Source organism: Selenomonas sp. CM52, from assembly GCF_000292955.1.
Taxonomy (GTDB): Bacteria; Bacillota; Negativicutes; order Selenomonadales; family Selenomonadaceae; genus Selenomonas.
Genome location: NZ_ALNM01000033.1, coordinates 1 through 110,041, shown reverse-complemented (window position 1 = coordinate 110,041; position 110,041 = coordinate 1). Strand labels below are relative to the sequence as shown.

Sequence of the window (110,041 nt, the reverse complement as noted above, 5' to 3'; positions counted from 1 at the left end):
CGGGCTTGACTTCTTGGACTTTCATAGTAAAAAAGAAGCCATGGCGGCTCACATCTGAGCCGCCATGGCTTCTTTTGGAAATCGCGCAATCGTTCTCAAATACGACACCGCCGTAGCATCGAGCTGCCTGCGTCCCTGCTCCCAATTCTGCAAGGTTGCCAAAGGAATCCCGAAGGCTCGCGAGAACTCTTGTTGTGACATCGCCAGACGCTTTCTCACCACCTGAGGTTCTATGCGATATACGACGCTTTTTTTCAAGCCTTCCACGATACTGCCTTGCGCATCCAGCAGCGCCTCCTGCAAGCCTTCAAGAATTTCACTTGCCGCATCTGACATCATCGGCTCCATGCTGCTCCTCCTTCCTGTGAAAAACCGCTTTCATCTCTTCTACAATATCCCGCAATACTCTTTTCTCGTCTTCGGTTAAATCAACCTGGACATTTTTCGGATAGGCATACAACAGATAAATCGGCTGACTCTCATTATAGACATAGTAGATCACACGGACACCACCGCGTTTTCCTCTTCCAGAGCCCTGCCAGTGAATCTTCCGTATGCCGCCCGTTCCGGGAATCAGATTACCACTGTATGGATTCAGTCCGATATATATCTTGAACTCCATCTGAGTTTCTATATCCCATATTTTTTCAACTGCTCGTTGATATGGCATCGTTTCAACGAGCACTTGAGGAATCACTTCATTCTTCATATCTTTATTATACGTCAATGACGCATCTCATGCAATATTGCAATTCAAAAAATATCCCCTTTGTTTCTAGACTGCACCTTGTAGGCAAACAAAGGGGATACGATTTTCAGTTTCTGTTGTTCCTCAGCGTCTTCCACATGGTATCATAGACCGCCATGTAGTGTGCATATCTCTCTGGAACGCCGTCAAAATCTCCGCCGAGTCGGAAAAAGGCGCCGCCGTCGATCGACAGAAACACACCGCCTTCGCTCGCTTTGTACAAGTATTGCGCCGTGTTCAGCAGCTCATCGCCGTGCACGAACTTCACCATCCCGCGATAGCTGGTGGCATTGCCTGTCGGAATCCGCTCTTTCTCCAGGGTTTCCGTCACGACGTAGATGTCCTTGCCATCATAGGAGGTTGCCCAAATATCTTGGGCAAAGGTCTGCGGCATCCATAAAACTTGAGCGAACAAGGCAAAAACGACGGCCAGAAAAATCCGTTTCATGCAAACGCCTCCTTTACTGTACATCTCTCATATTATCGACACTTTCAGGCGACGGCATAAACCCACGGCCTTTCCCTATATTCCCTCACTCGTGCGTAATGCCCGGATGCGTCATCTGCTCGGGCGACATGATGTGGTCGAGCTGCTCTTTCGTCAAGAGCTGCTTCTCCAAGATGACCTCGCGAATCGGCCTGCCTGTCGTATAGGCTTCCTTCGCAAGAATCGCCGACTGCTCGTAGCCGATATGCGGCAGGAGCGCCGTGACGACGCCCACGCTTCGATCGACCCACTGCTGACACTGCTCGCGATTCGGTTCAAGGCCGATGAGCAGCTTGTCGACGAAGGTGCGCACGGCATTTGTCAGGTAGTTCATCGAGTTGAAAAGGTTGTACGCCATGATCGGCTCCATGACATTCAGCTCGAACTGCCCGTTCTCGACGCCGAACGATACGGCGAGATCGTTGCCGATGACCTGGTAGCATGCCTGGTCGAGTACCTCGGCGATGACGGGATTTACCTTGCCTGGCATGATGGAGGAGCCGGGCTGGCGCTTCGGCAAGTTCAGCTCGTTGAGCCCGCAGCGCGGTCCCGACGCCATGAGACGGAAGTCGTTCGCCATCTTGATGAGCACGAGCGCGGTGTTCTTGAGCGCGGACGACACGTCGACGAAGCCGTCCGTATTGTTCGTCGCGTCGATGATGTTCGTCGACGTCTCGAAATTCTCACCCGTAATCTCGCGCAGCTTGCGCGCGACCGCCTTGATGTAGGCAGGCTCGGCATTGAGTCCCGTGCCGACTGCCGTGCCGCCCATATTGATGAGGCGGACGCTGTCCATCGACCAGCCGACGCGCTTGATGCTGCGGCGCACGGCGGACGCATAGGAGCCCATTTCCTGCCCCAGAGTGATCGGCACGGCATCCTGCAGGTGCGTGCGCGCCATCTTCAGGATGTCCTTGTACTCCTCCGCCTTCTTTTCCAGCTCCGTCGCCAGATAGTCGAGCGCCACCGTCAGCTTGTGTCCCTTGTGCGTCAGACAGACCTTGATCGCCGTCGGAAAAGCGTCGTTCGTCGACTGCGCCATATTGGCATGATTGTTCGGCGAGATGATGTCATAGCTGCCCTTCGGCTCGCCGATGATTTCAAGCGCGCGATTCGACAAGACCTCGTTCATGTTCATGTTGACCGACGTACCCGCGCCGCCCTGAATCGGGTCGACGGGGAACTGGTCGATAAATTTGCCGTCGATGATCTCCTCCGCCGCCTCGACGAGCGCGTTGCCGATGCGCTTGTCGAGCCTTCCCGTCTCCATGTTCGCCTGTGCTGCCGCCTTCTTCACCTTGGCGAGCGCCTGAATGAAGTCAACGTCGAGCCGACTGCCCGTGATGCTGAAATTCTCTATGGCACGCAGCGTCTGCACACCGTAATACGCCTCATCCGGCACCTCAAGTTCGCCGAGAAAATCATGTTCCTTGCGCATTGCAATCCCGCCCTTTCCTTTTGTCCGAACCGTCTATCTCTTGTATACATTATACAACTTTTCTGTCACTTTGTCTTACGGAAACAGGAATATCGTGGAAATTATTTTCGATGCGTCCATAGGCGGGCGAACGCCGTCAGCTTTATCCTTCCGTCGCCTCGGCAAGCGCTGTGACACGACACCTAGAGCCGGAGCAGCGATTCCTATAATCTATACCCTCATTATATCCTTCTCAAAGTATACAATCAAACACATGCAAAAAGCGCAACATCAAGATGCACTGCGCTTTCTTGTTTTCGGACAGATTTGCTCATTTCTAAAAAACAGCACCATCCATACTAGTAAGGAAAGTTTTGCGCTAATTTATGCCGCAGCCGTTCCACGCCACGCCCCAAAAATCTTCTCCTCGAAAAATTCCTTCCCATGAAGGGCTTTTCCCTTGTCATATCGAATACATCTTTTAATGAACACCGCACTTCGAGGAGGTCTTACCCATGGCAATTCTAGCTGCTTATGCTGTGCCGCATCCGCCGATCATTCTGCCGGAAATCGGCAAGGGAGAGGAACGCAAGATTCAGCTGACGATAAACGCTTATGAACGGGCGATGAAGGAGGCGGCTTCCTTCGAGCCGGATACGGTCGTCGTCGCGAGTCCGCACGCCGTCATGTACGCCGACTATTTCCATATCTCGCCGGGCGACGAAGGCGCAGGAAGCTTCGCGCAGTTCGGCGCACCCGAGGTCGAAGTTCGCGCTGAGTACGACACGGCGTTCGCCAAGACGCTCGCGACCGTCGCAAGCGAAGCCGGACTCGATGCGGGGCCTTTGGGCGGACGCAATGCGGCGCTCGATCACGGCACGATGATCCCGCTGCGTTTCCTGCAGCCGCACACGGAAAACTTCCGTCTCGTGCGCGTCGGCCTTTCGGGGCTGACGCCGCTCGATCACTACCGCTTCGGCATGTGCATCGCACGCACCGCCGGGGAGCTTGACCGAAAGACCGTCTTCATCGCGAGCGGCGACCTCTCGCACAAGCTCACGCCCGACGGGCCTTACGGCTTCGCCGCCGAGGGACCACGTTTCGACAAGGCGTGCATGAAGTACCTCGAAGAAGGCACATTCCTGAAGCTTCTGCAGATGGATCCCGCACTCGCCAAGAAGGCGGCGGAGTGCGGCCTGCGCTCCTTCTGGATCATGGCGGGAGCGCTCGACTGCCAGGCGCTGAAGATCAAGAAGCTTTCTTACCAAGGGCCTTTTGGCGTCGGCTACGGGCTTCTTTCCTTCGTCGTCAAGCGCGAGGACTTGAAACGCAACTTCGGCATGCGCTATGAGATTGCCCAAAGACGCGCCCTCGACGACATCAAGGCGGCGGAAGACGCCTATGTGAAACTCGCGCGAGAGAGCGTGGAGAAATTCGTCGTGACGGGACAGTACGCGGCAATTCCCGACGATCTGCCCGAGGAAATGCAGGCGCGTGCGGGCGTCTTCGTATCGCTCAAGAAGGACGGCGAGCTCAGGGGCTGCATCGGCACCTTCCAGCCCACGCAGAAGGACATCGCCGAAGAAATCCTCTACAACGCCGTCTCCGCCGCCCTTCACGATCCGCGCTTCTCGCCGCTCAAAGAAGACGAACTGCCCGACATCGTCTACAGCGTCGACGTGCTAACAGAGCCTGAGCTGATCCACGATGCCGCGAAGGACCTTGACCCGAAGCGCTACGGCGTCATCGTCGAGGCGCGAGGCCGCAAGGGGCTTCTCCTGCCCGACCTCGAAGGCGTCGACACGGTCGAGGACCAGATCAAGATCGCGCGCAAGAAGGGCGGCATCGCCATCGACGACGATGTGCGCATCTGGCGCTTCGAAGTGGAGCGCCACCATTGAGCGCGGATAGCCGCACCGCAAAGACAGAGGGAGCAGACGAACGCATCGTCTGCTCCCTCTGTCCGCACCACTGCCGCCTCGCCGAGGGCGAAACGGGCTTCTGCCGCGCCCGCATGAATGAAGGCGGCACGATCCGCTGCCGGAACTACGGCAGGCTGACCTCCGTCGCCCTCGATCCCATCGAGAAGAAGCCGCTCTATCACTTCCACCCGGGAAGCTTCATCCTCTCCGTCGGCAGCTTCGGCTGCAACCTCCGCTGTCCCTTCTGCCAGAATTACACAATCTCCATGGCGGACGGGCAAAGCGAGACGCAGGACGTCACGCCCGCAGAGCTTGCCGCACTCGCCCATGACCTCAGCCGCCGCCCGCACGGCAATATCGGCGTCGCTTTCACCTACAACGAGCCGCTTCTAAGCTATGAGTTCATCATGGATGCCGCGCCACTACTGCACGAGGCCGGCCTCTTCGTCGTCCTCGTGACAAACGGCACGATCGCGCCTGCGCCCTTGGAAAAGCTCCTGCCCCACGTCGACGCCATGAACATCGACCTCAAGGGCTGGCAGCCGGACTTCTACCGCCGTCTCGGCGGCGACCTCGCTGCGGTCAAACATACGATCGCCCGCGCGGTAAAGAGCTGCCACGTCGAAGTCACGACGCTCATCATCCCCGGTCAGAACGACAGCGCAGGCGATATGGAAGAAGAGGCGCGCTGGCTCGCCTCGCTGCATCCCGACCTGCCGCTTCACATCAGCCGCTACTTCCCGCGCTGGCATGAGAATACTCCCGCGACGCCCATCGAGACGATCGAGCGGCTCGCTGCAATCGCGGGGAAGCATCTGCGATTCGTGCACAAGGGAAACTGCTGACAGAAACCACGGCGTATGCTCCCCGTCGTAATAACGGCTGCGCGGTGCTTCCAAGATACGGTGCAAAGCGATAACAGAATGAACCTCGCACAGCCGCTCGCCGACACGATCTTGGACACCAACTTTGTATATTATGTCCCGAGCATAGAGAATCCCTCCTGTTATAGTTTTTCTACAGCAGGAGGGATTTTTGTCCGTATTTTGGGGTGCAGTCCGGTTTCCCTCGCTGCCTTCCGGCAATACAAATCTATTCAACAGCCTTCAGCACATAAATGCGCGACTCAAAATCCACCGACAACCCGTTCTCCGCAATCGGTTCGCCCGCCGTGCCGTCCGTCGTAATAAGCCCGTAGTTCATCAGCTCATCGCCGTAGCAGCGCTCACCGCTGCGACGATTCTCATAGAGGACATCCGACAGGAGTCCCGCAAGCTTCACGCGCTCGAAGCGATAATTCACGCGGTTCAGCGTGCGATACCAGCCGACAATCGCCGTCTTCCGATCCGCACTCACGCTCATCCACGCCATAACATTATTTTCAAAGGGGCTTTGCAGGCGATAGAACGTCCCGTACTGGAAGATTTCCCGATACTCCTTCATAAAGGAAACCTGTTCTTTGACCTCTGCAATCTCCTCTTCCGTCAGTTTGTTCAAATCGAGCTCATAGCCGAACGTCCCGAAGTATGCGGTATTCGCACGCGTGTGCAGCGGCGTCATGCGATTCATCTGATGGTTCGGCACGACGGAGACATGGCTTCCCATGCTGCTCACAGGATAGCACATGGATGTGCCGTACTGGATCTTCTGGCGCTCGACGGCATCCGAATTGTCGCTCGTCCACGCCTGCGGCGCATAGTAAAGCATACCGGGGTCAAAGCGGCCGCCGCCCGAAGCGCAGGACTCGAAGAGCACATGCGGGAACTTCGCGGTCAGGCGTTCGTAGAGCTCGTAAAGGCCGAGGATATAGCGATGGAACACCTCGCCCTGCTGATCTGCGGGCAGCGTGTGCGACCAGCATTCCGTGATGCTGCGGTTCATGTCCCACTTCACATAGGAGACCTTGCCGCTCGCAAGAATCGCCTCCATCTGCTCATAGATATTGTCGACCACCTCTTTGCGCGAGAAGTCGAGCACGCACTGCGAGCGTCCGAGCGACTTGCGCCGCCCGGGCACGGAAAGCACCCAATCGGGATGCGCACGATAGAGGTCGGAGTCCTCGTTGACCATCTCAAGCTCAACCCAGATACCGAACTTCATGCCGCGCGCCTCAATCTTCTCCGCAAGTCCGTCGATGCCGTTCGGCAAACGATCGCGGTTGACCGTCCAATCGCCCAGTCCCGCATAGTCGGATGTGCGCGCACCGAACCAGCCGTCGTCGAGAACGAAGAGCTCGATGCCGCACTCCGCCGCCTTGTCCGCTATCTTGAGCAGCTTCTCCTCCGTAAAGTCAAAATACGTCGCTTCCCAGTTGTTGATGAGAATCGGGCGCACCTTGTCGCGCCACGGCCCGCGCGCCAACCGCTTCTGATAGAGACGGTGATACGTCTGACTCATGCCGTTGAGTCCCGCATCCGTCCAGACGAGAACCGCCTCGGGCGTCTGGAACTCTGCGCCCGGCACAAGTTTCCAGTCAAAATCCGTGCTGTGGATGCCCGCCTGCAGACGTGTTACGCCGTGGTTATCGACCTCGGCAAGCATCTCGAAATTCCCGCTATAGACGAGGCTCATCGCCAGCGCCTCGCCGCATGTTTCCGTCGTCCCACGGCGCAGGAGAGCTGCAAATGGATTGTACTGTCCCGAGGAATGCCCGCGGCGGCTGCCAATCGCCGTGATGCCCGTTGTGAGCGGACGAATCTCTATATGACGTTCGCGCGACCATGCCCCCGTCAGCTCCATCCAATCGTACTGCGTATCGGGCAAGTCAATCGACATGCTCATGACCTTCTGCAGATGCAGCACTTCCTTGCCCTCGTTGATGTAACGCACACTGCGTGCGATGGCACCACCCTCGGCAAATATGGTATAGAGAAGCTCGGCACGCAGTCCCGTCAATTCATCCTTCACCTCGACGATGAGCGTCTTTGCCTCCGTCTCCGCCTCCGCATACGTCGCGGGCAGCCCGGCAAGTTTCGGCTTGCCGTCCATGACACGATAGCCTGCATACTGCAGATCGAGGATACGGCTGCCGTTCTCCTGCAGAACGTTCAGCGCAGGGCGGCGGAAATCCGACGAGCCGTACGTCGGCAATTCCTGACGGATCGCGTCCAGCGAGTAGCTGCGCGTATCCGCAAAGACACATGCCGTCATGCCGCGGTGCACGCGCTCGAAGATGTGCTCGAAACCCTCACGGTCGCGGAGCGCCTTGCCGTAGTAGAGCGAACCCAGCCCGCCATGGGGCAGCACCATGAAGATGTAACTCACGGAATCGTTGAAGAGATGAAAAACCCTGCCCTGCTCATGATAAACGATGTTCATGCAATTTCCCCCTTCACTTGCAGCCTTTTTCATGCAAGTCCCCCGCATTTCAACTTTCTTCCACGCGAAACCCTGTCGTCCCGCGCTCAACCACAGTATTGGCAAGCACGACGTTCTCCGTCACGCCATCCTCGATCTTTGCCAGCATGAGGCGCGCCGCCTCCCGCCCGAGATCGCCCATGTGCTGGTCGACGGTCGTAAGGTTGGGCGCAGTATATCGGCTGAGTGCCGTATTGTCATAGCCGATCAACGAGATATCCTGCGGCACGCGCCGCCCCATGCGCTGACAGGCATTCAGCGCCCCCATCGCCATGAGATCGTTGCAGCAGAAGATTGCCGTCGGCGCAAACCCCAGCATCATGTCCATCAGGATGAACATCGTGTTCTCGACAGTCTCGATGCGATTTCCCTCGCCGATATTGACAATATCCGCTTCATGGAATGTCCCGCGCTCTTGCATGACGGAACGGTAGACCTTCTCCTTGATGCGGTAAGAATCGCTGTTTTCCCCCTGCACGAAGAGGATGCGCTCGTGCCCGTAGTGAAAGAGATGCTCAAGCGCCGCCCGCGCCCCGCTGCTCTGATCGCTCGTCACGTATGATATACCCGCAACCTCCCGCGCACTGTTGACAAAGACCAGAGGCAGGCGCGCCGCCGTATTCTCGTAGAAGTCCGACACAACCATCTCCGTATTCGGACTGACAACGATGACGCCCGAAACATTGCGTGTGATGAAATCCCGCACGCACTCTTCCTCACGCGCCGCATCGTTCTGTGCACACGCGAGGAGCAGGGAGTACGAGCTCTGCCGCAGATGCTCCTCGATTCCGTCGAGCACCTCGACAAAGAACATATTGTCAAAGCTCGGTACGACGACGCCGATGCTCGATGAGCGCTGCATGTTCAGCTCACGTGCCTGCAAATTCGGCACATACTCCAGTTTCTTGATGGCATCCTCCACCTTGAGCCGTGTCTTTTCACGCACGGGATAATTTCCGTTCACCACGCGCGAGACCGTCGCCACCGAAACGCCGGATTCCTTTGCCACATCGATGATCGTCGCCTTCATCTCATTCTCCTCTGCTCCCTCATACTCCCGATTTCAAACGTCCTTTATCCTGTCGATCCAGCGATCGAACGCCGCCATCCCCGCCGCATCGCGCTTGAAAACGCCCGCGTGCGTGAGCACCCGTAAAAACACGGCGCCGATCTCATCGCGCAGGATTTCATCTGCATCCGCCTCCGTCACTGCGGGATGCGACGCGCGTACCGAGCGATACCAGTCCGCGTGCTTTTCAATGTCCGCGATGCCGGAGATGTCCTCCGTTCCCTTCAAGAGTTCCGTGCGCACCTGTTCCATCTCTGATTTAAGCCGCGCGGGCAAGATTGCCAGCCCCAGCACCTCGATCAGGCCGATGTTCTCCTTCTTGATGTGGTGCACATCGGCATGCGGATGGAACAACCCGAGCGGATGCTCCTCCGTCGTGCGATTGTTGCGGAAGACGAGATCGAACTCAAAATCCTTGCCGCGCCGCCGCGCAATCGGCGTGATCGTGTTGTGCGGCGCATCCGTCTCCGCCAGAATCTCCACCGAAGCGTCGCTGTATGTGCGCCACGCGGCGAGAATCTTCGTTGCAAGGTCGATGAGCGCTCCCTTGTCGGATGACGTGAGGCGCAGGGTCGACATCGGCCATTTCACGCGCCCCGCGCGGATATTCGGATAGTTCGCAAAGCGGTATTCCTGCTCCACCGCCGCGCGTTCCATGGCAAACGTATAGCGCCCGCCCTGATAGTGGTCGTGCGAGAGGATCGAGCCGCCGACGATCGGCAGATCAGCATTCGAGCCCGCGAAATAATGCGGAAAAATCTCAAGAAACGCTGCAAGATTTTCAAACGTTTCGCGCGAGATCGCCATCGGCACATGCTCGTTGTTCAGCACAATGCAGTGTTCGTTGTAGTAGGTGTAGGGCGAATACTGCAAAAACCACGAACGCCCCGCAAGATCGAGCGGAATGAGGCGATGCGTCTCGCGCGCAGGGTGATTCACGCGCCCCGCGTAGCCCTCGTTCTCGCGGCAGAGCAGACATTTCGGATAGGCGGAAGACCGCGCGAGTTTTGCCTTTGCGATGTCGCGCGGATCCTTCTCCGGCTTCGAGAGATTGATCGTCACATCGAGAGCGCCGTACTCCGTCGCCGCCTGCCATGCAATGTTCTTGTCGATGCGCGCCTTGCGGATGTAGTTCGAGGCGATGCTCAGGTCATAATAGTAATCCGTCGCCTCACGCGGCGATGTTGCATAAAGGGCGCGAAACTGACGCACGACCTCGGACGGACGCGGCATCACGCAGTCCATGATGCGCGTATCAAAGAGATCGCGCTCATCCGTCGTGCCCTCGATCAGCCCCTTCCCCGCCGCATAGTCGAGCATGCGCTCCAAGATGGGCGTCGCCGTCTCCAGTGTTTCATCCACCTGCTCCGGAACATATTCTTCCACACCGAGCACGTCGAGCAAACGATTCGCGGCATAGACTTCATCCTCCGGCGCAATCAGCCCCTTCTGACGGGCAAAGTGCAGGAGGCGGCATATTTCATGCTGCATATCACACATGATAACCCCTCCTGCACCTAGTCCTCATAGCCATGCGGATGATGTTCATGCCAGCGCCACGCCGTGCCGATGACCTGCTCCACATCCGTGAACTGCGGTTTCCAGCCGAGCACGGAGCGCGCCTTCTCGCTGGACGCGATGAGCTGCGCCGGGTCGCCTGCGCGCCGTGCGCCGATTTCCACCTTGATGGAGCGTCCCGTCGCCTTTTCCGCTGCCGCAATCATCTCCTTGACCGAGAAGCCCTGTCCGTTGCCGAGGTTGAAGATGTCGCTCGCACCGCCCTTTCGCAGGTATTCGAGCGCAAGCACATGGGCGTCCGCGAGATCGACAACGTGGATGTAGTCGCGCAGGCACGTTCCATCCGGCGTCGGATAGTCGTCTCCGAACACCGTGATATGGTCGCGCCGCCCCGTCGGTACTTGCAGGATGAGCGGAATGAGATGCGTCTCCGTCGCGTGATCCTCGCCGATCGAGCCGTCCGGCAAAGCCCCCGCCGCATTGAAGTAGCGCAGAGACACATAGCGCACGCCGTTGGCGCGGCTCACCCACTTCATCATCTTCTCCATCGTGAGCTTCGTCTCGCCATATGTGTTCGTCGGGCATGTTTCATCGTCCTCGTGGATCGGCACGCGCTTCGGCTCGCCGTAGACCGCTGCCGTCGAGGAGAATACGATCTTGTCGACGCCATGGCGCACCATCGCCTCAAGGAGCACCTGCATCCCGTAGACATTGTTGTTGAAGTAGAGCAGTGGCTTTTCCATGCTCTCGCCGACGAGAGAATTCGCCGCAAAGTGGATGACCGCCTCGACCTTGTTTTCAGTAAAAATCTTGTCGAGAACCGAAGCGTCGCGAATGTCGCCCTCGTAAAACTTCGCCTTCGGGTTCAGTGCGCCGCGATGCCCCGTCTGCAAATTGTCGACAATGACAACCTGCTCGCCCTTTTCGATGAGCGCGTGCACGGCATGAGAGCCAATGTAGCCCGCGCCTCCGCATACCAATATCGCCATGAGAGTTCTCCTTTCGCTCCGCTCTTACAGACGGTGTGCGCCGTCCGCAATATTCGCCACATAGAAGCTCGGCGCATAGCCAATCTTCGCCGTATATGCCTCTGCAACATTCTTCTCAAATGCAGGAATTGCCTCGTCGCGCACGATGCTGACCGTGCAGCCCGCAAAGCCGCCTCCCGTCATGCGCGAGCCGAGCACTCCCTCCTGCTGCCACGCGAGTTCCGCGAGCGCATCCAGCTCGGGCCCCGTCACCTCGTAATCGTCGCGCAGGGAAACGTGGGAATCGTTCATCAGTGCGCCAAACCGCTTCACATCATTCTGCTCAAGCGCCTCCACTGCCTCCAGTGTGCGGCGGTTCTCGTAAACCGCGTGGCGTGCGCGTCTGCGCTCGACCTCATCCTCGATGACGGCGGCATTCTCATCGAACTCTGCATTCGTCAGCTCGCCGAGCGTTTTGATCGCCTTGACCTTCTGCAGAGCTTTCAGCGCCGCCTCGCTCTGCATGCGCCGCTCGTTGTACGCAGAAGAAACGAGGCTGTGCGCCTTGTTCGTGTTTGTGATGACGATGCTGCAGCCCTTGAGGTCGAGCTTGCTGTAGCGGTACTCAAGTGTATTGCAGTCGAGCAGGATCGCGCAGTCCTTCTTGCCCATGCCGACGGCAAACTGATCCATGATGCCGCAGTTCATGCCAACGAATTCATTCTCCGCCTTTTGCGCGAGCTTTACAATCTCCACCATGTCGATGCCGAGTCCAAGCTCATCGTTCAGAATGACCCCCATCAAGACCTCGATGGAAGCGGAAGAAGAAAGCCCCGCGCCGTTGGGCAGCGTCCCATAGACGAGGATGTCGAAACCGTGCGCTGCAGGATGTCCCGCATCCTCCATCATGCGCACGACGCCGATGGGATAGTTGGCCCAGCCATAGGCCGCGCTCTTTACCGCGCCGCGCATGGGGAACTCCACCACGCCCTGCTCCTCTGCATTCATCGAGTAGAGGCGCGACACATCGTCCGCACGCGGCGCAGCGAGCGCATACGTGCCGAGCGAGATCGCACACGGAAAGACGTGCCCGCCGTTGTAGTCCGTATGCTCGCCGATGAGATTCACACGTCCCGGTGAGAAATACGCATGCGTTTCAGCCGCACCGAATTTCTCACGAAATACTTTTTTCATCTCATCCAAGATTGCCATTGGCTCCTCCTCCATGTATCTTCATTTGTCCGTCTATATTTTGGCTCGTATGAAAGTAAACGTTTTCTTTTCCCGCTTCCTATTTTATCCTCTTTCGCAAAGAAACGCAAGCGTTTTTGTGAGATTTTCATAGGGAAACGCTGATAAAATGAAGTCGCCCAGATTTGCGCAGATGCGCTGGTTCTATGGCGGTCAACGTCAACCAATCATGCGGCGCACTTCGCGCTTGCATTCTTGGGACGTTTTCGCATACGAGCCGTTGCCCAATCGCCTGCGTCCTTCGGACTTGGCTTTTGGACGGCTCAGCAAGGAGACAAACCGCAGGCGTAGCGGTGCTACGTTGAGGATTTGTCGACGACGAGAGGACAGTGCAGATGCGTGAAGATGGGTGGCTGAATTTATCAGTGATTCCATAGGTTCAGCAAAAGACGGATGCCCCCGCCATCAAATCCCCTTTATCGTGAACGAGAGCCTTCTCTTCCCATCCGGATAGGTATACTCCGTAAGCACGGGGGCGCCCCAGCTGTCGTCGCCGCCCACGCCGCACATGCCCGCCGACGCACGCAGATATGTATGCTGCGGACGCGGCAAATCGTACGCATGGCGCGCATTCTCCAGTTCGTGCGGACTGTACGGGAGCGCCGATGCCTCAAACGGCACATCTGCCGCAAGACGGATTCCGTGACCGCCATGATCCGTGACCTCGATCCAGCGCACGCCGCAGTGATTGCCCGTCTCCTGCGGACGCAGATACGGCTCGACCTCGTCCGCCGTCGTGCTCTCGTAGACGCCGAGACGTGCGCCGCAGCAGCGGTCAATGTAGTTTTCCTTCGGCCCATAGCCATAGAAGCGAATGCGGTCATAGTCCGCATCTAGCGTAAAGATCATGGCAAAGTCGGGCATCTCGGGCATCCCCGCCGTCTCATACTCCATCGTGACGCCAACTTCCCCGCTCGCCTCCACTGTATAGACGACCATACACGCGGCAGCGGGCTCCGTGGCAAACGCATAAGTAAAGCGCACGGTGACGCGCTTGGCGCGCCGTTCATCGCGTCTGCCGAAGAAACCGCTCACCGTCTCGAAATCTTCGCCGTCCACACTGTACTCGATGCGCGTGCAGCGGCGGTAGAGGCTCGCGAGCTTCCACTGCGCCGTGTCCGCCATGCGTCCGCTGCCGTAGTCATTGTCGATCGGCGCACGCCAGAAGCTCGGCTGCGGCAGCTCCTCGATCAGCTCACGTCCGCCATGGCGATAAGAGACGAGATTGCCCTGCGCGCTTGAGAACATGAGGGAAAATCCTTTCCCCTGCACGCCGAGGTTGATATCTCCCTGCACCACGCGCAGGCTGCCCGACGCTTCCAGCGGCATATAAGCAGGAGCGGCGACGCCAAAGCCAAGGACATCCAAAAGGCGCGTTCCTGCATCCTCAGGCGGCACGACGACCGCTTGCCCGAAGGCGATCTCATGGCCTGCAGGCGCCCATATTTCCTCCTCTTTGACAAGGAGCGATGCCGTCAGCACATACTCGCCTTCGCCTGCGTAAGGCAGCCTATTCTTGATGAAGCGTGTTTCTCCTGGCGGCACATCATGCTCCCCTGCATACGCCTGCCAGATCTCGCGCCCCTCAAGGAGGAGCGAGAGCCACAAATCATAGTCGCCCGCATCCGAAAAGAGGCTCTTATTCTCGATCTCCACACCTTCCCATGAAGGACGGAGCGTGAAATTCTGATAGTTGTACTTCACCTCCTGCAGCTTTGCCGTCGGACGACGATCGGCAAAGAAGATGCCGTTGCCGCTGAAGTTGTAGTCCGACGGACGATCGCCGAAGTCGCCGCCGTAGAGGAATACATCCTCGCCATAACGCCCGCGCCTACGGATCGCCTGATCGCCGAAATCCCAGATGAATCCGCCCTGATACAGAGGCTCGCGTTCCGTCAGCTCCGTATACTTGTGCATGCCGCCGCAGCTGTTGCCCATCGCATGTGTATACTCGCAGCAAATGAACGGCTTGTCTCGGTGCTCCTTGAGAAACGCCTCGATGTCCGCCGCCTTCGTATACATCTGGCTCTCCATATCGCTCGTCGCCGGATAGCTGCGATCCCAGAAAATCCCCTCGTAGTGCACGAGGCGCGTGGGATCGACGCGGCGGAAGTACTCGCTCATCTCATAGATGATGCGGCCGCCGCAGGACTCGTTGCCGCACGACCAGATGAGGATGCACGGATGATTCTTGTCGCGCTCGTACATCGACTGCGCGCGGTCGAGCACGGCGGGCAGCCACTCCTCGCGGTCGCCGGGAACGGTATGCGCGTCCTTCGCACACGCCCCGTTCTTCATCCATGAGCCGTGCGTCTCAAGGTTCGTCTCATCGATCACATAAAAGCCATAAATATCTGCCAGCTCGTAGAGACGACTGCTGTTCGGATAGTGCGACGTACGAATCGCATTGACGTTCGCACGCTTCAGCGCGATGAGATCCTGCTCGAAGAGCTCAGGATCCATCGCCCTCCCATGGTCAGAGTCAAACTCGTGACGATTGACTCCCTTGAACACGATGCGCTCGCCGTTGATCTGCATGACTCCGTCCCGGATGCAGAACTCACGGAAACCGACGCGCACGCGCACGATCTCCTGCAAAGCACCCGCCGCATCATGCACGCGGATCATAAGATGGTAGAGCCATGGGTGTTCCGCGCTCCAAAGAAGCACGCAGGCAGCCTCCATCGAGCACGCATGGGTCGTTGCCGTGACGACCGCCTCTTCCCCCTCTACACAATCTCCTTCCGAATCGCAGAGCAGGATCTCGACATGCTTTTCTGACGCATCGTTGAACGCAAGACGCACATCAAGCTTTCCGTGCGTATAGCCATCCCGCTCAAGCGGCACGGCACGAACGGCAACATCCTCAATGTGATGCTGCGGTTTCGTGTAGAGCAGGACGTCGCGATAAATTCCCGAGAATCGCCAGAAGTCCTGATCCTCGAGCCAGCTCGCACTCGTATAGCGGAATACCATCGCCGCCAGCTTGTTCTCCCCCGTCACGAGATACGGCGTCAGGTCGAAGTCTGCAGGCGTGCAGCTGTCTTCACTGTAACCGACGAAATGACCGTTGAGGAAGAGTGCGAGCGCCGCATCCACGCCGCCAAAGGAGATATAGACGCGCTCCCAATCCTCGGGCACGGCAAAATACTTCACATAGCAGCCGACGGGATTATCGCGCACGGGAATCTCGCCCGGCACGATGCTCTCATGCCCGTCCCACGGGTACGTCGTATTCGTGTAATGCGGCGCTCCGTGCCCCTCCATCTGGATATGCGCCGGCACACGGATCGTCTCCCAATCGCGGCAGTCATAATCCGCCGCCTCGAATCCCTGCGGGATGTGCTCGGTGTTCCGCGCATAGGCGAAATGCCAAATGCCGTCGAGCGTGCGGTAAAATGAGGACACGCCGCGCGCAAGCTCCGCTTCGTCGCGATAGAATACGTGGTCGCTGTGCGCAGGCAGACGGTTCTCTGCGAAGTAGCACGGATCTCTCAATTTCTCAAAGTCGAATGCAGCCATGTGAAACCTCCGATCTTGTAAAGGAAGCACGGATAAATGCAACCACCCGTCTTATCAGCGCTTCCGAAAGAAAGCGGCCGCCGCCGACCGCTTTCCCATCTCCTAAAATAGAATCACTTGTTCATTTCATCCCATTTCTCTTCGAGTTCTTCCACGATGCGCGCGTGCTCCGCCTCCGTGAGCGTCACCTTCGCGCGATAGAGAATCGTGCCGAGCAGAATGAGGGCAAACGGCGCAGCGAACATCACGAGCTTGAAGTGAAAGAGATTCTCCGGAGCAATCGTCTCCGCTGTCGCACCGCTCGTCATGCCGACCCAGATTGCGGTAAGGCCGATCATGCCGCTCGCAATAGCACCTGCGAGCTTGTCCACCAGCGGACGCACGCAGAGGACAAGCGCCTCGTCGCGATGTCCGAGCTTCAGCTGCCCGTACTCGACCGCGTCCGTAATCGTCATGAGCACGACGAGGAAGATCAGCGGCTGCGGCAGGGAGAACAGACCTGCGGCAAAGAGCGTCATAATGACGTTCGTGCCCGCCATCGCGTAGAGCACGATGCCGAGGAGCATGACGGCAACCGAAGCGAAGAAGAGCTTGCGGCGGCTGAACTTCTCCGTCAGCGTCGGGAAGAGTGCCACGGCGAGCAGACCGATGATAACGTTGATGACACCGAGGAAGGAGAACTGCTTCGCATCCCCGAGCACGTAGATGAAGTAATACAGGTTGAAATTGTTGATGACATTCTGACCGAGAACGAAGACAAGGTACGCAATCGCAATCCAGAGGAGCTGATCATTCTTGATGAGCACGGAGAACACATCTTTGAATGAAGTCTCCGTCTTGTTCTCGCGCAATGCGGAATCCTCTTCCTTCGTGCCAAGGCCGAGGATGATCGCCCCGAGAGTCGCGATGCCGCCGCCGATGACGGCAAACGCAAACCAACCGCTCGAGTCACCGGCGCCGCCATTCTCGTTCAGCGAGAAATAGAGGACGACGGGCATGACGATCGCCGTCACCAACTGACCGCCGAACACCGAGCCGATACGCGCATAAGTCGCTGTCACCTCACGCTCATGCGAGTCAAACGAGAGAGCGGGAATCATCGACCAGATCGCAACATCTTTTGCCGAGTAGAACACATCCATGATGAGATAGAGCAGCGCGAAGAGGACGAGGTAGAGCATTGGATTCGACACCGTCAGCCCGCCCATATCCGTAAAGAGGATCGCAAGGGAAATTGCAGCAACAAACGCGCCCACAATCACCCACGGCTTGAACTTGCCCCAGCGCGTCTTCGTCTTGTCAATCGTATTGCCGATGAACGGATCGAGGAAGAGCTCGCCCACGCGCAAGACGAGGATGATTGTCGTCACAATGCCGATCATATAAGCATCGTGTTCGTGGTTTTCGGAGTGAAACAGATTGCTCGTGACAAAGATCATGAAGTACGTCGCGAGCATGGCATAGAACACATCATGTCCGAAAGTGCCGCAGGAATACGCAATACGCGGCCAGAATTTGCTCTTTTTGTCCGACATGGGAAGCCCTCCTCAGCCTTTGACCGTGCGGATGTAGGCGATGATGCCGTCCGCAATCTTTCCGAGCGGTTCTTTACTCGTATTCACAACGAGATCATAGTGCGTTCCGTCGCCCCACTTGCGCCCCGTATAGTAGTCATAGTAGCGCGCGCGTTTCTCGTTCTCGCGATTCAGCTCCTTGAGCGTCTTGCCCTCGTAGACCGTGCGCCCGCGCTCCTCGCGGTAGTCGTCGTCCGCACAAACGAAGACGGAAAATACATCGTCGCGCTTTCGGAGCGCATAGTCCGCGCAGCGTCCGAGGAAGATGCAGGGACCGTCGGCGGCGAGCTTGCGCACAACGTTCGACTCCGCCATAAACATCCCCTGGCTCGACTCCCCCATCGCCATGCCGAATGAGTGAAACGGGATGAAGCGCGAGGACAGCGGCTTCACTGTATTCTCAAACTCAAGCAGCTCCTTCTCATTCAGATCGTTGATGCCGAGCTTCGCCGCGGCAAGATGCACGATCTGACGATCGTAGAGATGGACGCCCAACTTCTCCGCGAGCAGCCCGGCAAGCTCCCGTCCGCCGCAGCCATATTGGCGGCTGATGGTGAGAATGAATTTCTTCTCCTCCATGTGACTTCCTCCTTCATCATGGGGAAACGACTATGCGTCTCCCGTAAACAAACCTTGAAAATAATAGGAGTGGGAAATATAGTAAACGTTTTCTTTCTTACGTTTTCTATTATACTCTATGGATTTTAAAAAAGCAAACGTTTTCTTTTTGAAACACAAAACTTTTTCCTCTATAAGAATACGGCCGTTCCTGATGATATACGATGGAGGCGAACGACTCAACAACGCGACAGAACGACGGATCGCCGCAATACCCGTACAGCAGATGCTTTGCCTGCAGCCCGAAGGACGCGGACGGATTCCCCATGCTTCCGTAAGACGTGAGGCCATAAATTGACACAGGCAACACCGAAGATCGTCCTGACTTCCTCTAAAAAGCAATCATAATGAAAAAAGACGCGCCGCCGACAAAAGGGCTGCGCGTCTTTTGTACCTCAATGAAGCACAGAGAAAATAGAGGGTACTCTGAATCAATCAGCGTTTCCTTAAACTGGACTGATCGTCTTCTCCTTCGCCAGCGGAATCTGCTTCATCCTCTGGTCGTAGTCTGCCGTCAGGTAATCTCCGAGGAGGGCGACCTTGAACTTTCCCGGGTGATCGTCGGGCAGGAGGTCGTTCGCCGTCAGCAGCATGTCGAGCGCGGGCGCCGTGCGCATGGAGGTCGCGCTCATATGCATGACGAGGATCGCGCCGCGCTTCACCGAGCCGTCGTCTTCGTGCGTCAGGCGATGCAGGATGCCAACGAGCGATTCCATCGAGACAGCGTTGTAGTCCTCCGTGCTGCCGCTGCCGTTGACGATGTAATCGAAGCCGTTATGCAAGATGCTCGCGACGCCCGTGCGGCTCACGGCGAGCGTCGGCGGGCGCAGGATGCGCGTCAAGGCGTATCTTCCTGACGGCAGGCGCATATCTCCCATAGTCAGCGCAAGCTTTTCGTAGGAGGAGCGCACGTCGAGTTCGTACGTCTCCTCGTCCATGATGGCCTTGTTCCTGCCACCCTTGTCCTGCACGCACATGGGAGTGTGCGTGTCCGTATGACTGCCTACCTCGTTGCCATTCGCCACGATGGCACGCACGAGGTTCGGATTGTTGTGGATGTTCTTCGTGATGATGAAGAACGTGCCATGCACGCGATGCTTGTTCAAGACGGCGAGCAGATGGTTGATGGAATCGTCGCTGCCCCAGTCGTCAAAGGTGAAGAACACGGTTCGCGCGGGCGCCGTCTTGACGATGCCCGTCCTGTCGGCTCGACGCATCTCTATGCGCGAAAAGCCGAGCATGCGATCCGTCTCGCCGACTTCGGGCGCACCGACGTAGCGCTTGTAGAACTCCTGCGAAAACGCGCTGCCCTTGAGCTTCTCCTTGCGGATGTACGGGCGGATTTCCTCGGGCAATGTCGCCAAATCGACGAGATATGTATAAAGAGCCGATGTATCGCCGAGAACATCGAGGACAGATGTGCAGGCATAGCCCGAGGCCGCCCGCTCCCGCTCTCGCTCCTCGGGCAGGGCGTGCGTCACATAGGCGATGTTGTCGACCTTCTCCCGCTTCAAGGTGCGCAGAAGCTCGACAGCAAGCGACGATCGCGTATAGTAGTCCGTGCGCATGTAGATGATCTCGCCGCGATTGAACGACGTCGTCCAGCGTCCGAAGAGATCGGGCATGACTTCTGCGGGCGACTGCGCGTCCTTGTGCTTCGACTGCACGGCGTTGAAGCCCTGTCCGACGAGGATGCAGCCCATCGCCGAAACGGCCTCGCCGATCGCCGGCTCGTCCGCGCCCGACATCTGGCGCACGACATTCGTTTCCTGACCGTAGACTCGAAGCCCTTCGCGGATGCGCTCGATCTGCGCACAATAGTCGTCGAAGCCCGCGCCCTCCTCGGGACGCAGGCCGATGCCTAGTTCCTGTCCGTATGCGCGAATCAGCTCGATATTCCTCCGATTCCTCGAAAGCTCGCGCTCCGTGACAAAGAAGGTGCCGCGCATCCCCTCTGCCTTCATTTCCTCCAATATTTCAAGAAGCGGCGCTTCCTTCGACAAACCGCCAAACGTGAAGATGACGGCGGGCTTCGTGCTGCAGATAAAGCGCTGTTTCTCGGCGATATGCCCGCGATTCTTCCTGCGCAGCGCGGCATAGGCGCTCTCCTCAGCGCTCTCCGCGGTGCTCTCCTGCATCGTCTGTCCGCGCAAGCCTTGCGCTTCTTCCGCCTCGTCCGGCAATTCCAAAGCTCTCCCCGCCTCTTCCTGCCGCGCAGAAGCTTCCGTGCCCGCGAGCGCCGCGAGTCTTGACGCTTCGAAGGCGGCAGCGGCATCGGCTCTTTCAGCCGCAGGCGCGGCGGCTGCCGCGGTGCTGCAAAGGGCGACGACCAAGAAGGCCATGGCGCAGAGAGCACCCTTCTTCCCTTTTCTTTTCTTTATCTTCCCATCGCGCATGACTTTCCCATCTCTTCCTTTCCTCTACTCGCATCGTACATCGGCGAGGGTTTCGCTGCCGCCGAGCCGCCAGAGGCTCACCGCCTCGACGCCGTTCTCCGCCGCGAGCGTGATCCATGCGTTCAGCGTCTCTGCATCCGCATACCAGACTTCCCCATCGTGCCCGTCCGCCGAGAATGTGAAGTGAAGCGCCGCGCTCTCGGCATCGCGCTCGGGCGTCCTGCCGTGCTTCTTCGCCAAGGCGGCCGCCTCCTTCTCCGTGAGGAAACGCGCCTCGCCCTTCTTGAGTCCGAAGAAGCCGTAATCCTGCCACAGGCAGCCGCCCGTCGCAAAGGCCGCCGCTTTCCTTCCGGGCAGGGCTTCCATCTTCTTCAGCGTCTTTTCGATGAAGTCGCGGTCCGCCTTCGGGCCCGGGCCGCTATGCTTGCCATGGAGGTTGTAGAACATCACGACGTACTCGGCTTCTGCGGGAAGCCCCTCAAAAGACATCGACGGTTCGAGCACGGCGCGAAGCTTCAGGCCGCGCTCTTTCGTGACCTCGGCGAGCTTCTGAAGGAAGGCGCGGTAGCGCGTCATGATCTCTTCGTCCTTGCGGAAGTTCTCGTAGTCGAGTTCCACGCCCTCCATGCCGAACTTCTCTGCCGTCTCCGCCATCCGAAGCGCCTCTTTTTCGATTCCCTCGTCCGTCGCGAGCAGGCGGCGCAGAAGTTCCCTGTCCTTTTCCACATGCTTTTTCCCTAGGATGTCATTCGTGAAGCTCAAGTACCGCTCGACCTTGCGAATGCTGTAGGCGTTTACGAGCGCCTGCACCTCCTGCGGCACATAAAGCTCGTCCTTCTCGTCGTAACAAGCGGCGAAGAGGACGACCTTAGAGAGCTTGCCGCGCATCGCGCGATAGTCGGCGTCGCCGGCCGCCGCATCCCAGCGAACGTGCCAGGAGGAAAGCTCCACGGGCGCGTGCGGCGCACTCTGCAGCGACTCCGCCTGTGCGCATCCCCCGAGGGAAAGCCCCGCGGCAAGAAACAGTCCCAACATCCACCAACGCATAAAAACAGCCCCTCCTGTACACCACATAGGGCGCGCAAGCTTCTCTCACGCGCCCTCTCTGCCTCATGCAAATCATACATATTCAAGGAACCAGCGCAGGACAGCGTCCCAGATTTCCCCTGCCCTGTGCTTCGCCTTTTCCCATCCCTTGTATTCGCTCGTGTAAAGGACGCGCTCCTCCTTGCTCTCGTGCCCCGTTTCCGTCAGGACACGCACCTTCTTGAAGACGCCGTCGTAAACGTCGTCGGCGAGATTGCGCTGACTCCATGCCTCACCCTGCCAGGAAGCGCCGAGGAAGACTGCGCCGCGCTCCGTGCGGGAGACGGCGAGATCCTCAGGGCCCGTATGACCGTCCACATCGACGCTCAGGCGGTCACCCGAAAGATGAATCACGAGCCTGCACTTGCCGCGGCGATGGAAGCTCTCGCTTCCCTCGTAGGGAGCGGCGCCGTCCTCGACGGCAGCGGCGTACGCCTCGCGAACCGCATTCGCGCGTCCCATGTACTCGTTGGCTGCGGCGGGCGATGGCGCATAGCGCGCGAAAGCCTCGTTTTCGGCGATTTTCGCCTCCTTGCGCACCTCCTCGACAGAAAGGATCTTTTCGCCGAGAATCACGGGCAGCTTTTCCCGGTAAAGCTCGCGTTTCGCGCCGCCCACGATTTCTGTCACAACGAGTTGGTCGTTGACGAGTGTGACGCAGACGGCGTCCGAAAGATCGGCGGAGCTTCTGAGGAAGATCTGCTGCGAGCCGAAGGCGTTGCCCTCAAGCTCCGCTTCCAAGCGGAGGTCGCGCAGATTTTCGACGTCCGCGAGGCGGGCGAGTGCCTTGCCTTCAGGCAGCGTCGTCAAGATCAGCGTCTCCTCGCGGGCTTCGAGCGCCCCTTCCTTTAGCTCCCAGGCGCGGCGTCCTTCCTCGCGCCCCTCGACGAAGGAGAGGGCGCCGTCCGTATCGTAGTTGATGCGCATGAGCAGGTGGTTGATCGGCCAATAGGGCTGCGGCTGCATGCGCGTGAGATCGTAGAGGCTGCTCGTGCGCTTGTTGAGCACGAAGCCCTCGCGGTTGAAGTTCATCGGGAAGGAATCGCGAATCTCGCGCTCGTTGACGGCGCTGACGCGCGGATTATTGCCGAAGCGTCCCGTATTCGCGTGCATGAGCACATGCGCCTTGGGCACATAGCCGAGTTCCTCACCGTAGATGTCGCGAAGACGCGCGTAGTCGTAGGCGACGCGCCGCTCCATCTGGCGCTCGCTCTCCGTCGGCACGCCGTCCTTGTCGCGGATGTAGTCCATCAAGTAGTGGTTGTAGCGGCGGCCAAGACAGCCGCGCACCATATCAAAGCGCAGCGGGTCAAGCTCGCCGAGAAAGTCGTCATAACGGTCGAAAACATTGATGTAGGCGAGGCGATAGCCGTTCGTTCCCATCTCCCAGAATGTCGAGTTTTCCATCTCGTGCAAGTCATTGGGACTCAGGAACTTCGTGTCCTTCTTGGCAAATTTCTCGGGATACGTCATCATCGTCGCCTTGAAGTTCAAATCCTCCATGATCTCCTGCGCGAAGATTGCCGTGTCGCGCCGCCCATCCTCAAACATGAGGAAGAGCGAGCGCTCGGGCAGCTTCTTTCCCTCGCGGTAGTAGTCGAGGACGTCCTGCTGCGAGATGGTCACATAGCCTTGGCTCTTGAGCTCGGCGAGATGGCGGCGCAGCTCTTCCTTGCCGATGAGCGTCGATGTATCGCCGTTTCGGTCGACGCCGAAGTAGGAGAGGGCGATGAAGCCCTTGTCTTGTGCGCCCGCCGCTGCAGCAGCCGCAGGGTCGTACGTCTTGAGTGTGAAAAAAAGCTCCATGAGCACGAAGAGCGCGGCGGCAATGCAGACGAACTCCATGGCGGTGCGCACCTTCTTGCGGCGGTTCTTGCGCCGTGTGAAGGCAGCGTCCGCAAGTGCGGGCTGCGCTTTCGGACGCTTGTTCTGCACTTTCGGCTGCTGCGTCGCTGGCGGTTGTTGCTGCGCCGGCTGCTGCGCTTGCAGCTGCTGCGGCGACACTGGCGGCTGCGGCGCTTTCGGCGCGGACTGTACTGCCGGCGGCTGTTCCTGCGCTTGCGGCGGCGCGGGCTGTATCGGCGGCTGCACCTGCGGCGACGCAGCAAACGGTACGACGGGAACCCACTGCGGACGTCCCTGCGCATCGGTCACACACATCAGAAACGACACACCCTGCACGTTCGGCATGCCGCTCTGTGTATTCGGCAGCGTACCCTGGACATCCGGCGAGGTGGCAAAGTCCTCTGCTGCCTTTTGCACCTGCCGCTCCTGTGCCTGCGACAATCCCTGCTTCAATCGCACAAATACACGTTTCTTCTTCATGCTGCCCTCTCCGCCGCCTTGTCGAGTATGACGCGGCCGTCCTTCTCCTTGTTCTTTTTCTTATTCAGCGCAGCGATGTCGGCGAGCGTCATGCGCGTACCCCACGTCGTCTTCCAGAATGTGACCCATGCGACGGGCATCTGCCACAGGAGCACAGCTTCATAGTAGATGCAGAACCACATGGCATAGATCCATGTCGTACTGCGTCGAATAAGAAGCTGCGCCATACTCATGAGGAGCGCCATCATCAGCATGCCGACGACGAAGCTCACGGGGAAGACCCGATGCATGATCGGTACGTAGAGGAGGTTGTAGATGACGACGACGGGTGCGGCGATGGGCACGAGAACGCCCATGTAGAAGCCGAGCGACATGAAAGGCTCCTTCTTCCACATGAAGCGGCTCGCGATCAGTGACTCGCGCAGCCAAGAGCGCTTCCAGCGCATCTGCTGACGCAAAAACACGGAATAGGAGCGCGGCACGATCGTCATGCAGACGGCGGAATCCTGATATGTCGTGCGATTGTGGCGCAGGATGAAGTTCGTCATGCTGCGGTCGTCGCCAAATGTCGCCTTCTGTCCGAGAAAGCGCTGGTTGAGCCACGCGTCCATGTATTTCAAAACGAGATCCTTGCGGTAGCAGGACAGAGGCCCCGAGAGGCACGTCGCCGCATCGAAGTAGCCTTCCGCCGCCTTCATGACGCGGAAGGCGATGGAGTAGCGCACCGCCTGCATCTTCGTCAGGGCGTTCGTGTACGTGTTCGCGACGTCCGTGCGCCCCGATACGCCGCCCATCTCCTCGTCCTTGAACGGCTGCACGATGTTGCGGATGGCGAAGGGATCGAGGAAGCTGTCCGAATCCACGAAGACGAGCAGCTCGTGCTTCGCCTCCTTCGCGCCGCGTGCCATGGCGTCGCGCTTGCCCAGATTCTGCGGCTGCTGCAGGAAGCGGATGCGCTCGGAGACGCGGTAGGCACTGTCATTCGTATCTGCCGCCTTCAGCTCGGCGATCATCTCCTGCACGCGCTCGGCGGATCGGTCGTTGGAACAGTCGTCGACGACGATGACTTCGAGCTTGTCCACGGGATAGTCCTGATTGATGCAGCTGTGGATCGTGCGCTGAATCCATTCCTCCTCATCGAAGCACGGAATGATGATCGTCACGCCGGGCGTATAGCCGGGATCGATGGGCACGGGGCGGTAGAACATCGCAAACAGGTAACGCGTCAGAAGGAACGTCGCGGCAATAATGCTGTAGAGATACAGCCAGCGGTTGAACTTGAAATAGATGACGGATTCAGCTCGCATGAGCACGATGATGAGCGTGATGACAGCGAGGAAGAAGATCGCCAGCGTGAACATGTAGCCCTGCCTGCGTGCGGCGGCGTACTGAGCGAGCGACTTCTTGAACTCGATGCCGTAGAGCTTTTCCTCCTGCCCGAAGCTGCGCACGACCGTCGCCGGCAGCTTCTTCACCTTCATCTCGTAGCCCTCGGGCATCGTGCCTGGCTCGATCTCGAAGGTCAGCTTCACCTCGCCCGAAAGCTCCGCTCCGCACGCATCCTCTTCCAGCCGCACGAGGATGCCCGTCGTCGAGATGTCCACGGCGCGCGCCGCAAGCGTCCCCGCCGCCCCCTCGATCTTCACGGGATAATCGACGAGGTAGCGCTGCCCGTTCTTCGCATCCTGCTCATAGAGAACGTAGTCATCGGACTCCATGGCGGCGGACGCGCCGCGCCGGCTGCGGTTGCTGCGATGTCCCGTCGCATCCGGCACATGCGAGAGCAGACGGCGGTCCTCCTTCACCGTGTAGAGAACCTCGTCTTCTTGAGCCGCGCCTGTCGCCCGATTCACCCTTGCGCCGCGCTCGGCAGCATCCATATCTTTTCCAGCGCCGTCTGCGGACGCATATCCCTCGTTTGCCATTTCTTCACCTACTTGCCTTGCACTGCCGCCGATGGCGCGGCGGGAACGTATCGAATTTTACGAAAATCATGAATATTGCCCGGCGTCTTTCCCATGCTCTCCAGCGCCGTCAGCAGCCAGTCCAGTTCGTCGGCGGCATCGACAGGCGCAGCCTTGCGTTCCCCGACGGGCTTGTCCTCCACGGTCGGCTGCTTGTCCACGGCCGGCCGTGCATCCTCGACGGCTGCATCCTGCGCCGGGGCTTCGACGGGCACGGCGATGTCGATCGCGATGATGCTGCCCGCAGGCACCGTCGCCGCATAGGCGGCCGCGCCCGCCTCGTCCTTGAGCCAGCCCGGCGCGTAATGCGCGCTCTCCTTCACAGCGCACTCGACGCCTGCGGCGCGCAAGGCGCGCAGAAGCTCCTCGTCATAGACGGTGCGCGGCGCCCGAAAGAGCTTCGGCTTCGTCGCTGCAAGAACCTCGACGACCCTCTGCGTGCGGCAGATCTCGGCGAGCAGACGCTCCTGCGGCAATTCTTGCACCGCCGCGACCCCCACGAAGGTATAATTGCCGATCTCCTGCCCCGCCTCGCGGATGAGCTCGATCGTCTCCGGCTGATTCGCCGCGTTCTGCCCTTCGACGAAGAACACGGCGCTCGCGCCATGCTTCTTCAAGACATCGAGCAGACGCACCGTCGTCGTGCGATCGGGCAATCCGTCGATGACGAAGGCGACGTGAGGCTTCTCATCCTTCGTCACGATCTCCGCCGGCTCCATGCCCTTTTGAAACTGCTCCTTGGCCGCTGCAATCTCCTCAGTCGCCTCATAAAGACTGCCAAGATCGGTGATTTCCGCCTGCGCGTTCTTCGTGCCAATCACATGATCACGGAAGACGACGAGAGCGCCCGCGACGATCAATATGCCCGCTATGGCGAGAAGCCCCATCTTTTTCAGGCTCATGCTCCGCCCCCTTCCTCAAAAATCCGCTTACAAAGCTCACCCCAAACTCAAAGACGCCAATAGCGGAAGCCCTCGCGCTCCGCTTCTTCGCGCGAGTACATCCCCTTCACGTCGACGAGCAGATGCGGCCCATCCGCGCGGCACATCGCACGCAGTTCCTCCCACGACAGCCGGGCGAACGCTTCATGCGCCACGAGAAATACGAGAGCGTCCGCGTCCTGCACATCGTGCAGCGATTCCAGACCGAAGCCGTACTCCGCACGGAAAGCTGCCGCATCGACCTCGGGATCGACGGCGGCGAGCGTCAGATCGTACTCCTGCAAGATGCGATATACGTCGGCGGCGCGCGAATTGCGCGTGTCGGGGCAGTTCTCCTTGAACGCCATGCCAAGAAGATGGACGCGCGCCCGGGCGAGGTCGATCTTCGTGCGCACAAGCTCGCGCACGGTGGCATGGGCGACGAAGCCGCTCATGTCGTCATTGAGGCGGCGTCCCGTCGAGATGAGAGGCGAATAGTAGCCGAGATTCTGCGCCTGATAGATAAAGTAGTACGGATCGACACCGATGCAGTGACCGCCGACGAGTCCCGGACGGAAGCCCAGCGCATTCCACTTCGTATCCATCGCATCCGCCACAGCCGAAGTGTCGATGTCCATGCGGTGAAAGACGAGAGCCAGCTCGTTCATAAAGGCGATGTTGATGTCGCGCTGCGCGTTCTCCGCGACCTTCGCCGCCTCCGCCACGCGAATCGACGGCGCACGATGCAGCGTCTCGACGACCGTGCCGTAAACTCCGGCGATCGTTTCAAGCGTCTCTTCGTCCATGCCCGAAACGATCTTGACGATGTTCTCCAAGCGATGCACCTTGTCGCCGGGATTGATGCGCTCGGGCGAATAGCCGATCTTGAACTCGCCGCGCCGCATGCCCGATTCCCTTTCCAGTATGGTGCAGCAGATGTCCTCCGTCACGCCCGGGTACACGGTAGACTCGTAGACGACGATGCTGCCCGGCTGCAGATGCCTGCCGATGACGCGCGTCGCCTTCTTCAGCGGCTTGAGATTGGGCGTCTTGTCGCCCTTGATCGGCGTCGGCACAGCGACGACGATGAACGACGCCATGCGCAGACGCGCCGCATCCGCCGTAAAGTCGATGCGCTCCGCCGCGCCTTCTTCCGCGGCAAGCTCGCCCATCGGATCTTTGCCCGCGCGGCAGTCCGCGATCTTCTCCTCGTCGCTGTCATAGCCGATGACGCTGAAATGCCTCGAAAATGCCACGGCGAGCGGCAGCCCGACATAGCCCAGTCCCACGACGGCGATCTTCGCCCTGCCATCGTGCAAAAGCTCCAACATGCGTTTGCCTCCTTCTTTCCGCACTGCGTACTTGTTCAATCCTCATAATTTTTGAAATATCCCGTAAGCGACGCCCAGACGGTACGGCTGCGCCTCGCCGTATCGAGGTCGAAGAGATCGTAATACTCAAGCCCGAACATGAGATCCTTCTGCAGCGTGTAGGAGAGGCCCGCGCCCCAGCCGCGGAAGCCGCCGCGTCTCGGGCCGTCGCCCGTCGCATCGTAGCTCATGTAATCTGCCATGCCGTTCATCGTGTGACTGACGTAGGTGGCGCTCGGCTGACGGTAGTACTTGAGCCAGTAGGACATCGAACCCGGACGCCAGCCGTCGCCCTTCTTCGCGAGCGTCAGCACATAGCCCGTGCCGTTGCCCGTCCTGCGATCCGTGCCATGGAGAAGCATCGCGCCGAAATCGAAATCTCCCAGAGGTGCGCGGAAATTTCCCATGTAGATGTTGCGCGCCGCACCGTTGATCTTGTCGAAGCGGTACATGCCGGCGTCAACGCCGTAGAAAGGCGTATCGTAGCTTGCCGAAAGTGCCGCCACCTCGTGCGCCCGCTCGATCTTGCCGTAATGCAGCGTATAGCGGACGGGATTGCCGACCGAAAGCCGCACGCCACGGAACTTGCTGTCGTAGATATTGCCCTCGGCAAAATCCGCGCTAAAGACGCCGACGGTCGTATCAAAGACGCCGCTCCTGCCCGTCAGATAATAGCGGTCAAGACGGAGCTTGCCGTCGTCCGTGCCGCCGTTCAAGTACTTCTCATACTCGATCATGGCCGCCGCATGCCAGTTGCCGTCGATGTCGTAATCGGGGAAGACCCGAAGGCGCAGCCGCGCACGGCTGTCGCCGCGCTCAATGCCGCCCGAGCGCGAAGCGTCGGCACGCACCTCGGCGTCGACCTTGAGTCTCGGCTCAGGCTTCTCGGGCAGGAGCACCGACGAATAGAGCTGCTGCTCGGCATTCTCCTCGTCGACATAGCCCATGAGCGCGAGATCATCGACGAAGGCTGCCCGAAGGCGCATCGCCGCGTCCACGACGCCCGGCTCGACAAGCGGCTCGCCGTAAGAATACGCACCGCCCACGCCGGCGGGTAGAGAATCAGGTGCAGCCGGGACGGCAACGGCCGCGGGCGAGGCGGGCGCACCTGCCGCAGCGCCTGCCTGCACCGCGCCTTCTCTTGGCGTCATGCGCGAGAAGACTTCCTGCCTGCGCTCTGAAACCTTCGTCAAAGCAAGCTCGCGCTTCTCGCGCCGCATCGTGGCGAGCGCGTAGTCGCGCGCTGCGAACTGCAGGCGAAGACGCGCCTTCGACGCCTTTTCCTGCAGCGGTTGCATGACCTCCAGGCGATTCGTGCCGCGCAAAGACTCGCGCACGAGGCGCTCCTCCGCCTGTTTCGCCGCCGCCTCAGCATCGGCAAGCGCCCTCTTCGCCAAGCGCTCCTGCTCTCGGTAGAGCTTGACATGCACCTCGTCGCGCACGGCGAGACTCGAAAGACGCCCATACTCGTCCGCGAGCGTTCCCTGCTGTATGCGGTCAACCTCGTGCAGCCCCTGCGCCACAATGCGGACAAGCTCCTCGCGCGAGCACTCCTGCGGCATCTTGCCCGCAAGATCGACATAGCCCTGCGCCTCAAGCTGCCCGACCGCTTCATAGACCCAGTCAGGCACAGCCTCCGCGGCAGAAGCCGCTGTCGGCAGAACGCCGAAGATCGAGGCACAGAAAACGCTTGCGCGGCAGATATGTCCCAAAAACAAAGACTTTTTTTCCATTGCCATCATATCAGGTTATTTTCCCCTTATTTTTTCTTTTTAATAATTATTACTTATAACTTATATATTTAATAAATTATGGTAGATTTCGGGAAATTCTACAATATTTCGCCCGGCAGCATTAGGTCTTTCTCTCTATTAGTTATACAATATAGCATAAAGCAAGCAGATTTGCAAGGAATTATTCCCGTATTTCTTCTTTTTAGGACTTATGGTCTGAAAATATATGCTAGATATTTTTCCTATAAACATGGAGTGCGTAGCGCTTTTACAGGGAGAAACCTCCTATCACATAAAAGCGTGCAAGAGGGGGGAGACTCTCATCTCCCCCTCTTGCACGCTTTTATCTTCCGCCAAGCTTTCTTTGCCCAGCCTCACTCGCTCAAGTAATACTCGATATGCACCTCAGTACTCATCTCCAACATGCCCGGCGCGATCGGCGTCGGAGCTGCATCGGCGGCCATGAGCATCTTTGCACCCGCGCTGCGCTCAGCGAACGGATAGGTGTTCTCCGATACGGCCTTCAGTCCGATGACGCGCCTGCCCAGAGCGGCGGCAAGTTCGTCCGCCTTCTTTCGTGCGTCATTGACAGCGGCAGTCAAGGCAATCTTGCGAACCTGGTCCGCATTCTTCACGCCGAAATCCAGCGAAGATATGCTGTTCGCGCCATTCTTGAGCGCGAGGTCGATGACGCGGCTGACATCGGTGAGATCGTCGACACGCACCGTCACATTGTTCTCCGCGCGATAGCCCGTGATCTCATTCTCGCGCGTCTCGCGCTCATAAAGCGGCTGGAAGTAGTAGCCGCGCGTCTGGATGTTCGCCTCGGGGATGCCGGCTGCGACGAGCGCCCGCTGCACCGCCTGCGCCTTCTTCGCATTCTCCTCCTGCGCCGTCTTCGCGTCCGCTGCCTGCGTGACGACGCCGACCGAGATCGTCGCGCAGTCGGGCGCCGCCTCCGCCCTGCCCGTGCCGTCGACCATGAGGACGGGCGGCTCTGAAGTCTGCGGCGCTGCTGCTGCCTCTGCCGCCTGCGGTGCGCACAGGAAGAGTCCCGTTGCGATCGCAGCGAGGAAGGATTTCATCTTGTTCATCTCGATCTCTCCTTTTCTTTCCTAGATAGAAAATTTTCCCTCGACGTGTTTCCTCTCCGTGGATATGTCCATTATAGCATGACTCCTGAGAAATACGAGTTAGAACTCTCTCACGCCCGCATGTGGTTTGCACATCGCCTGCATTGCTGATATACTACAACAAGAAGCTAGAATAGATACAAAAAGAGCATCGGGAGGAATCATCTTGAGCAATCGTATACGCACGCGCTTCGCGCCCAGTCCCACGGGCTACATGCACATCGGCAATCTGCGCACGGCGCTTTACGGCTATCTCTTCGCGAAGTCCCAGGGCGGCGACTTCATCCTGCGCATCGAGGACACGGATCAGGAACGCTTCGTCGAAGGCGCACGCGAGGTCATCAACGAGAGCCTTGCCGCCGCACACATCATCGCCGATGAAAGCCCCGAAAAGGGCGGCGCTTTCGGCCCCTATGTGCAGAGCGAGCGCAAGGCGATCTACAAGGAATATGCCGAAAAGCTCGTCGCCAGCGGCCATGCCTATCGCTGCTTCTGCTCGGCGAAAGATCATGCGCACGAGTCGGAATCCGAAAAGTTCGGCGGCTATGACCGCCACTGCCGCGATCTCGCGCCTGAGGAAATCGAGCGCCGGCTTGCGGCGGGAACGCCCTACGTCATCCGCCAGAAGATGCCGCTTGTCGGCTCGACGACGTACCGCGATCTGATCCTCGGCAGCATCACGATCGAGAACAGCGAACTCGAAGACCAGATTCTCTTGAAGAGCGACGGCATGCCGACGTACAACTTCGCCAATGTCGTAGACGATCACCTCATGGAGATCACGCACGTCATCCGCGGCAACGAGTACATCACCTCGACGCCCAAGCATGTGCTGCTCTACGAATTCTTCGGCTGGCAGCTGCCCGAGTTCATCCACCTGCCGCCCGTCATGGGAAAGAGCGAAGACGGCACGGTGTCGAAGCTCTCGAAGCGCCACGGCGCAGCGAGTTTCGGCCAGCTTCTCGACGAAGGCTACCTCGCCGAAGCCGTCACGAACTACGTCGCGCTCCTCGGCTGGTCGCCCAAGGACACGAATCAGGAAATCTTCACGATGGAAGAGCTCATCGGGGCGTTCTCCCTCGACGGCATCAGCAAGTCGCCCGCCATCTTCGACTACAAGAAGCTCGACTGGATGAACGGCGAATACTTCAAGTCGATGGATCCCGCCGCCTTCGCCAAACTCGCGCGTCCCTTCGCCGGCGATCTGCCGGCAGAACTCGCCGAGAAGTGGGACTATGCCGCCGAAGTCCTGCGCCCGCGCCTCAGCCGCCTCGGCGAAATCAAAGAGCAGATCCATTTCCTCATCGAGATGCCCGACTACGACCTCGACTGCTATACGAACAAGCGCAACAAGACGAACCCGGAAAAGGCACGCGCCCTTCTTCCCGAAGCGCTGCCGATGCTCGACAGCCTAGAGCCGTGGACGCCCGATGCCATCAACGCGGCGCTCGACGCCTTCGCAGAACAGCGCGGCGAAAAGAAGGGTGCCGTCATGTGGCCGCTTCGCATCGCTGTCTCAGGACAGAAAGTCACGCCGGGTGGCCTCACGGAAGTGCTCTTCCTGCTCGGCAAAAAAAATTCTCTCGATCGTCTCAAAAAAAGTCTTGCCAAACTGCAGGATATGTAATATAATAAATTGTGTTCATGCGGCTCCTTCGTCAAGTGGTTAAGACACCGCCCTCTCACGGCGGGTTCATGGGTTCGAATCCCATAGGAGTCACCAAGAAATTTCAGGGCTGAAGCCAATGGCTTCAGCCCTTTTTACTGACTTGTCCGTAAAGCGAACCCCGAAGGGATGAAGCTGAACGGGTAACAAGTCGTATGCGAAAACGTCCCAAGAACGCGAGCCAACGACGAAGCGTGATTGGTCGACGTTGACCGCTACTGACTTGTCCGTAAAGCGAACCCCGAAGGGGTGAAGCTGAACGGGTAACAAGTCGTATGCGAAAACGTCCCAAGAACGCGAGCCAACGGCGAAGCGTGATTGGCTGACGTTGACCGCACCTTCTCTTCTTCCCCAGAATATGGTATACTTTGCTCGTTGCCACCTCCAAACCGGCACAGGAAGGAGGTGCATACAGATATGGAAAACATCGCCATATCCTTCCTTATCTCCGTCGCGGCAGGGATAGTCTGCCACTATCTGTGCAGATGGCTTGACGAGAGATCAACGGGCAACAAGCCTGGGGCGTAATCCTCTGCCCGCAAAAAAGAGGATAGAAACGCCCCCCAAGCTGGTATCTTGGGGGGCGTTTCGCATACAGAAATGGTATCGCCATATCTTTCCTGCCACTCGTATTATAACACATCCGCTTACTTATAGGCAAGTCGCATCATCGAGACCAGTCTCAGTCCTTCCACCTCGCCACCATTTCCCTCGCTGCACCTTCCGCATCTGCCGCCGCTGCGACGGCGGAGATCACAAAGAAGCCAGCGGCGCCTGCCGCTTTGACAGCAGGAAGATCAGCCGCCTTGACACCGCCGCCGACGATCACGGGCACGGGACTCTTTTGAGCGAAGGCGGCGATCTCCGCCAGGCTGCGCGTGCGGAAACTGCCGTCCGCCTCAATGCCGGCGTCGGGCTTCGAGACCGTCGCATGCAAGGGACCCGTGCCGATGTAATCGGCAGCCGCCAGATCCTCAGGCGCAAGTCGAGGCAGATCCTGTGGATGTGCCGACAGGCCGACGATCGCCGCTTCCCCGAGGAAGCGGCGGCAAATGTGCGCAGGCACGTCTTTCTGCCCCACATGCACGCCCGCGACGGCGATACCCATCTCGCGCGCCGCGAGCGCGACGTCGAGCCGATCGTCGACGAGGAGCGGCACGCTTGCTGCCGCGCCGGCCGCTTCGATTGCCCGCGCCGCCTCGCCGAGCAGCGCGATCTGCTCGCGTGCGCTCTGCTCTTTTGCACGAAGCTGCACCGCTGTGAAGCCTGCCCGCACCGCAGCTTTGACGATCTCGCCGACGCGCCGCCCCTTCGTATCATGAGGCCCGATGACGAGATACGCCGTGACCGCGAGATGCGAGCGCAAAGTCATATCGCTCACGGAAAAGCACATAGGAGCGCCTCCCATCCCTTATCCATACAAAAAGAGAGCCTTTCGGCTCTCTTTTCCTTACTCCGCAGTGAACGGCAAAAGCGCAATGTTGCGCGCACGCTTGATTGCAAGCGTCACCTGGCGCTGATGCTTCGCGCAGTTGCCCGAAATGCGGCGCGGCAGGATCTTGCCGCGCTCCGTGATGAAACGGCGCAGCTTCGCGACATCCTTATAGTCGATGACCTCCACCTTGTCCACGCAGAACGTGCAAACCTTGCGGCGCGAACGTCTGCCTCTGTCACGTCTGATCAAATCAATTCCCTCCCCTGTTTAGAATGGGATTTCCTCATCGGGTATGGAAGGGCCGAAGGACTCCTGTCCGGCAGGCGGCTGATGGCTCGGCGCACTGCTCTGCATCGGCGTGCCCGGCGCACCCGCGCCCTGCGGACGCGATCCGGCGAACTCGATGTCGCTTGCGACGACTTCCGTCACATAACGCTTCGAGCCGTCCTGCGCATCGTAGCTTCTCGCCTGCAGGCGACCCTCGACGAGGATGCGGCTGCCTTTCGTCAGGTAGTTGCCGCAGAATTCCGCGAGCTTCTCCCATGCGACGATGGAAATAAAGTCCGCTGACGGCTGCTGCCCGTCGTTCGACTTGCCGAAGCGGCGATTCACCGCAAGCGAGAACGAAGCGACCGCTTTGCCGCTCTGCGTGTAGCGCACCTCGGGATCGCGGGCGAGATTTCCGGTCAAAAGTACCTTGTTCATGGCATTTCCTCCCTCAGCTTACTCTGCCTCGCTGGCTTCCGGCTCGGCCGCAGCCTTCTCGCCGGCCGCGATGAGCTCCTCCGCGCGCACGATCATGTGCTTCAGAAGATCGTCGGTGATCTTCATGACGCGGTCACACTCCTTCATGCAGGCAGGCTCAGCCGTGACATTGAGCAAGCAGTAGTAGCCGTCCGTGTAATCCTTGATCTCATACGCCAGACGCTTCTTGCCCCAACGGTCTTCCTTGTCGATCGTGCCGCCGTTCGTCTGAATCAGCTTGACGAACTTCTCGATAACAGCGTTCGTCGCTTCTTCTTCCATCGGCTTCACGATAAAGATAACCTCGTATTTTCTCACAAAAACACCTCCTCTATGGTCTGTGGCTCCCTCGGGAGCAGGGAAGGCTCAAAATAAGGGGAAGCGCTGATAAAATGAGGTCGCCCAGATTTGCACAGATGCGCTGGTTCTATCGAGGAGACAAACCACAGGCGTAGCGGTGCTACGTCGAGGATTTGTCGACGATGAGAGGACAGCGCAGATGTGTGAAGATGGGTGGCTGAATTTATCAGTGATTCCTAAACATTCGAACCAACTGTCCTGTGACTGAATGATTATATCATAAGAAAAGCCTTGGGGCAAGGAGAAATTCCCATTTGACAAAGCGCGGCGCCTCCTCTATAGTTGAAGTAGCAAATATTCAGAGGAGGCGGTGCGTCATGAAGCATCATTACAGCACGATCAACGGCATCGTCACAACATTTTCCGATATACACCAATCCGCTCAAAAGGGCGAAAGCATCTTGGTCTATATGGAGCGTGCAGCAGAAAACGGCTTTGATACGGCAGAAATCCTACTGCCAAGCATCTCTTTCGTAAGCTACAGCGGCTTTAGCGAGGACGAGCGCACCGAGCTGCTCAATTTCGTTCAGCGAAACAGCGCTCTAATCTGGGAGATTGCACGCGAGGATGGTGAAGTCATTGCCGACGTGGGGTGAGTTGTTCGGTTACCGTCTCTTTTTCTGGTCGAATGAAAATGACGAACCTGTACACATACATGTTTGTAAAGGTGTACCAACACCAAACGCCACAAAAATTTGGATTCCGCCAACGGGCAATCCCATCGTTGCACATAATCACAGCGGCATTCCGACAAAAGATTTGAACCGTCTGCTTAAAGGCATCGCAGCGAACAAAGAAAGCATCGTCTACAGCTGGTACCAGCATTTTGGTCGCTTGTGAGCAATCCAGATACTAAAGAAATTCCTCCCACCTTTCGATATACTCAATGAAACGGTATATTTTCTCGTGACGAATCAATGCTATCTTACATTCTCGAAAGGAGCTGGCCATCATGCCAACGATATATTCCATGACGCAAGCGAACTACGGCATGTACCGCTTTGCACAGAAGAGCGGCTACTCGCTTTTCGGCGGAATGGGTACTGCGGGCAATTCGCTTTTTGGAACGCAGTCCTCCCGCGCTTCCAAGGGGCTTTCCTCGCTCTTAAACTCGCAAGGCTTCGGCTCGAACGCCTACGCCCTGATGAACCTCAAGGAGAACACGCGCGCCGTGCTGAAGTCTTACCACGAAGCCTCCGACGGCTTCTACAAGACATTCGATACAGCGATGAACTCTCTTTCCAAGACGTCTGCGGCACTCAAGAACACGAACTTCAACGTCACGGGCGCGACTGAGGCGGACACGAAGAAGAATACGGAAGACGCGCTCAAGAACGTCAAAGACTTCGTCTCGGATTACAACGACACGATCAAGATGTTCGGCGACTACTCCGACGTCTCAAGTCGTGCTTCGGGCATGGAAAAGCTCTTCGGCGACGCTTCATACAAGGCGGACACCCTGCGCCAAGTCGGCATCACGGTGAACTCGTCGTCGGGCACACTCTCCGTCAATGACGCGGCGCTGACGAAGGCGCTCAAGGAAGAGCCGAACCGCGTCGAGAACATCCTTGGCAAGAACGGCCTTGCGGGTGCAACAGAAAAGAAGGTCGACTTCGCCAAGACGCAGCGTGACAAGATCTTCCCGTCGGCGCAGCAGATGCTCGGCCCCAACTACCAGCGCGCGCTCGCCTATACATCGGCAGGCTCCTTGACGAGCATGAATTCCTATGCCAATGTGGGTACACTGCTGTCAATGTTCTTCTGAATTGCCTCGAAGGCTTCTATTAAACGAACACACTTTCAATCTATCGTGCAAGGTGAAACGTTTCGCTTTTTCTCCCGATTCCTGTGATAACGTCCTCAGAGTATAGCGCTGTACATATTCAAACGCAGATTCCAAGGAGTCCGCCTTACACCTCAAAAGGCTCGCAAGAAAGAACCATCCTTCTTCCTTGCGAGCCTTTTGCTTTTCCATTCAACGTGATACAGGCAATGCTAGCAAGGTTTTTAAAAAATTTTCCATACCAACAGGTATCCATGTTCGTTGAATTCCATAATAGACACATTCCACCGAGATGGTCTTTTTACCACTCGGCTTTGCATGCTCCAAGCGATCGATCACCTCAGCCACAAACATCCCCAAAACCTCCTGTTTGGTCGCTCCCGGAGGAATCCGCTTGCGTGCCTCCAGAAGTTCTTTGCGTGGAAACGGGTCAATCGTTTCGACAGTAATCTCCACTTGTGCCCTATCCCGTTCCTGACGGAGGGTTCTCGTCTGAATATCGACACGCCCCATGGCTTTCAGCGTTGCCTCGCTGAGCATTTGCGCCTGTCCATCCGACAATCCTCCGCCAAATCCTCGCTTGTACCTCTCCGAGAAAGACTTCGCCGTAATTCCATGAAGATTCACTTCCTCCGTCCCCATGAGATTTCCCCAGCTCGCTTTTTTCACACCCTCCCAATCTTGGCGAAGCCATGCGCTGGAAAGCATTTTTATGCTTTCCGCCGGATCGCTCTCTATGATGCTGCCAGTCGCAAAATTAAAAAGATCCATGAGGAATTCACCCGGATTTTCCGGCACCCATACGCCCTTTTCGCTGTCGTATACGCAATTCGCTCGAAAATGCCTCATTTCACTCGGTTCGAGTTCTCTCAGAGCTTTTTCATAACGCTTGATGAAACCCTCCCTTGTTTTTCTCTCTTCAAATCGATTGTCGCCGCTTTTTATAACATCTCCAACGACCTCTCTTGCATCTATTTTCCTGCAATCAATCGCCTTAAAAGAAATTTCTACCGTCGCCCTGCCGTCCTTCTTCGACAAAATCTGTCCCTGGGGTTCGCACTTCCCTGCAGCCTCGCAGAAAGCCTCATATATGGGATGAATTAAATCTTCCGTGAACGATGTAACACCAATGGCCGCAAATGACTTTGTAAAATCCTCTAGTTTTTTACGCCGCAGCATCTCCCTATCGTAGCCAAATTTCTTCATCCCTGCCGCATCCTCATGCAAAAGAGCCCGCGACAGCTCTTCCATATCCCTTGCCGCATCGTCCTGTGGCGCAAAGCCTGTCAACATGAGCAGGGCAAAAAGAAGTGTCAAGCTCGCAGCAAGACGATATACAGATTTTTTCATATGGTGTATCCTCCCACTTGCAAAAGAAAAGCCGGAAGGCGTTGCGTTCTTTCCGACTTTTCTTTCATGTAAGGCATAAGTTTATGCAGTTTTTATTTCATCAGCTCTCCTCCCGCCGTTTCGAGAATCTTATCTGACGTGCCCACCATATCGTTCGGCAGCCATACGCCCTTGGAGCTGTCATAGGTGCATTCCACCTGGATCGTCTTCGTACCCTTCGGCTGGAGGCCTTCGATCGCCTTGGCGAAGTTCTTCATAAATGCGTCCATGGCCGCATCCAGTGAAGCATCCGGTGCGATGCCCGCCTGCGTCTCTTCCGCAATCTTATTCATATCCATCGAGCTTGCGTCGAGCGTATCAATCGTCAATTCGACCTTCGCCTTGTCATCCTTCTTTTCCAGCGTCTTTGCCTTCACATTGCATTTTTTCAATGCATTGAGGCACGCCTCGCCAACCTGCTGCGCCTGATCGTTCGTGAAAAGCCCTCCCGACGAAGCGGTGAAGGCCGTAACGAAGGATTTCATAAAGGCGCTACGGACTTCTCCTTCCTTAATGCCGAACTTCTCCATGCCGGCCTTATCTTCCTGGAGGAGCGCCTTGCCAAGAGCTTCCATGCTGACTTCCGGCTCTTCCTTCTGTCCACAGCCTGCGATGAGAAGGGTGACGAGGAGGATGCCGAGGAGGGCGGTGAAGGACTTCCAAACGGATTTTTTCATATCTTGCGTTCTCCTTTCGTTGACCAAAAACATAGCGGGGAAAAGCCTTGCCTTCCCCCGCCGCAAAACAAACCTTACTTCATTTCCACGAGGGGTTTGCCCGTCATTTCGGGCGGGATTTCGAGTCCTGCGAGCGTCAGGAGCGTCGGAGCGATGTCGCATAGTGCGCCGTCATGTGCTTTCTTCACGCGGTCGGACACGCATATAAACGGCACGGGATTCGTCGTATGCGCCGTGAAAGGCTGCCCCGTCGCGTGGTCGACCATGCGGTCAGCGTTGCCGTGATCGGCGATGATGCAAACTTCGCCGCCCATCTTCTGCGCCGCCTCGACGAAGCGGCCGACGCAGGCATCGACCGTCTCAACCGCCTTGACGGCGGCTTCCATGACGCCCGTATGACCGACCATGTCGCCGTTCGCGTAGTTCAGAATGATGAAGTCGTACTTTCCAGACTCAATGGCAGCGACGACCTTGTCCGTGACTTCGAGTGCGCTCATCTCAGGCTGCAGATCGTACGTCGCGACCTTCGGCGAGGGAACGAGGATGCGATCCTCGCCCTTGTACGGCTCTTCGACGCCGCCGTTGAAGAAGAACGTGACGTGCGCGTACTTCTCCGTCTCGGCGATACGAAGCTGTGTCAAGCCCTTCTGCTCGATGATCGAGCCGAGCGTGTTCTTGATGGTCTCGGGCGGATAGGCGATTTCAACGTTCATGCCTTCCTCGTACTGCGTCATGGTCGTGAACGCGAGATCAAGCCCTTCAACGCGCGGGAAGCCGTCAAACTTCGTATCGGTGAAGGCATGCGTGAGTTCTCTCGCGCGGTCGGGGCGGAAATTGAAGAATATGACGCCGTCGCCCTTCTTCATGCCCGCATAGCCGTCGATGACGGCAGGGATGACGAACTCGTCCGTCACCTTCTCCGCATACGAGGCCTCAATAGCTTCCTTCGCCGTCGCTTTCTTCACGCCGTCTCCCTTGGCGATGGCGTCATACGCCTTCTCGACGCGCTCCCAGCGCTTGTCGCGATCCATGGCGTAGTAACGTCCCGCGATCGTCGCGATCTCGCCGACGCCGATCTCGCGGCATTTCTCTTCGAGTTCGGCAAGATAGCCCGCCGCGCTCGTCGGAGGCACGTCACGGCCGTCGAGGAAGGCATGCACATAGACCTTCTCGATACCGTTCCGCTTCGCCATTTCAAGAAGCCCATAGAGGTGCTTTTCGTGGCTGTGCACGCCGCCTGGCGAAACGAGACCGAGGAGGTGCAGTGCGCCGCCCGACTTCTTCGCACCCGCGATGGCATGGAGCAGCGCCTTGTTCTCGAAGAACGTACCGTCGGCGATCGCCTTCGTGATGCGCGTGAGCTCCTGGTAGATGATGCGTCCTGCGCCGATGTTCGTATGCCCGACCTCGGAGTTGCCCATCTGCCCGTCGGGCAGGCCGACGTACTCGCCCGATGCCTGCAGCTGGGCGTGCGGATATTTCGCCGTGAGGCCGTCCAAGACGGGCGTCTTTCCGACGGCGATGGCGTTCGTCGGGTCTTTCGGGTCGCCGATTCCCCAGCCGTCCATGATGATGAGCGCGACCGGTGCATGTTTCAAAGTTGCCATAGATCTACCCCTTTCCTATGGAGTATGTTACAAATATTGCAGGAAGCCGCCCATAGAGGCTGCTCCCCAAAAGGAGCGGCATCGCATGTGCAGTGCCGCTCAAAAGTTTTCCTTCTCGTCAGAACTTCCTTGCGTCAGAATTTCCTCACGTCAGAATTTCCTCACGTCAGAATTTCACGATCTCGCTGAAATCTTTCGCCTTGAGCGATGCGCCGCCGACGAGAGCGCCGTCGACGTTCGGCTTCTCCATGAGTCCTGCGATCGTTGCGGGCTTAACGCTGCCACCGTACTGGATGCGGATGGCGTCTGCCGCCGCCTGGTTGAACACCTCGGCGACCGTCGCGCGAATGGCGGCGCAGACTTCCTCCGCCTGCTCAAAGGTCGCCGTCTTGCCCGTGCCGATCGCCCAGATCGGCTCGTAGGCGATGACGAGATGAGCGACCTCATCGGCAGAGAAGCCGTCGAGTGCCGCCTTGATCTGCTTCGTCACGAAGTCGATGTAGGTGTTCGCCTCGCGGATTTCAAGCGGTTCGCCGCAGCAGATGATCGGCGTGATGCCCGCCGCATAGGCAGCCTTGGCGCGCTTGTTGACACCCTCGTCCGTCTCGCCGAAGTACTCGCGGCGTTCGGAGTGGCCGAGCACGCAGTAGTCGACGCCGATCTCCTTGAGCATATCCGTCGAAATCTCGCCCGTATAGGCGCCGCTCTTCTCCCAATGTACGTTCTGTGCGCCGATGTGGATGTTCGAGCCTTTGACGGCTTCTGCCACAGCGGCGAGAGCTGTCGCCGTCGGGCAAGCGACGACGTCGACGTCCTTTGCATCCTTCACGAGCGGCATAAGCTCCTTGACGAGCGCTACGCCCTCGGCGATCGTATTGTTCATCTTCCAGTTGCCTGCAATGATGGGCCTTCTTGCCATAAAATCTTCCTCCTCGTATGGAACATCGGGAGCACGTCAAAACGGCACGCGCTCCCGCAAAGCTTCTATCTTCCTCCTGCTTCTTTTGCGGCGAGCACGAGCATCCGGCTTTGCGGACGCTGTGCGCCATCTCGCAGAAGCTTTTACTTCTCGGCAATCGCCGCGATGCCCGGCAGAACCTTGCCCTCCAGGAACTCCAGCGTCGCACCGCCGCCCGTCGAGATGTGCGAAATCTTGTCCGAAAGCCCCGTCTTCTTCAGCGCCGCGATGGAATCGCCGCCGCCAACGATGCTCGTCGCGCCCGCCTCCGTCGCATCGGCAACGGCTTTCGCGACTGCGAGCGTGCCCTTGGCGAACTCGTCGCACTCGAATACGCCCATCGGACCGTTCCAAATGATCGTCTTCGCGCCCTTCAGCGCTTCGACATACGCCTCCGACGTCTTCGGGCCGCTGTCGAGCGCCTGCCAACCGTTCTCCACCTTGTCGACCGCAACGACCTTCGTCTTGCCTTCGGAAGCGAACTTCGCCTCGTCAGCGAGCGGGAACATGTTCGCGACGGCGACATCGAGCGGCAGGATGACCTTGACGCCCTTCGCCTTCGCCTTTTCGAGAAGCTCCTTCGCGAGATCCATCTTGTCCGGCTCGCACAGTGAATCGCCGATCGGCAGCCCCTTGGCCGCATCGAACGTGTGCGCCATGCCGCCGCCGATGATGATCGTGTCGACCTTCTCGATCATGTTGCTGATGACGCCGATCTTATCCGAGACCTTTGCGCCGCCGATGATAGCGACGAAAGGATGCGCGGGTGCTTCGAGCGTCTTGCCGATGTAGTTGATCTCCTTCTCCATGAGGAACCCTGCGACCGTTTCAAGATCAGAAGCGATGCCGACATTCGAGGCATGAGCGCGGTGCGCGACGCCGAAGGCATCGTCAACGGCGATGTCCGCAAGCGAGGCAAGCTGCTTGGCGAAAGCCGGATCGTTCTTCTTCTCTTCCTTGTGATAGCGCAGGTTTTCGAGGAGCAGAACCTCACCAGGCTTCAAGTCCGCAGCTGCCTTCTCGGCCTCAGGCCCTACGCAGTCGGACGCCCACTTCACATCCTTCTTCAGGAGTTCCGAAAGGTGCTTGACGAGATGCTTCGTCGAGAACTTCTCCTCCTTCGCCTCCGTCGGGCGGCCGATGTGGCACGCGAGAATCAGCGCAGCGCCACCGTCAAGAAGATAATTGAGCGTCGGCAGCGTGCGCACCATGCGCGTGTCATTCGTGATATTCATCTTGTCGTCGAACGGCACATTGTAATCGACGCGCACGAAGACCTTCTTGCCCTTGACGTCGATGTCCTTGATCGTCTTCTTGTTCATAAAAATCCTCCCATAAAAAGAACAGAGGCCCGGCCCAAACGCGGCCGGACCTCATGGATCTTGACTCAGCTGATTTTTTCAGAAAGGCGCGCTAGCTTCGCCTCTCCCGTATTTCGCCGACCGCTCTCGCTCTCAGAAAGCGCTGAATTTATCCGTGCTTCCCTTACTTCAGTTCAGCAAAGTACTTGATCGTGCGAACCATCTGGCTCGTGTAGCTGTTCTCGTTGTCGTACCACGAAACAACCTGCACCTGCGTGTTGCCGTCACCGATGGGGCTGACCATCGTCTGCGTCGCATCGAAGAGCGAGCCGTAGCGCATGCCGATGATGTCGCTCGATACGATCTCGTCCTCGTTGTAGCCGTAGGACTCCGTCGCTTCCTTCTTCATCTGCGCGTTGATCTGTTCGACCGTGACCTCACCCTTGACGACAGCGAAGAGGAGCGTCGTCGAACCCGTAGGAGTCGGGACGCGCTGCGCAGCGCCGATGAGCTTGCCCTTGAGCTCGGGAATGACGAGGCCGATCGCCTTCGCCGCGCCCGTCGAGTTCGGCACAATGTTGACGGCAGCGGCACGGCTGCGGCGCAGATCGCCCTTGCGCTGCGGGCCGTCCAAAGTCATCTGATCGCCCGTATAGGCATGAATCGTCGCCATGATGCCGCTCTGGATCGGCGCGAGGTCATTGAGCCCCTTCGCCATCGGAGCGAGGCAGTTCGTCGTGCAAGAAGCCGCCGAGATGATCTTGTCCTCAGGCTTCAGAATCTTGTGGTTGACGTTGAAGACGATCGTCGGCAGATCGTTACCGGCAGGCGCCGAGATGACGACCTTCTTCGCGCCGGCGGCCAGATGCGCCGAAGCCTTTTCCTTCGAGGTATAGAAGCCCGTGCATTCGAGCACGACGTCGACGTCATGCTTGCCCCAAGGAATCTTCGAGGCGTCAGCTTCCTTGTAGATATTGATCTTCTTGCCGTTGACCGTGATGGAATCCTCGCCGGCTTCCACCTTGTCCGCGTATTCGTACTTGCCCTGCGTCGAATCATACTTCAAGAGGTGCGCGAGCATCTTGGGGTTCGTGAGATCGTTGATAGCTACGACTTCATAGCCCTCTGCATCAAACATCTGACGAAACGCGAGGCGGCCGATACGTCCGAAACCATTGATCGCTACTTTTACTGCCATTTGTAAAATACCCCCTAGTCCTTCCCCCGGCTTTGCCCGGCGGCGATACAGACGAAGCACAAAAAGCCCGTGCGCCGTCTGCGAAACCTTCCGGCAAGGGCAAAAGCCCCCGCCAATTCTTCTTTAATATTACACTAAAACGGGAGCGATTGTCAATGATATTCTAGGTTAGGAAATATTCTGAGAAGACATTGAAGACAAAAGAAATATTTGTTATAATATGGGGAGAATATCCTAGGAAGGTTCCATGTGAATCATCAGCATGACCCGGCAGGGAAGCAGGGAGGAAAGAACGATGAGCATCTCTTCAATTTCAGTCAACCCCTACGGCTCGGCAACGTTCGAGAAGATCAACTTGAACCTCGCCGAAGTGGGTCGCCAGAAGGCCGCCCAAGGATGGCACGAGGCAAAGGAAGTCTACAAGTCTTCGCCCTTCGGCAACGATACGAAGCTCGGCACCTCAAAGTTCCAGCAGTCAAACAAGGAAGCAGAGCAGCTTGCCAATCGCTCGATCGCGAAATCTGCACGCGCGGCGAAGGAAATCTACATGTCCTCGCCCTTCGGCAATGATACGAAGATCGGCACGTCGAAGTTCCAGCAGTCGAATGAAGAGGCAATCGCCCTCGCCGGCCGCTCGATCGCCAGCTCCGCCCGCGCCGCCAAGGCGTACTACATGGGCTCGGTCCTCGGCAACGACACGAAGCTTGGCACGTCGAAGTTCCAGCAGTCGAACGAGGAAGCGGCGCGGCTCGCCGACCGCTCGATTGCAAAGTCGGCACGCGAAGCAAAGGCCGTCTACATGGCCTCGCCCTTCGGTAACGATACGAAGGTCGGCTCATCGAAGTTCCAGCAGGCAAACGAAGAGGCGTTCGCCCTCGCCCAGCAGTCGGCATCGCGCGCCTCACGCGCAGCGAACGCCGTTTCCAAATCCTCGCCCTTCGGCAACGACACGAAGGTCGGTTCGTCCGCTTTCCAGCAGGCGAACAAGCGCATTGTCGAGACGGCAGCACACCATACGCCGTCCGTGCTGCAGCAGGCAAAAGCCGCCTACATACGCCAGATGCAGAATGCCGCCGAAGCCGCGAAGAACCCCACGCGCAACACGAAGGTCGATGTCGGCGCATAAGCAATGCGCCAATATATACCGAAGCAGCAAGAGAGCCTGCCGCATGACGAACATGCGGCAGGCTCTCTCTCATTCGCCCAGCAACAACGCCCCCTTCCTCAGTCGTCAATCTCGCGGTAGAGCACCGCGCCCGACTGCGCGTCGAGGATCAGTTCATACTTCACATTATTTGCATAGCACTTCACGCGATAAACGGGCTGGAACAAACAGTTAGTCATGGAAACTTGGAGGTCTGTTGCAGTTGTTGCGGTCAAGCGTTTTGAACATGAATGTCCAATAAAATTATGCCGAATACCTCGCTTAGAATGATTTGAGGTCTTCGTCATAGAAATGCGATCACAAATGATGCCCTCGCATATACATCTCCTGTGCAAGCTCCAAAAGCTCGATCTTACCGTTGCTCGATTCTTCGAAACTTTCCGTGTCCCTATAAATCGAGAGGCGCTCTTTTATAGCCGTTTCCCCTGATTTTATGACTGCCAGATCAGACGCATCCGCCAGGGTTTCAATATATGCTCGATAAAATTCCTGCGGATGATGCGCCTTGTAATACGCCAGACGATAGTTCGACATGACATGATCCACGACATGAGCGCGAGGGAACATATATCCCATTTTTTGACAAGATTGAATATACCAAAGGGGAACACCATTTTCCTGCAGAATTTTTATCGTTTTGGGAAGGATGCCATTCCCCTTTCGCACGGATTCCATGATTTGAAAAGCACGCAGCGGGTCGATTCCCTTTCGGATCAGGTACATCATGACATCATCACGAGTTGCAGCGACTTCGTTCAACGTGCATACGCCTCGGCGTATCAGGTTCTGTGCATTTCCTTCCCATGCTCCGGTTCCATGAGAAAAAGCGGAAATTTTGACCAGTTCACTAAAGAATCTCGGCTGCAATTCCTGCAGCATTTGACGAACCTTGGGAGAGCGAAATTCGGGAATGCCAACGGTGTCGGCTTTCCGGAATAAAGATATGGTGGAAGGGTCATCGAAGGAAATATTCGAAAGGCTGCAGCCTGTGCCGCGCTCTAATTCTTCGAGGACAGAGAGTACAAAATAAGGCAATAGATTGAGTTTAAGGAACTGATCGGTGAGATTGTGGTAGGAAAAATGGGAGATTCGATATGTATGACCTTCTTGATCTTTCATATCCTGCAGAGGAGTAAAGCAGTCGGGTTCTTCATCCTCGGGGATAATGATAAAAGCTGAATCGTTGATTCCCGTAGTTTTTTTCGTGCCAACACATTTCTCAGCCACTTCCTGCACGGATATTTTCACGAGAATACGCTCCGTTGTATCAATATAATTTTGTACATATGTCGCGGCTTCATCATAGGATATCGTTTCGATTGTTCCGGCTTGATATACTCGGACATGATCACATACTTTTTCTATATTTTCGGCTGCAATGGAACGATACGAATCTGGATAATTCATGACGATATCAGGCTGTCTGCTCCCGTCAAAGCCCACAAGAGCGGCATAGGGAATATCGTGACCATCGCCCATGAGTGTTTCTCCGCATTTGGGACAAATTTTAGCCTGCAAATCAAAACCGGAAGCCACGGAGCCATCTGTGATAAATTCGCTGTATTGACATTTTGCGCAACGCCAATGCGGAGGGAGCGGATTGACTTCCGTTATCCCAATCAGATGCGCTGCCAAAGAAGCCCCGATCGAGCCGTTCGTGCAGGTGATGTGACCATCTTCATGAGCTTTTTGCACAAGTTTTTGCTGCAACAAATACAGCGACGAATATCCATGTTCAAAGATGACTGCAATTTCCTGCTCCAATCGTTCCTGCACAATTCGCGGCAGATTTTTGCCATATAATTCCTTTGCCTTATCGTAAGACATGGATTTGATGATATCATGGGCATGGGGAATTTGGGGAAGACATTTTTCATACGACGGCTCTATTTCATCCATCAAATCCGCTATGCGGTTCGGACCTGCAGTCACAGCCTGCGTATGAACATTGATTTCAACCCTTTTGACATCGGCTGTATCGCACCTCATGCCATCGCCAGAAAGCACCATCCACACACCCCTTCTATAAAAATTTCTATTGCACGCAAATTCGACACATAGTTCCAATTCAAGCGAAGAACTTTGACGGCTCACACAGTTTTCGACGCAACGCCTGCATGATGCATTTCATACACAGAAAACATCAGTATCTCATTCGCTTCACATAGCTCGACCTGCCACAAGATATCAACCTCTCCTCGGAAGCAGTCGGCGACGGATTCCACCTTTTTCGCAATATCACAGAGACTAAGCTCTTCTCCTGTCCCTCGGAAGATGATCTGCACACCCCGCACTGTTTGATTCGCGGCAGGCATTTCTTCCCAAAGCAGATGTTCTAGAGAGATACACCGAAGATCTCCTTTCGTCGACGCAAGCATCGGGAGAATATCCCGCCTGTCTACACCGACCAGTTGGATATTCATCGGCGTCCATAGACCTGATGCGATTATGCAAGCCTTTGCCGCTGCCTCATCTGCAAAGCACATAAGAATCGGTCTGATGCAGCCGCCATCGTCCTCCTGCCGTGCAGTCAGCCGTTCTGCACATGCGACAAAGTCTTCCGCAGAAGCTGTACGATAGATGCAGAGTATATCCTGCTGCCGCAATATCTCGAACGGGATCGTCATCGCCTGCGCATCCGAAATCAGCATGGTATGGGGCAACGATACCTCTTCCGTCGAGATGGACGCAGCATCCTCCTGCTCTGATTCGGAGGAAAATTGACGCACCGGCATACCGCAAAGCGGCTCACACTTTTCCATGTGAGAATAATATCGCGCCAGCGCAGAAAAGATGCGCTCATCCTCGCAGGCAAGGATAACACCACTGTCCTGCAGAATATTTTCTGTATATGGCACCATATTCTTTCCCTTTCCTCTATTCTTCGTTCGTCGCTTGCTGCGAATACGCTATGTCAGACTGCTTCGACAGTTCATCAAAAATATGGAAAATGTGGACTATGTCATCATTTGAAATGCTCATCAATGGTAAATCTACATAATAACAACCCTGCAAGCCAGCATAGTCTTTCGGGTTGTTTATATCTCTTTGATGTAACGTCATAGGAATTTCATCCACGACGATACCGCAAGTATCCCTTTCCGCATCAGCATTTTTATCAAACGCATCTGCTAAATTTTCCCTCGTGAGATTTTTTGAAATAGCGTTTGGAGAAATATACCTCAAGACTCTGAAAATCGGATCCGATGGATGTTTTTCATTTGTGTTCGTCAAAAAGATATTCACTGCATACAACGAAGTGTCCCCGCTGCCTGTATTTGCTTCTTTGCTAAACGTCAGCCAAATATCATCCACAATACCGGCACGCTTCTCTTCATACCCCTTTATAAACACATATCCGTATTCCTCGGATTTAGATTTTATGGCTTCGCGCAATTTCTCTACATTTTTGTACGTCATAAAGACCACATACGCAGCATTCTTATAATTCGTCGTATAATCCTTATAGTTTTTATCATTCAGCATAACGTGTACATCCTTTTCTATTAATTGTCCCAGTTTATCGGCAATACCATTTGTCATAGACAAAAAGGTATCGAAGTCCTTTCTTGTCAATAATCTTACCAAATCGCGTATCATCAATTTCTGCCCAAAGGTATATTTGCTTCCCTTCCCCCCGTTCAAAATATCCTTCATCGATTGCAATATGTCTTCCCAACTCGCAAAAACGAAATGGACTCCTTGCTTGCTTATATCCTTCTTATATTTACGATAAATCGATATGCATGATTCGTGCTTCGCAATGAACAGCAGGATTTTCTTTTTATCTTTGGGCAAATCGCACAAAATGTTTGCTTCGCGAATGAGCTGATCGTCTGAGGACAGTCCGCTCTGAAACTTTACCTCAATGCCAATATAGCAATTGTCAAATTCCAACAAAACATCCAATTCCCCACGATCGTGTTTCGGCCAGAATTTGATATGCTCCTCATCTTTGATATTTGTGCAATTCACGTTTTCTATGAGCTGAATTGCAGCCTGTGATTCAGCCTGCTGCTTCTCCGATTTGCGTAATGCCCCGCATAGTATGGGCTGCAATCCATCACAAAAATCCATGTACCTCAATGTACCGAAAAAATCTCCGGTCAGCTTATCCTCCAAACTGTCGGATAGGTTCGAGCCGGATCGGCTGATTTTTCCATAAAATTCCTCGACCATGAGTACCTCCTTACGAAACCGTTGACACTCCCGCCATAATTCGTGTTATTCCATCTCACCTGACAGATACTTCTTTCCCATATACCTTACAGCCTTGCAAACCTCATCCCGCAGGCTTTTCGGCTCTAAGATCTCCGCATATTCTCCATACTGCAACGCCCAATATTTCATCGCCTTTTCGTTGCAGGCAACGGAAACGATGAGTTCATCCGCCTCCTCCTGCACAATGCGGAAATCCTTGCCGAACCAGTCGATCAGCTGGCTCATCATTTGATCCCAGACTCGCATCTTCACTTGCACACTCGGCCCGCTGAACATATAGATGTGCTCTGCCATGTGCTTGGGCAAACTGTAGCCTTGGGCAAAGTCTTCCACCTGATTCTTCGGCTTGGCCTTATCCTCAAGCATGTTCACCTTCGTCATGCAATCCAAGCGATAATGAGAAATATTGCTGTATTTATCATAATTGCCAAGCAAATAATATCTGCCTTGATTTGCCACCATCTGATATGGACTTACAATGTATGGTTTTTCCCGCTTGGGGTGCAGCTTGAAGTCCTTGCCATAGCTGTTATAAATGAAGCTGACTTTCCTCCCCTGCTCGATGGCATCGTTCAGCACATCCAAATTCAGCAGAACTTGCTTGTTGTCCGAGTGTATGAGTTTCGGCAGATGAGAAACATGCTTCACTTTGGCATGAAAGTATTTGTTTCCAAGCCCTACCAGCTTCTCAATCAGCCGTTCGGCTTGTGCGCCGGAAAGCGTGCGGGAGAAGAGGACGCTGTCGATCAGCATCCTCAGTTCCGCATCCTCAAACTGGCGCGACATAAGGCAGACGCCGCCTTGCAGAGAAATCTCATACCCCATATCCTTAAGGAGCATAAGATTGTTCTTGATCGTCTGCCGAGTGCATCGAATACCATAGTTTGTTTCCAGCAAATCCACGATTTTCTTTTGCGTCAAGCGGTGGTCGCTGTCCGTATGCTGCTCCAAAAGTTCCAGGAGCCGCATGTTCAGAAACTTCTTGTCCTGCAATCCATAGGGATACATACGCTCACATCCTCACATCTAGCTCACATCCAAATGTAGACACTTTCGATGCGATATATGCCGATTCCTGCTTTTTGTCGGGCAAGGTTTTCTGCTAGTCGAGGAGAAGTCCGTCCAATTCGGCAAGCTTGGCATGGATGTCAAAACCGCATTCGCCCTCCTTGTAAAGCACGGTGGAAGATTCCGACCATCCGCCTCCCATCTGCTTGCCTCGGACATACAATGCACGCGCCTTCTGCACATCAAACGCTTGGGGCGGGAGATGACCTTCCTGCACTACCATTCCGTCCATGAGCACGGGATACCCCGTGATGTCGAACATGGGGCTGGCACTCTTATCCGGCTCATCATCGTACATATACAGTTCAAATGCCCCCTCATAACTCCGCTTGTCTACCTCGGAGTGCGCCTCATTTCGCACGAAATATCGGGGAATCGTGCGGATGCCATAGCCTTCGATGGAGTCAAGCCTTATCCGATCGTCTCCAAACTGGATAAATGAATGTTCCTTTCTGTTCATGGTGCTTTCTCCTTTCATCAAGATAGGAAACCAAAGAGCATCGCCTTATATATCTCGCATTTCCGCTCTTGCTGATTACAGTATATCATATCCGATGTTAAAAATTTTTACCTTTCTTTCCATTATCATGCAGAGAAAACGCGCACCGTCGTCATCGCGCGCAGCCGCATCCCGTTCCACGCGCGTGCGCCAAAGGAAGAAGATCCGCTGCACGATGTATGGGAAATCCTCGCCTACATCTTCCTCGCGGGCATCTCGCACGATCTCGCGACGCCCCTGACTGCCATCAAGGGCTATGCAAGCGGCATCCTCGACGGTATCGCTTTCAGCAAGGACAAGCTCTTCTACCGCATCTGGGGCATGAACGCCCTCGGCGACACGGCGACCGTCATGGTTCACATCAACCGCATCCGCGAAAAGATCGAGCCGAACCCCACTACGCCCATTTACATCGAAACCGTCTGGGGCGTCGGCTACCGATTTCGAGATGACGCCGGGCATAAAGGTTGATACCTTGGCACATCTCCTTGTCCACGTTCTGTCAGCAGGAAAAATCCTAAAAATCTGGCAAAGCCCTCCGAATCATGCTATGATAAGGCTAAAGGGGGACATCTCATGACGTCATCGACAATCTTCAATCCCGAGGATCTGCTGCTCGGCTATGCGAATCCCACCTACGATCAACACGCCAAGCGCCTACTTGCCCAAAAGGATGTCGTAGCCCGAATTCTCAAGGGTGTCATTCCTGAATTCCATGAAATCGACTTAACGACCATCGCCAAACAATGCATCGAAGGCGAACCCGAAATTGGCACCATCCCAGTCGACATGGACAAGACGAACGCCTCAAGGCAAATACCGAAAGAAATCCGCGGCAACAATACGGAAAGCGCCAGTCCCACAGAAGGCTGGATTCGCTTCGACATCCTGTTCCATGCAAAAGTTCCCCAAACAGGCGCGAGAATCACTTTGATTGTCAACATCGAGGCTCAAAAGACACAATCGCACAATCGTCTTGGCTATGCGCTGCTGCGCCGAGCCGTATACTATGCCTGTCGCTTGATTTCTTCCCAGAAGGAAACGGAATTTGCCAAATCAAACTATAACGACATCAAAAAAGTCTATTCCGTTTGGATCTGCATGGACTCCCCAGATAGCAAAAGTGCCATCAATTTCTATGATATGCACGAGCGTCACCTGTTGCGTCACACAAAAGCAGAAAAAAGCGATTACGACCTGTTAAGCATCATCATGATCTATCTCGGCACAGACGATTCCAGCAACAAGCTCGTCCGCTTCCTCAAGCTCCTGTTTCGTGACACGGAAAAGTCGGCTGCGGAAAAGAAGAAACTTTTGGAAGAAGAATTCAACCTTGATATTTCCTCCGATATGGAAAAGGAGATGAACACCATGTGCAATTTGAGCGAAGGCATCTTCGAGCGCGGTATTGAGCAAGGCATCTCGCAGGGCATCTCGCAGGGCATCTCGCAAGGCATCTCACAAGGACGTGCGCAGGGCATCCTCCAGGGTGAATCCGGCATGATACTTTCCATGCTGAAGAAGGGTTACGATCTCGCGAGCATCGCCGATATATCCCAGTGGTCCATCAGCAAGATTGAGCAGCTGGCAAAAGCGCATCACTTGCTGTGAAGGAGCTTCGGACTCCACGATTTTGCCTCCTCGAAACACAAAGAAGGAGCTGCCGCACCGTCGCGGCAGCTCCTTCTTTGTGTTTGATTCCTATCTTAGGGAACCACTGATAAATTCAGCCACCCATCTTCACGCATCTGCACTGTCCTCTCATCGTCGACAAATCCTCGACGTAGCACCGCTACGCCTGCGGTTTGTCTCCTCGATAGATACAGTGCATCTGCGCAAATCTGGGCGACTTCATTTTATCAGCGTTTCCTTAGAACGCGGGGACGATCGCGCCCTTGTACTTCTCGTCGATGAATTTTTTGACTTCCTCGGATCTCAGCGCCTTCATCAGCGCCTGGATCTCGGGACGCTTCTCGTCGCCCGTGCGCACCGCGACGATGTTGACGTAGGGCGAGGTGCTGTCTTCCATGAAGAGCGCGTCCTTCGTCGGAACGAGGTTCGCCTGCATCGCATAGTTCGTGTTGATGACGGCGGCATCGACGTCATCGAGCGTGCGCGGCACCTGCGCGGCTTCGACTTCCTGGAACTTGAGGTTCTTCTTGTTCTCCGTGATGTCATGCACCGTCGGGTTCGTGCCCGAGCCTTCCCTGAGCTTCAAAAGGCCGGCCTTTTCAAGGAGCAGGAGCGAGCGGCCGCCGTTCGTCGGATCGTTCGGGATGGCGACGGACGCACCGTCAGAGAGCTCGTCGAGCTTCTTGATCTTGCGCGAGTAGACGCCCATCGGCTCGATGTGGACGCCGCCGGCGTTCGCGAGCTTCATTTCCTTGTGCTCGGAAATGAAGTTGTCGAGGTACGGCAGATGCTGGAAGAAGTTCGCGTCAAGCTCTTTGTCGTTCAACGCGACATTCGGCTGCACATAGTCGGTGAACTCGACGATTTCCAGCTTGTATCCTTCCTTTTCCAAGAGCGGCTTGATCGTCTCAAGGATCTCAGCGTGCGGCACAGGCGTCGCGCCGACCTTGATGGTCTTGGATGCACTTTGTTCGCCGCAGCCTGCCAGGGCAAAAACGGAGAGCGTGAGCGCCGCGAGGATGACGAATAGTTTCTTCATGATTTTTCCTCCTTGTGAATGGGATTCTTCGGTGAAAGCCGACGAGGCAGCGCCTTCGCCCACTTTCATGAAAGTTACTTTTTATTCAAGCCGTTCGCCAGGCGGTTGCCCAGGAACTGGACGATTTGCACGAGGACGATGAGTATGACGACGGTCGCGATCATGATGTCGGGGCGAAAGCGCTGGTAACCGTAGCGGATCGCGAGATCGCCGAGACCGCCGCCGCCGATCGCGCCCGCCATCGCCGACTCGCCGACGAGGGCGATGACGACGGTCGTGAGCTGAGCGACGATGCTCGGCATGGACTCAGGCAAAAGCACGCGCCGCACGATCTGATAGGGCGTAGCGCCCATCGAAAGCGCAGCTTCGACGAGTCCTGCGGGCACTTCCCGAAGCGATGTCTCGACCTGCCGTCCGATGAAGGGGATCGAGGCGAGGACGAGCGGCACCATCGCCGCCGTCGTGCCGATGGACGTGCCGACGATGAAGCGCGTGAACGGGATGATCGCGACCATCAGGATGATGAACGGGATCGAGCGAAGCGCGTTGACGACAGCGCCGATGGCACGGTTCAAAGGCATACATTCGAGGATCTGCCCCTTTGCCGTCGTTGCGAGCAGCACGCCGAGCGGGATGCCGATGAGGCTCGCGACGATCATCGAGACGACGACCATGTAGACCGTCTCGCCGAGCGCCTTCGTAAGGAGCGGCAGCATATCAGCGGACATAGCCGATCACCTCCTTCGTGAGATCGCGCGTATCGAGGTAAGCGAGCGCACGGTCAATCTCCGCCTGCTCGCCCTTGATGCCGACGATCATGCGTCCGTAGGGCACGCTCTTGATCTGATCGAGCGTGCCATAGAGGATGGACACCTCGATGGAAAAGCGCCGGATGACGTCGGCGATGACGGGATCGTCAGCGCGTTCGCCGAGGAACGTCAGGCGAAGGAGCAGCTCGCCGCCCTCGACAGGCTCGGGCAAAAGCTCCTTCTTGCGGTAGTTGATCGGCAAATCGTTCGACAGGAGCGTGCTGACGAACTCGCGCGTGATTCTTTCTTTCGGCTTCGTGAAGATGTCGAGCACGGAGCCTTTTTCGGCGATGACGCCGCCCTCGATGACGGCAACCTTGTCGCATATATCCTTGATGACCTGCATTTCATGCGTGATGATGACGACGGTCAGACCGAGCTTCTTGTTGATATCTGCGATGAGATGCAGGATCGACTTCGTCGTCTGCGGGTCGAGCGCACTCGTCGCCTCGTCCGACAAGAGCACCTTCGGATCGGACGCGAGCGCCCGCGCGATGCCGACGCGCTGCTTCTGCCCGCCCGAGAGCTGCGCCGGGTACTGCTGCGCCTTGTCGGCGAGTCCGACGAGCGCGAGGAGCGGCTCGACCTTCGTGCGGATCTGCGCCTCGTCCGTGCCGGAAAGGCGCAGGGGGAAGGCGACGTTGTCGTAGACGGTCGCCGAAGACAGCAGGTTGAAGTGCTGGAAGATCATGCCGATGCCCTTGCGCTCCTCGCGAAGCTCGGCCTCACTGAGCGCGGTCAGATCCTTGCCGTCGACGATGACCTTGCCCTCGGTCGGCCGCTCCAGCATGTTGATGCAGCGGATCAAGGTCGACTTGCCCGCGCCCGAAAGGCCGATGATGCCATAGATCTCGCCGCGCTCGATTTCGAGGTCGACGCCCTTTAGCGCCGTGACTTCGCCCGCCGCGCTCTCATAGCTTTTCTTGATGGCAGCAAGCCTTATCATGCTCATAAAATCACATCCTTGTGACTGCTGCTTTCGCAACAGTAAAATTCATACCAAATTTATATGATTTGCATGTTATCACAGTACAGGCGGCTTGTCAAGAACATTTCTGACGACTGCAAAAAATCGCCTGCATCTTTGCCCGCCGCATACACTCTATTCTACGCGATTCGTCTTCTTTTGTATAGTCAAAAAACGCGTGCAGCATCGAAATGCTGCACGCAGAAGCACATCTCCGTCAGTCGCGCGAAAAGCCGCCGCTTGCCTCCCCTGCCGCTCTTTCCAGCGCTCCAAGCTCGCCTTCCTCGGTCAGCACATAGATCATGTCGCCCGCCTTGAGCATGAGGCTGCCCTGCGGCAGAAGCTCGATCGTGCCGCGCCGCACATTCATGACGTGACCGTGCGCTCCCCAGTCGATCGCCGAGACGCATCGCCCCTCCATCGCGCTTCCCGCTGCGACGCAAAGCTCCGCCATGACGCGGCGGCGCGAGCCTCTCGCTCCCTGCCCGCGCGAACGCTCGTAAAGCTCGTCGTAGATGGGGCGGCCACCCGTGAGATCGTTGACGAGCGCAGCGCAGGCGGCGACGCAGACGACGGCGAGCAGGTGCTCGAAAGAGCCGGTGATCTCCATGATGAGGAGGCTCGCCGTCAGCGGCGCCTTGATGCTTCCCGCGAAGAAGCCTGCCATGCCGAGGACGACGAAGGTCGGGCAGAGCGCCGCGGGCAGAGCGCCGAGCGCAACTGCCGCCGCAGAGAAGAGCGCACCCGAAAGCGCACCGAGGACGAGGACGGGCAGAAAGATGCCGCCCGGCACGCCCGAGCCGTAGCAGAAGACCGTGAAGAGGAACTTGCCGAGGAAGATGACGAGGATCGCGCCGAAGACGAGCGGCTCCTGCACCATGCGATTGACGAGAAAGTTGCCGCCCGAAAGGATCTCAGGCAGCAAGAAGCCGAGAACGCCCGCCGCGAGGAACGGAATCGCCGTGCGAAAGCCGAGAGAAGGCACGAAGCGCCCCCAGGTGTCGAGCGCGAGGCAGAGCACGCGGTTGAAGAGCCTGCCGAGCGCACCCGAGAATACGCCGAGCAAGAAGAGCAGCAGATACGCGCCGCCGAGCGGCACGGCGGGCACGGAGCCGACGGCGAACATCGGGCCGACGCCGAAGATCTCCTGCGTCACGAAGCCTGCGGCGATGGCAGAGCCGAGGACGCCCATGAGCATCTGCGGCGAGAAGTTCTTCGCCAGCTCCTCGAAGGAAAAGACGAGGCTCGCCAAAGGCGCGTTGAAGATGGCGGCGAAGCCTGCGCCAGCACCCGCCGTCAGAAGGAATCGCTCCTCGGCACGCGAACGCCCGGCCGCGCGGCTGACGCCTGCGCCCACGCAGGCGCCGATCTCCACGCTCGGGCCGCCGCGCCCGAGCGACAGTCCCGCGCCGATGCCGAGCACGACGCTGGCGAACTTGCCGAAGAGCACGCGCGCCCAGCGCAGATGACTGTCGCCGCGCAGGACGCCCTTGAGGTCGGGGATGCCGCCGCCGCCGACCATGGAATCGAGCTGCATGAGATACCGGACGACGACGGAAAGCGCAAGGAGCGCGAGAAAATACCCCGCCGTCCAGAGCGGCGAAGCATCGCGCAGGAAGTCATAGAGCACGGGACGCAAATGATCGGCGCTTTCCAAGAGCCAGTGATAGAGCGCGATGACAGCGCCCACGAGGACGCCGATCAGAAGCCCGTCGGCGAAGAGGCGCAGGCGAAAGAGCTCGGGCTGTTTCACATAGAGAAGCGCACGCTCGATATTTTTCGACATCGTATCTTTCCCTCCCAAACGAAAAGCCGCGCAGCCTCAAAGGATGCGCGGCTCTTGACGCTTGCTCAAAACGGCTCGCTTATGGGCGTCACGCCAAGCCAAAGGCGAACACCGTCCGCGCCTGCCACTTCTTGCCCGAGCGCAAAATCGGCTGCGGGAAGTTTGCATGATGCACGGCGTCGGGGAAGACCTGCGCTTCGAGCGTGAAGCCTGCGCGCGGAGCGAATGCCGCGCCCGCCTTGCCCGCGAGCACGCCATCGAGATGGTTGCCCGAGTAGAACTGCACGCCGGGCTGCGTCGTGTAAGCGTGCATGTGGATGCCAGTCTTTTCAGCATAAACGTGGGCGAGCTTATGGAGCGTCTTGTAGTCGATGGGGCATGCGGCATCCTCGCCGAACCCCAGTTCCCTCGCCTCTTCTTCAGCGGGCGTTTGATCGAGCACGAAGTTGTGGTCGTAGCCGCCCGCCCAGCGCATCTGGCTGAACGGCGCGTCGATGCGTGCGCCGATCTCCTTCATCTCGCGGAAGTCGAGCGGCGTCCCTTCGACGAGCAGGATGCGCCCATCGGGAATCAGCTCGTTGTCCGTCGGCGTGTACTTCTCGGCGAAGATGCGGATCTTATGGTCGAGCACCGAGCCGGAGCTGAAGCCTTCTAGATTGAAATACGTATGATGCGACGGATTGCAGATCGTGTCACCATCTGCCTCCGCTTCATAGGAAATAACGAACGCGTTCTTCTCGGAGAGCGCATACGTCACGGCGAGCTTCAAGTCGCCCGGGTAGCCGCCCTCGCCCGCAGGACTCAGGTAGCGAAGCACAAGCGCCCCGTCCTTTTCTTCCGCCGCCCAGACCTTCTTGTCGTAGCCGCCCAAGGAGCCGCCGTGCAGATGATTCCTGCCCTCGTTGCACTCCAAGACGTACTTCTCGTCGTCGATCGGCAAATCGCCGAAAGCGATGCGCCCCACGGAGCGCCCGACGATCGCGCCGAAATACTTGTCGTCCGCCTCATAGCTTTTGAGATCATCGTAGCCGAGCGCCACGTCGATGCTCTTGCCCTCTCTGTCGGGCACGATGAGCGACTGCACGCGCGCGCCGTAATCCATGATGCGAATCCTCATACCGCCGCTGTTCTCCAACGTATAAAGCGTGATGAGCCTGCCATTCTTCAGCTCGCCGAACGCTTCCTTCGTGATCTTCGCCATCTGCTATCACCTCCCTGCTTCTTTCTCTATGAGTGCCGTAAAATCCTCCCTCGCCATAGGTTTTGCAAAATAATATCCTTGAATCTTGTCGCAATCGATGCTCGACAAGAAATCGATCTGCGCCTTTGTCTCCACGCCCTCGACGACGACGCTCATCTTGAGATCGTGCGCCATCTCGACGACGCGCCGCAAGATGGTGGGCGCGCGCTCAGAATCTTCGAGATTTTGCACAAATCCCATGTCGATCTTCAGAATATCGACCGTCACGTTCTTGAGCATGTTGAGCGAACTGTAGCCGCTGCCGAAATCGTCCATGAGGATCGTGAGGCCGATGTCGTGCAGCCGTTTCAGGACGCTTAAAAGCTGCACCGGATTGTCCGTATAGGCGGACTCCGTAATTTCCAAGCGCAGGAGCGAAGGATCGAGCCCGTACTTCTGCAGAAGGCCGACGACCGTATCGCAGAAATCGTTGTCGTAGAAGTTCAGCCGTGAGACGTTGACGGAGACCGGCACGACGGGAAGTCCCGCGCGGATGCGCTCGGCGAGCATACGACAGACCTCCTCCCACGCGAAGCGGTCGAGCCGCACGACGAAGCCGTTTCGCTCGAAGAGCGGCACGAAGCGCACGGGCGGAATGACGCCCGCCGTCGGATGACGCCAGCGCACGAGCGCCTCGGCACTGACGGCGCGTCCTGCCTTGATGCTGTAAATCGGCTGGTAGTACACGCAGAACTGCCCCGAAGAAAGCGCCTGCTCCATTTCGCGGAGCAGCATTTGCTCTTCGAGCAGCGTCTCGCGCATCTTCTCATCGTAGTAGGCATAGCGCTTCTTGTAGAGACCCTTGACCGTATTGAGCGCCATGTGAGCGCGGTCACACATCTGATTGACGGGCACCAGGACGTCATCGACCGGATAGATTCCCGCATAAAAGAGAATGTTGTTCTTGATGCCGAGGGAGAAGATCGCACTGTCTATGCCTTCGAGCAGGATGTCGATGTCAAGCATATCCTCGGGCATGCAGATGGCGAAATGGTCAGCCTCCATGTGAGCTGCGACGCCGATGCCCTCAGTGATCGTCTTGAAATACGTGCCCGCCGTCTTCAAGATCAGATTTCCCGTTTCGATATGGAAAAGGTCGTTGATGATCTTGAAACAGTTGATGTCAAAATACAAGATATTGTAGCGCACGCTGCGGTTCTGCTGCAAAAGCGCGACCGTCTTCTCGTAAAACGCCTCGCGGTTGTAGACACCTGTCAAGGCATCGATCTCGATGTGGTGGCGCATCTCCAGAATCTGCCGCTCGCGCGCCGCCTGTTCAAGTTTGCGCCACTCGTTCTCCATGCGCGCCATGACATTTTTCACGCGGCATCGCACGATTGTCGGATTGTACGGCTTCGTGATGAAATCCGCCGCCCCCATCTCCATCGCGCGCACCTCGACGGTACGTTCATTGCGCGCCGTCGTGACGATGACGGGAATTGCCGACAGACGCTCGTCGCGCTTCAAGCGAGCGAGCAGGTCGAAGCTGTCCGGTCCCGGCATCACGAGGTCGAGCAGAATGATGTCGACGGTCTTTTCCGCGAGCAGCGCCATCATCTCATTGCCGTCCGCCGCCTCCAGAAGATCGTATTCCGCTTTGAAAAATTGCGCGAGAATGGCACGATGCATCTCCACATCGTCCACGATCAGCATCACAGGTTTCTTTTCCATGAGACTACCTTTCCTGTCACAAAGAGCCGCTGATTCCTCAACGTTTCCATAGGAATCATTTCTCCTATATTCTATCACAAAGCGAGCATAAGTAAAAGGTCTTATTTTCTATTTCGATAGTGCAAAAGACAGGGACAAAAAGAGGGGCAGGTCATTCAGCCTGCCCCCTCTTTCATGGCGAAAAGACAACCGTGACCGTCTCGCCCGGATCGATGACGCTGTAGGCGGGCGCACTCTGGTAGCTTGCCCTGCCCGAGCCTTCAGCTTCGAGCGTCACACCGATCTCGGCGAGCTTTTCCGCCGCCTCGCGGATCGTCAGGCCGTCGAGGTCGGGCATGACGACCTTGCCGCTCGGCACGACATCGGGCAGGCGCGGCTTCTTCTTCGGCGGCGCCTGCGCTTCTTTCTGCGCACGCTTCTCGTCCATCTCGACGAAGGGATCGCTCGACGGTTCGATGTGCATGTAGCGAAAAATCTGCGAAAAGATCGCGCCCGCGACGGGTGCCGCGATCTGTCCGCCGTAGAAGTTGCCGCCTGACGGATCGTCGAGAATGACGAGCACGACGACCTTCGGATCATCGACGGGCGCAAAGCCGCAGAACGACGCGATGTAATGGCCGTCCATGTAGCCCGCACCGTTCGGACGAATCTTCTGCGCCGTACCCGTCTTGCCGCCGATGCGGTAACCCTTGACCTGCGCCTTCTGTCCGCCGCCCGCCGCGACGACCTGCTCAAGAAGCCCGACGAGCGTCTTCGTCGTCGCCGACTGCAGCGCGCGCCGCACCTCGTCGCGCTTCGTCTGCAGGTAGGTCGAGCCGTCGGCGTTGCGGATCTCCTTGACGATATGCGGCTTCAGAAGGACGCCGTCGTTGGCGATCGCCGTCATCGCCGTCACGAGCTGCAACGGCGTCACGGCGATGCTCTGTCCGATCGCCATCGTCGCCATATCCGAATCGCGCATGTTCTCCGGCTCGAAGAGGATGCCGCCCTCCTCCGCCGGAAGCTCCACGCCCGTCGGCTCGCCGAAGCCGAAGAGCTTCGCGTACTTTGTAAGCCTTTCGGCGCCGAGATCGAGTCCGACGAGTGCGAATCCCGTATTGAGTGAGTTCTTGACGACATCCGTGAACGTCACCGTGCCGAAGCTCTCGCCGTTCCAGTTCTGTATGCGCCTGCCCGAGACCATGACGTAGCCTGGGTCGACAAAGATCTGGTTCGGCGTGACAATCTTCTCTTCGAGCGCCGCGCCCGCCACGACGGACTTGAAGGTAGAACCCGGCTCATAGATCGAGGAGACGGCGAGGTTCTTCCACGTCTCGCTCGAATACTTGCCGAACTCGTTCGGATTGTACGAAGGCCGCATGGCGAGCGCGAGAATATTGCCCGTCTTGGGATCCATGACGATCGCTGTCGCATGCTGCGGCGCGTTCTCCGCCATCGCGCGATCAAGCTCCTGCTCCACGATGAACTGGATGTTGCTGTCGATCGTCAGTGTCACCGTCTTGCAACGATCGCCCGTATACGTGTCCGGCATAAAGAGCGAGCTTAAAATCGGGCGGCTCTTCATGTCCGTCAGGATGAAGTTTTCCTCCTCGACGCCCTTGATCAAGCCGTCGAACTGCTGCTCAATGCCGTCGAGTCCCTTGTCGTCCGTGCCGACGAAGCCCAGGACGTTCGCCGCGAGCACGTCGTTCGGATAGTAGCGCTTCGCCTCCTCGCGAAACCCTAGGCAGTCGCCGTACGATTTTTCGCGGATGAGCGCCTTCACAGCATCCGACATGTACGGCTCCATGCGGCGCTTGACCCAGACGAAGCCGCCACCCTGATCGATGTCTTCCAAGATGTCTGCCTCGCTGAGGCCCACGATCGGCGCGAGGTCGGCGGCAAGCTGCGCCGCGTCCCCGACATGGCTCGGGTCGACGAAGAGCGACTTCGTCATCGAGGAAACAGCAAGCTCCCTGCCGTTCGCATCGAGGATCGCGCCGCGCGGCGACTGCGCCACGCGCTCCTCCCCCGACTGCATGCGCACGCGCTCCGACATCTCCGAGCCCTTGACGATCTGCACCCAGCCGTAGCGGCAGAGCGTCAAAAAGAACAGGGCGAGCACGAACAGCACCACGATCTGCACGTTGTCGCGCACGCGCCGCCTGCGCTTTTCCGCGCGCTCCGCCTTATTTTTCACGTTCAAGCTGAAAACCCCTTGTCGTTTTTATTTTCTATTATAGCATACGGGATAAGGTTTTAGGACATATACGGAGAAGAAAGACTCTTTTTATATACCTGTTTGACATGTATATGAAAAACAGCTATACTGTTCGTATGATAAAGAATTTTGCCAGTAAGGAAACAGAAAAAATATATCATCAGCGCTTTTCTGCCAAGCTCCCGCAAAGCATTCAGAAAATTGCCCTTCGCAAATTGATCATGCTCGATAACGCATCCTGTCTGGAAGATCTGCGTGTTCCTCCCGCCAATCGTTTGGAGCAGCTTATCGGCGATCGACAGGGACAATACAGCATTCGTATCAATCAACAATATCGTATCTGCTTCCGCTTGGAAGGCAAAGACTCTATATCTGATGTCGAAATCGTAGATTACCATACCTGAACGGAGGAATAGAAATGAGTCTTATCGATACGCCAAAAATCAGTGAGATTCTTACTGAAGAGTTTATGGAGCCGTTGGGGATTTCCGCCTATCGCCTTGCCAAGGATATACATGTTCCCGTTTCACGGATTCAAGAAATTCTCAAAGACAAGCGAGCGATCTCTGTGGATACATCATTGCGTCTCAGTAAATATTTCGGCGTTTCCGAACGCTACTTCCTTGATTTGCAAAACGACATCGCTGTACGGGAAACAAAAGCCCGTCTGCAAAACGAACTTGAAACCATCCCTCGCCGACTCGCATGATGCCGCAAAAAGGGATGCACCTGTATCAGAATCGATACAGGTGCATCCCTTTCCTTATGCGCTTCCTCGAATCACCAATGATACTTCTCGCCGCGGTTGATCTTGAACACGCGATAAATCTGCTCGTAGAGCAAGAGCCGCACCATCTGATGCGTGAAGGTCATCGGCGAAAATGAAATTCTAAGATCGGCGCGATCTCGCACCGCTGGTGACAAGCCGAACGCGCCGCCGATGAGAAACGTGAGGTCGCTCTGCCCTTGAAGCGCGAGCGAGGCAAGCTCTTTTGCAAGCGCTTCCGACGAAAGGAGCTTCCCCTTGACATCGAGCACGATGAGGAAGCTCCTCTCCGGCACGAGACGCAAGAGACGCTCGCCCTCTTTTGCGAGCGTCTGCTGCCTTTGTGCTTCGGACGGATTCTCCGCCATGTACTCTTCTCGCGTTTCCAGAAGCTCCACAGAAGCGAACGGGGCGAGGCGCTTCTCATACTCAGCGACGCCTTCCCTCAGGTACTTCTCCTTGAGCTTTCCCACAGCGACGATGCGGATCTTCATCGATTCGACTGCGGCATTTCCTTGAGCGTCACCGTCACCGTTTCCTTCTTGCCGTCCCTCTCGATGACGAGTTTGACCTGATCGCCAACCTTGTGTTCTGCAACAGCCGCGCGGAGATCGGCGACGGTGTTCGTCTCCTTGTCGTCGATCTTCAGGATCAGATCACCGCGCATGACGCCCGCCTGATTTGCAGGGCCGCCGAGTTCGAGATGCTCAACGTAGACGCCCTTGTCCGCATTCAGCGTGTAGCCGGCGCGTGCCGCCGTCTCCTTGTCAAAGATGCCGACGCCGAGGTAGGGGCGCACGACGTAGCCGTTCGAGAGAAGCTGATCGATGATCTCCTGCACCGTGTTGATGGGGATGGAAAAGCCGATGCCCTCGACGCCGTTCGCCGAAATCTTCGCGCTGTTGATGCCGACGACCTCTCCGTCCGCATTGACGAGCGCACCGCCCGAGTTGCCGGGGCTGATCGCCGCATCCGTCTGGATGAGCTTTAAGCGGCGCTCACTGATGTCGAGCGTGCGGTTCAGAGCGCTTATGACGCCCGCCGTCACTGTCCCTTGGAACTCAAGCCCCATCGGATTGCCGATGGCGATAGCCGGTTCGCCGACGACGAGATCATCGGAATTGCCGAACTTCGCCGTAGGCAGCCCCGTGGCCTCGATTTTCACAACGGCGATGTCCGTAAGCTCGTCCGCTCCCACAAGCTTCCCCTTGAAGCTGCGCCCGTCCGGAAGCGAGACAGTGATCTCCTTCGCACCCTGGATCACATGGTTGTTCGTCACGATGTAGCCGTCGCTCTTGAAGATGACGCCCGAGCCGACGCCCTCCGTCTCGACCGGCATATTGAACCAGTCGCGCACGACCGTCTTGTTCGTGATGCCGACGACAGCAGGGCCTACCGCGCGTGCCGCACGAACCGCCGGCGTGTTGCGCGCATCCGACAAAGGCTTCTGGCTCGCCGCCTGCTCTACGGCAATGCCGCCCGCAACGGAATTTTCCTTCTCCTTCGCCGTGCTGTCCGAGCAGCCCGCAAAGAGCACGGCGCCGACGACGAAGACGCCAATCGCGCCCGAAAGAAGCTTCTTCTTCCTATTCCAAAAACAAGTCATGCAAAACCCTCCTCCAATTTCGGGGCGCGAGCGAAACCTTGCGCCAACATCGCCCACTCTTCGGGAAGAATGGAACGCTTCCGCACTTCCCTGAAAATGAATCACAATCTACACGCACAAACGTCCACTTCGTGGACATTGTGCGCCGTCCTTAGTAAAGTCATTATAGCACGCTTTGCATCTTTCGCAAGCGATGCGAACATGTTTCAGCAAACTGTAACGTAGACGACGGAACATTTCTATGATTCAACACCTACATTACAGTTTGCTTTCCTGCACCCTGCCGAGGCAAAAACACGCTGCAATGCAAAAGCCGATGCACGAACGACTCCCATGCATCGGCTCTTCTCTTTTCTGCTTCGGCTCAGAGCGCAGCGCCCGCCGCCTTCTTCTGCTGTGCATCCTGCGCAGCTGCCGCGGCATCCTTCGGCGCAGCAGCCTTAGCCGCATCCGCCTTCGGTGCATCGTCCTTCTTCACGAGCTTGTCGAAGCGCCCCATGATCTCGTCGTATGTCTTGCCCGTGATCTCCGGCATATCCTTCTTGCCCGTCATCTGCTTGAAGTCGATTCCCGCCTGCTTGAAGCCATCCTGCACCGCAGAGCGCAGGGCTTCAAGCTTCTTCGGATCGTCGCCTGCGATCGACGTCGCCATGCTCATGATGCGGTCAGCCACTGCCTTGACCGACCAGTCACCGCCGTCGGCAACCGCCTTCGCCGCTTCCTCCGGCGTCGTCGCGACATCGGGCAGAGCAAACTGCGCCGTCAGCACCTTGCGCCCGTCGAAATTCAAGAAACCCACGCCATCCTTCTGCCATGCCTGAAGCTGTGCATTCTGCTCCGTCATGGTCTTGATGAGGATATTGTAGCTGTTGTCGATATCATCCTGCAGAGCCTTGACCTCGTCTGCCGTCAAGCCCTTCGTCTTGCCGCCCTTCGCCGGCTCGTCCGTCTCGGCGGCTTTTGCGTCCGCCGCCTTCTTTTTCGCAGCGTCAGAAATCTTCACGTCAAAAGCAGCGCCCGCATCCTGCGCCGTCTTCGCCGCATCTGCCGCTCCGCCTTTCGCCGCCTGTGCCGTCTGCACGCGCTCCGCCTGCGGCAACTTCGCCGCACTCTGATTCATGGCATACGCCATCTTGCTCATCGCTGTTACATCCATGTTCATTCCTCCTTGCATATCTCCAAAATGCCCCATCCTATGGGCATCTCTTCATGTATCGTCATTTTGACGGAAAAAATAAGCATCGCACAGCGGTTGTGCGACATCTTCTCTTTCAATATAGCAAACAGCATGGACAATCTTTGTCCATGCCGTAAAAGTTCCTATGCAATTCTTATCCCTTGCGCACCTCCAGCACCTGCACCTCCTCGCCCTGCGTTCTCAGCCACATCTCGATGCCCTTGCCGTAGCTCTCCGCCGACAGCGTGTAGACGCCCGCCTCCTCCTTGAGGACGCGAAGCGTCGGCAGACGGTCGCGAATCGCCTCAAGCGAGCAGCCGCTGTAAGTAAACGTGATGCGCCGCAGCTCGCCCGCATACATGAACTGGATGCGCTTTCGGAACTCGCCTTCCTGGAACCGCTCGCGATACGGCACCGAAAAGCGCTCCTTCTTCACGCTGATCTTCTCCATGCGGTCAACACGGAAAACAATCGGATAATCCGCCAAATCATCCGCATAGTAAGCGATCAGGTAAAAGTAAAACTCCGAAAAAAGAATCGCCGCAGGTTTTACCACGCGTTCATGGCACATGCCGTCGAGCCGCGTATAGCAAAACTCCGTAATGCGCTGCTCACGTATGGCGGCGGCAAGCTTCCAGAGCGTCGGCACCACGTTCTTCCCATGCTGCAGCTCCGTGTAGTAATGCACCTCCTGCGAAATCAGCTTTTCCACGACCTCGCGTTTCTCCCGCGACACCTGCGACAAAAGCTTCCCCAAAAGCCGCTGCATCACCTTTTGGGGAAACGGCCGGCTCTCCAAAAGAATCTTGCAGACAGCAAACACTTCCTCCGGCTGCAGCCCCTCGGCGCTCTCGCGGGAAATGCGATAGCCGCCCGACGCCTTGTCGTAGACGATTTCAAGATACGACTGCTCCCCCGCAAGATACTCGCGCAGCCCCTCGATATCGCGCTGCACCGTCTTCTCGCTCACGCGATACTGATCGGCAAGCTCCCGCTTCGTCAGCACCTCTCCCTGCTGCAGCCGCTTGTAGAGATCGAGCAAGCGATAACTGCGATTGTCGGGGCGCTCCTCATCCATTTTTCTGCCTCCTTCTATAATCTTCAAAGCAACGTTCATTTCCCTAGGGAAACGCAGCAATCCGCCAATACCCCTCACCCGAGAAGACGCACCACATTCCCCTGCAGGATTTCCTCCAGGCGCTCAACCTGAGCCGATTCCTTCTCGCCCGTCTTGCACCACATGGCAAAATGCTCGCAGTTCTGCGTCAGCAAGTCGTATTCTCCCTGCCCGATGCAGCTGCGTGCGCGTTCGACCGTTTCCTGCGGCGAATAAAAATTCCGCTCCTCTTCTTCCTGCTCAATATCAAAGAGAAAAGACACCGCATCGCTGATGATTTCCGCACCAATGTCGGCAGGGCTGCGCCTGGAAAACGGATTGAGCGAGGCGCAGAAAAGATCCCTGAGCTTGTCCAGCACATCAGGATCCTCAAACGCAAAGACGCAGTACTCCGAATCCCCGTCAAGGAACTCCTTCAGCGACGTTTCCGCCACCCTGCCGCTGCAACAATCAAACACATCGCCATCCTCCTGCTTGACATAGTTATCGAACAACACCGTTGTCACACGCGTCTCGCCCTCAAGCTCCGCCTACTCCTTCAGCATGGAGTTGAATCTGCCGATCGTATCCTTCTCGAGCCCCGCCATCGCCCCGCTCTGATCAACGATAAACACCAGTTCCGTCAATCCCTTCTTCATAAAAAAATCCTCCTTCGTCTCTATACCATTTACGTGGGCGTTCGCCCGTTATGATTACAGTATAGGGATGAAGGAGGACAGATAGTGTCTACCCGCTAGAAAAATCACCTATTTGCCCTGCCTTATTTTTCAAACTTCAGTAAAGGTGATACGCCCATCTGAATCACATACATCACTGTATGTAGATTCCATATTGGAAGATGCAGGAACAGCCTCCGAAGTATCCGCATCTTTCGGGAACGCTTCCTTGAACTCATCTTCGCTGGGGTTTCGTTTCTTTTTCTGTACCCACTGATAACCTTTATATGCAACGTAAACTTCCCATGGCAATACAAATTTAAGTGCATTCACATAAATCATCTCCTATCATTATTAAATACATATGAAAAACAGCCATATATACAAGAAGTGACAAACGCCTTATCCTTCCTGTTCTCCAAAACAATCCGACAATTCTTGAATGAATCGATACAGTGTCCCCATATCCAAGAATTTATTACGATACGTCGATTTGTAGGACAGCTCTCCAAAAGTAATCTCATGAAGAACTATCCCATCGTCACCATTCTTTCCGCACGTCAATTTTACTTCATGATATTTTGTACATTTGGTGCGTTTACCATCAATAAGAATCCCTGCACCGGTAAAGAAAAGAGCTTTTTCTCCATTATCAATAATCATGTAGGTATGGCGTGCTACCAGTGGTTCTACCTTCGTATGTATGTCGAGGTAGCGCCGAAACGATTCATCCCCTTTATAAAAAACAAATTTCTGACCATTAGGCTGAACGACATTCTCATTCATCTCTTTTCTCATATCGTCGATCAGTTTCTTTTCTGCCCTTCTCCTCTTCTGAGCCAGTACCGCACTGTCACCGAATAACTCAGGTGCAAACAACTCATGTTCCCTCCGAAGAACTGCGCCAACAGCACTCCCTGGATCAACTGCGATTTCTGGAAGTTCAAGCTCCTGGTCTTTGCAGAAACGATTCAACTTTGCCTCTCTCGCCGTAATAACAGCCATATCATCTCCATCAATTCCCTTGGCGATTCTTCGATACATCTTAATCATCGCAGGCTTTACAATGGCAGAAAAATTGACCCTCTGAAGCGAAATATACGCCTCTTGGTCAAAGCCCCCATTATGCATTGCCTCCTGCGCATCATCAATAACACCACGAACCGAATCAAGATTCTCCTCGACCTGATGAACCGCTTGGTCAATCTGTGAAGACTCACGCAAACATTCATCAATATCAAGCACGGCACGGAAGAGGTCATTCAGATTATCCAGCATACCAAGATAAAGTTCTACTTGATGCATACGCTCGGTATACCGTCGCCCCTTTCCCCGTCTCTCTTCAAACAAGCGGGAAACAGTAATACAGCGCTGCACCTCTGACTGTGCCGTATCCCAAAAGAACTTCTCTGGGTATATACGTTCCTCGTCAAAAACAGATGTCAGCTTATTCCAGCGAACAGAATATTTTCGCACCAAATCAGCCAGAACACGTTGGTATTTTTTCTTTAACAGCAATCTTTGCCGATTCAAAAAATCGGCCTCTGCATCAGACTCAAATTGATCGCTCTCAGGCATCGGATAGAGATACTGCGGGTCAACGCGTTGGAGGAGAACTTCATATCCTTTACGATCGCGCATACGTACATAGAGTCCACTCAATAGCTGCCCGTTGAGAACCTTATTATAATCCTCATTCACCAAAATCCGAAGAATCTTTGCCGCCTCAGCATCTTCTCTCATCCGCAAATACGCAATTGCGCAGAGTTCGAGAACCTCATTTGAGCCGCCCGACATACGAATCGCTTCTCGAATCATATCAAGAACTTTATCACGATAGGGCTCATAATTTCCTATTCCAAGAAGAATATCCACATGTTCCAACAAACACGAAGCCGCAATCGAATCTTCTCGCAGGACACGAATATGCTCAAATTCCCGATACTTCTTGAAATGATCCATCGCCTTTTTTCTGTAATCAAGGCGAAGTTCTTCAGTAATGTCAAGATCTTTATTCTCTGCGATGTAGTTTGCGGCATTTCCAAAGAAATACCAGAACGGCGGATAGGCAGCAAATTTCTCTTTTATGGAGTCCAGACGCTCGTATTTTCTGATATCATCCGTATCCATCAATATCCTATTGTACTGATTGATTTGCCGCTCCGTCAAACGGTACTCATCTTTGAACCCATAAGTCTCAGCCAGTCTCCACGCCGTATCGAACAGTTCCCTCCGCAGGGCATTGAACTGCTCCATCGCCGCACGCTGAAGTTTCCACTCATCCTTTTCACGCTGAAGCAGATACTCGTTCTTGTTGCGTCGATAATTCATATAGCCGACACCGACCTGTGAAGCCAATGAAAACGCCATCGTATACGGGTCTGTTCCTGCGACAAACACGCCAAAGTTCGGGACTGCTGCCCAGAGCGCGTTCCGCATTTTCTCTTGGTATTCCCGCTCGATGAATTTTCGATCACCTTCCTGAATCTTAAAATAGGTGATCGTATCGAGCAGCTGTCTCAGGATGCGGAGAAGAGCCTCATCCTTCGGTATTTTCTCGAGATCAAGGTTGTTCAGTATCGTATCATATTCCTGTTCCAATATGTTGAGGTCATCGTAGGCGATAATCTGCGATATGGACACCGTACACATATTTAGTGCATAGGCGGCACGGTGTTTTTCTTCATCCGTATACACACGTTCCTGCTTGTCGTCGTGGACCGATTCTCTGTTACTCATGATAGACTCCTTCCATGAATCAGCTGCGAGCAATTATTTAAGACTCATTGTCATAATAATTGGTACATGATCCGACACTGTTTTGAAGTACGTTTCAAAATCGCCTCCGCAATATGTTGCAACCGCATCAATTCTCTTTACATCAATATGAATGCCAGAAAACCGCTCCAAGTCATAGGAGAAATGGTCATAATTATTTGCATATCCTTCGCCTACGCAAGTGGACGTATCAACATCCTGACCACCATTGTCAAAATTTCGCTTCAATGTAGTCTTTTCATTTTGAACGGTTTGTATCTTCTTGCCACCCCACCGATTTGCAGTCTCAATATCCGCCACATAAAAGCCTGATATATTCAAAGCTCTTCTAAGCTCAGCGTTGTAGTCACCCAAGACGATCGTATATGAGGGTCGCCCTTTATAGTAGATGCGATCTTCGACCTGAGGATATACTTCCTTCAAGAGGTTATCCAGTTCTTGGCGTCTCTGATCTCTGTCCGTGAAATGTGTATGCACGCACAGCAGACGTATCTCAAAATACGAACCTCCCCGCCCGACAAATCGTGCATAGTACGGCTTGCGCGTCATTAGATCACGTCTTAGACGGCATATCCGTGGATAAAACGTCCGCTTTGTGCCATCTTTCAATTTTGCAACTGGCAGACGAAACCTTTTCTTCTTCCACAGGAACGCGTATCCTTCCGAGCGGGGATCGGTTTCCGATTCCGCATGCGCCCACGCAAATCCCCATTCTTTTGTGCCTAATTCATATAGGATAGAACGTTTTAGCATGTCCTGTTCTAAAGAGAGTGCCTTTCCCTCGCTTAAAACTTCCTGCAGAGCAACGACATCAAAATCCTCTTTTCGGATGATCTCGGCGATCTTGGATAAATCTCTTGGATGTTCTTTTCCCATCGCCGTCTGTCCGAGATTTTTCAGATTAAACGATCCGATGCGATAGCTCATCCCATCACTTCCTCTCTATTCATTTAGCACCTTCACCGCACTCCCCTTGACTCCGCGGCCACATATCAATGCCGTTCCCATACACATCGGCAATAATCCGATAGACACCCCCATCCTCCGAAATAACCCTCGTCGGGGGAAGGCGGTCGAGGACGGCTTCGACGGAGGTGCCGCTATAGTCGAAGGTGACGTGGCAAAGTTCGCCCGCGTACATGAACTGGATGCGTTTGCGGAACTCGCCGTCACTGAATTTTTTTGCTGTGAACCGCACGGAAGTTCGCACCCGTCGGCTCGAATTTCACGATGCGATCGATGGGGAAGATGGTCAGGAAGTCTTTGCGCCCATCCGCCAGATAGGCGATGAGATAGAAATAATACTCGGAGAACATGATGGCGGCAAGATTCACCTCATGTGCGCACTCTGCGACGTCCTGACAGCAGTAGGAGATGCGTATGGTATGGTATGGTATGCTGTGCCGTCATGTGCCGCGAGAATTCCCAAATCGCAGAGAGGAATTTTTCCCGTGGCGCAGCGGGACATAGTAATGCTGCTCACTGCAGATCAGCTTCCTTACCTGTGCGCGATCCCCGATGCGGTCTGCTGCAGCAGCTTCTTTAGAAAGGTATCGAGCTCCTCGATATCGCGCTAAATGATCTCATCCGCCACGGCGAATTTCTGTGTCAGAGCCGCCTTGCGGATAACCTAGCCCCAACTCAGCTGCTCGTGCAGCTTCAGCAGTCGAAAGGCCTTGTTCTTCTTAAGATCAATCTCCATCATTCACGTTCTCCATACGTTGTCATCTCATCATAGCCATCGACATGGACAGATTCCGGGCGAGTAATGTTATTTTCCCTAGACAAGTATGAAAGGATTCGTCCTATAATATTATATTGCCGTTTTTAACTTCTTTCTAATTATATCATGAGGATCGCCAATAAACAACTGTTTTCTCGCATAATACAAACTATTGTATACCTTTTTAGTACACGATCGATCCCCTGCCTACGACAAACAGAGCTGCTCAGCTCGCCTTGAAATTATAGCTCGGCTTCACCGCCTCGGTCACATCCGCGGCATCCTCAATCATCCTTGCGTAGGCGACCGCCATTCCATATCGCCCGCGTATCAGCACATCGACCGTGCAATAGCCGTCCATTCGGCACACAGAGTACAGGTTCTGCACAAATTTCACCAACCCGAGCCGATAAAGACAGTTTTGCACGGCGGTTGTACCGTGCGGAGTGCACGCTACAAATCCTTCAAAATGCTCATATCACTCGCCTCCTAAATCGCGCCGGCGGCGAAGTTCTTTTCGCTGTTGATGCGGAGTATCACATCTGCCTCTTCGTCAAGCGATACCGTCAATTCTCCCATCACCCTCTGCACCTCTGGTAGGCAAGATCCCCATCCTTCCCCATGAGCATGACGAACACCTTCTGAGCCTTTTGCAATACTCCTCCACGCGAGAGCACACGCCGCACGTCTTCCATCCGTTCACAACGATAGCATCTCTTTCCCGCCTTCATTCTCCTCCACCGCCCCCTTCGGGCCTCCTGCCTTGAAGTTATAAACCGGCTTCAGAACCTCGATGACGTCGACGGAATCGCGGATCACGTCGATGATGTCAGCGAGTGACTTGTAGGCCATCGGTGCTTCATCGAGCGTGCCTTCGCCGATGCTCGTCGTGTAGACGCCCGCCATTTCCTTTTGGAATTCCTCAAGCGTGAAGCGCTCGCGTGCCGTCGTCCTTGACATGAGCCGACCTGCGCCGTGCGGGCCGGAGTAGTTCCACTCGGGATCGCCGCGGCCGACAGCGAGGATGCTGCCGTCGCGCATGTTGATCGGGATGAGGACGCGCTCGCCCTGGTGAGCGGCGATCGCACCCTTTCGAAGGATCATTTCTTCCGTGTCGATGTAGTTGTGCACCGTATGGAACGCTTCGCTCGGCGTGACGCCGATGTGCTCAAGCAGTTTCTCGGCGATCTTTTCGCGGTTCAATCTTGCGAAGCGCTGGCAGATCGCGATGTCGTGCAGGTAGTCGTCGAGGTACTTGCCGAAGAGAAAGGCAAGGTCGGGCGGCACGGTCATCTTCGTCGGACGAAAGTTCCGATGCAGTTCCTTGATCGCTTCCTGCAGCTCGGCGCGCCGCCCTTCCGCCTTGTAACGGCGGATCATCTCGTCTCGTGCCGCAAAGAGCGCCGCCTTGCCATGCGCGAGGTCGATGGCGAGCGACTGATAGATCTCGGCAACCTGCGTGCCGAGACTGCGGCTGCCCGTGTGAATGACGAGGTAGTTCGTACCATCCGCCGCATGGTCGATCTCGATGAAGTGGTTGCCGCCGCCGAGCGTGCCGAGTGCCTTGGCGATGCGCTTGACGTTCTTGAGATCGCGGTAGCAGCGAAGCTCCGTGAAGTCGAACTTCGTCTGCCGCCCCTCCCACAGCTGTCTGCCCGACGGGATGATGTGCGCCGCCTCGTCGACCTTGGCGAGGTCGAGTTCCTTCTTTCCGAGGTTTACCGTATACATGCCGCAGCCGATGTCGACGCCGACGAGGTTCGGCACGACCTTGTCCGTGACCGTCATCGTCGTGCCGATCGTGCAGCCCTTGCCCCAGTGAACATCGGGCATGATGCGGATCTTCGCACCCTCGGCGAATTCGTAGTCGCACATGCGCCGGATCTGCTCGACGGCTTCGTCTTCAATGACCTTCGCATAGGCGATCGCCGTCGCGGCCTTTCCCTTGATTTCCAATCGTTCCATCGTATTACCTCCTCCGCTTCTTGATATTTCGATATTTCGATATGCCAGCCCGACAGATTGCCCGTCGGGCTGGCAACCTTTCCCGGAAACCGTCCTTCACTTCGTACGCTTCACGCGCTTTTCCCCGCCTTCGTCACGACGCCGCGAGCGCCTGCCAAAGACACACGAGCCGCAAAACGACGGGCGAATCCCCGTCATCAGGCATGTGGGGCACGGGCTTACGACGCAGTGCACGATGCCCAGGTGATACAGGCAATCCTCGCACGGTGGAGATACGAAACGTTGCATCATCTGCAAGACATCCATCAAAGGCACCTCCCATAAGTGTGCAGTCATTCACTCTTATCCCTTTTTCTGCTCCCATTATACCAAGTCGCTTCGCTCCGAGGTCGCCTGTCATGCGACATCATCAAATTCCTTGCTTTCATTATAGTAAGAGGCATGGACAGATTTTGTCCATGCCTCAAAATATTTTTCAAGTCTTTTGCTGCGGAAATCGCACTTCGTATCACCAAATACTGTTGCTGATAAAGTGCAGCTGATTCTTTATCTTATTCACTGACTCATTGACCTCGACTCTAACCCGTTGGATGGTCACGCTTTCTCCCGGATTCAGCAACTCGATTGGCTTGGACTGCGCACTTGATATTCGCCCGCTGCCAAGGAAATCATCAAGCAGAACGATATGATTTTCCGGATTTCTTGTAGTGAAATGGAGAATATTTCTAGCTACAAGATCTCTGATCTGCTCAAGATACAGCCGTGTTTGACGATTCGGCTCATTGCGCGCTCCGGCACGCGTGGACCAGCCACAGTGTGTCAAAACGACCAATTGAATTTTCGGAGAATGCGAATCATGCGGCATAATCCTACGAAAAGGACTCGACGGATCAGATAATGTCTGCAACAGAAGTTTGAACGAATTGATGGACTGCTGATCGGTTCTGACCGGCACGATCAAAGCATCTGTAGCATGCCATGCCAGATGCGTCGCCCCCGCGAAAAACGGCGATGTATCAATAAGGCATTTATCCGTTTCGGTTTCTTCCATTTCACGCCGAATCTCTGCCCTCAGAGAAAACAGCATACGATCGAGCAGATCCTGTTGCTGCTGTCCGGCTACGCTCATCGCCTGCCCCATAGCAACAGCCATTTGTGAAGGAAAATTATACAGCGCATCTGCCGATGGAATGAAGTACACACTTCGATCTCGAAAATAAAGATTCGTAGCACCCACATATTGTGCAACACGACTGGCATTCCCCAAGCCGGGCATGAAGTATGGCAGCAGCATATCATATGCCGACACTTGCACGGATTGGTAATATGTATCATTATAAAAATAAGAAAGATTTCCCTGCGGACATGTATCGACAGCAAGCAAATTTTCTACCAAATAAGACAGATTGAATGCCAACGAGGTTTTTCCTATTCCACCGCGAAGGTTGCAGATACAATATGTAGGAAATTTTGGCAACGATAATGGCTCTGCCTTATTTTCTGCAATAGCATTTTGCCGCATCAATAGCGCATCTGTAAAACACATAAAAGTATACCACCTTCCAAATGATCTCTATATTATTATTCTTCTTCCTCATATTATATATAAATCTGCAGAACTAATCAACAAGATTCTTACCACGAAGTTTCATCATATCCTTAACGATATAAAAAAACCGCCTTCCCAACAAGGTTAGGCGGTTTCCCAAAAGCATTTTTCTTTCCTTACTTTTTCCCCCGCGCCTTTTTGCAATACTCGGCAATGGGGAGACTCCAGCCGGCAGTTACGGCGCCCGTCTTGATGAAGCTCGCGGTCATCTCGCCGAGCGAGGCGAAGTTTTCGCGCACACCGCCCGCATCGCACGCAAACTCCACGGAGTTTTCCCGACGGATGCCGAGATCGCCCGCGACGGCAACGGCATCCATGTTCGCGCCGAGGAATACGAACTCCCAGCCGTGCTTTTTCTCCTGATGCTCAATGAGCTTCTTAACCTTCTTCGCCGTGTAGCGAACGCTTGAATTTTCAAGACCGTCGGTCGTGATGACGAACATCGTGCGCACGGGACGATCCTCTTCTCGCGCATACTTGTGAATGTTGCGAATGTGCTGGATCGAGTCGCCGATGGCGTCGAGAAGCGCCGTGCAGCCGCGCGTGAAGTATTCGCGCCCCGTCAGCGGCGCGACCTTCCCAATGGGCACGCGGTCGTGAATGACCTCGACCTCGTCGTCAAAGAGCACGGTGGAAACGAGGATGTCCGTGCTTTTTTCCTGTTGGCGGCGCAGCATACCGTTGAAACCGCCGATGGTGTCCGATTCCAAGCCCGACATCGAGCCGCTGCGGTCGAGGATGAATACGAGTTCCGTCCTGCCCTGCGCTGCTTTCTTCTCTTCCGTCATGATGAGCATCTCCTTTTTTTGCTAACAATGTTTTCTCTTCTGTGAAATCATTGTAACAAGAAAAAGAGGCTGCAAGGTCGCACGGCGGGCGACATCTGCGGTGCAGGGCCTACATGCGGACGCAGAGCAAACACCAGACCAGACATTCATCTCACGGCAGCGTTTCCATGCCCAATTCGTACAAGGCGTTGTTGACCTCGTCGAGGTCGCCGATGCCCTTCTCGACGCAGAACTTCACGGCAAGATCGAGCCGGCTCGCCGAGGAGAATGCGTAGCCTGCGCTCGCCAAGAGATCCACGGCATCGTCAAGGGTGAGCTGCAGCACGATGATGAAGGCGTAGAGCGTCTTCGCCTTCGGTCGGTAGTCCTTGCGGCGCATCTTGGAAAAGAGCTTGCGGTCGACGCCCGCCTTCTGATAGACTTCGACTTCGTTCCGCCCACGCTCGCGTATCAGGCGCAGAAGCCGTTCAGAGCACGTTTCTTCCGCCTTGTTTAGCCGACTTTTCAGATTCGATAGGAAGGAGCCGAGCACCGCCCCAACTGCGGGAATCGGACGATCCTTTTTCAGCGGCTTGCCGTCAGGCGCATACCGCCTGCGCTCCTCTTCGCACGATTCCAATTCACACGGCATTTCCAGCATATGCGGCGCTTCACTCAGCGGCGCTTCATCCGGCGCCTCGCCTTCGGGGCGCCAGAAGCGATCAAGATAACGGCACAGCTCCTTGATCATGCCGCGATCGGCTGGCTTCGTGCTGATGCGATTCTCACGATCCATACGAACACTCCTCCTGCGTTGTTTGCCTATTTTCATGTTGTTTAGTTATATTTTAACATGAAGCCCTAGGAGGTCAAGCCGCAGCCGCTCGGCTCACCTCACTTCCTTCGGCAAGCGCCGAACTGTCATGACATACGCGATGGCGAGCGGTACGCATGAACCGAGCCAGGCCATGGGATTGCCTAGGCAGGCGCCGAGGAAGCCGAGGGCGTCGACGAGCACGATGCCCGCCGTCGCGCGCATGATGAGCTCCATGACGCCGGCGACGGTCGGCACGATGGACTGTCCGAGTCCCTGCAGCGTATAGCGGAAGATGAAGAGCAGCGACAAGATCCAGTACGTCAGGCCGTTGACGAGAAAATACGTCTGCCCGAGCCGGATCGCTTCCGCTTCGCCTGCGCCGACGAAAAGCTCCATCAGATACGGCCCTGCCGCGATGACGAATGCACCCGCCGCGAGGCTGAAGCCGACGGACATCCGACAGCACGCCTGCACGCCCGTGCGGATGCGGCTGAACTTGCCCGCACCGTAATTCTGCGCCGTATACGCTGCCATGGCCGCGCCGAACGACATCATCGGCATCATGGCGATCGTGTCGACCTTCTGCGCCGCCGCATACGCCGCGACGGGCACTGCCCCCAGACCATTCAGCGCGACCTGCAGGATCACGGCTCCGAAGGCGATGATCGTCGCTTGAAAGCCCATGGGCAGACCGATGGCGAGATGCATGCGCAAAAAGCTCCACGAGAGCCGCCAATCCTCGCGTCGCACATGAAGCTCAGGCACGCGCCTTGCGATGTAGACGAGAAAAATCCCCGTTGCAAGAGCCCACGAAACTACGGTTGCGAATGCCGCGCCCGGAATACCCCAGCCGAATGCGAGCAGAAAAAGCACTTCAAAGGCAATGTTGATGGCGATGCCGACCCCGATGATGACGGTTGGCATCTTGCTGTCGCCTAGGGCGCGCAGGATATTCGCCGCCATCAATGCGGCAGTGGCGAAGACCGCTCCGCCGCAGATAATCGAAAAGAATGCCGTCGCATCGTCCAGAAGTTCGGGCGGCGTGTTCATGAATTCGAGCAACGGGCGACAGCCGAAGAAGCCGACGACGCTCAAGAGGACGGCGATCGAGAAGGAGAGTACCGCGCATGCCGCCGCGCTTTTTCTGACGCCTGCGGCGTCCTTCGCGCCGTAGCGCTGCCCCGTGCAGATGGCCAGCCCCGAGGTCAGACCGATGACGAAGCCGAGCATCAGAAACATCAGGCTGCCCGTGCAGCCGACGGCAGCCAGCGCTTCGATCCCGAGGAAGCGCCCGACGAGCAGCGTGTCGATGAAGGCGTAGAGCTGCTGCATGATATTGCCCGCGATGAGAGGCAGTGTGAAGAAGAGGAGAAGCTTCGCGGGGCTTCCCTCGGTCATATCTTTTGCCATGTCATTTCCCCAGGCAGTATGTGACGACGGTGCGCAAACATTCCTGCAGCACGACGGCATTCGTATGCAGCGCGTCCGCCGAAGGCGCGAGCTTCACAACATGAAAGATCGGATGATGGCTGACCATGTAATCCGTCGGGTACGGCACGACCTCGATGCCGAGTTTCTCGTAGTTCAGGACGGAACGCTTCATGTGGAAGGCGCTCGTGACGAGGATCGGGCGCACGAGGCCGTGCTCCTTGAGGATCTTCGCCGTATAGGCCGCATTCTGCACCGTGTTCTGGCTCGCGCCCTCGACGAGGATGCGGCTCTCGGGGATGCCAAGGGAAACGAGCGTGCGCTTGGCGAGCAGCGCTTCCTTGCCGCTCTCCTGGAACACCTGCCCGCCCGATACGAGGATCGGCAGGTCGAGCTTCTGCGCGAGCCGCACGGCGGTCAGAAGGCGCGTCGACGGACTTGCCGTCAGCGCACCCTCGCCATCGACGTCGGGCGCATCGGAGAAAGCGCCGCCGCCGAGCATGATGACGACGTCTCCCTCAGGCTTCGCGGGCGGCGCGTAGGCATCTTCGAGCGCACCCATGAGCACGTCGGCGACGAGATATGTCGACAGGAGGTAGAACACTGCGGTAATGAGCACGATCGCCTTCGCCGCGAAGCGCTCGCCCCTCTTCCATGCGAAATAAGCAAGGACGAGAAAGGCGAGAAAAAAGATACCGGGCGGCAGAAAAAAACTCGCCCCGAATTTCAGAAACTGGATCATCGAACAATTTCCCTTTCCTGGAAAAGAGGATTCCGCGAAGAATCCGCGAATAAAAGCAATAAGTATAAAGAAGTAGAATAAAACAGTGAAAAGGAGCGAACCACATGGCAATTCTGCAAGAAAACATCGAAGTCCGCAAGAACGCCGCAGGCGGCAAAGGAGAGGTCAGCTTAGAGCACCTGCTCGGCAAGGAGCAGATGGGCGACAAGTGCTCGACCTTCGCACGCGTCACGATCAAGCCTGGCTCGTCGCTCGGCTACCATCAGCACAAGGGAAACAGCGAGACGTACTTCATCCTGCAGGGCAAGGGCGTCTACAACAACAACGGCACGGAGGTCGAAGTCGGTCCCGGCACGACGACCTTCTGTCCCGATGGCGAGTTTCACGGCCTGTCGAACGAAAACGGCACGGAAGATCTCGTGTTCATGGCGCTGATCATCAACAGCTGAATATACTTCCATGGAAGCGCTGATACATTCAGCCGCCCCATCTTCGCATGTCTGCGCGACTTCATTTCATCCGCGCTCTCTAAAAAAAGAACCTGCCAAGGCAGGTTCTTTTTTTTACTAGCCCTCGCACTTGCCGCAAAAGTACTCGTATGTGCGCCGAAGCCCCTCGGCGAGCGTAGTGGCAGGCTGCCAATCGAGGCCGCGACGGGCGCGGCTGTTCGAAAGCATCGACTTGTAGATGTCTCCCTCGCGCTCCGCGCCGTACTTTGGGACAATCTCGCGCCCGCAGATCTCCGCGAGGAGCGATACGAGCTCGCGAAGGCTCGTCTCCGTCTGCGTCGAGAGGTTGTAGGCGGCATTCACTTCCTCGGTACGAAGCGCCGCCAAGATGCCCTCGGCGATGTCGCCCGCATAGACGAAGTCGCGCGTCTGCTCGCCATCGCCGTAGATCGTGATGTCACGCCCCTCGGCCACCGCCTTGGCGAAGATGCTGATGACGCCGCCCTCGCCGCCGTCGCCCTGGCGCTCGCCGTAGACGTTCGCAAAACGCAGGACGACGTACTCCATGCCGTAAATCTTACGATACATCTCAAGGTACTTCTCCACCGAGAGCTTCGACAGGCCGTAGAACGACATCGGCTCCGTCGGCTGCGCTTCGCGCACGGGCAGGTCGTCCTCCTTCACGTCCCCATAGGCGGCGGCGGTCGAAGCGAAGATGACGCGCTTGACGTTCGCCCCGCGTGCCGCTTCCAAGACCTGTACCGTTCCTAGGAGGTTCTCGCGCGTATCGAGAAGCGGATTTTTGATCGACGTGTCGACCATCGTCTGCGCCGCAAGGTGGACGATGGCGTCGAAAGCTCCCGCCGCCACGACCTTCGGCAGCTCCTCATCCAAGATGTCCATCTCGACGAGCTTCGCTTCGGGCGGCAAATTCTCGGCAAGCCCCGTCGACAAATTGTCAAGCGCCGTCACGTTCTCACCCTTCGCGAGAAGATGGCGCACGAGATGCGAGCCGATGAAGCCCGCGCCGCCGGTCACCAGTATATTCAAATGCAGCACCTCCTAAACAAAATGCAGCCATGCCGCATGACTCAGCGAACCCATTATAGCCCACTCATGCGGATGCGTCAAATCAGCGTGAATCAGCTGCATATAACAAACCTTAATCATAATGACCCCTGCAAGAGAAAATCTGTAACGAATCATCCGAAATGCAATAAATCAAGCGATTCTTTTCATCGATCCTGCGGCTCCACAGACCACCCAATTCACCACGAAGCGGCTCAGGTTTGCCGATCCCCTCAAAAGGATTCCTCTCAATATCTCTCAATAAGATATTTATCCTTTTCAAGGTCTTCTTGTCCTACATCTGCCAATAGAGGTAATCCTCCCATGCCTCATCAAACCAGCGCTTCTCCATCGTCTTCAACCTCGATCAAATCATGCTTTGCGAATTTCCCTGCCTTGAAGGCGGCAATGCCGCGACGAATATGAGCCATATTGCTTTCTGAATAAAACGGATCCGGGTCAGCTGAAAGTTCAAATGGAATTTTCCTGTCGCGCACTACACGTTTTGCAAAAATCAAAAACGCCACGGATATCGGAAGACCTATTTCATCACAAACCTTGCCAAACTGCAAAGATAACGCCTCATCCATACGAATCACTACATCCTGCGCCATGAAATTCCCCTCCTTCAAGCAAAGAATATTATTCTGCAAAAATAAAATCGCCAGACGCTCGCACGGATGCGTCAAATCAGCTCGACATACCGCGCGACGGCGTCGCGCCAATCGGGCAGACGCGAAAAGCCCGCGTCATCGAGACATTTCTTCGACAGACGCGAATTCTTGGGCCGCTTCGCCTTCGTCGGATATTCCTCCGTCTTGATCGCCTTCACGCGCGTCTTCTTTCCCGCACAGCGAAGAGCCTCCGCCGCAAGTTCCGCCCACGAGCATGTGCCCTCGTTCGTCGCATGGTAGACGCCGTACTTTTGCGTCTCGATCATGTCGGCGAGCAGGCGCGCGAGGTCGCGCGTATATGTCGGCGAGCCGATCTGGTCGCCGACGACGGAAAGCTCCTCGTGCGTTTCGGCAAGGCGCAGCATCGTCTTGATGAAATTCTTGCCGTTTTCTCCAAAGACCCACGAGATGCGCACGATGAACAGCTCTTCGAGCGCTTCTCGCGCCGCCTCTTCGCCGAGAAGTTTCGACTCGCCATAGACGTTGCACGGCGCCTTCTCATCCTCCGGCTCGTAGAAGTCCTCGCCCGTGCCGGGAAATACGTAGTCGGTGCTGATGTAGAGGAACTTCGCGCCGATCTCCTTCGCGAGACGCGCGAGTTTGCCCGTCGCCGCCGCATTCACCTCGCGGCAAAGCTCCGGCTCGTCCTCGGCCTTGTCCACTGCCGTATACGCCGCGCAGTGGATGATCGCCGTCGGTCGATGCGCCTCGACGAAGCGGCGCATTGCCGCAAAATCCGTCAAGGAGAAGTCGCTCCTCGATGCGCCCTGCGCCTCGATGCCGCGCGCGAGAAGCTCGCGCATGACGTCGAAGCCCAGCTGTCCGCTCACACCCGTGACAAGCACCTTCATAGAAATCCCCTTTCCCTATAGCGAGCACGCCTGACGCGCGGCACACTCATTCCTCCTGCTCCACATCGTCCGCGAGCACGCGCAGCGTCCGAAGCGATGCGTCCGCCGCGCCCGTAACTTTGAGCCCCGCCGCCGCCATCGCCTCGATGTAGCGGCAGACCTCCGCCGTAAAGACCTCGCCCGTGCAGATCACAGGGATGCCCGGCGGATAGAAGGCGATGGTTTCCGCCGCGATGCGCCCCGCCGCCTCGCGCAGGCGGCAAGGGACAGAGCGGCGATAGAACGCCTCGCGCGGTGGGATTGCCACGGGAGGCGCGGCGGGAAGGCGCACGGTGACCTGCGCTTTTCCGCCATCGGGCACGGCGGACGCAATCGCTGCCGCAGCGGCAGTCGCCGCTTGCGCCGTCCGGCGCTGCGCCAAAGAGCGCAATGCCGCCAAGAGCCTTCCTACGCTTTCTGCCGTATCGGCATAGGTGAGGAGAAAGAGCACGTTTTGTGCATCGAAAAGCTCCGCCTCGATCTTGTGCTCATAGCGCAGGATATGCGCGGCCTCTGCGCCCGTCAGGCCGAGTCCCGTGACCGTCACCGTGAGCTTCAGCGGGTCGAGCGCGAATGCTCCTGCGCCTCCCATGCGCTCTTCGCCAAAAGAGAAGAGCCCGGGCGTCGCATTCACCTCGCGCCTAAGTTTCCGTGCGAGCCCCACGGTGCGAGCAAGATGTGCCGCGCCCACTTCTGCCATCTGCAGGCGAGCGATGTCGAGGGATGCCAGCAGCAGGTAGTTCGGGCTCGTCGATGTCAGGAGGCTCATCGCCCGCTGCACGCACTCTTTTTCGATGCGCCCCTCGCGGAGCAGCAAGAGCGACGCCTGCGTCATCGCGCCGAGGAGCTTGTGCGTGCTCTGCGCGACGAGATCGGCGCCCGCCGCGATCGCCGACTCCGGCAAATCGTCGGAGAAAGCGAGATGCGCGCCGTGCGCCTCGTCGACGAGGAGTGCCATGCCCGCCTCGTGCACGATCTCGGCGATGGCACGCACGTCGGAGGCGACGCCGTAATACGTCGGCGAAACGAGCAGCAGCGCCTTCGCCTCAGGATGCAGACGGCACGCCTCGCGCACCGCCTCCGTACTAAGCCCGTGCGCTATGCCGAGCGCCTCGTCAACGACCGGCTCGATGTAGAGGGGATGCGCGTCGGAAAGCACGAGGCCGCCGAAAACGGAGCGATGCACATTGCGCGGCACAAGCACGGCATCGCCCGGCGAGAGCGCGGCCACGAGCATCGCATGGATCGCGCCCGTCGTGCCGTTGACGGCGAAAAAGGCCGCATCCGCTCCATAAAGCGCGGCGGCGAGATCCTGCGCCTCCTCGATGCAGCCCGTCGGCTCGTGCAGATCGTCAAGCTCTTCCATCAGAGAGACCTCTTCTCGAAGGCCTGCTTCCGTCACGAGTTCGCGCAAGAGCGCATGCGCCCCCAGCCCCTGCTTATGTCCGGGCGTATGAAAGGCGAGAGCGCCCTCCTCCCGATACGCGCACATGGCGGCGGCGAGCGGCGCGCGTCTTTGTCTTTCGTCCGCCGTCACTTCTTCGCAGCCTTTTCGGGGGCAAGCACGTTCGGACGGAACGGCATGCGCAGATGGATGCACGTTCCCTTGCCGATCTCCGAGATGATGTTGAGTTCCGCGCCGATGATGGCGGCGCGCTCTCTCATGCCGAGGAGTCCGTACTGACCGTAAGCGTTCCTCGATATGGGATCGTTGACGTCGCGATCGTCGTCAAACTGCTCTTCCTCGCTCGGCACGGCATCCTCTTCTGCGTCGGGATCGAAGCCCCTGCCCTCATCCTTGACCGTGATGGCTAGCGCCGAAGCCGTGTAGAGAATACGCACCTCCGCCTTCTTGACGCCCGCATGGCGGCTGACGTTGTTCAGGGATTCCTGCACGATGCGGAAGATGCTGACCTCGGCATACTTCGCGAGCTTCTGCTCCTCGCCCTCCACGGCGATGGAAGCATCGAGCATGCCGCGCTCGCGCATCTTGCTGATCAGCTGGCGCAGCGCCGGCTCAAGGCCGAGATCGTCGAGCGACATCGGGCGCATGTCGAAGATGATCTGGCGCATGTCCGTCAGGCAGCCGCGAATGTGCTGGCGAAGCTCCTGCAGGCCGCGCTTCGCCTCCTCGGGATCGCGGTCGACCATGCGCTCGATGATCGACGCCTGAAAGATGAGGTTCGCAATGTCCTGCGCTGGGCCGTCGTGCAGCTCACGCGAAACGCGCAGGCGCTCCTCCTCCTGCGCCTTGATGATTTGCGCACCGACAAACTTGCTCTTCTGCGCCTCCTCGATCTGCCAGACGACGCCGTTGATCTGATCGCTCAGATAGCTCAAGACCGAGCCGATGCAGATCGCCAGATGCTCCGCCGTCTTCAAGATTTCCTTCAAACCGTGCAGGCGAAGCTCCAAGGCGTCGCGCTGCGCACGAAGCTGGTTCTCCTTCTCCCGCGCCACGCTCAGCTCGATCTGAATGTCCTTGACCGACTCGTAATGCTCGCGTATGCGCTCCTCCGAATAATTGCCGAAGTCGCTGCTCGTCTCGGCTAGCTTCTTCTTCTCCCGCTGCTCGATTTCCGAAAGCTCGTCTACCTTCTCGATCGTCTGGCGTGTAAGTTCCCGCAGATCCTCAAGTGTGCGCCGGCTCGACTCGACCTCGCCGCGCGCCGCCTCGTAGATGCCGAAGATCTGCGTCTTATTCGTCTCGATCGTGCTGACTGTATTCTTGAGAATATTATCCAGCGACTTGGCGCTGAGCTTGTCGATCTGAGTGCGAGGAAACTCCGATCCGCTCTTCTCCTGCTCCATAAACATCGCCGCCCCCTTTTCCCACTAAAGATATTCATTTCATTATATACCAGACGCGGCCTCATATTCAAGGAGTTTGATGCAAACATCAGCGCATAGAGCACAAATCGCTTGATTTTCCATCCTGTTGCCGTTAAACTAAGAGGAAGCGCTTTTCTATTCATCTACTATACAAAATCGCGAGGGAGATCAGATATGAGCATTTTTTCCAGATTCCTGCCCAAGAAGAAGCAGCCGGAAATCAAGAACAATATTCCAAAGGAAAAGGCGAACATCAAGAAGACGTTCGGCGTCTACTGTCACAAGGAGCACGGCACGGAGGGCGACAAACTGTGCCCCAAGTGCACGGCGCTCCTTGCCACCGTGCTGATGAAGATGAACCGCTGTCCCTACGGCATCACGAAGCCGATCTGCGACCGCTGCGAAAGCCCATGCTTCTCGAAGAGTCAGAACATCGAATTCCGCAAGATCATGACGGCGAACCAGAAGAGCATGCTGCTGCGCCACCCGATCATGACGATCAAGCACAAGCTCGCGAGCATGGGCGTCGACTACGCGCTCAAAGAACGCGCGAAAAAGGAGCAGCAGAAGGTCGAGGCGAAGGAGAAGGCGGCAAAGCGCCGCGAGGAAGCGCGCGGCAAAAAAAAGAAGTGAGGATCTCCCCTCACTTCTTCGCGATGATGCCCGAAAGCTCCCGCACGCTGTCGTTCAATGCTCCGAGCTTCCCCTCGATGCGCACGAGCAAAAAAGCCGTAACCGCCATCGGGAAGCCGTAGCTGCCGAACGCCGCCAGAAGATCGTTCATCTCATCACCCCCTCGCACGCATACATGCGGCGAGGGGGCTTTTTCATATCACTGCAGATGCGCGAATCCGCATCATTTACAAGTGACTGCATTGTGCAAAGCTCACCGACATGCCCGCGTTCCCAAGCGAGCGCATGCCGCCTCTCGCCTCTCGCTTGGGAGGTCTCAAGGATAAAACGGCGCTCCTTCTAGGCGATTTGATTCCGAAGCTCGCCGATGCCCTCGATCTTCACGACGACCTCGTCGCCCGCCTTGAGCCAGCGCCGCTCCTTCTCGGGCAGACCGAAGATCACGCCGTGCGGTGTGCCCGTGAAGATGACATCGCCGGGAGCGAGCGTCATGCACTTCGAAATATAGCTGACGATGGCGGCGGGCGCGAAGATCATGTCCGCCGTCGTCCCGTCCTGGCGCATCTCGCCGTTAACGAACGTCTGAACGGCGAGATGCGAGACATCGATCTCAGCGGCGGGCACGATATAGGGGCCAAGCGGCGCGAAGCCGTCGGGCGTCTTGCCGAGCAGCCACTGCGAGGTGCGGCGCTGCAAGTCCCGCGCCGTGAAGTCGTTGCCCGCCGTATAGCCGAAGATGGCGGCGGCGGCCTCTTCCTCAGCTGCATCCTTGACCTTTTTCCCAATGATGATGACAAGCTCCGCCTCGTAGTCAAGCTCCTTCGCGCCCGTGGGCAGGCGCACCTCGCCGCCTGAAGCGTTGAGCGCATTGTTGAATTTGCTGAAGATCGCCGGATATTTGGGCGCCCCGAAGGGAACCTCCGCACGGTGGCTCGCGTAGTTCAGTCCGACGCAGAGAATCTTGCCCGGCGCCGTCACGGCGGGCGCAAAGCGCAGGCCGTGCGCCAAGGGCTTTGCGTGCTGCAGGACACTTTCGATCTGCGGCCGAATCTTCTCCCAATCGGCAAAGATTTCCTGCCAACCCCAGCTATAGCCGACGGCGCTGACATCGACGGTCTTCTCTCCGTCGCTCGCACCGATATGCACGGCGCCGTCCTCGGCATAGAAATTCAAGAGTTTCACGATCATTTCCCCTTTCCTGCTTCCTATATACGACAGACTTCTTCCCGTTCCTGCAAAAAATATTTTAGAAAATTCAAAACCGATATTGTATTTTGTCTCCTCGCATGATATAATGAAACCGTAAAGAGGAGAAAGGACGGGCAACGCCAGCGACGAGGACAAGCCTGCATGCAGGTCGGACTCCGCGGGCAGGGCAAGTGCCGGTCAGCCGAAACAGGCTCTTCTCAATATGGTTACACGAAAGGTGTGAGGTTTATTGAGGAATAAGCTTTTCCTTCTCCACCTGAGGGTTTCCGGCTAGGAAGTGCACACTTTGCATACGAATCCCGCAGCGGCGGACTGACGAACGGGCAGCGGCCCGGCAGCTCCGAGGGCATTGCGGAAAAAGGCACAACGTCGGAAACAGCGTGGAGAAGACCGTGGCAACTTTCACCTTGTCGATGCGTACGCGAGGGTCATTCAGTAGATTGCGCAGTCCCCAGATCGGAACCGAGATACCTGCCGAGCCCGGGATTTTGAACGATGACAAGTGATGCATCAAACTGTGATATTCCATCACAACCGTTCGATCGAACCGCTTCATACAGCATGGAGGCTTCATCGCGGAGCGCCATGCAAGACAATTGAATACGAAGGAAAAAGGGTATATGACGATCAAAAGATAAACCCGCCGAGAGCAGTCCCGTGAGACTCCTGCGGCGGGTTTATTGCTGCGGCGAAATATGCTATACTTGATGGGTTGCCGCCCCTAGACATGGCAATGGAAAGGGGGTGTATCGGTGACGTTTCTTACGTTCATTCTCTCCATCTTGGCTGGTGTGATTGCCAATCATATCAGCAAATGGCTCGATGCGAGAGACGACGGCGACGAGCCTGAGCGTTAGACCCTGCTCGCAATATGGGTACAGAAAAGCCCCCAAGGTAGCGCTTGGGGGATTTTCGTGTATCGGTTACGACGTTTCTTACGTTTGCCACCCATAGTATAGCATATTCGGTCGCTCGTATGCAAGTCATCGTTCGCCGCATAGCCGTCGTCAGTTTCCCTCATACGTGCGCACGCGCAAATCAAGCCCCCGCGCCTCACACAGTGCACGGCACTTTGCGATTTCTTCCGCGCCCTCGACCTTCTCGACGATCGTCAGGACGACGTGCCCCGCATAAGCCTTCATCTTCTCAGCGAAAGCGAGCATCGCTTCGAAGGATTCGATGCCGAACTCGCTCCTCGTCAGCGCCAGATAGCGCTCGGCGTTCGACGCGTTGAGGCTGATGGAAACGGTATCAAGGATGCCGCCCGCGAAGTCCGCCGCTGTGTCGCGGCCGTAAACGAGATCCGAGAGGCCGTTCGTATTGACGCGCGTCGGCAAGTCGGGATGCTGCTCCTTGACGAAGCGCAGCAGTTCGATGAGGTCGGCAAGGCGCATCGTCGGCTCACCGAAGCCACAGAAGACGACTTCCTTCACATGGTCCCAAGGCGCGGCGAGGAGAGCCGTCTTGACCTCTTCGACCGTCGGCTCTTTGCCGCCGAGCCACAGGCTCATGTCCTCGGGCATATCCTTCATCGTGCGCAGGCAGAAGGTACACGCGCACGGACATTCGTTCGTGATATTGACGTAAAGGCCGCGCTTCCCTTCGGGGCGGCGCTTGAGGCTTTCTTCGGGCAAGAGGTACTTGCCGTGATCGACCATGTAGACAAGCATAGATATTTTCCTTTCCAAAAATGTGGGTGAATTCCACTCCGTAAAGTAAACAGCTGCCGCAAACGTACGGCAGCTGTTTGCTTTGCAGCTTTCTCAGTCCGCGCTGCGGTCTTTGAGCGGCACGGGGACTTTCCAATAGACGACGGCCATGACGACGGCGAGGATCGCCAGCGCGACAGCAAGTCCCAGCCAGCCGTTCATCGTGAGGCCGTCGACGATGTAGCCGACGACGCAGACGCCAACGACGACGAGCACATAGGGAATCTGCGTCGATACATGGTCGATATGGTGGCACTGAGCGCCCGCAGACGCGAGGATCGTCGTATCCGAAATCGGTGACGCATGATCGCCTGCGACAGCGCCCGAGAGGATCGCCGCGACGCAAAGCGCGAGCACGGGGCTGTCCGTACCGACGATGGCGATGGCGATCGGAATCAAGATGCCGAACGTGCCCCACGACGTTCCCGTAGCAAAGGCAAGGCCTGCGCCGACGAGGAAGAAGATGACGGGCAGGAACGTGATGACGCCCGCATTGGCGCTGACAAGCTGGCCGACATAGCCGCCAAGGTCGAGGTACTTGTCGCTGCAGATGCCCGAGAGCGTCCACGCGAGGCACAGGATGAAGAGCGCGGGCGACATCGCCTTGAAGCCAAGGATGAAGCTCGTGCAGAAATCATTGAAGGAAACGACGCGGCGCGGCAGGTAGAGGAGTCCCGTAAAGACGAAGGCGATGAAGGAGCCGAGCACGAGCGACTTCGACGAATCGCAGTTCGCGAAAGCCTCGGCGACGCTCAGCCCGTCGTGGATGCCGCCCGTGTAGAGCATGCCGTAGATGCACGCGGCGATGAGCACTGCCAGAGGGAGCAGGAGGTCGTAGATCTTGCCCCTGCCCTCGATCTTCTCCTCCTTGACATCGGCGTACTCGGGCGGAACGTAGAACTCTCGCTCATTCTTGCGGATCGAGGCGCCCATCTCGGAAAAATCTTTCTCCGACCACACGAGGAAGCACATGAAAATGAGCGTCAGCCATGCGTAGAGATTGATCGGAATCGTCTGCAGGAAGAGGCCGAACCCGTCGATGCTGCTGCCTTCAGGCAGCGACGAGCCGACGGCTGCCGCCCAGCTTGATATGGGCGCGAGGATGCACACGGGCGCTGCCGTCGCATCGATGATGTAGGCGAGCTTCGTGCGCGCGATCTTGAACTTGTCCGTCACGGGGCGCATGACCGTGCCGACCGTCAGGCAGTTGAAGTAGTCGTCGATGAAGATGACGATGCCGAGGAGCGCCGTGATCGCGAGCGCACTGCGCCTGCCCTGAATCGTGCGCACCGCCCAGTCGCCATAAGCCTTCGTCGCGCCCGAGCGCGTGATGGCGGCGACGAGGATGCCGAGGATGACAAGAAAGACGAGGATATTGACATTCGCCCCGACCTTCGCCTCCATGACTGCGAACATCGTGAGAATTGCTTCGAGGAGATTAAAATTCGCATAGAGCATAGCTCCTGAGAAAATGCCGATGATCAGCGACATATAGACTTCCTTCGTCGCGAGCGCCAGCACGATGGTGATGACGGGCGGAAGAACAGCCCATGCCGTTTCTGCCATAAAATCCCTTCCCTTCCATTGGCAATTATGTCCTTCATTATAATACAGATTATTTTCCGTGGCAATCAAAAAAGGCAGTGGTCGCCCACCGCCCCATTTTCCTGCATGCAGTCACGGGGCGAATAACCGCCTCGCCCCGACAGAGCTTTCTCTGATTCCAACTGCACTCGATCCGTCGCGCCGCAAGGCGGCTGCAGCAGCCCGCGCACGATGCACGAACAACCTCCTCGCGAAAGGCGACACGGATTCATACGGCAATGTCCGCGGGAGTGTGCATTTGCTCCGCATCCCCCTTGCAACAGTTCGACATCACCGAGATGAAGGTAGGAAATCTGCCCGAGAGCGTCAAAATACACCGCTCTTCAAAGACCCCTATGAGGACTGACCTCTGGGCATGACGACGAAAAAGCCACTGCCGCCTACAGCCGAAATTTCCCATGTTCGCGAAAAGAGTCTTTACAGTGGTGGAACTTCCCGATCTCAACCGCCAACCCTTCCGCAACGCTCGTCGGGACGAGCATGGATTTCGGGTGCTCAATGGGTTCTATTTCCTAGCTTTATAAGGATAACATATCTAAAAAGACTTTGCAACCCCTTTTTAATAAAAATGAACAAATACCGATTATTTCTTGTGCTGTTTAATTGAAAATTTTCACCCGTCCTGACCAGAATGCATTCGGAAGAAGTGCATTTCATTCGGCGCAGAAAAAAAAGCGGGCGCTTTTGGCGCACCGCTCATTTTTCAAGACCGCGCTGCCATGCGTAGAGATAGTCAACGATGGCTGCAATCGGCGATCCCGGCACATACGGCGCTGCAGGCAGGGGCGTCTTCACGCTCTGGGACACCTCGCGCGTATCGTACGTCATCGTCGCAGAGCGAAGAATCTGGTAGGTGCGCGCGGCAAAGTCGAAGTGCATGCGATAGGAAAAGAGGCGGTTCTCCTTCGCCTTGATGATGGCGACATCCGCCGTATATTCATGATTGCTGTCGATGGAAATCGTCGTGACGTCCACGAAATATCCCGTATCGCCGCGGGCATCCACAAAACGCCGCCCCTCGTCCTCGGCAAAGCACACGGAGCTCGCGAGGAGAAGGAGCAACGCTGTCATGCTCAACATCAAGGTAAATTCTCGCATCGAATCGTCTCTTTCCTAAATCCAAGAATAAAAATACTTCCTTATTATAGGGAATAGACAGAGGTTCGTCAAGGGCTGGTCAGAATCATTCCTGTCCCTTTCAATGAGAGGTGAAATTCCAGCAAAGCCACACCCGCGCCTCAGAGGAACTCGTCCGTCGCCAGAAGAAGCGCGAAGGCGCCCACGGGGCTTTCGAGATGCAGCCGCAGGAACTTGCTCGGGCTTGCCTTCGCATTCAAGGCGTGCGCCGTCCGCGGGATCTCCAGATCAAGCTCCAAATCGCGCTCGCCGAGGCGCACGGCGAAGAAGCCGTCCAAGACGTTCAGGAACTCCGCGAGACTATCCACCGCGAGATCGTCAAGCTCCGAAAAATCCTCGTGACTGTAGCGGCGAGCGAGCGCCAGAAACACCGCATCGGGCGCTTCAAGTCCCGCGACGAGCGAGACGCCGCCCGTGATGGCCTGCGAGACGAGGCGGCACGGCACGCTCTCGGGAAAAGACTCCGCCTGCGGCACGACGACGCAGGCGATCTTCATAAAGCGCTTGAAGGCGAGCATAGCGACGCCAACGTACTCCGTGTAGAGCGGCAGCTCCTCAGCGAGCCTGCCGTCCGCCGCACGCTGGATCGCCTCGGACAAAGGATGCTCGCCCGCACGCTTGAAGTCGCCCAAGAGCCTCTCCAGCTCCTTGTAGTCGAGCCTTCCGGCGTCCAACAAAGCCTGCGCGAAACGACAGCCCTCGCCTGCGATCGCCTCGCCGAGGTTGTAAAGCTGCGATGCCGTGAGGACGCCCTCCCTCTCTGCAGACGCGCGAAACTCCGCGCCCGAAAGTGCACCGAGCGAAGCCAGGTCGGCCGCCGTCGCCACGCCGTGGAAGAGCGCCTGCACAGGCACGTCGACCTTCGCCGTGAGCATCCTTTCGAGGAAGATGCGAACCTCAGCCGCATCTAAGACACCGCGATTCAGGAGAAATTGTGGGAAAAGCAGATCATTGCTCATCCAGCCCTGCTTTCTTTCGAATGCGCGTGATGGCATTCTTGATCTGCTCGGGCGTATAGGGCTTCTGGATGAAGTCCAGCGCCCCGAGTTTCAGCGTCTCCATAAGCTTCTCGGGCGTGCCCGCCGACGACAGCATGACGACGGGAATCGTGTCGTCGATTTCCTTGATGACGCGCAGCACCTCGACGCCGTTGACCTCGGGCATGACGATGTCCAAGATCACGCCGTCGGGACGGTCGCCAAGGCTCTCGGCGATCGCCTCCTTGCCGTTCTCCGTCTCTATGACCTCACAATCGAGCGCCTCAAGCTCCTCGCGCAGCTGCTTGCGCAGAAGCTTGGAATCATCGGAAATGAGGATCTTGCACTTTCTTGCCAATCAAAACGCCTCCCATCAGTCCGCCCGCCGCACCCGAAAGGGCAGGAAGGCGCTTCCCATGAAACCACTTTTCTATCATTATAGCATATTTTTCTCTTATATGAGAATATTCTACGGCAAAGTTTGCAAGAAGTTTCTCTTCGTCATTGAAACAATCTCGCAAAGAAAAAGGCGCTGCCCGCTGTTACAGCAGGCATCACCTTGCAAGCGCAGATGTACGCCCTTCACTCAACCCATGCCGTTCTCGGCAAAAATAGCGGCAAGTTCCGGATTTTCATGCAAATACTTCTCTGAAATGCATTGCCAGTCGTAGCCTGTGACACTCGGAATCAGGCTTTTTTTCTCTTCCGCGCTCTCTCGCTCCGAAAGTTTGCCGTCTTCGCCCTCGCCTGCGTCACCGTCGGCACGGTGCAGTTTGCGCAGGCTCTCCTTATACACGGTCATGCCATCCTCAAGGCCGCTCTTCCTCTCGGCGATCAGCTGCGAAAGATCTGAGGGACGTTCCCGCTCCTCCTCTTTCTCTCCCGCACGATCTCCAAGCATGGCTTCAAGCAGTTCTTCCGTACACTTCGCCTTGCGGCTCATTTCCTGAAAGAATGCGTATATCGCCGTCTTATCGTTGAAATAATCGTCTGCCTTATCCTTGACCTTCATTGCATCGCCCATATGGATGCCAAGGTAGGCGCAATATCGCCGGACGAGATCGCTGTGTCCATCTTTTTCAAAAAGCTCGATGTTCTTGCCGCTCATCGTCGTGCTGACGAGAGAACGGATCTCGCTTACCAGGGGATTTTCGCCTTTAGGGTCAAGTGCGTCCAAGCGCTCAAGAACGCTGCTCAGATATGGATCACCTGCCAAGCTGTGCCCCAAGGCCTTCTGATGATGACCATAGGCGTTGAGCTGACGAACGAGATACATCTGGATGTCGGCGCCGACGGCGAGGGGATTTTCAGCCGCGCCACGCAAGACGGCGCCGATGCCGCTCTCGACTCCTCTCATGGTTTCTGCCAGCGAAGCCTGTTCATACTCGGTCGCCCAGTCAAGATCCTCCGCTCGAAGCGGCTTCAGAGGGGCAGTGCCGGACATGTCCATCTGCTCTACACTCTGCTTCGCCACAGCATCCTGCATAGCAGTCTCGCTGCCGCTTTGCGTCGCTGTTCCATGCAAGACGGCAAGCCCCCTGCCCTCCTTGCTGACCGATACATGATAAGCCGGCGATCCGGCGGATTTGCCTAGCTCTCCCGCATATTCCTTTTGCTTCTGCATCGCGGCAATCGTTGACTCATGCCCTTTATTTCCAACAAGCCGCTCACTCTGCAGCAAGCCTTTCTTCATCCCGATGGCTCCATCGCCGTTTCCTTGGATCTTCATGCAGCTTCCCTCCTTGGAATTAAAATTCAAGTCGAAACCCTTCGTTTCTTATATCGAATCATCGTTCTTTTTCTTAAATGCGCGTATTAGTCAGACACAAACGCAAAAAAGGACGCAGAGCCGTGTCGCTCCGCGTCCTTTCGCCCTCCTCAGGCAAGCTCCTGATCCTCACTCGAACGGATGTAGACCGCCTTGATCGCTTTGGGGCTGACGCCCTTGACGACGAGCGCGTTCTTCGCGATCATGTCCGTCATGACCGCTTCGGCCTCCGCCTTCGTCAGTCCCGCCTTGGGATCGGCGAGGCTCACGGTCGCCGTCTGCGTATCCGAAAGCTTGAATACCATCTTCAGTGCCTTTGCCATTTCCTTCACCTCCTCCCTGCAAGCGATGGTTTCGGAGCGACCGCAAGGCCGCCCGCGAAACCTCCGCCTTTACTCTTCCGTCAGCGCGGCTGCGTCCTGGCGCATGACGTCCTTCAGCGTGTGCGACTGCAGGCCGCCGAGGCTCTTGCCGATGGCGAGGAAGTCCTCGTCGCCGAGCGCCGGATTCACGTTCTGCACCATGCGCTGGCCGTAGGTCGGCAGGCCCTTTTTGTCCGTGCCCGTCTGAACCTTGAGAATCAGCTTCGTCGCCGCTCCCGTCTTCTTGACTGCCATGTCTCTCACCCCCTTTCGCCCCTATACATGCGAGGAGGAGGCGCGATATATCATGCATCTTTATTCTGCTATTCACTACTAAAAAAGAATTTTAATCTCGATACAGAACCATATCGTAAACATACGGCTTGCATACCAACAGATGATTATGATATACTGACCTTGGCAAACGAGGTAATCGTCATAACCGATACACGAAAAGCCCCCAAGGTGTCAGCTTGGGGGCTTTTCTGTTCCCATGATGCAGGCAGGGCTTAACGCCTAGGCTCGTTGCCGTTGTCTCTCTCATCGAACCATTTGCTGATATAGTTGGCAACTACACCAGCCAAGACGGAGAGGATAAACGAGGTAACCGTCACCGATACACCCCCTTTCCATTGCCAGGTCTAGGGCGGCAACGCATAGAGTATAGCATATTTCAATACATCGCGCTACAACTTCACACGAACAGAGAAGAACGCCTCTGCTCAATAGAAAACGAGGGCAGCCGCACAGAAATCCCGTGCGGCTGCCCTCGTTTTCTATTCTGTTTTCCTCACCCGTCAGAAGTGATAGTCGAGCTGAGTGCGCAGGAGCGAGCGGTTGTACTCCGCGCTCGTGCCGTAGTCGCGCTTCTGCTTGGAGAAGAGCGTCTCCCATTCGACGTTTTTCCACGGCACATACTTGAAGCCGACGATCCAGCCCTTCGTGCCGTTCCACGTCGAGCCCCATTCGTCGTCGCCCGCGAGCCAGCCGTTCGCGCCGTAGCGCACATAGCGTGCGTATACGCCGAAGCTGCCGACGTCGTCGAGCTTCGTGCCCTTGTAGTTGAGACGCAGCGCGACGCTCTTGTTCTGCTCGTCGGCATCGGTCTGGACGTAGTCGCCGATGAGACGCACGTTCTTCGCGACGTTCGTCGCCGCGCTGACGACGTAGCCATAGCTCCTCATGTTCGTCCTGTCGTTGTCCCTGTAGACAGGGAAGACGCGGTGCGTCACCGGATCCGCCTCGTAATGGTCGATAAGGCCCGAGGTGTATCTCTCGTTTTTGCCGAGGCTGCTCCTCGCATAGGCGACGTTGATGTCGAAGTTGTGTCCGACCGCACCCCAAAGGCCGACGCCGTAAAGGCTCTCCTTGTTGCCCGCGCCCGTCGACGCCATCCAGAAACCGCTCGCCGTGAGATTCGTTCCCTTGAGGGGAATGCCGAACTGGAAACCGTCCGACTCATTGCCGAAGAGCACGTTCTGAAAGCCGAGACCGCGCCACGCGCGTCCGAGGTTCAGCCACCTGCCGTCCTGCTGCGCTTCGACCCAGATACGCTGGAAGTTGCCGTCGTGCCCCGACCATGTCTGCTGGACGTTCTCGTTCATGGCGTTCTCGCCGCGCAGGTGGCCGTTGTTGTAATGGCGGTTTGTCTCGCTCTGCGCCTTGACCGTCCAGATGTCGTTGACCTTCATGTCGAGGCGCAGATCCATGTAGAAACGGTTCGCGCCGCGGTCGAGCGTATCGGCGTCGGTGTTCTTGTCGTAGTCATACTGCGTGCGCACGAAGCCGTGCACCTTGAAGCGTTCGATTGCCTCACGGTTCTTGCGGATGTCCTCCGTGTTCTGCTCGACTTGGGCGCGCAGCGTGGCAAGCTCCGAGCCGTACTCCTTTTCCAGCTTTTCGAGCACCGATCTCGCGCCGATGTCGAGGTTCGACGCCTGCATGGCGCGTGCGGTGATCGCCGCCATCTCGTAGCGGCTCATCGTGCGGTTGCCCTGGAACGTGCCGTCTGCATAGCCCTCGATGACGCCGTTCTTCGCGAGGTAGTCGAGCGCTTCGTAGCTCCAATGATCTTTGGGCACATCGCTGAAGCTGTCCGCGCCGTCGGCGGCGAACGCAGTCGCGCTCAGCGCGGCGAACGCCAAGGCGAGGAGCGCCGTCCTCTTCTTGTAAAATCTCATCCCTGTCCCTTCCTTTCCGTATGATGCATCCTCCTCTTTCATCATACGAAAAAAACGCCTCGAATACAACGATTTCGAGGCGTTCAGGCTCTATGTACGCAAGTCGTAAAGGGATACATGCGATGAAACTTGTTGCAGGGACGTGAGCCTTCGCGTGCGGCTTTCAGCCTGCGGCAATCTCATGCCAGAAGCTCCGCCCTCGCGTCACAAGCTCCACGCCGAAGATCTCGGCGATGGTCGCGCCGACGTCGGCGAATGCGGGGCGCGTGCCGAGATCGCAGCCCGCGCGTACCGCCGCGCCATAGGCTAGGAGAGGCACGTATTCGCGCGTGTGGTCGGTGCCGGGCGCACCGGGATCGCAGCCGTGGTCAGCCGTGATCATGAGCACGTCCGTCTCCTTCATCGCCGTGAGGAAGCCACCGAGCCATGCGTCGAACTCCATGACGGCGCGTGCATATCCTGCCGTATCGCGGCGATGGCCGAAGACCATATCGAAGTCGACGAGATTGACGAAGGCGAGACCCGTGAAGTCCTCGCCGAGGAGCGATCTCGTCTTTTTCATGCCGTCGGCATTGTCCTCGTTCGTGCCAAGGCTCTTTGTGAGCCCTTTCCCTGCAAAGATGTCGGAGATCTTGCCGACGCCGATGGAGGCGAATCCCGCATCCTTCAAGGCGTCGAGCACGGTCGCCGGCGGCTCAAGCGAGAAGTCGTGCCGGCCGGCCGTGCGCTCGTAGTTCGGATACTCGCCGATGAAGGGACGCGCGATGACCCTGCCGACGCCGTGCTTGCCGCACATGATGGCACGCGCCTTGCGGCACGCTTCATAAAGCTCCTCGCGCGGCACGACGCCCTCGTGCGCCGCGAGCTGCAGCACGCTGTCCGCCGACGTGTAGACGATGATCGCGCCCGTCTCGATGTGCTCGCGCCCGTAGTCATGAATGACCTGCGTGCCCGAATACGGCTTGTTGCAGATGAGCTTCCTGCCAATGCTCGCCTCAAGCGCGGCGATGATCTCAGGCGGGAAGCCTTCGGGATAGGTCGGCATCGGATGCTCGCCGACGATGCCCGCCAGCTCCCAATGCCCCGTCGTCGTGTCCTTGCCGCGCGAGCTTTCCTGCAGGCGTACAAACGAACCGCGCGGCGCAGTCACGCGAAGCGCGGCTGCCTCCGCCGCGTCCTTGATGCCGTCGACGGAGAAGAGTCCGAGCGAGGCGAGGTGCGGCGCAAAAAATCCTTCCGAACGCACGAGGCTCAGCAGCGTATTGCACGCACCGTCGCCGAAGTCGGCGGCATCGGGCGCCGCGCCGACGCCGAGGCTGTCGAGCACGATGAGGAACACGCGCTTGATCTTTTTCAAAGCTCTTCGCCCCTTTCCTTGCGTGCGAAGTACTCGCGGTCGAGGATGCCGAGGATCACGAGATTTTCGTAAACGCCGTCCGTCAGGATCGTCTCGCGGATCAGTCCCTCGCGCACGAGGCCTTCCGACTCGTAGACATGCAGCGCACGCGCGTTGTAGTCCTTGCAGTCGAGCCAAGCGCGATGGAACTTAAGGTCGTCGAACGCCCATGACTTCAGGAGCTTGAGCGTTTCATGCCCGTAGCCCTCGCCCTTCTCGTCGAGAATGATGCGCGTCCACTCGATCTCCTTCGACGGATTATTGAGCCCCGCGATCATCAGGAATCCGACCGGCTCCAAGGTGTCTATGCGCTCGATGACGAGATGAATCGCGCCCTCAGTGTTGAGCGTCTGTCTATGCACCTCGCGCTCCCACGGAATGACGAATTTGCCGTTCTCGGGGCGAAATTCCACTTCGAGGATGTAGTCGAGATCCTTCTCCTCCGCCTGGCGAAATTGCAGGCGCGGCCCCTTTTTCACAATGCCCTGCATACGATGCTCCTTTCTATCGTGTCAAAGCAGACTGTGCATGCGGCCAAGCTCCTGAATGCGCTCCACCGACATTTTCGACACCCGCGCTATCGTTTCCAGCGGCAGCTTCTCTTTCAGCATACCGAGAATGAAGGCTGATGTCTCTTCCTCACGAACCTCCTCACGAACAGCTTCTTCAAAATCCTTTTGGTTCCACTCGAAATTGACCATGTCGATGACCTCGCTTTCGTGTAACTCCAGAAAGTTTTTCATGATGTCGTTCTCACGGCAATAGCGCACGGCAGTTCGGATGGTGATCGCCCGTTCCACCCCTTGAGCGATATTTTTCTTGACACAGGCAACGAAAAAACTGTAATCATGCAATGCCTGGCTTTTTTGCAGCAGCTTCTTCCCGCTATCATAGGCAATATTATGACAGAGAACCGTCAGCTCCAAAAAACCTTTTCCATTTTCTATCATATACGCATCAGAAAGATTCAGTAAATGACTTTCCCGCACATCGTTTTCATCCAAGTAAAACACATGAAACTCTGGCGCTGGAAGCTTGATCTTCACACTTTGATAGAGCTTTTTCGCTTCCACCAACGTGCGGAATTGTTCACAGATATAATATAAGCAACGAAGTGCCATGTTTGGATTCCAAGTGCTTTGATGCTCCAAAAGAATCAAATAGCAGCCCTCGATCAAAAAGGATATATCGTTTTTCAACTGCGAAAGGAACGTGCCTTCGAGGGTCATAATCTGAATCTTTTCATCCGCTGCATATGTTCTTCCATGAAGCGCCCCTGCGACATCTCTCAAACGGTCGGCATCATTCATATATGCGCGGAACACCGTGTCTTGATATTGGCGGCCTTGTGCCATGGACTTGCTCCCTTCGCCTGTTATTTCTATTATACCATATGCAGGCTGCTTCGTTCAGCCAAGTTTCTTTCAGCCAAGCTCGTGCAAAAGCTCTTCGAGCAGCCATTCGGCGAATACGCCGCAGCCTTCGTGCCGTCGGATGTGCGCGGCGTCTTCCATCGCGAGTGTCTTGGCGGCGAAGGCGCAGTCGGCTGCGGCGAGGAGCGGCGCGTCAATCGCCGTGTCGCCGGCGGCGTAGACCTTACGCGGCGAGAAGCGGCGGCAGAGCTCACGGAGCGCCGCGCCCTTCGTGAGCTTGGGCGGGAAGAAGTAGATCTTCCTGCCCGACGGCTCGACGCGAAGACTCGTCCGCTTTTGGCACTTTTCCGCCTGTACCTGCGCGTCCACGCCGTCGGCGCAGTAGACGAAGAGGTACGCGTCGTCGACGATGCGGCAGCGGATGAACGCGCGATCGCCCAGATAGAGCGCGTGACAGCGTGCGATCTCCTCTCGCGCATGGGCTATCAAAGCGTCATGCGCCTCGCGCCACGCGGCATCGACCTCGCCGCCGTGCAGGAGCACTGCGCCGTTCGTCGTCACGGCGTATTCGGGCGCTGTGCCTTCGGGCCACTCGATGCGCCGATACTGCTCGACGGAGCGCGTCGTGACGGGAATCAGCCGCACTTTTTGCGAGACTTCGCGTAGACGTTCGACGGCGAGCGGCGTCATGAAGCCGTGCGCCTCGCCCTTGATATGCTCGACGCAAATATCGCCCTCGCGCTTGTGACTGCGCGAGTAGAGCAGCGTGTTGTCGAGGTCGGAAGCGAATACGATGTCTTTCATTTCAGTTGTCGGCGAGCGAGCGTATGAGTCCGCATGCGAGATAATTCTCCAGCGGGTACTCCACGACCTCGACGCCTTTCTCCTTTGCCAGTTGATAGAGATGACCGAGCCGCGCTTCGTCCGTGCGGCTCTTGACGAGAAGTTTCCACGGCAGGCGGCGCAGGAGCACGCGCGTCGCCTCACCGATGCCGGGCTTCACGAGATTGATGTCGCGAATGCCAAAATCGCCCGCGATGCGCTCGACCTCGGCGAGCCCCGACCGATGCGCCGCGCCCTCCTCGCGCACCAGCGGCGCTTCCTCGGGGAAGCGCCTTTCCACCGTCTCGATGAAGTCATACGTCAGATCCTTATCGCGCAATCCTTCGTAAAAGGCCGCGCCGTGAAAGTCCGCCTCGCCGATCAAATCATCACGCAGCACCGTGCGGCTCAGAAGCCCCGACACCGTCGAATTCAGGCACGAATTCGCGATGAGGAAGTCCTCGTGCGTGCCGCACTTCTCCGCCACATAGGCGGGATCGGACAGAACGGCAAGCCCCGCGCTCACGCCGCGAAACTCTGCCGCGTCGTTTGCCAGCTCGCGCGCGATCGCGCCCTTGCCCGTCCAGCCGTCGACAAACTGCAGAGCCTCGGGCGCGTGACGCGCGAGGATGTACGCCATGGCGTTCTTGTCGATGCCCCTGCCGCGAATGATGGAAATCGTGTAGTGTGCGACGTCCGCGCCAAAGCGCCTCTTGATATAGCGCTTGAGCAGAATGCCGATGGGCGTACCCGCGCGGGCGAGCGAGACGAGTGCGGCGGATGCACCCTTCTCCTCATAAATTTTCTCGGCGAGACTCGCCGCCGCATGAGCTGTGATCTCCGCGTAGCGCGAGAGCGCATCGAAGTACGCCTTCAAGTACTTTTCCGACGGCTCGTATTCCAAGGGCAGCATCTCCGAATAATGCCTGCCCGACTGAATGAGCTTTTCCCTCTCTGCCGTCGGCAGAGGGTCGATCTTTCCCGTGATGTCTTTCAAAAGGATCGTCACGTCGTCCTTCTTGTATGTACTGAACATCGCCCGCTCCTTCCTCGTCATTCGTCGCGGCTCATCAGATAGACGATGTCCGTGCAGCCGCTCTCGCGCAGGGCGCGGGCGATACTCTCGACCGCCGCGTGCGCCTCATGCGCCGTGTCCGAAACGATGACAGCATGGTGATAGGGCCGCAAATTGTAGATATACGTCGCGCGCTCATCACCGTAGAAGCTCTTGACCTGCCAGCCCGCTTCGATGGGATAGCCCGCCTCGTCCGAGATGCCGATGGGGCTTCGCGTCGTCGCATGGAAGAAGACGTTCTCCCAGCCCTTTCTCTCCAAGACCCTGCCGACCATAAGACCCGGCAGCATACATTCCTCCGTGCCGAGCACGAGAATCGACTCGTGCTTCGCCCAGGCGATGCGCTCGGCGAGGACGAGTCCCGCGCCCTGCCAGAGGATCGTATAGTCGCCGATCGCGACGCCCGTGCGCGGCGTCGCGTGCTCGCCGAGCGCAAGCGTGCGGTAGGGATAATGTCGCGACGGCACGCGGCAGTCCGCCGCCCCGCGCGTTTGAAACGCCGCCGCACGCACCTCGTAGTCTTCGGGCGCAAGCTCTACGAGCGCAACGCACTCGACGCCGCACGCCAAGAGCCGCTCGCGATCGGACGCCGTCAAGCGGTTCAGGACAGACGCCGCGACGAGCCTCTTCTCCCCGAGCGCGGGCAGCTTTTCCTTCATCTGCTCGATGATATTGCATAGCGTCCTGCCCGTCGAGATCTCGTCGTCGACGAAGACGACCGTATCCGTCTCAGCGAGCTGCGCTTCGAGCGCATCGACGGCGAGTCGCTGCTCGGGCGCATGGCTGTGCTCCTCCAAAAACTCGATCGTGCGCACGCCGGACGGCAATTCCTCGCGCGTCGTCTGCACGTAGAGGCACGCATCCGCGAGCGACTTCGCGACGACGGCGCCGATGGCGGTCGCCGTCTCAGCGAAGCCGATGACGAGCCTTGCCGCCGGCGCGGCTGCCTTGACCTTCTCGCCGAGCGCTTCCATGAGGTCGAGCGCTTCGTGCGGCGCGACGGGCATGTGCTTGCCCTGCAGCGGGTTGACGAGCAGATAGCCGCGCTTTTCATTCCTGTGTCGCCTCGCCACGCGCAGCACTGCGTCTGCCGTGTACTTCATCGCGCTCACCTCACGCCTTGAGCCGCTTCGGCGTCTCAAGATTTGCCACGCGATAAATCTTTTGGCGATCGGGGTACTGCCACGTCTTTTCCTCGCCGAGAAGCTGATGGACGGCGATATCGGGCACGTTGATGCCCGTAGCGAGGCACGAGAGCTGCAGGCCGCCCGACATGCGCGGATTGATTTCCAACAGGCAGTACTTCTCCCCGTCGCCCTTGAATTGGATGTTGATCGGCACATCGATCTGCAGGAGGTTCATCATCGTGCGGCATTTCTCGACGATCTCCTCATCGAAACGGACTTCCGAATAGCGGTGGTTCGTCTTGAAGCGCGGGATGATGATCTCCTCGCCGGGCGTTCGCAGGCAATCGACGCTGATCTCCTGCCCTTCGAGGTACGGCATGAGCATGAAGGGGACGGAAAAGTCGTAGCCCCGGACGACCGTGCGCGCCATGTCCCACGTGAGCTTCATGCCGGGCTTGCGGCGCACGTCGCCCGAGCGCAGAAGCGTATCGTCGATGACGCGGAAGGTCTCAGCTCCCTCGTCCTTCGTGAGCTTGTAGCAGACGCGCCGGCAGTGCGGTCGCAGCGTCTCGTAGGCGGCGCAGAACTCCTCGTACGTGCCGGCGATGAGATGCGCGGGCACAAGGGAGGCGTCACGCGCCTCGAAGAAGGCGTACGTCGCCGCCTTGTCGTCGAGGAGCCGCATGATCTTGTAATCGCTGCCGACGGCGAGCTTCGTGCCCGCCGCGAGAAATTCCTCACGATAGCGCGAGAGCAGCGTCAGGGCGCGGCGCGGGAAGAAGACGTCGATATGATGCGCCTTGCAGAATTCCAGGCAATACTCCACATACTCTTCGGAGACGGGAAGCGCAGGCTCCGTATACCACTCGTCGGAAACGAGACGATAGAGCGCATTGGGATTGGCGCTTGAGCCGACGAATGTGAACTTCCCGGGCGATCCCGCCCGCATCAGCTCGATCAGATGGTAGGCCGTGCTGAACCATTGGTTGAACCATATACGCATAAAGACTTCCCCTTACCTTTTGCTCTCGGCGGCGGCTGCCGCCCCATCATCCTTGACGCCATAGATTTCCGCGAGCGTCAGCACGCGCTTTGCCCACTTGGCATGCGTCTTGACCTCGTTCATGCGCGTGCCGTCCCAGCTCTTCTTCACGCCTGCCTTCTCGTCCTGCCAACCGCAGATCATCTTCGCATCCTCGTAGTCGGCGCGCTCCGCCTTCAGGCTCTCGAAGACGAAAGGAAGCTGCGCGGGGTGAATGACCGTCTTGCCGATGAAGCCGTTCAAGCGGTCGAGTTCCAGCTCCCTCTTGAGTCCCGCCGCCCACGCGCCCGCAAGATCGTCGCCGAAGTAGTTCCAGACGGGGCCGGAGACGATGTAGTCACGCGCGAAGATGTTCAGAATGTCGATGAGGATGTCGCGCACGACGCCGACCTCGTAGATCGTGTGCGCAATCGAGCGGCGCACGCCGTAGAGATTGCTGAAATCGTTGCCGCCGACGCGGATGTTCAGCACGTATTCCCTGTGTGCGTCGAAGATCGCCTTGAGCTCACCGAGGACGGCGGCGCGGCTCTTGATGTCGGCGATGGAAGGACTTTCGAGGACGGGCATGAGGTAGCGCTTCTTCGCCGCACCGTCATTGACCGATCGCATCAGCTCCATGTAGGCTTCTACATTGCCGAGATTCACCTTGGGCAGGACGTAGCCTGTCAGAATGTCGCCCGCCGCGCCCACGAAGTCGAGAAAGTGCTCCATGTGATCGGCGGTGCGCACGCGCACGAAGAGCAGCGGCGTCTCGCGCCCCTCCTCTTTGCAGACCTCCTTGAGCTCCGCGAGATTCGTGCGCAAGGCTCGCTCGGCATCGGCGACCGCCATGTCGCCGATCGCGTCCTCCAGACAGAAGCAGATGGCCGTCAGATGCTCATTTTTCTGCCGACGAATCTTCTTCACGATGTTCTCTTGGTAGGCGGGCATGTAGAGAAGCCCGCCCACCTTGTACTGCAAGATTTCCCTATCTTCCATTCATGGTAAACCTCCATATTCAGGAATCACGGCTAATCCGTGCCCCTCTCTATTCCACGCTGAGTCCGTAGTCCTCGCAGAGTCTCGCGAGTCCCGCCTCGTAGCCTGCGCCGACGAGCTTGAGCTTCCATGCGCCGCGATGGCGGTAAATCTCCGCCGCGTTCACCGTCTTCTCGCGCCGCAGGCCGTCGAGATAAAAGCTGTACTTCGGCACGCCGTCCTCCGCGAGCGTCAGGCGCGGCGCACGCACATGCGAGAAATCCTTGCCCGTGCCATCATCGTAGACTGAGAAGCACAGGACGAGACGCTCGACGGCCGCGCCGACCTTGGCGACGTCGACACTCGCATTGGCGACGTCGACACTCGCACCGACATTGCCCACCGTATTCACTTCGATGCTGCCATCGTCCGCGCGCGCGTTGCCGAAGAAGATCAAATCCTCGTCGCCATGAACGCGCCCGCCCGCATAGAGGCGGAACACGTAGGCGTCGACCTCGACGCCCGGCTCGCGCCCCTCGTCCTCGTAGCGGAAGGCGAGCTTCTCGCTTCCTGCGAGCCGCAGCCGCTCGCCGCGCACGAGCTGAGGAAGCGGCGGTTCGGGGCTTCTCGCGCGTCTTTCCGGCGCACCCGCACGCGCCTCGCCCGCGATGAATATGCGCCGCTCCTCGCTCGCCGAGCGCATGGTGAGAGCGCCGTAGACGACCGAGCCGGCGCGCATCGCGGGAAGCGTCAGAAGGAAGCCGCCCGCCCCCGCCGGCAAGACCTCGGGAGAAACGCGTGCATCCGCGATCTCCGCCGTCACGCGCACCTCTGCCTCAGGCGATGCGGCGACGGCGAAGCTGTTCTCGCACTCGGGCGCAAACGCGCCGAGGTCGATGAACTTCGGCAGCGCCGCCAAGGAGCCGTTCGCCGTGCTCATTGCACTTTCTCCCCTCGCCTGTTCCCTTTCCATCGCATCCGCCTCCTGCGTCGGATTTCGGCAGACTCCCGCACGCGGCTCGGAACTCCACTTCAGAGCCGCGCCCGGAAATTGCCGAAAAGAACACCCCAAAAACGGGAGGCGCAAGGCCTCCCGTTTTTTTCCAGTGCTTTGTCAGACATTCACGCCGTACGCGCGGCAAAGGGCTTCCAAGCCGCCCTGATAGCCCGCGCCGACCGCGTTGAACTTCCATTCGCCGTTGTGCCGATAGATCTCGCAGACGACGAGCGCCGTCTCGACGGAGAACTCCTCCATGAGATCGAAGCGCAGAACCTCCGTGCCCTGCATATCCTGCGCGTTCGCCATGCGCGCGACGCGCACGTAGGCGTTCGACACCTGTCCGAAGTTCTGCTTGCGCACCTGCGCCTCGTAAATCGTCACGGTGATGGCGATCTTGTCGACGTCGGGCGGCACTTTCGTAAAGTCGATCGTCAGAACCTCGTCGTCACCCTCGCCCTCGCCCGTGAGGTTGTCGCCCGTATGATGCACCGAGCCGTCCTGACTGTCGAGGTTGCCGTAGAAGATGAAGTCCTCGTCCTTTCGCACCTTGCCGTTCGCGCCCAAGAGGAACGCCGAGGCGTCGAGGTCGAAGTCCGCGCCGCCATCGTACTGGTTGACGTCCCAGCCGAGGCCGACGAGCGCCATCGTCATGCCCTTGTCAAGACTCACGCGCTGTCCTTTGGAAAGATTCACCGCCATGTCATTTTCCTCCCTTTCTCACGATCTCCTGAATCCACGTCTCGAAACCCGCCGGATTCCTCGTCTGGATGAGCACGGGGCCGGGCCCGCGGAAGCGGCACACGAGGCATTCGCCCGACATGACGCTCGAAATCCAGCCGTTCGACGCCTTTTCGATCTTGTAGTTCATGTAATCGGGCCATGCGACGAGGTGGCCATTGTCCACGATGACCTCCTCGCCCGCTTCGAGGTTCAGCACGTGAATGACGCCGTAGCTGCTCAAGAAGGCAATGCCCTTGCCCGTGAGCTTCAAGAGGAAGAAGCCCTCCTGCGAGAAGAATCCCTGCATGAGTCCCTGCATCTTCGAGTCGATGTTGACCGTCTCCTCCGCCGCGAGGAAGCCGCCCTTCTGCACGATCATGCCGTAGGAGCCGTCCAAGGCAACGTCCATGATGCCGCCGGGCAGCGGATGCCCGAAGAGCACCTTGCCCGCACCGCGCGAGGCGACGAGACGCTGCAGGAAGAAGCTCTCGCCCGTGAAGACGCGGCGCATGATGCCGCCGAGCACGCCGCCCTCCATCTTGCCCTCGACGTCGACCGTCGCATCCATCGCGATCATCGCATCGGATTCCGCCTTGATCGCCTCGCCGTGACGCAGCGAGCACTCGACCACGGGAAAAGCTTCAGGATATAAGATCTTGTATTCCATCATCGCACCCCTTTCGATGGAAGAAGCTGTGCACGAGTCCGAGAGACTTATGCACAGCCCCCTTCTCTCGCCTTCCCCGAGGGGAAAGGCTTGCCCAACAAAAGAATGTGCTTATACGTTGACGCCGTAAGCCTTGCCGAGTGCACCGAGGCCGCCGCTGTAGCCCGCACCGATGGCGTTGAATTTCCACTCCGCACCCTGGCGGTAGAGCCTGCCGACGACGACCGCCGTCTCGATGGAGAAGTCCTCGCCGAGGTCGAAGCGAATGAGTTCCTCGCCCGTCGCCTCGTTGACGACGCGGATGAAGGCGTTCGACACCTGGCCGAAGTTCTGCTTGCGCTCCTCGGCCTCATAGATCGTGACCGTGAAATCGATCTTGTCGATGGAAGCCGGCACCTTCGAGAGATCGACCTTGATCTGCTCATCGTCGCCCTCGCCCTCGCCCGTGAGGTTGTCGCCCGTATGCTCGACGGCACCCGATGCGTGCTTGAGGTTGCCATAGAAAACGAAATCCGCATCGCTCGTGACCTTCTCGTTCGGCCCGAGAAGGAACGCCGAGGCGTCGAGGTCGAAGTCAGAGCCGCCGTCGTACTTGTTCGTGTCCCAGCCGAGGCCGATCAGGAGCTTCGAGAGACCCGGATTGCCCTTCGTCAGATCAACTTTCTGTCCCTTTTTCAAACTGATTGCCATGAAGATTCCTCCTTATGCGTACATGCGGAAGCCGCCTGCAGCCGCACGGCCAAAAAGCGCGGCAGAACGGGCGATTTTCCTGTCCAGGCACATATCGTGCCGCTTCATGGGAACAAACGAACCGTTCCCTATATCAAGCCGCAAGGGCATGATGTCTTACTGATAGCGCCGCGCCAGCTCGTTCAGTCCCTTGTCCTTCGTGCCCTGCCCGATGGCATTGAACTTCCACTCGCCGTTATAGCGGTAGATCTCGCCGAAGATCATCGCCGTCATGCCCGCGTAGCTCTCCGAGAGGTTATAGCGGCAGAACTCCTCGCCCGTTCGCTCGTCGCATATACGGATGAAGGCGTTCGCGATCATGCCGAAGTCCTGCTTTCTCGACTCGCAGTCGTAGATGTTGACGACGAAGACGAGCTTGTCATAGTCTGCGGGCACAGCGGTAAGATCGACGAGGATCTGCTCGTCGTCGCCCTCGCCCTCTCCCGTGAGGTTATCGCCCGTATGGACGATCGCACCAGACGGATGCTTGAGGTTGCCGAAGTAGACGACGTCCTTCTTCCCCGAGAGGCGGCCGCCCTTGCAGACGATCACGCTCGCATCGCAGTCGATGTCGGGTGCAGAGCCGCCGAATATCGAGCCGAAAAGCCCGCCTTTCTTCTGCTCGACGGGATCCCAGCCGAGTCCGATGCGGATGCGCGAGAGCGCCTGACCGTCCGACTTCTTCAAGTTTACCTTCTGTCCTTTTTGCAGATTCACGCCCATATGCCTGCCTCCTTGATTTCTCCTTGCGATAAGAATATCTCATGCGGAGCAGCCGCTCTGCGAGCGCCGCTCCATGAAAACAGTTTCCCTTATTTAAAAGAATTCGCCCTGCCGCCGCCTTTTCCCTTCATGGCTTTGATGAAAATTTCTTTCATACGCCCAGCGCCTTCCGTCGAAGCAAAGCGGCTGCCCGCAGCAAAATCCTGCACGCTCAGTCCTTGCTGCCCGGCTCCCAGCGCAGACCCCAGTGATAAGCCTTGTCCATGCTCTTATGTCCGCTGAAGAAATGCACGAGCTTCTCGACGCTGAAAGTGTCGTTGATATTTTCGAGCATGGCGATCGCGCACATCGCCTTCGACGAGCCGTACTCGTCCATGCGCACGATGATGTCGGGGCTGCCCGGGCACTTGACGGTCACGACGCCGTCCGCCTGCTGCCAGTTGGCGACGCCCTCGTAGATGAACGTGTAGACGAGGATGCGCTTGATCTTCGATGCCATCTTGCCGTTGACGCGAAGCGTCTCGCCGGCCGCGTTGCTGCCCGTGCGGTCGTCGCCGTCGAGCGCGATCCAGGGGCGGCGCGAAAGGCTGCCGAAGTCATTGCCGAGCGCCTGCACGCAGCCGATCTCGCCGTCTTGAAGCTCGTAGAGGCAGCCGAGATCGAGGTCGATGCCGCCCGCTCCTCCCCCGCCGCCGAAAATGGAGGCGAGAAGCCCCTGCTTCTTCGTCTGCGGCTGCTGATGCCAGTTGAGGTTGATGGCGATCTCGCCGAGTCCGCCGCCGCCCTTGACGAGGCTGACCTTCTGTCCCTTCTTTAGCTCGACCTTCTTCGGCGCAGTCGGCGGCTGCACGGGCGGCACAGCAGTCGGTACAGGCGGCACAGGCGGTGCGCCGCCGGGTCTGCCAAGGTTCAGCGGTGCGTGCGGCGCAGGGGCGGACGCAGCGCCAGACCTGCCGAGATTCAGCGGCGGACG

General features: G+C 57.1%; 105 protein-coding genes, 1 tRNA gene and 1 pseudogene. 16 read left to right on the top strand and 91 right to left on the bottom strand.

Annotation, left to right across the window (positions count from 1 at the left end):
* Window positions 1-48: 48 nt before the first annotated feature.
* The 4 genes from HMPREF1153_RS09115 to HMPREF1153_RS09100 all read right to left on the bottom strand — a co-directional run bounded on the left by HMPREF1153_RS09115 (window position 49) and on the right by HMPREF1153_RS09100 (window position 2,673).
* Complete coding sequence (locus HMPREF1153_RS09115; RefSeq protein WP_009646603.1) at window positions 49-348, bottom strand: helix-turn-helix domain-containing protein; 300 nt, start codon at window positions 346-348, stop codon at window positions 49-51.
* Window positions 317-709 (bottom strand): type II toxin-antitoxin system RelE/ParE family toxin, encoded by a 393-nt coding sequence (locus HMPREF1153_RS09110; RefSeq protein WP_071530773.1) that lies wholly within the window; start codon window positions 707-709, stop codon window positions 317-319. The genes HMPREF1153_RS09115 and HMPREF1153_RS09110 overlap by 32 nt, the downstream gene beginning before the upstream one ends.
* 106 nt (window positions 710-815) lie before the next feature.
* A complete protein-coding gene (locus HMPREF1153_RS09105) occupies window positions 816-1,196 on the bottom strand; it encodes a hypothetical protein (protein WP_009646578.1) in 381 nt (126 codons plus the stop codon).
* An 85-nt stretch (window positions 1,197-1,281) separates the two neighbouring features.
* The gene (locus tag HMPREF1153_RS09100) at window positions 1,282-2,673 is read right to left on the bottom strand and encodes an aspartate ammonia-lyase (protein ID WP_009646659.1); all 1,392 of its coding nucleotides are present in this window, start codon (window positions 2,671-2,673) and stop codon (window positions 1,282-1,284) included.
* 94 nt (window positions 2,674-2,767) lie between these two features.
* On the opposite strand from HMPREF1153_RS09100, the gene HMPREF1153_RS12780 reads away from it, so the two are divergent.
* From HMPREF1153_RS12780 to amrS, 3 genes are all read left to right on the top strand, one after another.
* Window positions 2,768-3,100, top strand: coding sequence for a hypothetical protein (locus HMPREF1153_RS12780; protein WP_232208266.1), 333 nt, complete (start codon window positions 2,768-2,770; stop codon window positions 3,098-3,100).
* Window positions 3,101-3,167: 67 nt separating this feature from the next.
* Complete coding sequence (gene amrA / locus HMPREF1153_RS09095) at window positions 3,168-4,553, top strand: AmmeMemoRadiSam system protein A (protein WP_009646574.1); 1,386 nt, start codon at window positions 3,168-3,170, stop codon at window positions 4,551-4,553.
* Window positions 4,550-5,419, top strand: a complete 870-nt coding sequence (gene amrS, locus HMPREF1153_RS09090; protein ID WP_009646619.1) for an AmmeMemoRadiSam system radical SAM enzyme — start codon at window positions 4,550-4,552, stop codon at window positions 5,417-5,419. Before amrA ends, amrS begins: the two co-directional genes overlap by 4 nt.
* Window positions 5,420-5,666: 247 nt before the next feature.
* Here the strand turns inward: amrS and HMPREF1153_RS09085 are convergent, their stop codons facing one another.
* The 16 genes from HMPREF1153_RS09085 to HMPREF1153_RS09010 form a co-directional block, all read right to left on the bottom strand.
* Entirely contained in the window at window positions 5,667-7,892 is a 2,226-nt protein-coding gene (locus HMPREF1153_RS09085; protein WP_009646586.1) for an alpha-galactosidase, read from the bottom strand.
* Window positions 7,893-7,941: 49 nt separating this feature from the next.
* Window positions 7,942-8,961 carry a LacI family DNA-binding transcriptional regulator gene (locus HMPREF1153_RS09080; protein ID WP_009646651.1) on the bottom strand — a complete coding sequence of 340 codons (1,020 nt, stop codon included), beginning with the start codon at window positions 8,959-8,961 and terminating at the stop codon, window positions 7,942-7,944.
* A 33-nt stretch (window positions 8,962-8,994) separates the two neighbouring features.
* The gene (locus HMPREF1153_RS09075) at window positions 8,995-10,500 is read right to left on the bottom strand and encodes a UDP-glucose--hexose-1-phosphate uridylyltransferase (RefSeq protein ID WP_009646579.1); all 1,506 of its coding nucleotides are present in this window, start codon (window positions 10,498-10,500) and stop codon (window positions 8,995-8,997) included.
* Between the two features lie 17 nt (window positions 10,501-10,517).
* A complete protein-coding gene (gene galE / locus HMPREF1153_RS09070; RefSeq protein ID WP_006190744.1) occupies window positions 10,518-11,507 on the bottom strand; it encodes a UDP-glucose 4-epimerase GalE in 990 nt (329 codons plus the stop codon).
* A gap of 24 nt (window positions 11,508-11,531) precedes the next feature.
* Window positions 11,532-12,698: a galactokinase gene (locus tag HMPREF1153_RS09065; RefSeq protein WP_009646617.1), complete on the bottom strand. Its 1,167-nt coding sequence runs from the start codon at window positions 12,696-12,698 to the stop codon at window positions 11,532-11,534.
* Between the two features lie 444 nt (window positions 12,699-13,142).
* The gene (locus HMPREF1153_RS09060) at window positions 13,143-16,259 is read right to left on the bottom strand and encodes a glycoside hydrolase family 2 TIM barrel-domain containing protein (protein ID WP_009646613.1); all 3,117 of its coding nucleotides are present in this window, start codon (window positions 16,257-16,259) and stop codon (window positions 13,143-13,145) included.
* A 113-nt stretch (window positions 16,260-16,372) separates the two neighbouring features.
* Window positions 16,373-17,794: a glycoside-pentoside-hexuronide (GPH):cation symporter gene (locus tag HMPREF1153_RS09055; protein ID WP_009646663.1), complete on the bottom strand. Its 1,422-nt coding sequence runs from the start codon at window positions 17,792-17,794 to the stop codon at window positions 16,373-16,375.
* 12 nt (window positions 17,795-17,806) lie between these two features.
* The gene (locus tag HMPREF1153_RS09050; RefSeq protein WP_009646647.1) at window positions 17,807-18,412 is read right to left on the bottom strand and encodes a cytidylate kinase-like family protein; all 606 of its coding nucleotides are present in this window, start codon (window positions 18,410-18,412) and stop codon (window positions 17,807-17,809) included.
* A 485-nt stretch (window positions 18,413-18,897) separates the two neighbouring features.
* Entirely contained in the window at window positions 18,898-20,793 is a 1,896-nt protein-coding gene (locus HMPREF1153_RS09045) for a polysaccharide deacetylase family protein (protein ID WP_232208264.1), read from the bottom strand.
* A 78-nt stretch (window positions 20,794-20,871) separates the two neighbouring features.
* Window positions 20,872-21,894, bottom strand: a complete 1,023-nt coding sequence (locus tag HMPREF1153_RS09040; protein ID WP_009646640.1) for a glycosyl hydrolase family 18 protein — start codon at window positions 21,892-21,894, stop codon at window positions 20,872-20,874.
* A gap of 72 nt (window positions 21,895-21,966) precedes the next feature.
* Window positions 21,967-24,258, bottom strand: a complete 2,292-nt coding sequence (locus HMPREF1153_RS09035; protein ID WP_009646665.1) for a hypothetical protein — start codon at window positions 24,256-24,258, stop codon at window positions 21,967-21,969.
* Entirely contained in the window at window positions 24,255-26,183 is a 1,929-nt protein-coding gene (locus HMPREF1153_RS09030) for a glycosyltransferase (RefSeq protein ID WP_009646562.1), read from the bottom strand. Before HMPREF1153_RS09030 ends, HMPREF1153_RS09035 begins: the two co-directional genes overlap by 4 nt.
* Window positions 26,184-26,191: 8 nt before the next feature.
* Window positions 26,192-27,124 (bottom strand): polysaccharide deacetylase family protein, encoded by a 933-nt coding sequence (locus tag HMPREF1153_RS09025; protein ID WP_009646606.1) that lies wholly within the window; start codon window positions 27,122-27,124, stop codon window positions 26,192-26,194.
* A gap of 47 nt (window positions 27,125-27,171) precedes the next feature.
* Entirely contained in the window at window positions 27,172-28,473 is a 1,302-nt protein-coding gene (locus HMPREF1153_RS09020; protein ID WP_009646590.1) for a nucleotide sugar dehydrogenase, read from the bottom strand.
* Between the two features lie 35 nt (window positions 28,474-28,508).
* Window positions 28,509-30,245, bottom strand: a complete 1,737-nt coding sequence (locus tag HMPREF1153_RS09015; RefSeq protein ID WP_232208262.1) for a translation initiation factor IF-2 — start codon at window positions 30,243-30,245, stop codon at window positions 28,509-28,511.
* Between the two features lie 374 nt (window positions 30,246-30,619).
* Window positions 30,620-31,339 (bottom strand): SIMPL domain-containing protein, encoded by a 720-nt coding sequence (locus HMPREF1153_RS09010; RefSeq protein ID WP_009646620.1) that lies wholly within the window; start codon window positions 31,337-31,339, stop codon window positions 30,620-30,622.
* A gap of 205 nt (window positions 31,340-31,544) precedes the next feature.
* Between HMPREF1153_RS09010 and gltX the strand changes: the two genes are divergently transcribed.
* Both gltX and HMPREF1153_RS09000 read left to right on the top strand, forming a co-directional pair.
* A complete protein-coding gene (gene gltX / locus HMPREF1153_RS09005; RefSeq protein ID WP_009646564.1) occupies window positions 31,545-33,005 on the top strand; it encodes a glutamate--tRNA ligase in 1,461 nt (486 codons plus the stop codon).
* 21 nt (window positions 33,006-33,026) lie between these two features.
* Window positions 33,027-33,101, top strand: a tRNA-Glu gene (locus tag HMPREF1153_RS09000).
* A 625-nt stretch (window positions 33,102-33,726) separates the two neighbouring features.
* Here HMPREF1153_RS09000 and HMPREF1153_RS08995 read toward each other — a convergent pair.
* From HMPREF1153_RS08995 to rpsF, 4 genes are read right to left on the bottom strand one after another with little or no spacing between them, the layout of a single operon-like run.
* On the bottom strand, window positions 33,727-34,437 hold the full coding sequence (locus HMPREF1153_RS08995) for a thiamine phosphate synthase (RefSeq protein ID WP_009646596.1): 711 nt from the start codon (window positions 34,435-34,437) through the stop codon (window positions 33,727-33,729).
* Window positions 34,438-34,494: 57 nt separating this feature from the next.
* Window positions 34,495-34,728, bottom strand: coding sequence for a 30S ribosomal protein S18 (gene rpsR / locus HMPREF1153_RS08990; RefSeq protein ID WP_009646569.1), 234 nt, complete (start codon window positions 34,726-34,728; stop codon window positions 34,495-34,497).
* An 18-nt stretch (window positions 34,729-34,746) separates the two neighbouring features.
* The gene (locus HMPREF1153_RS08985) at window positions 34,747-35,184 is read right to left on the bottom strand and encodes a single-stranded DNA-binding protein (RefSeq protein WP_009646643.1); all 438 of its coding nucleotides are present in this window, start codon (window positions 35,182-35,184) and stop codon (window positions 34,747-34,749) included.
* 18 nt (window positions 35,185-35,202) lie between these two features.
* Entirely contained in the window at window positions 35,203-35,541 is a 339-nt protein-coding gene (gene rpsF / locus HMPREF1153_RS08980) for a 30S ribosomal protein S6 (protein WP_009646637.1), read from the bottom strand.
* A gap of 359 nt (window positions 35,542-35,900) precedes the next feature.
* On the opposite strand from rpsF, the gene HMPREF1153_RS08975 reads away from it, so the two are divergent.
* The 3 genes from HMPREF1153_RS08975 to fliD all read left to right on the top strand — a co-directional run bounded on the left by HMPREF1153_RS08975 (window position 35,901) and on the right by fliD (window position 37,348).
* A complete protein-coding gene (locus tag HMPREF1153_RS08975; RefSeq protein ID WP_009646629.1) occupies window positions 35,901-36,179 on the top strand; it encodes a hypothetical protein in 279 nt (92 codons plus the stop codon).
* On the top strand, window positions 36,151-36,423 hold the full coding sequence (locus tag HMPREF1153_RS12425) for a DUF4160 domain-containing protein (RefSeq protein ID WP_009646633.1): 273 nt from the start codon (window positions 36,151-36,153) through the stop codon (window positions 36,421-36,423). Before HMPREF1153_RS08975 ends, HMPREF1153_RS12425 begins: the two co-directional genes overlap by 29 nt.
* A 112-nt stretch (window positions 36,424-36,535) precedes the next feature.
* Window positions 36,536-37,348, top strand: coding sequence for a flagellar filament capping protein FliD (gene fliD / locus HMPREF1153_RS08970; protein ID WP_009646630.1), 813 nt, complete (start codon window positions 36,536-36,538; stop codon window positions 37,346-37,348).
* A 210-nt stretch (window positions 37,349-37,558) separates the two neighbouring features.
* Here fliD and HMPREF1153_RS08965 read toward each other — a convergent pair whose 3' ends face one another.
* From HMPREF1153_RS08965 to gap, 6 genes are all read right to left on the bottom strand, one after another.
* Window positions 37,559-38,716, bottom strand: coding sequence for a hypothetical protein (locus HMPREF1153_RS08965; RefSeq protein WP_009646628.1), 1,158 nt, complete (start codon window positions 38,714-38,716; stop codon window positions 37,559-37,561).
* 92 nt (window positions 38,717-38,808) lie between these two features.
* Window positions 38,809-39,432, bottom strand: a complete 624-nt coding sequence (locus tag HMPREF1153_RS08960; RefSeq protein ID WP_009646589.1) for a DUF5105 domain-containing protein — start codon at window positions 39,430-39,432, stop codon at window positions 38,809-38,811.
* A 74-nt stretch (window positions 39,433-39,506) separates the two neighbouring features.
* On the bottom strand, window positions 39,507-41,039 hold the full coding sequence (gpmI, locus tag HMPREF1153_RS08955; RefSeq protein WP_009646607.1) for a 2,3-bisphosphoglycerate-independent phosphoglycerate mutase: 1,533 nt from the start codon (window positions 41,037-41,039) through the stop codon (window positions 39,507-39,509).
* Between the two features lie 166 nt (window positions 41,040-41,205).
* Window positions 41,206-41,958, bottom strand: coding sequence for a triose-phosphate isomerase (tpiA, locus tag HMPREF1153_RS08950; RefSeq protein ID WP_009646582.1), 753 nt, complete (start codon window positions 41,956-41,958; stop codon window positions 41,206-41,208).
* Between the two features lie 143 nt (window positions 41,959-42,101).
* Window positions 42,102-43,319, bottom strand: a complete 1,218-nt coding sequence (pgk, locus tag HMPREF1153_RS08945; protein ID WP_009646587.1) for a phosphoglycerate kinase — start codon at window positions 43,317-43,319, stop codon at window positions 42,102-42,104.
* A gap of 163 nt (window positions 43,320-43,482) precedes the next feature.
* Window positions 43,483-44,496, bottom strand: a complete 1,014-nt coding sequence (gene gap / locus HMPREF1153_RS08940) for a type I glyceraldehyde-3-phosphate dehydrogenase (RefSeq protein ID WP_009646605.1) — start codon at window positions 44,494-44,496, stop codon at window positions 43,483-43,485.
* A 295-nt stretch (window positions 44,497-44,791) separates the two neighbouring features.
* Here gap and HMPREF1153_RS08935 point away from each other — a divergent pair, with 295 nt between their 5' ends.
* Window positions 44,792-45,622, top strand: coding sequence for a hypothetical protein (locus tag HMPREF1153_RS08935; RefSeq protein ID WP_009646570.1), 831 nt, complete (start codon window positions 44,792-44,794; stop codon window positions 45,620-45,622).
* 98 nt (window positions 45,623-45,720) lie between these two features.
* Here the strand turns inward: HMPREF1153_RS08935 and HMPREF1153_RS13250 are convergent, their stop codons facing one another.
* The 6 genes from HMPREF1153_RS13250 to HMPREF1153_RS08910 form a co-directional block, all read right to left on the bottom strand.
* Entirely contained in the window at window positions 45,721-45,840 is a 120-nt protein-coding gene (locus HMPREF1153_RS13250) for a PepSY domain-containing protein (protein ID WP_009646654.1), read from the bottom strand.
* Window positions 45,841-45,958: 118 nt separating this feature from the next.
* The gene (locus HMPREF1153_RS08930; RefSeq protein WP_009646573.1) at window positions 45,959-47,671 is read right to left on the bottom strand and encodes a hypothetical protein; all 1,713 of its coding nucleotides are present in this window, start codon (window positions 47,669-47,671) and stop codon (window positions 45,959-45,961) included.
* Window positions 47,672-47,751: 80 nt separating this feature from the next.
* On the bottom strand, window positions 47,752-48,522 hold the full coding sequence (locus tag HMPREF1153_RS08925) for a hypothetical protein (protein WP_009646565.1): 771 nt from the start codon (window positions 48,520-48,522) through the stop codon (window positions 47,752-47,754).
* Window positions 48,523-48,538: 16 nt separating this feature from the next.
* Window positions 48,539-49,840: a PD-(D/E)XK nuclease family protein gene (locus HMPREF1153_RS08920; RefSeq protein ID WP_009646641.1), complete on the bottom strand. Its 1,302-nt coding sequence runs from the start codon at window positions 49,838-49,840 to the stop codon at window positions 48,539-48,541.
* 45 nt (window positions 49,841-49,885) lie between these two features.
* Window positions 49,886-50,890, bottom strand: a complete 1,005-nt coding sequence (locus HMPREF1153_RS08915) for a helix-turn-helix transcriptional regulator (protein WP_009646660.1) — start codon at window positions 50,888-50,890, stop codon at window positions 49,886-49,888.
* Between the two features lie 94 nt (window positions 50,891-50,984).
* Window positions 50,985-51,410 carry a hypothetical protein gene (locus HMPREF1153_RS08910; RefSeq protein WP_009646645.1) on the bottom strand — a complete coding sequence of 142 codons (426 nt, stop codon included), beginning with the start codon at window positions 51,408-51,410 and terminating at the stop codon, window positions 50,985-50,987.
* Window positions 51,411-51,494: 84 nt separating this feature from the next.
* Here HMPREF1153_RS08910 and HMPREF1153_RS13245 point away from each other — a divergent pair, with 84 nt between their 5' ends.
* Entirely contained in the window at window positions 51,495-51,920 is a 426-nt protein-coding gene (locus tag HMPREF1153_RS13245; protein WP_369791805.1) for a winged helix-turn-helix domain-containing protein, read from the top strand.
* A 105-nt stretch (window positions 51,921-52,025) separates the two neighbouring features.
* Window positions 52,026-53,060: a nuclease gene (locus tag HMPREF1153_RS08900; RefSeq protein WP_009646595.1), complete on the top strand. Its 1,035-nt coding sequence runs from the start codon at window positions 52,026-52,028 to the stop codon at window positions 53,058-53,060.
* Window positions 53,061-53,319: 259 nt separating this feature from the next.
* Here HMPREF1153_RS08900 and HMPREF1153_RS08895 read toward each other — a convergent pair whose 3' ends face one another.
* The 7 genes from HMPREF1153_RS08895 to HMPREF1153_RS08865 all read right to left on the bottom strand — a co-directional run bounded on the left by HMPREF1153_RS08895 (window position 53,320) and on the right by HMPREF1153_RS08865 (window position 62,778).
* Window positions 53,320-54,120: a MetQ/NlpA family ABC transporter substrate-binding protein gene (locus HMPREF1153_RS08895; RefSeq protein WP_009646662.1), complete on the bottom strand. Its 801-nt coding sequence runs from the start codon at window positions 54,118-54,120 to the stop codon at window positions 53,320-53,322.
* Between the two features lie 74 nt (window positions 54,121-54,194).
* Window positions 54,195-54,848, bottom strand: a complete 654-nt coding sequence (locus tag HMPREF1153_RS08890) for a methionine ABC transporter permease (RefSeq protein WP_006193884.1) — start codon at window positions 54,846-54,848, stop codon at window positions 54,195-54,197.
* Window positions 54,838-55,875, bottom strand: a complete 1,038-nt coding sequence (locus HMPREF1153_RS08885; protein ID WP_198003343.1) for a methionine ABC transporter ATP-binding protein — start codon at window positions 55,873-55,875, stop codon at window positions 54,838-54,840. The genes HMPREF1153_RS08890 and HMPREF1153_RS08885 overlap by 11 nt, the downstream gene beginning before the upstream one ends.
* A 238-nt stretch (window positions 55,876-56,113) precedes the next feature.
* The gene (locus HMPREF1153_RS08880) at window positions 56,114-57,682 is read right to left on the bottom strand and encodes a ClC family H(+)/Cl(-) exchange transporter (RefSeq protein WP_009646599.1); all 1,569 of its coding nucleotides are present in this window, start codon (window positions 57,680-57,682) and stop codon (window positions 56,114-56,116) included.
* Between the two features lie 88 nt (window positions 57,683-57,770).
* A complete protein-coding gene (locus HMPREF1153_RS08875; RefSeq protein WP_009646627.1) occupies window positions 57,771-58,883 on the bottom strand; it encodes an aldose epimerase family protein in 1,113 nt (370 codons plus the stop codon).
* A 6-nt stretch (window positions 58,884-58,889) separates the two neighbouring features.
* The gene (locus HMPREF1153_RS08870; RefSeq protein ID WP_009646631.1) at window positions 58,890-60,593 is read right to left on the bottom strand and encodes a putative bifunctional diguanylate cyclase/phosphodiesterase; all 1,704 of its coding nucleotides are present in this window, start codon (window positions 60,591-60,593) and stop codon (window positions 58,890-58,892) included.
* Between the two features lie 172 nt (window positions 60,594-60,765).
* Complete coding sequence (locus HMPREF1153_RS08865) at window positions 60,766-62,778, bottom strand: penicillin-binding protein (protein ID WP_009646649.1); 2,013 nt, start codon at window positions 62,776-62,778, stop codon at window positions 60,766-60,768.
* Between the two features lie 107 nt (window positions 62,779-62,885).
* Between HMPREF1153_RS08865 and HMPREF1153_RS12410 the strand changes: the two genes are divergently transcribed.
* Entirely contained in the window at window positions 62,886-63,197 is a 312-nt protein-coding gene (locus HMPREF1153_RS12410) for a type II toxin-antitoxin system RelE/ParE family toxin (protein ID WP_232208261.1), read from the top strand.
* 14 nt (window positions 63,198-63,211) lie between these two features.
* Window positions 63,212-63,502: a HigA family addiction module antitoxin gene (locus HMPREF1153_RS08855; RefSeq protein ID WP_009646609.1), complete on the top strand. Its 291-nt coding sequence runs from the start codon at window positions 63,212-63,214 to the stop codon at window positions 63,500-63,502.
* Between the two features lie 71 nt (window positions 63,503-63,573).
* Here HMPREF1153_RS08855 and rlmH read toward each other — a convergent pair whose 3' ends face one another.
* The 17 genes from rlmH to HMPREF1153_RS08780 form a co-directional block, all read right to left on the bottom strand.
* The gene (rlmH, locus tag HMPREF1153_RS08850; RefSeq protein ID WP_009646598.1) at window positions 63,574-64,053 is read right to left on the bottom strand and encodes a 23S rRNA (pseudouridine(1915)-N(3))-methyltransferase RlmH; all 480 of its coding nucleotides are present in this window, start codon (window positions 64,051-64,053) and stop codon (window positions 63,574-63,576) included.
* On the bottom strand, window positions 64,050-65,165 hold the full coding sequence (locus HMPREF1153_RS08845) for a S1C family serine protease (protein ID WP_009646642.1): 1,116 nt from the start codon (window positions 65,163-65,165) through the stop codon (window positions 64,050-64,052). The genes rlmH and HMPREF1153_RS08845 overlap by 4 nt, the downstream gene beginning before the upstream one ends.
* A 364-nt stretch (window positions 65,166-65,529) precedes the next feature.
* Complete coding sequence (locus tag HMPREF1153_RS08840) at window positions 65,530-66,321, bottom strand: hypothetical protein (RefSeq protein ID WP_009646616.1); 792 nt, start codon at window positions 66,319-66,321, stop codon at window positions 65,530-65,532.
* Between the two features lie 175 nt (window positions 66,322-66,496).
* A complete protein-coding gene (locus HMPREF1153_RS08835; RefSeq protein ID WP_037370424.1) occupies window positions 66,497-67,420 on the bottom strand; it encodes a helix-turn-helix transcriptional regulator in 924 nt (307 codons plus the stop codon).
* Window positions 67,421-67,494: 74 nt separating this feature from the next.
* Window positions 67,495-67,917 carry a lecithin retinol acyltransferase family protein gene (locus HMPREF1153_RS08830; protein WP_009646666.1) on the bottom strand — a complete coding sequence of 141 codons (423 nt, stop codon included), beginning with the start codon at window positions 67,915-67,917 and terminating at the stop codon, window positions 67,495-67,497.
* A gap of 309 nt (window positions 67,918-68,226) precedes the next feature.
* Window positions 68,227-68,448 (bottom strand): hypothetical protein, encoded by a 222-nt coding sequence (locus HMPREF1153_RS08825; protein WP_009646575.1) that lies wholly within the window; start codon window positions 68,446-68,448, stop codon window positions 68,227-68,229.
* Between the two features lie 69 nt (window positions 68,449-68,517).
* On the bottom strand, window positions 68,518-70,854 hold the full coding sequence (locus HMPREF1153_RS08820) for a hypothetical protein (RefSeq protein WP_037370421.1): 2,337 nt from the start codon (window positions 70,852-70,854) through the stop codon (window positions 68,518-68,520).
* A 33-nt stretch (window positions 70,855-70,887) separates the two neighbouring features.
* The gene (locus tag HMPREF1153_RS08815) at window positions 70,888-71,820 is read right to left on the bottom strand and encodes an endonuclease/exonuclease/phosphatase family protein (protein ID WP_009646608.1); all 933 of its coding nucleotides are present in this window, start codon (window positions 71,818-71,820) and stop codon (window positions 70,888-70,890) included.
* 242 nt (window positions 71,821-72,062) lie between these two features.
* Window positions 72,063-72,209: a hypothetical protein gene (locus tag HMPREF1153_RS12765; protein WP_369791804.1), complete on the bottom strand. Its 147-nt coding sequence runs from the start codon at window positions 72,207-72,209 to the stop codon at window positions 72,063-72,065.
* Between the two features lie 633 nt (window positions 72,210-72,842).
* Complete coding sequence (locus tag HMPREF1153_RS13170) at window positions 72,843-72,977, bottom strand: hypothetical protein (RefSeq protein ID WP_255325464.1); 135 nt, start codon at window positions 72,975-72,977, stop codon at window positions 72,843-72,845.
* 338 nt (window positions 72,978-73,315) lie between these two features.
* On the bottom strand, window positions 73,316-74,581 hold the full coding sequence (locus HMPREF1153_RS08805) for an RtcB family protein (protein ID WP_009646648.1): 1,266 nt from the start codon (window positions 74,579-74,581) through the stop codon (window positions 73,316-73,318).
* A gap of 96 nt (window positions 74,582-74,677) precedes the next feature.
* A complete protein-coding gene (locus HMPREF1153_RS12760) occupies window positions 74,678-74,890 on the bottom strand; it encodes a hypothetical protein (protein ID WP_156810569.1) in 213 nt (70 codons plus the stop codon).
* Window positions 74,891-75,089: 199 nt separating this feature from the next.
* Entirely contained in the window at window positions 75,090-76,127 is a 1,038-nt protein-coding gene (locus HMPREF1153_RS08800) for a ParA family protein (protein ID WP_009646621.1), read from the bottom strand.
* 179 nt (window positions 76,128-76,306) lie between these two features.
* Window positions 76,307-76,978 carry a vWA domain-containing protein gene (locus tag HMPREF1153_RS08795; RefSeq protein WP_009646580.1) on the bottom strand — a complete coding sequence of 224 codons (672 nt, stop codon included), beginning with the start codon at window positions 76,976-76,978 and terminating at the stop codon, window positions 76,307-76,309.
* A 151-nt stretch (window positions 76,979-77,129) separates the two neighbouring features.
* Window positions 77,130-77,753 carry a hypothetical protein gene (locus tag HMPREF1153_RS08790; protein WP_009646614.1) on the bottom strand — a complete coding sequence of 208 codons (624 nt, stop codon included), beginning with the start codon at window positions 77,751-77,753 and terminating at the stop codon, window positions 77,130-77,132.
* A gap of 93 nt (window positions 77,754-77,846) precedes the next feature.
* Window positions 77,847-79,184, bottom strand: a complete 1,338-nt coding sequence (locus HMPREF1153_RS08785; RefSeq protein WP_009646581.1) for an MATE family efflux transporter — start codon at window positions 79,182-79,184, stop codon at window positions 77,847-77,849.
* A 1-nt stretch (window position 79,185) separates the two neighbouring features.
* Window positions 79,186-79,944, bottom strand: coding sequence for a YdcF family protein (locus tag HMPREF1153_RS08780; protein ID WP_009646576.1), 759 nt, complete (start codon window positions 79,942-79,944; stop codon window positions 79,186-79,188).
* A 104-nt stretch (window positions 79,945-80,048) separates the two neighbouring features.
* On the opposite strand from HMPREF1153_RS08780, the gene HMPREF1153_RS08775 reads away from it, so the two are divergent.
* On the top strand, window positions 80,049-80,393 hold the full coding sequence (locus tag HMPREF1153_RS08775) for a cupin domain-containing protein (protein ID WP_009646644.1): 345 nt from the start codon (window positions 80,049-80,051) through the stop codon (window positions 80,391-80,393).
* Window positions 80,394-80,510: 117 nt separating this feature from the next.
* Here the strand turns inward: HMPREF1153_RS08775 and HMPREF1153_RS08770 are convergent, their stop codons facing one another.
* From HMPREF1153_RS08770 to HMPREF1153_RS08750, 6 genes are all read right to left on the bottom strand, one after another.
* Window positions 80,511-81,443 carry an NAD-dependent epimerase/dehydratase family protein gene (locus tag HMPREF1153_RS08770; RefSeq protein WP_009646626.1) on the bottom strand — a complete coding sequence of 311 codons (933 nt, stop codon included), beginning with the start codon at window positions 81,441-81,443 and terminating at the stop codon, window positions 80,511-80,513.
* A gap of 112 nt (window positions 81,444-81,555) precedes the next feature.
* A complete protein-coding gene (locus HMPREF1153_RS12400; protein ID WP_232208260.1) occupies window positions 81,556-81,744 on the bottom strand; it encodes a Txe/YoeB family addiction module toxin in 189 nt (62 codons plus the stop codon).
* A 49-nt stretch (window positions 81,745-81,793) separates the two neighbouring features.
* Entirely contained in the window at window positions 81,794-82,075 is a 282-nt protein-coding gene (locus tag HMPREF1153_RS08765) for a type II toxin-antitoxin system RelB/DinJ family antitoxin (protein WP_083847483.1), read from the bottom strand.
* A 71-nt stretch (window positions 82,076-82,146) separates the two neighbouring features.
* Window positions 82,147-82,986: a dTDP-4-dehydrorhamnose reductase gene (gene rfbD / locus HMPREF1153_RS08760; protein ID WP_009646625.1), complete on the bottom strand. Its 840-nt coding sequence runs from the start codon at window positions 82,984-82,986 to the stop codon at window positions 82,147-82,149.
* Window positions 82,987-83,032: 46 nt separating this feature from the next.
* Window positions 83,033-84,562, bottom strand: coding sequence for an aminotransferase class I/II-fold pyridoxal phosphate-dependent enzyme (locus HMPREF1153_RS08755; RefSeq protein WP_009646636.1), 1,530 nt, complete (start codon window positions 84,560-84,562; stop codon window positions 83,033-83,035).
* Window positions 84,559-85,836, bottom strand: a complete 1,278-nt coding sequence (locus HMPREF1153_RS08750) for a sensor histidine kinase (protein ID WP_037370417.1) — start codon at window positions 85,834-85,836, stop codon at window positions 84,559-84,561. Before HMPREF1153_RS08750 ends, HMPREF1153_RS08755 begins: the two co-directional genes overlap by 4 nt.
* Window positions 85,837-86,031: 195 nt before the next feature.
* On the opposite strand from HMPREF1153_RS08750, the gene HMPREF1153_RS08745 reads away from it, so the two are divergent.
* Window positions 86,032-86,490: a nitrous oxide-stimulated promoter family protein gene (locus HMPREF1153_RS08745; RefSeq protein WP_009646646.1), complete on the top strand. Its 459-nt coding sequence runs from the start codon at window positions 86,032-86,034 to the stop codon at window positions 86,488-86,490.
* A gap of 10 nt (window positions 86,491-86,500) precedes the next feature.
* On the opposite strand, the gene HMPREF1153_RS12395 is transcribed toward HMPREF1153_RS08745, so the two are convergent.
* Both HMPREF1153_RS12395 and HMPREF1153_RS08740 read right to left on the bottom strand, forming a co-directional pair.
* Window positions 86,501-86,641: a YvrJ family protein gene (locus HMPREF1153_RS12395; RefSeq protein ID WP_006192773.1), complete on the bottom strand. Its 141-nt coding sequence runs from the start codon at window positions 86,639-86,641 to the stop codon at window positions 86,501-86,503.
* A 188-nt stretch (window positions 86,642-86,829) separates the two neighbouring features.
* Window positions 86,830-87,678, bottom strand: coding sequence for a fumarylacetoacetate hydrolase family protein (locus HMPREF1153_RS08740; RefSeq protein ID WP_037370415.1), 849 nt, complete (start codon window positions 87,676-87,678; stop codon window positions 86,830-86,832).
* A gap of 773 nt (window positions 87,679-88,451) precedes the next feature.
* On the opposite strand from HMPREF1153_RS08740, the gene HMPREF1153_RS12945 reads away from it, so the two are divergent.
* Complete coding sequence (locus tag HMPREF1153_RS12945) at window positions 88,452-88,556, top strand: nitrate reductase (protein WP_198003340.1); 105 nt, start codon at window positions 88,452-88,454, stop codon at window positions 88,554-88,556.
* 150 nt (window positions 88,557-88,706) lie between these two features.
* On the opposite strand, the gene HMPREF1153_RS08730 is transcribed toward HMPREF1153_RS12945, so the two are convergent.
* The 23 genes and pseudogenes from HMPREF1153_RS08730 to HMPREF1153_RS08620 form a co-directional block, all read right to left on the bottom strand.
* The gene (locus tag HMPREF1153_RS08730; protein ID WP_009646583.1) at window positions 88,707-89,369 is read right to left on the bottom strand and encodes a TatD family nuclease-associated radical SAM protein; all 663 of its coding nucleotides are present in this window, start codon (window positions 89,367-89,369) and stop codon (window positions 88,707-88,709) included.
* Window positions 89,370-89,462: 93 nt separating this feature from the next.
* Window positions 89,463-90,974: a Na+/H+ antiporter NhaC family protein gene (locus tag HMPREF1153_RS08725; protein WP_009646568.1), complete on the bottom strand. Its 1,512-nt coding sequence runs from the start codon at window positions 90,972-90,974 to the stop codon at window positions 89,463-89,465.
* A gap of 735 nt (window positions 90,975-91,709) precedes the next feature.
* Window positions 91,710-92,093: a hypothetical protein gene (locus HMPREF1153_RS08720; protein ID WP_232208268.1), complete on the bottom strand. Its 384-nt coding sequence runs from the start codon at window positions 92,091-92,093 to the stop codon at window positions 91,710-91,712.
* A 158-nt stretch (window positions 92,094-92,251) separates the two neighbouring features.
* Window positions 92,252-93,109 carry a hypothetical protein gene (locus HMPREF1153_RS08715; RefSeq protein ID WP_009646623.1) on the bottom strand — a complete coding sequence of 286 codons (858 nt, stop codon included), beginning with the start codon at window positions 93,107-93,109 and terminating at the stop codon, window positions 92,252-92,254.
* Window positions 93,099-93,485, bottom strand: a complete 387-nt coding sequence (locus HMPREF1153_RS08710) for a response regulator (protein ID WP_006192748.1) — start codon at window positions 93,483-93,485, stop codon at window positions 93,099-93,101. The genes HMPREF1153_RS08715 and HMPREF1153_RS08710 overlap by 11 nt, the downstream gene beginning before the upstream one ends.
* A 228-nt stretch (window positions 93,486-93,713) precedes the next feature.
* Entirely contained in the window at window positions 93,714-94,856 is a 1,143-nt protein-coding gene (locus HMPREF1153_RS08705) for a hypothetical protein (RefSeq protein WP_009646585.1), read from the bottom strand.
* Window positions 94,857-95,005: 149 nt separating this feature from the next.
* Window positions 95,006-95,218, bottom strand: a complete 213-nt coding sequence (locus tag HMPREF1153_RS08700) for a DUF2922 domain-containing protein (protein ID WP_009646571.1) — start codon at window positions 95,216-95,218, stop codon at window positions 95,006-95,008.
* Between the two features lie 69 nt (window positions 95,219-95,287).
* Window positions 95,288-95,512 carry a DUF1659 domain-containing protein gene (locus tag HMPREF1153_RS08695; protein WP_009646611.1) on the bottom strand — a complete coding sequence of 75 codons (225 nt, stop codon included), beginning with the start codon at window positions 95,510-95,512 and terminating at the stop codon, window positions 95,288-95,290.
* A 542-nt stretch (window positions 95,513-96,054) separates the two neighbouring features.
* Window positions 96,055-97,437: an S-layer homology domain-containing protein gene (locus HMPREF1153_RS08690; protein WP_037370412.1), complete on the bottom strand. Its 1,383-nt coding sequence runs from the start codon at window positions 97,435-97,437 to the stop codon at window positions 96,055-96,057.
* 163 nt (window positions 97,438-97,600) lie between these two features.
* Window positions 97,601-98,794: a phosphopentomutase gene (locus HMPREF1153_RS08685; RefSeq protein ID WP_009646655.1), complete on the bottom strand. Its 1,194-nt coding sequence runs from the start codon at window positions 98,792-98,794 to the stop codon at window positions 97,601-97,603.
* Complete coding sequence (locus tag HMPREF1153_RS08680) at window positions 98,791-99,324, bottom strand: GNAT family N-acetyltransferase (RefSeq protein WP_009646664.1); 534 nt, start codon at window positions 99,322-99,324, stop codon at window positions 98,791-98,793. The genes HMPREF1153_RS08685 and HMPREF1153_RS08680 overlap by 4 nt, the downstream gene beginning before the upstream one ends.
* Window positions 99,325-99,345: 21 nt before the next feature.
* Complete coding sequence (locus HMPREF1153_RS08675; protein WP_009646624.1) at window positions 99,346-100,188, bottom strand: transposase; 843 nt, start codon at window positions 100,186-100,188, stop codon at window positions 99,346-99,348.
* Between the two features lie 69 nt (window positions 100,189-100,257).
* Window positions 100,258-101,010, bottom strand: a complete 753-nt coding sequence (locus tag HMPREF1153_RS08670) for a haloacid dehalogenase (RefSeq protein WP_009646667.1) — start codon at window positions 101,008-101,010, stop codon at window positions 100,258-100,260.
* Between the two features lies 1 nt (window position 101,011).
* The gene (locus HMPREF1153_RS08665) at window positions 101,012-102,085 is read right to left on the bottom strand and encodes a cysteine protease StiP family protein (RefSeq protein ID WP_232208259.1); all 1,074 of its coding nucleotides are present in this window, start codon (window positions 102,083-102,085) and stop codon (window positions 101,012-101,014) included.
* Window positions 102,082-103,206 carry a phosphoribosyltransferase domain-containing protein gene (locus tag HMPREF1153_RS08660; RefSeq protein WP_009646572.1) on the bottom strand — a complete coding sequence of 375 codons (1,125 nt, stop codon included), beginning with the start codon at window positions 103,204-103,206 and terminating at the stop codon, window positions 102,082-102,084. Before HMPREF1153_RS08660 ends, HMPREF1153_RS08665 begins: the two co-directional genes overlap by 4 nt.
* Before the next feature lie 10 nt (window positions 103,207-103,216).
* Window positions 103,217-104,233 carry an ATP-grasp domain-containing protein gene (locus HMPREF1153_RS08655; RefSeq protein ID WP_009646661.1) on the bottom strand — a complete coding sequence of 339 codons (1,017 nt, stop codon included), beginning with the start codon at window positions 104,231-104,233 and terminating at the stop codon, window positions 103,217-103,219.
* Between the two features lie 12 nt (window positions 104,234-104,245).
* The gene (locus HMPREF1153_RS08650) at window positions 104,246-105,250 is read right to left on the bottom strand and encodes an HpcH/HpaI aldolase/citrate lyase family protein (protein WP_009646650.1); all 1,005 of its coding nucleotides are present in this window, start codon (window positions 105,248-105,250) and stop codon (window positions 104,246-104,248) included.
* Window positions 105,251-105,299: 49 nt separating this feature from the next.
* Window positions 105,300-106,301 (bottom strand): TerD family protein, encoded by a 1,002-nt coding sequence (locus HMPREF1153_RS08645; protein WP_232208258.1) that lies wholly within the window; start codon window positions 106,299-106,301, stop codon window positions 105,300-105,302.
* Between the two features lie 42 nt (window positions 106,302-106,343).
* The gene (locus tag HMPREF1153_RS08640) at window positions 106,344-106,928 is read right to left on the bottom strand and encodes a TerD family protein (protein WP_009646610.1); all 585 of its coding nucleotides are present in this window, start codon (window positions 106,926-106,928) and stop codon (window positions 106,344-106,346) included.
* Window position 106,929: 1 nt separating this feature from the next.
* Window positions 106,930-107,619, bottom strand: coding sequence for a TIGR00266 family protein (locus HMPREF1153_RS08635; protein WP_009646634.1), 690 nt, complete (start codon window positions 107,617-107,619; stop codon window positions 106,930-106,932).
* Between the two features lie 108 nt (window positions 107,620-107,727).
* Window positions 107,728-108,306, bottom strand: coding sequence for a TerD family protein (locus tag HMPREF1153_RS08630; RefSeq protein WP_009646563.1), 579 nt, complete (start codon window positions 108,304-108,306; stop codon window positions 107,728-107,730).
* 156 nt (window positions 108,307-108,462) lie between these two features.
* Window positions 108,463-109,068: a TerD family protein gene (locus HMPREF1153_RS08625; protein WP_006192729.1), complete on the bottom strand. Its 606-nt coding sequence runs from the start codon at window positions 109,066-109,068 to the stop codon at window positions 108,463-108,465.
* A 211-nt stretch (window positions 109,069-109,279) separates the two neighbouring features.
* A pseudogene (locus HMPREF1153_RS08620) lies at window positions 109,280-110,041 on the bottom strand (TerD family protein); the annotation flags it as partial.

What these genes read in the sequence shown, in the direction of transcription:
- HMPREF1153_RS08820 (WP_037370421.1), bottom strand. Translation starts at nt 70,854, where the DNA reads ATGAGTAACAGAGAATCGGTCCACGACGACAAGCAGGAACGTGTGTAT.
- HMPREF1153_RS08740 (WP_037370415.1), bottom strand. Translation starts at nt 87,678, where the DNA reads ATGATCGTGAAACTCTTGAATTTCTATGCCGAGGACGGCGCCGTGCAT.
- rlmH (WP_009646598.1), bottom strand. Translation starts at nt 64,053, where the DNA reads ATGAAGATCCGCATCGTCGCTGTGGGAAAGCTCAAGGAGAAGTACCTG.
- HMPREF1153_RS08675 (WP_009646624.1), bottom strand. Translation starts at nt 100,188, where the DNA reads ATGGCACAAGGCCGCCAATATCAAGACACGGTGTTCCGCGCATATATG.
- HMPREF1153_RS09030 (WP_009646562.1), bottom strand. Translation starts at nt 26,183, where the DNA reads ATGGCAAACGAGGGATATGCGTCCGCAGACGGCGCTGGAAAAGATATG.
- HMPREF1153_RS09115 (WP_009646603.1), bottom strand. Translation starts at nt 348, where the DNA reads ATGGAGCCGATGATGTCAGATGCGGCAAGTGAAATTCTTGAAGGCTTG.
- HMPREF1153_RS12765 (WP_369791804.1), bottom strand. Translation starts at nt 72,209, where the DNA reads ATGTTCTCCGAGTATTATTTCTATCTCATCGCCTATCTGGCGGATGGG.
- HMPREF1153_RS08855 (WP_009646609.1), top strand. Translation starts at nt 63,212, where the DNA reads ATGAGTCTTATCGATACGCCAAAAATCAGTGAGATTCTTACTGAAGAG.
- HMPREF1153_RS08640 (WP_009646610.1), bottom strand. Translation starts at nt 106,928, where the DNA reads ATGGCGGTGAATCTTTCCAAAGGACAGCGCGTGAGTCTTGACAAGGGC.
- HMPREF1153_RS09065 (WP_009646617.1), bottom strand. Translation starts at nt 12,698, where the DNA reads ATGGCAATCTTGGATGAGATGAAAAAAGTATTTCGTGAGAAATTCGGT.
- HMPREF1153_RS08765 (WP_083847483.1), bottom strand. Translation starts at nt 82,075, where the DNA reads ATGGCGCAGGATGTAGTGATTCGTATGGATGAGGCGTTATCTTTGCAG.
- HMPREF1153_RS08705 (WP_009646585.1), bottom strand. Translation starts at nt 94,856, where the DNA reads ATGAAGATCCAAGGAAACGGCGATGGAGCCATCGGGATGAAGAAAGGC.
- HMPREF1153_RS09085 (WP_009646586.1), bottom strand. Translation starts at nt 7,892, where the DNA reads ATGAACATCGTTTATCATGAGCAGGGCAGGGTTTTTCATCTCTTCAAC.
- HMPREF1153_RS08730 (WP_009646583.1), bottom strand. Translation starts at nt 89,369, where the DNA reads ATGCTTGTCTACATGGTCGATCACGGCAAGTACCTCTTGCCCGAAGAA.
- HMPREF1153_RS08965 (WP_009646628.1), bottom strand. Translation starts at nt 38,716, where the DNA reads ATGAAAAAATCTGTATATCGTCTTGCTGCGAGCTTGACACTTCTTTTT.
- amrA (WP_009646574.1), top strand. Translation starts at nt 3,168, where the DNA reads ATGGCAATTCTAGCTGCTTATGCTGTGCCGCATCCGCCGATCATTCTG.
- HMPREF1153_RS08795 (WP_009646580.1), bottom strand. Translation starts at nt 76,978, where the DNA reads ATGACGGAAGAGAAGAAAGCAGCGCAGGGCAGGACGGAACTCGTATTC.
- HMPREF1153_RS09080 (WP_009646651.1), bottom strand. Translation starts at nt 8,961, where the DNA reads ATGAAGGCGACGATCATCGATGTGGCAAAGGAATCCGGCGTTTCGGTG.
- HMPREF1153_RS09105 (WP_009646578.1), bottom strand. Translation starts at nt 1,196, where the DNA reads ATGAAACGGATTTTTCTGGCCGTCGTTTTTGCCTTGTTCGCTCAAGTT.
- HMPREF1153_RS08750 (WP_037370417.1), bottom strand. Translation starts at nt 85,836, where the DNA reads ATGGAGCAGGAGAAGAGCGGATCGGAGTTTCCTCGCACTCAGATCGAC.
- HMPREF1153_RS08785 (WP_009646581.1), bottom strand. Translation starts at nt 79,184, where the DNA reads ATGGCAAAAGATATGACCGAGGGAAGCCCCGCGAAGCTTCTCCTCTTC.
- HMPREF1153_RS08680 (WP_009646664.1), bottom strand. Translation starts at nt 99,324, where the DNA reads ATGCAGGGCATTGTGAAAAAGGGGCCGCGCCTGCAATTTCGCCAGGCG.
- HMPREF1153_RS08745 (WP_009646646.1), top strand. Translation starts at nt 86,032, where the DNA reads ATGAGCATTTTTTCCAGATTCCTGCCCAAGAAGAAGCAGCCGGAAATC.
- HMPREF1153_RS08805 (WP_009646648.1), bottom strand. Translation starts at nt 74,581, where the DNA reads ATGGAACGATTGGAAATCAAGGGAAAGGCCGCGACGGCGATCGCCTAT.
- HMPREF1153_RS08840 (WP_009646616.1), bottom strand. Translation starts at nt 66,321, where the DNA reads ATGGATGTAACAGCGATGAGCAAGATGGCGTATGCCATGAATCAGAGT.
- HMPREF1153_RS09035 (WP_009646665.1), bottom strand. Translation starts at nt 24,258, where the DNA reads ATGAAGAAGAAACGTGTATTTGTGCGATTGAAGCAGGGATTGTCGCAG.
- HMPREF1153_RS08700 (WP_009646571.1), bottom strand. Translation starts at nt 95,218, where the DNA reads ATGGCAAAGGCACTGAAGATGGTATTCAAGCTTTCGGATACGCAGACG.
- HMPREF1153_RS08900 (WP_009646595.1), top strand. Translation starts at nt 52,026, where the DNA reads ATGACGTCATCGACAATCTTCAATCCCGAGGATCTGCTGCTCGGCTAT.
- HMPREF1153_RS08885 (WP_198003343.1), bottom strand. Translation starts at nt 55,875, where the DNA reads ATGATAAGGCTTGCTGCCATCAAGAAAAGCTATGAGAGCGCGGCGGGC.
- HMPREF1153_RS08775 (WP_009646644.1), top strand. Translation starts at nt 80,049, where the DNA reads ATGGCAATTCTGCAAGAAAACATCGAAGTCCGCAAGAACGCCGCAGGC.
- HMPREF1153_RS08695 (WP_009646611.1), bottom strand. Translation starts at nt 95,512, where the DNA reads ATGGCAGTCAAGAAGACGGGAGCGGCGACGAAGCTGATTCTCAAGGTT.
- HMPREF1153_RS08975 (WP_009646629.1), top strand. Translation starts at nt 35,901, where the DNA reads ATGAAGCATCATTACAGCACGATCAACGGCATCGTCACAACATTTTCC.
- HMPREF1153_RS08725 (WP_009646568.1), bottom strand. Translation starts at nt 90,974, where the DNA reads ATGGCAGAAACGGCATGGGCTGTTCTTCCGCCCGTCATCACCATCGTG.
- HMPREF1153_RS08650 (WP_009646650.1), bottom strand. Translation starts at nt 105,250, where the DNA reads ATGGAAGATAGGGAAATCTTGCAGTACAAGGTGGGCGGGCTTCTCTAC.
- HMPREF1153_RS08925 (WP_009646565.1), bottom strand. Translation starts at nt 48,522, where the DNA reads ATGGTGCCATATACAGAAAATATTCTGCAGGACAGTGGTGTTATCCTT.
- HMPREF1153_RS09025 (WP_009646606.1), bottom strand. Translation starts at nt 27,124, where the DNA reads ATGAGCCTGAAAAAGATGGGGCTTCTCGCCATAGCGGGCATATTGATC.
- HMPREF1153_RS09110 (WP_071530773.1), bottom strand. Translation starts at nt 709, where the DNA reads ATGAAGAATGAAGTGATTCCTCAAGTGCTCGTTGAAACGATGCCATAT.
- HMPREF1153_RS12425 (WP_009646633.1), top strand. Translation starts at nt 36,151, where the DNA reads ATGGTGAAGTCATTGCCGACGTGGGGTGAGTTGTTCGGTTACCGTCTC.
- HMPREF1153_RS08915 (WP_009646660.1), bottom strand. Translation starts at nt 50,890, where the DNA reads ATGTATCCCTATGGATTGCAGGACAAGAAGTTTCTGAACATGCGGCTC.
- HMPREF1153_RS08875 (WP_009646627.1), bottom strand. Translation starts at nt 58,883, where the DNA reads ATGGCGAAGATCACGAAGGAAGCGTTCGGCGAGCTGAAGAATGGCAGG.
- HMPREF1153_RS08635 (WP_009646634.1), bottom strand. Translation starts at nt 107,619, where the DNA reads ATGATGGAATACAAGATCTTATATCCTGAAGCTTTTCCCGTGGTCGAG.
- HMPREF1153_RS08920 (WP_009646641.1), bottom strand. Translation starts at nt 49,840, where the DNA reads ATGGTCGAGGAATTTTATGGAAAAATCAGCCGATCCGGCTCGAACCTA.
- HMPREF1153_RS08895 (WP_009646662.1), bottom strand. Translation starts at nt 54,120, where the DNA reads ATGAAGAAACTATTCGTCATCCTCGCGGCGCTCACGCTCTCCGTTTTT.
- tpiA (WP_009646582.1), bottom strand. Translation starts at nt 41,958, where the DNA reads ATGGCAAGAAGGCCCATCATTGCAGGCAACTGGAAGATGAACAATACG.
- HMPREF1153_RS08935 (WP_009646570.1), top strand. Translation starts at nt 44,792, where the DNA reads ATGAGCATCTCTTCAATTTCAGTCAACCCCTACGGCTCGGCAACGTTC.
- HMPREF1153_RS09040 (WP_009646640.1), bottom strand. Translation starts at nt 21,894, where the DNA reads ATGCGTTGGTGGATGTTGGGACTGTTTCTTGCCGCGGGGCTTTCCCTC.
- HMPREF1153_RS13170 (WP_255325464.1), bottom strand. Translation starts at nt 72,977, where the DNA reads ATGGACGGCTATTGCACGGTCGATGTGCTGATACGCGGGCGATATGGA.
- HMPREF1153_RS08835 (WP_037370424.1), bottom strand. Translation starts at nt 67,420, where the DNA reads ATGGATGAGGAGCGCCCCGACAATCGCAGTTATCGCTTGCTCGATCTC.
- pgk (WP_009646587.1), bottom strand. Translation starts at nt 43,319, where the DNA reads ATGAACAAGAAGACGATCAAGGACATCGACGTCAAGGGCAAGAAGGTC.
- HMPREF1153_RS12395 (WP_006192773.1), bottom strand. Translation starts at nt 86,641, where the DNA reads ATGAACGATCTTCTGGCGGCGTTCGGCAGCTACGGCTTCCCGATGGCG.
- HMPREF1153_RS08625 (WP_006192729.1), bottom strand. Translation starts at nt 109,068, where the DNA reads ATGGGCGTGAATCTGCAAAAAGGACAGAAGGTAAACTTGAAGAAGTCG.
- HMPREF1153_RS13250 (WP_009646654.1), bottom strand. Translation starts at nt 45,840, where the DNA reads ATGACTAACTGTTTGTTCCAGCCCGTTTATCGCGTGAAGTGCTATGCA.
- HMPREF1153_RS08660 (WP_009646572.1), bottom strand. Translation starts at nt 103,206, where the DNA reads ATGAAGTACACGGCAGACGCAGTGCTGCGCGTGGCGAGGCGACACAGG.
- HMPREF1153_RS08995 (WP_009646596.1), bottom strand. Translation starts at nt 34,437, where the DNA reads ATGTGCTTTTCCGTGAGCGATATGACTTTGCGCTCGCATCTCGCGGTC.
- gap (WP_009646605.1), bottom strand. Translation starts at nt 44,496, where the DNA reads ATGGCAGTAAAAGTAGCGATCAATGGTTTCGGACGTATCGGCCGCCTC.
- HMPREF1153_RS12410 (WP_232208261.1), top strand. Translation starts at nt 62,886, where the DNA reads ATGAAAAACAGCTATACTGTTCGTATGATAAAGAATTTTGCCAGTAAG.
- HMPREF1153_RS08960 (WP_009646589.1), bottom strand. Translation starts at nt 39,432, where the DNA reads ATGAAAAAATCCGTTTGGAAGTCCTTCACCGCCCTCCTCGGCATCCTC.
- HMPREF1153_RS09100 (WP_009646659.1), bottom strand. Translation starts at nt 2,673, where the DNA reads ATGCGCAAGGAACATGATTTTCTCGGCGAACTTGAGGTGCCGGATGAG.
- HMPREF1153_RS09010 (WP_009646620.1), bottom strand. Translation starts at nt 31,339, where the DNA reads ATGAACAAGATGAAATCCTTCCTCGCTGCGATCGCAACGGGACTCTTC.
- HMPREF1153_RS08870 (WP_009646631.1), bottom strand. Translation starts at nt 60,593, where the DNA reads ATGGAAAAGAAACCTGTGATGCTGATCGTGGACGATGTGGAGATGCAT.
- HMPREF1153_RS09015 (WP_232208262.1), bottom strand. Translation starts at nt 30,245, where the DNA reads ATGGAAAAAAAGTCTTTGTTTTTGGGACATATCTGCCGCGCAAGCGTT.
- HMPREF1153_RS08930 (WP_009646573.1), bottom strand. Translation starts at nt 47,671, where the DNA reads ATGGTGCTTTCTGGCGATGGCATGAGGTGCGATACAGCCGATGTCAAA.
- HMPREF1153_RS08800 (WP_009646621.1), bottom strand. Translation starts at nt 76,127, where the DNA reads ATGTGTTTTACAGATGCGCTATTGATGCGGCAAAATGCTATTGCAGAA.
- HMPREF1153_RS09020 (WP_009646590.1), bottom strand. Translation starts at nt 28,473, where the DNA reads ATGTTGGAGCTTTTGCACGATGGCAGGGCGAAGATCGCCGTCGTGGGA.
- HMPREF1153_RS09075 (WP_009646579.1), bottom strand. Translation starts at nt 10,500, where the DNA reads ATGTGTGATATGCAGCATGAAATATGCCGCCTCCTGCACTTTGCCCGT.
- HMPREF1153_RS08845 (WP_009646642.1), bottom strand. Translation starts at nt 65,165, where the DNA reads ATGACTTGTTTTTGGAATAGGAAGAAGAAGCTTCTTTCGGGCGCGATT.
- HMPREF1153_RS08690 (WP_037370412.1), bottom strand. Translation starts at nt 97,437, where the DNA reads ATGAGATTTTACAAGAAGAGGACGGCGCTCCTCGCCTTGGCGTTCGCC.
- HMPREF1153_RS08655 (WP_009646661.1), bottom strand. Translation starts at nt 104,233, where the DNA reads ATGCGTATATGGTTCAACCAATGGTTCAGCACGGCCTACCATCTGATC.
- HMPREF1153_RS08985 (WP_009646643.1), bottom strand. Translation starts at nt 35,184, where the DNA reads ATGAACAAGGTACTTTTGACCGGAAATCTCGCCCGCGATCCCGAGGTG.
- galE (WP_006190744.1), bottom strand. Translation starts at nt 11,507, where the DNA reads ATGGCGATATTGGTATGCGGAGGCGCGGGCTACATTGGCTCTCATGCC.
- HMPREF1153_RS08720 (WP_232208268.1), bottom strand. Translation starts at nt 92,093, where the DNA reads ATGTTGAGCATGACAGCGTTGCTCCTTCTCCTCGCGAGCTCCGTGTGC.
- HMPREF1153_RS08665 (WP_232208259.1), bottom strand. Translation starts at nt 102,085, where the DNA reads ATGACGAGGAAGGAGCGGGCGATGTTCAGTACATACAAGAAGGACGAC.
- HMPREF1153_RS09055 (WP_009646663.1), bottom strand. Translation starts at nt 17,794, where the DNA reads ATGTCGGACAAAAAGAGCAAATTCTGGCCGCGTATTGCGTATTCCTGC.
- fliD (WP_009646630.1), top strand. Translation starts at nt 36,536, where the DNA reads ATGCCAACGATATATTCCATGACGCAAGCGAACTACGGCATGTACCGC.
- HMPREF1153_RS08815 (WP_009646608.1), bottom strand. Translation starts at nt 71,820, where the DNA reads ATGAGCTATCGCATCGGATCGTTTAATCTGAAAAATCTCGGACAGACG.
- HMPREF1153_RS08890 (WP_006193884.1), bottom strand. Translation starts at nt 54,848, where the DNA reads ATGTCCGCTGATATGCTGCCGCTCCTTACGAAGGCGCTCGGCGAGACG.
- HMPREF1153_RS08715 (WP_009646623.1), bottom strand. Translation starts at nt 93,109, where the DNA reads ATGAGCAATGATCTGCTTTTCCCACAATTTCTCCTGAATCGCGGTGTC.
- HMPREF1153_RS08780 (WP_009646576.1), bottom strand. Translation starts at nt 79,944, where the DNA reads ATGATCCAGTTTCTGAAATTCGGGGCGAGTTTTTTTCTGCCGCCCGGT.
- HMPREF1153_RS08880 (WP_009646599.1), bottom strand. Translation starts at nt 57,682, where the DNA reads ATGTCGAAAAATATCGAGCGTGCGCTTCTCTATGTGAAACAGCCCGAG.
- HMPREF1153_RS08910 (WP_009646645.1), bottom strand. Translation starts at nt 51,410, where the DNA reads ATGAACAGAAAGGAACATTCATTTATCCAGTTTGGAGACGATCGGATA.
- HMPREF1153_RS09050 (WP_009646647.1), bottom strand. Translation starts at nt 18,412, where the DNA reads ATGGAGGAGAAGAAATTCATTCTCACCATCAGCCGCCAATATGGCTGC.
- rfbD (WP_009646625.1), bottom strand. Translation starts at nt 82,986, where the DNA reads ATGAAGGTGCTTGTCACGGGTGTGAGCGGACAGCTGGGCTTCGACGTC.
- HMPREF1153_RS08790 (WP_009646614.1), bottom strand. Translation starts at nt 77,753, where the DNA reads ATGGATCGTGAGAATCGCATCAGCACGAAGCCAGCCGATCGCGGCATG.
- HMPREF1153_RS08670 (WP_009646667.1), bottom strand. Translation starts at nt 101,010, where the DNA reads ATGAAAGACATCGTATTCGCTTCCGACCTCGACAACACGCTGCTCTAC.
- HMPREF1153_RS08630 (WP_009646563.1), bottom strand. Translation starts at nt 108,306, where the DNA reads ATGGCAATCAGTTTGAAAAAGGGACAGAAAGTTGATCTGACGAAGGGC.
- gpmI (WP_009646607.1), bottom strand. Translation starts at nt 41,039, where the DNA reads ATGGCAACTTTGAAACATGCACCGGTCGCGCTCATCATCATGGACGGC.
- HMPREF1153_RS09060 (WP_009646613.1), bottom strand. Translation starts at nt 16,259, where the DNA reads ATGGCTGCATTCGACTTTGAGAAATTGAGAGATCCGTGCTACTTCGCA.
- HMPREF1153_RS09045 (WP_232208264.1), bottom strand. Translation starts at nt 20,793, where the DNA reads ATGGCCTTCTTGGTCGTCGCCCTTTGCAGCACCGCGGCAGCCGCCGCG.